The sequence below is a fragment of the Escherichia sp. MOD1-EC5990 genome (assembly GCF_002965285.1).
Lineage (GTDB): Bacteria > Pseudomonadota > Gammaproteobacteria > Enterobacterales > Enterobacteriaceae > Escherichia > Escherichia coli_F.
The window spans coordinates 1-99,328 of the sequence record NZ_PTRV01000016.1 but is presented as its reverse complement, the minus strand read 5'-3'; the positions used below and the strand labels follow the sequence as shown (position 1 = coordinate 99,328).

Annotated in this window: 94 protein-coding genes and 6 tRNA genes; 65 read left to right on the top strand and 35 right to left on the bottom strand. The window is 51.7% G+C overall.

The window, feature by feature from the left end; genetic code table 11:
• The first annotated feature begins 119 nt into the window (after positions 1-119).
• Together BEB42_RS18065 and BEB42_RS18060 are read left to right on the top strand one after the other, a co-directional pair.
• Positions 120-196: transfer RNA gene (locus BEB42_RS18065), tRNA-Asp, on the top strand.
• A gap of 8 nt (positions 197-204) precedes the next feature.
• Positions 205-280 (top strand) — tRNA-Trp (locus BEB42_RS18060).
• Between the two features lie 95 nt (positions 281-375).
• Here BEB42_RS18060 and hdfR read toward each other — a convergent pair.
• The gene (hdfR, locus tag BEB42_RS18055; protein WP_000379254.1) at positions 376-1,215 is read right to left on the bottom strand and encodes an HTH-type transcriptional regulator HdfR; all 840 of its coding nucleotides are present in this window, start codon (positions 1,213-1,215) and stop codon (positions 376-378) included.
• Between the two features lie 118 nt (positions 1,216-1,333).
• Between hdfR and maoP the strand changes: the two genes are divergently transcribed.
• Positions 1,334-1,672 (top strand): macrodomain Ori organization protein MaoP, encoded by a 339-nt coding sequence (gene maoP, locus BEB42_RS18050; RefSeq protein WP_000841001.1) that lies wholly within the window; start codon positions 1,334-1,336, stop codon positions 1,670-1,672.
• A gap of 24 nt (positions 1,673-1,696) precedes the next feature.
• On the opposite strand, the gene BEB42_RS18045 is transcribed toward maoP, so the two are convergent.
• Positions 1,697-3,217: a YifB family Mg chelatase-like AAA ATPase gene (locus BEB42_RS18045; protein WP_074500961.1), complete on the bottom strand. Its 1,521-nt coding sequence runs from the start codon at positions 3,215-3,217 to the stop codon at positions 1,697-1,699.
• 352 nt (positions 3,218-3,569) lie between these two features.
• On the opposite strand from BEB42_RS18045, the gene ilvL reads away from it, so the two are divergent.
• The 8 genes from ilvL to BEB42_RS18000 all read left to right on the top strand — a co-directional run bounded on the left by ilvL (position 3,570) and on the right by BEB42_RS18000 (position 10,670).
• A complete protein-coding gene (gene ilvL, locus BEB42_RS18035) occupies positions 3,570-3,668 on the top strand; it encodes an ilv operon leader peptide (RefSeq protein ID WP_001311244.1) in 99 nt (32 codons plus the stop codon).
• An 86-nt stretch (positions 3,669-3,754) separates the two neighbouring features.
• The gene (gene ilvX, locus BEB42_RS18030; RefSeq protein WP_001387183.1) at positions 3,755-3,805 is read left to right on the top strand and encodes a peptide IlvX; all 51 of its coding nucleotides are present in this window, start codon (positions 3,755-3,757) and stop codon (positions 3,803-3,805) included.
• A 2-nt stretch (positions 3,806-3,807) separates the two neighbouring features.
• Positions 3,808-5,454 carry an acetolactate synthase 2 catalytic subunit gene (ilvG, locus tag BEB42_RS18025; RefSeq protein WP_001012587.1) on the top strand — a complete coding sequence of 549 codons (1,647 nt, stop codon included), beginning with the start codon at positions 3,808-3,810 and terminating at the stop codon, positions 5,452-5,454.
• Positions 5,451-5,714 (top strand): acetolactate synthase 2 small subunit, encoded by a 264-nt coding sequence (ilvM, locus tag BEB42_RS18020; RefSeq protein ID WP_000983255.1) that lies wholly within the window; start codon positions 5,451-5,453, stop codon positions 5,712-5,714. Before ilvG ends, ilvM begins: the two co-directional genes overlap by 4 nt.
• A 19-nt stretch (positions 5,715-5,733) precedes the next feature.
• A complete protein-coding gene (gene ilvE, locus BEB42_RS18015) occupies positions 5,734-6,663 on the top strand; it encodes a branched-chain-amino-acid transaminase (protein ID WP_000208520.1) in 930 nt (309 codons plus the stop codon).
• A 64-nt stretch (positions 6,664-6,727) separates the two neighbouring features.
• On the top strand, positions 6,728-8,578 hold the full coding sequence (ilvD, locus tag BEB42_RS18010) for a dihydroxy-acid dehydratase (protein WP_001127378.1): 1,851 nt from the start codon (positions 6,728-6,730) through the stop codon (positions 8,576-8,578).
• Between the two features lie 2 nt (positions 8,579-8,580).
• Positions 8,581-10,125, top strand: coding sequence for a threonine ammonia-lyase, biosynthetic (ilvA, locus tag BEB42_RS18005; RefSeq protein ID WP_024218700.1), 1,545 nt, complete (start codon positions 8,581-8,583; stop codon positions 10,123-10,125).
• Positions 10,126-10,196: 71 nt separating this feature from the next.
• The gene (locus BEB42_RS18000) at positions 10,197-10,670 is read left to right on the top strand and encodes a hypothetical protein (protein ID WP_000476904.1); all 474 of its coding nucleotides are present in this window, start codon (positions 10,197-10,199) and stop codon (positions 10,668-10,670) included.
• A 6-nt stretch (positions 10,671-10,676) separates the two neighbouring features.
• Here BEB42_RS18000 and BEB42_RS17995 read toward each other — a convergent pair whose 3' ends face one another.
• The 3 genes from BEB42_RS17995 to ilvY are packed head-to-tail and all read right to left on the bottom strand — an operon-like array spanning position 10,677 to position 12,576.
• Entirely contained in the window at positions 10,677-11,267 is a 591-nt protein-coding gene (locus BEB42_RS17995; protein WP_001107527.1) for a hypothetical protein, read from the bottom strand.
• Between the two features lie 18 nt (positions 11,268-11,285).
• On the bottom strand, positions 11,286-11,675 hold the full coding sequence (locus BEB42_RS17990) for a hypothetical protein (protein WP_000213253.1): 390 nt from the start codon (positions 11,673-11,675) through the stop codon (positions 11,286-11,288).
• Positions 11,676-11,685: 10 nt separating this feature from the next.
• Positions 11,686-12,576: an HTH-type transcriptional activator IlvY gene (ilvY, locus tag BEB42_RS17985; protein ID WP_000365800.1), complete on the bottom strand. Its 891-nt coding sequence runs from the start codon at positions 12,574-12,576 to the stop codon at positions 11,686-11,688.
• 149 nt (positions 12,577-12,725) lie between these two features.
• Between ilvY and ilvC the strand changes: the two genes are divergently transcribed.
• On the top strand, positions 12,726-14,201 hold the full coding sequence (gene ilvC, locus BEB42_RS17980; RefSeq protein ID WP_000024950.1) for a ketol-acid reductoisomerase: 1,476 nt from the start codon (positions 12,726-12,728) through the stop codon (positions 14,199-14,201).
• 45 nt (positions 14,202-14,246) lie between these two features.
• Here the strand turns inward: ilvC and ppiC are convergent, their stop codons facing one another.
• Positions 14,247-14,528 (bottom strand): peptidylprolyl isomerase PpiC, encoded by a 282-nt coding sequence (gene ppiC / locus BEB42_RS17975; protein ID WP_001140251.1) that lies wholly within the window; start codon positions 14,526-14,528, stop codon positions 14,247-14,249.
• A 151-nt stretch (positions 14,529-14,679) separates the two neighbouring features.
• The gene (locus BEB42_RS17970; RefSeq protein WP_000996697.1) at positions 14,680-15,129 is read right to left on the bottom strand and encodes a type II toxin-antitoxin system PemK/MazF family toxin; all 450 of its coding nucleotides are present in this window, start codon (positions 15,127-15,129) and stop codon (positions 14,680-14,682) included.
• A 216-nt stretch (positions 15,130-15,345) separates the two neighbouring features.
• Here BEB42_RS17970 and rep point away from each other — a divergent pair, with 216 nt between their 5' ends.
• Positions 15,346-17,367, top strand: coding sequence for a DNA helicase Rep (gene rep, locus BEB42_RS17965; protein ID WP_001238880.1), 2,022 nt, complete (start codon positions 15,346-15,348; stop codon positions 17,365-17,367).
• 47 nt (positions 17,368-17,414) lie between these two features.
• Here rep and gppA read toward each other — a convergent pair whose 3' ends face one another.
• Both gppA and rhlB read right to left on the bottom strand, forming a co-directional pair.
• On the bottom strand, positions 17,415-18,899 hold the full coding sequence (gppA, locus tag BEB42_RS17960; RefSeq protein ID WP_001353695.1) for a guanosine-5'-triphosphate,3'-diphosphate diphosphatase: 1,485 nt from the start codon (positions 18,897-18,899) through the stop codon (positions 17,415-17,417).
• Between the two features lie 135 nt (positions 18,900-19,034).
• Positions 19,035-20,300: an ATP-dependent RNA helicase RhlB gene (rhlB, locus tag BEB42_RS17950; protein WP_000047508.1), complete on the bottom strand. Its 1,266-nt coding sequence runs from the start codon at positions 20,298-20,300 to the stop codon at positions 19,035-19,037.
• A gap of 130 nt (positions 20,301-20,430) precedes the next feature.
• Between rhlB and trxA the strand changes: the two genes are divergently transcribed.
• From trxA to BEB42_RS17845, 21 genes are all read left to right on the top strand, one after another.
• A complete protein-coding gene (gene trxA, locus BEB42_RS17945; RefSeq protein WP_001280776.1) occupies positions 20,431-20,760 on the top strand; it encodes a thioredoxin TrxA in 330 nt (109 codons plus the stop codon).
• Positions 20,761-20,900: 140 nt separating this feature from the next.
• Positions 20,901-21,002, top strand: a complete 102-nt coding sequence (gene rhoL / locus BEB42_RS17940) for a rho operon leader peptide RhoL (protein ID WP_001295255.1) — start codon at positions 20,901-20,903, stop codon at positions 21,000-21,002.
• 84 nt (positions 21,003-21,086) lie between these two features.
• Positions 21,087-22,346 (top strand): transcription termination factor Rho, encoded by a 1,260-nt coding sequence (gene rho / locus BEB42_RS17935; protein ID WP_001054527.1) that lies wholly within the window; start codon positions 21,087-21,089, stop codon positions 22,344-22,346.
• A gap of 239 nt (positions 22,347-22,585) precedes the next feature.
• Positions 22,586-23,689 (top strand): UDP-N-acetylglucosamine--undecaprenyl-phosphate N-acetylglucosaminephosphotransferase, encoded by a 1,104-nt coding sequence (gene wecA / locus BEB42_RS17930; protein WP_001050974.1) that lies wholly within the window; start codon positions 22,586-22,588, stop codon positions 23,687-23,689.
• Between the two features lie 11 nt (positions 23,690-23,700).
• The gene (wzzE, locus tag BEB42_RS17925) at positions 23,701-24,747 is read left to right on the top strand and encodes an ECA polysaccharide chain length modulation protein (protein WP_001353696.1); all 1,047 of its coding nucleotides are present in this window, start codon (positions 23,701-23,703) and stop codon (positions 24,745-24,747) included.
• A gap of 55 nt (positions 24,748-24,802) precedes the next feature.
• Complete coding sequence (gene wecB / locus BEB42_RS17920; RefSeq protein WP_000866672.1) at positions 24,803-25,933, top strand: non-hydrolyzing UDP-N-acetylglucosamine 2-epimerase; 1,131 nt, start codon at positions 24,803-24,805, stop codon at positions 25,931-25,933.
• Positions 25,930-27,192, top strand: a complete 1,263-nt coding sequence (gene wecC / locus BEB42_RS17915) for a UDP-N-acetyl-D-mannosamine dehydrogenase (RefSeq protein WP_000006603.1) — start codon at positions 25,930-25,932, stop codon at positions 27,190-27,192. Before wecB ends, wecC begins: the two co-directional genes overlap by 4 nt.
• The gene (gene rffG, locus BEB42_RS17910; RefSeq protein WP_001226575.1) at positions 27,192-28,259 is read left to right on the top strand and encodes a dTDP-glucose 4,6-dehydratase; all 1,068 of its coding nucleotides are present in this window, start codon (positions 27,192-27,194) and stop codon (positions 28,257-28,259) included. The genes wecC and rffG overlap by 1 nt, the downstream gene beginning before the upstream one ends.
• An 18-nt stretch (positions 28,260-28,277) precedes the next feature.
• A complete protein-coding gene (gene rfbA, locus BEB42_RS17905; protein ID WP_000676063.1) occupies positions 28,278-29,159 on the top strand; it encodes a glucose-1-phosphate thymidylyltransferase RfbA in 882 nt (293 codons plus the stop codon).
• Positions 29,137-29,811 (top strand): dTDP-4-amino-4,6-dideoxy-D-galactose acyltransferase, encoded by a 675-nt coding sequence (gene rffC, locus BEB42_RS17900; RefSeq protein ID WP_001145140.1) that lies wholly within the window; start codon positions 29,137-29,139, stop codon positions 29,809-29,811. Before rfbA ends, rffC begins: the two co-directional genes overlap by 23 nt.
• A gap of 4 nt (positions 29,812-29,815) precedes the next feature.
• A complete protein-coding gene (rffA, locus tag BEB42_RS17895; RefSeq protein ID WP_000612045.1) occupies positions 29,816-30,946 on the top strand; it encodes a dTDP-4-amino-4,6-dideoxygalactose transaminase in 1,131 nt (376 codons plus the stop codon).
• A gap of 1 nt (position 30,947) precedes the next feature.
• Entirely contained in the window at positions 30,948-32,198 is a 1,251-nt protein-coding gene (gene wzxE, locus BEB42_RS17890; protein WP_000050270.1) for a lipid III flippase WzxE, read from the top strand.
• Positions 32,195-33,274: a TDP-N-acetylfucosamine:lipid II N-acetylfucosaminyltransferase gene (gene rffT / locus BEB42_RS17885; protein WP_000217210.1), complete on the top strand. Its 1,080-nt coding sequence runs from the start codon at positions 32,195-32,197 to the stop codon at positions 33,272-33,274. Before wzxE ends, rffT begins: the two co-directional genes overlap by 4 nt.
• Positions 33,271-34,623 carry an ECA oligosaccharide polymerase gene (gene wzyE / locus BEB42_RS17880; protein ID WP_000055118.1) on the top strand — a complete coding sequence of 451 codons (1,353 nt, stop codon included), beginning with the start codon at positions 33,271-33,273 and terminating at the stop codon, positions 34,621-34,623. Before rffT ends, wzyE begins: the two co-directional genes overlap by 4 nt.
• Before the next feature lie 2 nt (positions 34,624-34,625).
• Positions 34,626-35,366 (top strand): lipopolysaccharide N-acetylmannosaminouronosyltransferase, encoded by a 741-nt coding sequence (wecG, locus tag BEB42_RS17875; RefSeq protein WP_001064049.1) that lies wholly within the window; start codon positions 34,626-34,628, stop codon positions 35,364-35,366.
• 190 nt (positions 35,367-35,556) lie between these two features.
• Entirely contained in the window at positions 35,557-36,942 is a 1,386-nt protein-coding gene (gene thrP, locus BEB42_RS17870) for a bifunctional threonine/serine APC transporter ThrP (protein WP_000774737.1), read from the top strand.
• A gap of 102 nt (positions 36,943-37,044) precedes the next feature.
• Positions 37,045-37,121, top strand: a tRNA-Arg gene (locus tag BEB42_RS17865).
• A gap of 58 nt (positions 37,122-37,179) precedes the next feature.
• Positions 37,180-37,255, top strand: a tRNA-His gene (locus BEB42_RS17860).
• A 20-nt stretch (positions 37,256-37,275) separates the two neighbouring features.
• A tRNA-Leu gene (locus BEB42_RS17855) sits at positions 37,276-37,362 on the top strand.
• Positions 37,363-37,404: 42 nt separating this feature from the next.
• A tRNA-Pro gene (locus tag BEB42_RS17850) sits at positions 37,405-37,481 on the top strand.
• Positions 37,482-37,627: 146 nt separating this feature from the next.
• Entirely contained in the window at positions 37,628-38,863 is a 1,236-nt protein-coding gene (locus tag BEB42_RS17845; RefSeq protein ID WP_000941505.1) for an anaerobic sulfatase maturase, read from the top strand.
• Positions 38,864-39,037: 174 nt separating this feature from the next.
• Here the strand turns inward: BEB42_RS17845 and aslA are convergent, their stop codons facing one another.
• The 5 genes from aslA to hemC form a co-directional block, all read right to left on the bottom strand.
• Positions 39,038-40,693 carry an arylsulfatase AslA gene (gene aslA / locus BEB42_RS17840; protein WP_000395858.1) on the bottom strand — a complete coding sequence of 552 codons (1,656 nt, stop codon included), beginning with the start codon at positions 40,691-40,693 and terminating at the stop codon, positions 39,038-39,040.
• 678 nt (positions 40,694-41,371) lie between these two features.
• Positions 41,372-42,568, bottom strand: coding sequence for a protoheme IX biogenesis protein HemY (gene hemY, locus BEB42_RS17835; protein WP_000921814.1), 1,197 nt, complete (start codon positions 42,566-42,568; stop codon positions 41,372-41,374).
• A 2-nt stretch (positions 42,569-42,570) separates the two neighbouring features.
• Positions 42,571-43,794, bottom strand: a complete 1,224-nt coding sequence (gene hemX, locus BEB42_RS17830; protein ID WP_105267486.1) for a uroporphyrinogen-III C-methyltransferase — start codon at positions 43,792-43,794, stop codon at positions 42,571-42,573.
• Between the two features lie 21 nt (positions 43,795-43,815).
• Positions 43,816-44,556, bottom strand: a complete 741-nt coding sequence (gene hemD / locus BEB42_RS17825; RefSeq protein ID WP_000026079.1) for a uroporphyrinogen-III synthase — start codon at positions 44,554-44,556, stop codon at positions 43,816-43,818.
• The gene (gene hemC, locus BEB42_RS17820) at positions 44,553-45,494 is read right to left on the bottom strand and encodes a hydroxymethylbilane synthase (RefSeq protein WP_001303155.1); all 942 of its coding nucleotides are present in this window, start codon (positions 45,492-45,494) and stop codon (positions 44,553-44,555) included. The genes hemD and hemC overlap by 4 nt, the downstream gene beginning before the upstream one ends.
• 386 nt (positions 45,495-45,880) lie before the next feature.
• Between hemC and cyaA the strand changes: the two genes are divergently transcribed.
• Positions 45,881-48,427: a class I adenylate cyclase gene (cyaA, locus tag BEB42_RS17810; protein ID WP_105267485.1), complete on the top strand. Its 2,547-nt coding sequence runs from the start codon at positions 45,881-45,883 to the stop codon at positions 48,425-48,427.
• 39 nt (positions 48,428-48,466) lie between these two features.
• On the opposite strand, the gene cyaY is transcribed toward cyaA, so the two are convergent.
• Both cyaY and BEB42_RS17800 read right to left on the bottom strand, forming a co-directional pair.
• Positions 48,467-48,787: an iron donor protein CyaY gene (gene cyaY, locus BEB42_RS17805; RefSeq protein ID WP_000999947.1), complete on the bottom strand. Its 321-nt coding sequence runs from the start codon at positions 48,785-48,787 to the stop codon at positions 48,467-48,469.
• 47 nt (positions 48,788-48,834) lie between these two features.
• Positions 48,835-50,862 (bottom strand): hypothetical protein, encoded by a 2,028-nt coding sequence (locus BEB42_RS17800; RefSeq protein ID WP_157942750.1) that lies wholly within the window; start codon positions 50,860-50,862, stop codon positions 48,835-48,837.
• A 188-nt stretch (positions 50,863-51,050) separates the two neighbouring features.
• Here BEB42_RS17800 and lptM point away from each other — a divergent pair, with 188 nt between their 5' ends.
• The 6 genes from lptM to uvrD all read left to right on the top strand — a co-directional run bounded on the left by lptM (position 51,051) and on the right by uvrD (position 56,674).
• Entirely contained in the window at positions 51,051-51,254 is a 204-nt protein-coding gene (gene lptM / locus BEB42_RS17790; protein ID WP_000799889.1) for an LPS translocon maturation chaperone LptM, read from the top strand.
• Positions 51,255-51,290: 36 nt separating this feature from the next.
• Positions 51,291-52,115 carry a diaminopimelate epimerase gene (gene dapF / locus BEB42_RS17785; protein WP_001160648.1) on the top strand — a complete coding sequence of 275 codons (825 nt, stop codon included), beginning with the start codon at positions 51,291-51,293 and terminating at the stop codon, positions 52,113-52,115.
• Positions 52,112-52,819: a DUF484 domain-containing protein gene (locus BEB42_RS17780; RefSeq protein WP_000812785.1), complete on the top strand. Its 708-nt coding sequence runs from the start codon at positions 52,112-52,114 to the stop codon at positions 52,817-52,819. Before dapF ends, BEB42_RS17780 begins: the two co-directional genes overlap by 4 nt.
• Positions 52,816-53,712: a tyrosine recombinase XerC gene (gene xerC / locus BEB42_RS17775; RefSeq protein ID WP_000130685.1), complete on the top strand. Its 897-nt coding sequence runs from the start codon at positions 52,816-52,818 to the stop codon at positions 53,710-53,712. The genes BEB42_RS17780 and xerC overlap by 4 nt, the downstream gene beginning before the upstream one ends.
• Complete coding sequence (yigB, locus tag BEB42_RS17770) at positions 53,712-54,428, top strand: 5-amino-6-(5-phospho-D-ribitylamino)uracil phosphatase YigB (RefSeq protein WP_001213567.1); 717 nt, start codon at positions 53,712-53,714, stop codon at positions 54,426-54,428. The genes xerC and yigB overlap by 1 nt, the downstream gene beginning before the upstream one ends.
• An 83-nt stretch (positions 54,429-54,511) precedes the next feature.
• Entirely contained in the window at positions 54,512-56,674 is a 2,163-nt protein-coding gene (gene uvrD, locus BEB42_RS17765) for a DNA helicase II (protein WP_105267483.1), read from the top strand.
• Between the two features lie 142 nt (positions 56,675-56,816).
• Here the strand turns inward: uvrD and BEB42_RS17760 are convergent, their stop codons facing one another.
• Positions 56,817-57,581 (bottom strand): phosphodiester glycosidase family protein, encoded by a 765-nt coding sequence (locus BEB42_RS17760; RefSeq protein WP_000951160.1) that lies wholly within the window; start codon positions 57,579-57,581, stop codon positions 56,817-56,819.
• Positions 57,582-57,742: 161 nt separating this feature from the next.
• Between BEB42_RS17760 and ysgD the strand changes: the two genes are divergently transcribed.
• Entirely contained in the window at positions 57,743-57,799 is a 57-nt protein-coding gene (ysgD, locus tag BEB42_RS26770; RefSeq protein WP_212591408.1) for a YsgD/CorL family protein, read from the top strand.
• Between the two features lie 151 nt (positions 57,800-57,950).
• Complete coding sequence (gene corA, locus BEB42_RS17755; RefSeq protein ID WP_000947159.1) at positions 57,951-58,901, top strand: magnesium/cobalt transporter CorA; 951 nt, start codon at positions 57,951-57,953, stop codon at positions 58,899-58,901.
• A 42-nt stretch (positions 58,902-58,943) separates the two neighbouring features.
• Here the strand turns inward: corA and BEB42_RS17750 are convergent, their stop codons facing one another.
• From BEB42_RS17750 to yigI, 4 genes are all read right to left on the bottom strand, one after another.
• Positions 58,944-59,324, bottom strand: a complete 381-nt coding sequence (locus tag BEB42_RS17750) for a DUF2628 domain-containing protein (protein ID WP_000032590.1) — start codon at positions 59,322-59,324, stop codon at positions 58,944-58,946.
• A gap of 13 nt (positions 59,325-59,337) precedes the next feature.
• Positions 59,338-59,718, bottom strand: a complete 381-nt coding sequence (gene yigG / locus BEB42_RS17745; protein ID WP_010362324.1) for a protein YigG — start codon at positions 59,716-59,718, stop codon at positions 59,338-59,340.
• Positions 59,719-59,812: 94 nt separating this feature from the next.
• Positions 59,813-60,703, bottom strand: a complete 891-nt coding sequence (rarD, locus tag BEB42_RS17740; protein ID WP_000351954.1) for an EamA family transporter RarD — start codon at positions 60,701-60,703, stop codon at positions 59,813-59,815.
• A 51-nt stretch (positions 60,704-60,754) separates the two neighbouring features.
• Complete coding sequence (gene yigI, locus BEB42_RS17735; protein WP_001353700.1) at positions 60,755-61,222, bottom strand: acyl-CoA thioesterase YigI; 468 nt, start codon at positions 61,220-61,222, stop codon at positions 60,755-60,757.
• Positions 61,223-61,386: 164 nt separating this feature from the next.
• Here yigI and pldA point away from each other — a divergent pair, with 164 nt between their 5' ends.
• The 3 genes from pldA (at position 61,387) to rhtC (ending at position 64,901) form a co-directional block, all read left to right on the top strand.
• Entirely contained in the window at positions 61,387-62,256 is an 870-nt protein-coding gene (gene pldA, locus BEB42_RS17730; RefSeq protein ID WP_001259701.1) for a phospholipase A, read from the top strand.
• Between the two features lie 131 nt (positions 62,257-62,387).
• Positions 62,388-64,217, top strand: coding sequence for an ATP-dependent DNA helicase RecQ (recQ, locus tag BEB42_RS17725; protein ID WP_105267482.1), 1,830 nt, complete (start codon positions 62,388-62,390; stop codon positions 64,215-64,217).
• A gap of 63 nt (positions 64,218-64,280) precedes the next feature.
• Positions 64,281-64,901: a threonine export protein RhtC gene (rhtC, locus tag BEB42_RS17720; protein ID WP_000928831.1), complete on the top strand. Its 621-nt coding sequence runs from the start codon at positions 64,281-64,283 to the stop codon at positions 64,899-64,901.
• A 61-nt stretch (positions 64,902-64,962) separates the two neighbouring features.
• Here rhtC and rhtB read toward each other — a convergent pair whose 3' ends face one another.
• Positions 64,963-65,583 (bottom strand): homoserine/homoserine lactone efflux protein, encoded by a 621-nt coding sequence (gene rhtB, locus BEB42_RS17715; protein ID WP_000171695.1) that lies wholly within the window; start codon positions 65,581-65,583, stop codon positions 64,963-64,965.
• A gap of 110 nt (positions 65,584-65,693) precedes the next feature.
• On the opposite strand from rhtB, the gene pldB reads away from it, so the two are divergent.
• The 3 genes from pldB (at position 65,694) to bioP (ending at position 68,499) form a co-directional block, all read left to right on the top strand.
• Positions 65,694-66,716, top strand: coding sequence for a lysophospholipase L2 (pldB, locus tag BEB42_RS17710; protein ID WP_000487646.1), 1,023 nt, complete (start codon positions 65,694-65,696; stop codon positions 66,714-66,716).
• A 7-nt stretch (positions 66,717-66,723) separates the two neighbouring features.
• Complete coding sequence (gene yigL, locus BEB42_RS17705) at positions 66,724-67,524, top strand: sugar/pyridoxal phosphate phosphatase YigL (protein ID WP_000285347.1); 801 nt, start codon at positions 66,724-66,726, stop codon at positions 67,522-67,524.
• Positions 67,525-67,599: 75 nt separating this feature from the next.
• Positions 67,600-68,499: a biotin transporter gene (gene bioP, locus BEB42_RS17700; protein ID WP_001196238.1), complete on the top strand. Its 900-nt coding sequence runs from the start codon at positions 67,600-67,602 to the stop codon at positions 68,497-68,499.
• Here bioP and metR read toward each other — a convergent pair.
• Complete coding sequence (gene metR / locus BEB42_RS17695) at positions 68,387-69,340, bottom strand: HTH-type transcriptional regulator MetR (protein WP_000573627.1); 954 nt, start codon at positions 69,338-69,340, stop codon at positions 68,387-68,389. The genes bioP and metR overlap by 113 nt on opposite strands.
• 235 nt (positions 69,341-69,575) lie before the next feature.
• Here metR and metE point away from each other — a divergent pair, with 235 nt between their 5' ends.
• Entirely contained in the window at positions 69,576-71,837 is a 2,262-nt protein-coding gene (gene metE, locus BEB42_RS17690) for a 5-methyltetrahydropteroyltriglutamate--homocysteine S-methyltransferase (protein WP_000153991.1), read from the top strand.
• Positions 71,838-72,123: 286 nt separating this feature from the next.
• Here the strand turns inward: metE and BEB42_RS17685 are convergent, their stop codons facing one another.
• From BEB42_RS17685 to BEB42_RS17675, 3 genes are all read right to left on the bottom strand, one after another.
• Positions 72,124-72,369 (bottom strand): MarR family transcriptional regulator, encoded by a 246-nt coding sequence (locus BEB42_RS17685; protein WP_105267481.1) that lies wholly within the window; start codon positions 72,367-72,369, stop codon positions 72,124-72,126.
• On the bottom strand, positions 72,359-73,507 hold the full coding sequence (gene tssD / locus BEB42_RS17680; protein WP_001280048.1) for a type VI secretion system tube protein TssD: 1,149 nt from the start codon (positions 73,505-73,507) through the stop codon (positions 72,359-72,361). Before tssD ends, BEB42_RS17685 begins: the two co-directional genes overlap by 11 nt.
• A gap of 391 nt (positions 73,508-73,898) precedes the next feature.
• Positions 73,899-74,711 carry a dienelactone hydrolase family protein gene (locus BEB42_RS17675; protein WP_001353701.1) on the bottom strand — a complete coding sequence of 271 codons (813 nt, stop codon included), beginning with the start codon at positions 74,709-74,711 and terminating at the stop codon, positions 73,899-73,901.
• Between the two features lie 261 nt (positions 74,712-74,972).
• On the opposite strand from BEB42_RS17675, the gene udp reads away from it, so the two are divergent.
• Positions 74,973-75,737: a uridine phosphorylase gene (gene udp, locus BEB42_RS17670; RefSeq protein WP_000045181.1), complete on the top strand. Its 765-nt coding sequence runs from the start codon at positions 74,973-74,975 to the stop codon at positions 75,735-75,737.
• Positions 75,738-75,947: 210 nt separating this feature from the next.
• On the opposite strand, the gene BEB42_RS17665 is transcribed toward udp, so the two are convergent.
• From BEB42_RS17665 to BEB42_RS17640, 6 genes are read right to left on the bottom strand one after another with little or no spacing between them, the layout of a single operon-like run.
• On the bottom strand, positions 75,948-77,438 hold the full coding sequence (locus BEB42_RS17665) for a tripartite tricarboxylate transporter permease (RefSeq protein WP_000463032.1): 1,491 nt from the start codon (positions 77,436-77,438) through the stop codon (positions 75,948-75,950).
• A 12-nt stretch (positions 77,439-77,450) separates the two neighbouring features.
• Entirely contained in the window at positions 77,451-77,957 is a 507-nt protein-coding gene (locus BEB42_RS17660; protein ID WP_001093392.1) for a tripartite tricarboxylate transporter TctB family protein, read from the bottom strand.
• A 16-nt stretch (positions 77,958-77,973) separates the two neighbouring features.
• Complete coding sequence (locus BEB42_RS17655; RefSeq protein WP_000589812.1) at positions 77,974-78,948, bottom strand: Bug family tripartite tricarboxylate transporter substrate binding protein; 975 nt, start codon at positions 78,946-78,948, stop codon at positions 77,974-77,976.
• Between the two features lie 24 nt (positions 78,949-78,972).
• Complete coding sequence (locus BEB42_RS17650; protein ID WP_001116474.1) at positions 78,973-79,602, bottom strand: 2-dehydro-3-deoxy-6-phosphogalactonate aldolase; 630 nt, start codon at positions 79,600-79,602, stop codon at positions 78,973-78,975.
• On the bottom strand, positions 79,592-80,596 hold the full coding sequence (locus tag BEB42_RS17645; protein WP_000016457.1) for a 2-dehydro-3-deoxygalactonokinase: 1,005 nt from the start codon (positions 80,594-80,596) through the stop codon (positions 79,592-79,594). Before BEB42_RS17645 ends, BEB42_RS17650 begins: the two co-directional genes overlap by 11 nt.
• 23 nt (positions 80,597-80,619) lie before the next feature.
• Positions 80,620-81,387: an IclR family transcriptional regulator gene (locus tag BEB42_RS17640; RefSeq protein WP_010362343.1), complete on the bottom strand. Its 768-nt coding sequence runs from the start codon at positions 81,385-81,387 to the stop codon at positions 80,620-80,622.
• A 215-nt stretch (positions 81,388-81,602) separates the two neighbouring features.
• On the opposite strand from BEB42_RS17640, the gene rmuC reads away from it, so the two are divergent.
• The 8 genes from rmuC to tatD all read left to right on the top strand — a co-directional run bounded on the left by rmuC (position 81,603) and on the right by tatD (position 88,606).
• Positions 81,603-83,030: a DNA recombination protein RmuC gene (gene rmuC / locus BEB42_RS17635; RefSeq protein ID WP_000355274.1), complete on the top strand. Its 1,428-nt coding sequence runs from the start codon at positions 81,603-81,605 to the stop codon at positions 83,028-83,030.
• 94 nt (positions 83,031-83,124) lie between these two features.
• Complete coding sequence (ubiE, locus tag BEB42_RS17630) at positions 83,125-83,880, top strand: bifunctional demethylmenaquinone methyltransferase/2-methoxy-6-polyprenyl-1,4-benzoquinol methylase UbiE (RefSeq protein WP_000227958.1); 756 nt, start codon at positions 83,125-83,127, stop codon at positions 83,878-83,880.
• A 13-nt stretch (positions 83,881-83,893) separates the two neighbouring features.
• Positions 83,894-84,499, top strand: coding sequence for a ubiquinone biosynthesis protein UbiJ (gene ubiJ / locus BEB42_RS17625; protein ID WP_001353703.1), 606 nt, complete (start codon positions 83,894-83,896; stop codon positions 84,497-84,499).
• Positions 84,496-86,136, top strand: a complete 1,641-nt coding sequence (gene ubiB / locus BEB42_RS17620; RefSeq protein ID WP_000187541.1) for a ubiquinone biosynthesis regulatory protein kinase UbiB — start codon at positions 84,496-84,498, stop codon at positions 86,134-86,136. The genes ubiJ and ubiB overlap by 4 nt, the downstream gene beginning before the upstream one ends.
• Before the next feature lie 78 nt (positions 86,137-86,214).
• Positions 86,215-86,484: a Sec-independent protein translocase subunit TatA gene (gene tatA / locus BEB42_RS17615; protein WP_001295260.1), complete on the top strand. Its 270-nt coding sequence runs from the start codon at positions 86,215-86,217 to the stop codon at positions 86,482-86,484.
• Between the two features lie 3 nt (positions 86,485-86,487).
• Positions 86,488-87,003, top strand: a complete 516-nt coding sequence (gene tatB, locus BEB42_RS17610) for a Sec-independent protein translocase protein TatB (RefSeq protein ID WP_000459597.1) — start codon at positions 86,488-86,490, stop codon at positions 87,001-87,003.
• A 2-nt stretch (positions 87,004-87,005) separates the two neighbouring features.
• The gene (gene tatC, locus BEB42_RS17605) at positions 87,006-87,782 is read left to right on the top strand and encodes a Sec-independent protein translocase subunit TatC (protein WP_000109943.1); all 777 of its coding nucleotides are present in this window, start codon (positions 87,006-87,008) and stop codon (positions 87,780-87,782) included.
• Between the two features lie 41 nt (positions 87,783-87,823).
• The gene (gene tatD / locus BEB42_RS17600) at positions 87,824-88,606 is read left to right on the top strand and encodes a 3'-5' ssDNA/RNA exonuclease TatD (RefSeq protein ID WP_010362352.1); all 783 of its coding nucleotides are present in this window, start codon (positions 87,824-87,826) and stop codon (positions 88,604-88,606) included.
• Here the strand turns inward: tatD and rfaH are convergent.
• Positions 88,603-89,091: a transcription/translation regulatory transformer protein RfaH gene (gene rfaH, locus BEB42_RS17595; RefSeq protein ID WP_001192405.1), complete on the bottom strand. Its 489-nt coding sequence runs from the start codon at positions 89,089-89,091 to the stop codon at positions 88,603-88,605. The genes tatD and rfaH overlap by 4 nt on opposite strands.
• Positions 89,092-89,257: 166 nt before the next feature.
• On the opposite strand from rfaH, the gene ubiD reads away from it, so the two are divergent.
• Positions 89,258-90,751, top strand: a complete 1,494-nt coding sequence (gene ubiD, locus BEB42_RS17590; RefSeq protein WP_000339813.1) for a 4-hydroxy-3-polyprenylbenzoate decarboxylase — start codon at positions 89,258-89,260, stop codon at positions 90,749-90,751.
• A gap of 45 nt (positions 90,752-90,796) precedes the next feature.
• On the top strand, positions 90,797-91,498 hold the full coding sequence (fre, locus tag BEB42_RS17585) for an NAD(P)H-flavin reductase (protein ID WP_001353704.1): 702 nt from the start codon (positions 90,797-90,799) through the stop codon (positions 91,496-91,498).
• 198 nt (positions 91,499-91,696) lie between these two features.
• On the opposite strand, the gene fadA is transcribed toward fre, so the two are convergent.
• On the bottom strand, positions 91,697-92,860 hold the full coding sequence (fadA, locus tag BEB42_RS17580; RefSeq protein ID WP_000438757.1) for an acetyl-CoA C-acyltransferase FadA: 1,164 nt from the start codon (positions 92,858-92,860) through the stop codon (positions 91,697-91,699).
• Between the two features lie 9 nt (positions 92,861-92,869).
• On the bottom strand, positions 92,870-95,059 hold the full coding sequence (fadB, locus tag BEB42_RS17575) for a fatty acid oxidation complex subunit alpha FadB (protein ID WP_024218701.1): 2,190 nt from the start codon (positions 95,057-95,059) through the stop codon (positions 92,870-92,872).
• 188 nt (positions 95,060-95,247) lie between these two features.
• Between fadB and pepQ the strand changes: the two genes are divergently transcribed.
• The 4 genes from pepQ to hemG are packed head-to-tail and all read left to right on the top strand — an operon-like array spanning position 95,248 to position 99,240.
• On the top strand, positions 95,248-96,579 hold the full coding sequence (gene pepQ, locus BEB42_RS17570) for a Xaa-Pro dipeptidase (protein WP_000444543.1): 1,332 nt from the start codon (positions 95,248-95,250) through the stop codon (positions 96,577-96,579).
• Entirely contained in the window at positions 96,579-97,193 is a 615-nt protein-coding gene (locus BEB42_RS17565) for an IMPACT family protein (protein WP_001353706.1), read from the top strand. Before pepQ ends, BEB42_RS17565 begins: the two co-directional genes overlap by 1 nt.
• 38 nt (positions 97,194-97,231) lie before the next feature.
• Entirely contained in the window at positions 97,232-98,683 is a 1,452-nt protein-coding gene (gene trkH, locus BEB42_RS17560) for a Trk system potassium transporter TrkH (RefSeq protein WP_000545683.1), read from the top strand.
• Between the two features lie 11 nt (positions 98,684-98,694).
• Entirely contained in the window at positions 98,695-99,240 is a 546-nt protein-coding gene (hemG, locus tag BEB42_RS17555) for a menaquinone-dependent protoporphyrinogen IX dehydrogenase (RefSeq protein ID WP_000853949.1), read from the top strand.
• Positions 99,241-99,328: the final 88 nt, after the last annotated feature.

Below are 99,328 nucleotides of genomic sequence, written 5' to 3'. Positions count from 1 at the left end.
GTGAAACGCCGTAGCGCCGATGGTAGTGTGGGGTCTCCCCATGCGAGAGTAGGGAACTGCCAGGCATCAAATTAAGCAGTAAGCCGGTCATAAAACCGGTGGTTGTAAAAGAATTCGGTGGAGCGGTAGTTCAGTCGGTTAGAATACCTGCCTGTCACGCAGGGGGTCGCGGGTTCGAGTCCCGTCCGTTCCGCCACCCTAATTAGGGGCGTAGTTCAATTGGTAGAGCACCGGTCTCCAAAACCGGGTGTTGGGAGTTCGAGTCTCTCCGCCCCTGCCAGAAATCATCCTTAGCGAAAGCTAAGGATTTTTTTTGTCTGTAATAACCCTCTCCGAAGTAAATCTTTCCACCGGCATCCTTGCCAGTCATTCTGATTAATACACTTCATCCAGCACGTTAATTTTCAATAGATCACGAATCAACGCATTTTTATCGCTATTTTGCAGCCATATAGCATAAAGCGGCCGTGAAAGTGTTGTGCTATCGACAACGGTATGCAGACCGCCTTTTTTACGCGCCCAACTGACGGGTAGCCAGGTGCAACCATTAAGCATCGCAATCTGTTGCTGTGCCAGTTCAGCTGAACTCGTTGTCAGAATGGGAACTTCGTCAGCACCGATCAAACCTGCCTCATGCTGTTGAAAATCTGGCCCCCACTCTAATCGCAGATAGTTTAGATCTCCCTTTAGTTTAGAAGGGGCACTGGTATAAAGTGCTAAAGTGAAATACCCCAACAACTGACTGCTAAATTCGTCCATTTTGGGTGCTTCAGTAGTAATAAGAAGATCAAGCTGGCGTTCATGCAGCTGTTTTACCAGAGACTGCCGTTGGGCAATTCGCGCTTCGAACTGTAAACCTGTATGGGTATCCTGGTTTTGATACAAGCGTCCCAACCACTGATTAAGCATACATTCCCACAACGAGGCGCTGGCACCGATAGAAAACTCATTATGTCGTGAGGTATGCGCCACCTCCTTACGGGCGGCCTGCCAGGTACTCATGAGCGTTTCTGCATAGGGCAGTAGCTTTTCACCGGCAGCGGTTAAACGGATATTGTTTCTGTGGCGGGTGAAAAGGTTCACACCCAGTTGATTTTCCAGTTGTCTGATTCGAAAGCTCACTGCTGACTGGGTCAGATAGAGCGATTCAGCCGCTCGACCAAAGTGACGCGTTCGGCTAACTTCCAGGAAAGTTTTTAACAATTCCGTATCCACAGTGCTCTCCGCAAAATTATTTGTCGTTATGATTTAAATGTTTTGTTTTACACTCTGTCAAGCGTAACTAATACTCCGCGCCATAACTAGCTCGGTCAAAGAATTAGGAGCGTGCAGGATGGCGGAAAGCTTTACGACGACTAATCGATATTTCGACAATAAACATTATCCACGTGGATTCTCTCGTCATGGTGATTTCACCATCAAAGAGGCACAACTGCTTGAACGTCATGGTTATGCCTTCAATGAGCTGGATCTCGGCAAACGCGAGCCGGTTACCGAGGAAGAGAAACTCTTCGTAGCAGTATGCCGTGGCGAACGTGAGCCAGTGACAGAAGCAGAACGCGTGTGGTCCAAGTATATGACGCGTATCAAGCGTCCAAAACGTTTTCACACCCTTTCCGGCGGTAAACCGCAGGTTGAAGGTGCTGAAGACTACACCGATTCTGACGATTAATAAAAAGGGCGAAATGCCCTTTTTTTATGTCAGCAGTTTTTGCAGATGGATGAGCAAACGGTCAATGGCACGATAGCTAACTGCCTCCTGCAAATGCTGACGTGTGATAATGTCGGACTGATCAATATCAGCAATGGTTCGTGCAACTTTCAGTAACCGCTGCCAGGCACGAATCGATAACCCCAGATGGATCAGCGTTTCTTCCAGCCACTGCGCATCTTCGCTCTCAAGCTTGCAGAATTGGCGTATTTCCGGACTATCCAGCCAGGCATTCAGTTTATTCTGCCGCTTAAATTGGCGCTCTCTGGCGGCCATTACGCGTTGTTTAACGGTGGCGCTGCTTTCTCCCGGCACTACCGTTTTACTCAAAATGCCGGGTGGCGGTAATGGGATCTCCAGTGAGAGATCGAAGCGGTCGAGAAAGGGACCAGAGAGTCGGTTGAGATAACGCAGCGTTTGCTCTGGTGTGCAGCGGTTATGGTTTCCCTGATAATGTCCGGTAGGGCTGGGATTCATCGCCGCGACAAGCTGGAAACGGGCTGGATAGGTTATTTTTGCTCGCGTGCGTGAAAGATGGATCTGCCCGGATTCAATCGGCTCTCGCAAGGCATCCAGTGTACGCCGTTCAAATTCAGGTAGCTCATCAAGAAAAAGCACGCCGTTATGCGCCAGCGAAATTTCACCAGGCCCTGGAATTGCACCACCGCCCACCATCGCAGTTAACGACGCACTGTGATGCGGTGAGCGGAACGGGCGCTGCCGCCATTGTTTTTGTACTGATTCAGCATTTACCAGACTTAATATCGCAGCGCTCTCCAGTGCCTCTTCATTGCTTAAATCTGGCAACAGGCCATTAATACGGCTGGCGAGCATTGTTTTACCTGTTCCCGGCGGTCCAATCAGTAAAAGGTTGTGCCCGCCAGCGGCGGTAATTTCCAGTCCTCGCTTTCCTTGCTCCTGACCGACAACATCACTGAGATCATGTTGTAGCGCCCGGGATACTGCATTAGTTGGTTTCGGACGTTCGAGAGCGTGCTTACCTTCCAGAAACGCGCAGACAGCCTGCAGATGATCGGCTATCAGGCATCCTTCACCGTTAATTAGCCCCACTTCATCTTCGTTATCTTTCGCGACGATAATTTTTCTGCCCGACTTAATAGCTTCAGTTGCACTGGAGATTGCGCCGGGAACGCCACGCAGAGCGCCTGTAAGCGCCAGTTCTCCGACTAATTCATATTCATCTAACTTATTGGCTGTAAGCTGTTCTGAGGCCGTCAGTAACGCAATAGCGATAGGCAAATCATATCGTCCCCCTTCTTTTGGCAGATCGGCTGGAGCAAGGTTGATGGTGATTTTTTTCGCCGGATATTCATATCCGCTATTGATAATGGCGCTGCGCACGCGATCGCGAGCTTCTTTTACCGTTGTTTCTGGTAAGCCCACCATCGTTAAGCCTGGTAGACCTTTACTGATATGTACCTCAACAGTGATTGGGGGCGCATTTACTCCCAGGGCTGCGCGGGTATGAACAATTGACAGTGACATAAGCCCTCCTTGAGTCGCCATTATGTGCATAAGATATCGCTGCTGTAGCCCGCTAATTCGTGAATTTTAGTGGCTGATTCCTGTTTATTTGTGCAAGTGAAGTTGAGTTGTTCTGGCGGTGGAACGATGCTCGCAAAAATGCAGTGGACAAAGGATTAACTACGAGGAAGGGAACAACATTCATACTGAAATTGAATTTTTTTCACTCACTGTTTTCTTTTTAAAAAACAACAATTTCTATTGAAATTATTAAAGGCATCATAAAAATCGGCCAAAAAATATCTTGTGCTATTCGCAAAATCTATGGTAACTCTTTAGGCATTCCTTCGAACAAGATGCAAGAAAAGACAAAATGACAGCCCTTCTACGAGTGATTAGCCTGGTCGTGATTAGCGTGGTGGTGATTATTATCCCACCGTGCGGGGCTGCACTTGGACGAGGAAAGGCTTAGAGATCAAGCCTTAACGAACTAAGACCCCCGCACCGAAAGGTCCGGGGGTTTTTTTTGACCTTAAAAACATAACCGAGGAGCAGACAATGAATAACAGCACAAAATTCTGTTTCTCAAGATTCAGGACGGGGAACTAACTATGAATGGCGCACAGTGGGTGGTACATGCGTTGCGGGCACAAGGTGTGAATACCGTTTTCGGTTATCCGGGTGGCGCAATTATGCCGGTTTACGATGCATTGTATGACGGTGGCGTGGAACACTTGCTGTGCCGACACGAGCAAGGTGCAGCAATGGCGGCTATCGGTTATGCCCGTGCTACCGGCAAAACTGGCGTTTGCATCGCCACGTCTGGTCCTGGTGCAACCAACCTGATAACCGGGCTTGCGGACGCGCTGTTAGATTCCATCCCCGTTGTTGCTATCACCGGTCAGGTATCCGCACCGTTTATCGGCACTGACGCATTTCAGGAGGTGGATATTCTGGGGTTGTCGTTAGCCTGCACCAAGCACAGTTTCCTGGTGCAATCACTGGAAGAGTTACCGCGTATCATGGCCGAAGCGTTTGATGTCGCCAGCTCTGGTCGTCCTGGTCCGGTTTTGGTCGATATTCCAAAAGATATCCAGTTAGCCAGCGGCGATCTGGAACCGTGGTTCACCACTGTTGAAAACGAAGTGACTTTCCCACATGCCGAAGTCGAGCAAGCGCGTCAGATGCTGGCAAAAGCGCAAAAACCGATGCTGTACGTTGGCGGTGGCGTGGGCATGGCGCAGGCAGTTTCGGCTTTGCGTGAATTTCTCGCTGCCACAAAAATGCCTGCCACCTGCACGCTGAAAGGACTTGGCGCAGTTGATGCGGATTATCCGTACTATCTGGGCATGCTGGGGATGCACGGCACCAAAGCGGCGAACTTTGCGGTGCAGGAATGTGACTTGTTGATCGCCGTGGGTGCACGTTTTGATGACCGGGTAACTGGCAAACTGAACACCTTCGCACCACACGCCAGTGTTATCCATATGGATATCGACCCGGCAGAAATGAACAAGCTGCGTCAGGCGCATGTGGCATTGCAGGGTGATTTAAATGCTCTGTTACCGGCATTACGACAGCCGTTGAATATCAATGACTGGCAGCAACACTGCGCGCAGCTGCGTGATGAACATGCATGGCGTTACAACCATCCCGGTGATGCTATCTACGCGCCGTTGTTGTTAAAACAACTGTCGGATCGTAAACCTGAAGATTGTGTAGTAACCACAGATGTAGGGCAGCACCAGATGTGGGCCGCGCAGCACATCGTCCACACTCGCCCGGAAAATTTCATCACTTCAAGCGGATTAGGCACCATGGGGTTTGGTTTACCGGCAGCGGTTGGTGCGCAAGTTGCGCGACCGAACGATACCGTCGTCTGTATCTCCGGTGACGGCTCTTTCATGATGAATGTGCAAGAGCTGGGCACCGTAAAACGCAAGCAGTTACCGTTGAAAATCGTCTTACTCGATAACCAACGGTTAGGGATGGTTCGACAATGGCAGCAACTGTTTTTCCAGGAACGATATAGCGAAACCACCCTTACCGATAATCCCGATTTCCTCATGTTAGCCAGCGCCTTCGGCATCCCTGGCCAACACATCACCCGTAAAGACCAGGTTGAAGCGGCACTCGACACCATGCTGAACAGTGATGGGCCATACCTGCTTCATGTCTCAATCGACGAACTTGAGAACGTCTGGCCGCTGGTGCCGCCTGGCGCCAGTAATTCAGAAATGTTGGAGAAATTATCATGATGCAACATCAGGTCAATGTATCGGCTCGCTTCAATCCGGAAACCTTAGAACGTGTTTTACGCGTGGTGCGTCATCGTGGTTTCCACGTCTGCTCAATGAATATGGCCGCCGCCAGCGATGCACAAAATATAAATATCGAATTGACCGTTGCCAGCCCACGGTCGGTCGACTTACTGTTTAGTCAGTTAAATAAACTGGTGGACGTCGCACACGTTGCCATCTGCCAGAGCACAACCACATCACAACAAATCCGCGCCTGAGCGCAAAAGGAATATAAAAATGACCACGAAGAAAGCTGATTACATTTGGTTCAATGGGGAAATGGTTCGCTGGGAAGACGCGAAGGTGCATGTGATGTCGCACGCGCTGCACTATGGCACCTCGGTTTTTGAAGGCATCCGTTGCTACGACTCACACAAAGGACCGGTTGTATTCCGCCATCGTGAGCATATGCAGCGTCTGCATGACTCCGCCAAAATCTATCGCTTCCCGGTTTCGCAGAGCATTGATGAGCTGATGGAAGCTTGTCGTGACGTGATCCGCAAAAACAATCTCACCAGCGCCTATATCCGTCCGCTGATCTTCGTCGGTGATGTTGGCATGGGCGTAAACCCGCCAGCGGGATACTCAACCGACGTGATTATCGCCGCTTTCCCGTGGGGAGCGTATCTGGGTGCAGAAGCGCTGGAGCAGGGGATCGATGCAATGGTTTCCTCCTGGAACCGCGCAGCGCCAAACACCATCCCAACCGCGGCAAAAGCCGGTGGTAACTACCTCTCTTCTCTGCTGGTGGGTAGCGAAGCGCGCCGCCACGGTTATCAGGAAGGTATCGCGCTGGACGTGAATGGTTATATCTCTGAAGGTGCGGGCGAAAACCTGTTTGAAGTGAAAGACGGTGTGCTGTTTACCCCACCGTTCACCTCATCCGCGCTGCCGGGGATTACCCGTGACGCCATCATCAAACTGGCGAAAGAACTGGGAATTGAAGTGCGTGAGCAGGTGCTGTCGCGCGAATCACTGTACCTGGCGGATGAAGTGTTTATGTCTGGTACTGCGGCTGAAATCACGCCAGTGCGCAGTGTAGATGGTATCCAGGTAGGCGAAGGCCGTTGTGGCCCGGTTACCAAACGCATCCAGCAAGCCTTCTTCGGCCTCTTCACTGGTGAAACCGAAGATAAATGGGGCTGGTTAGATCAAGTTAATCAATAAATACAAAAAATGGGACGGCACGCACCGTCCCATTTACGAGACAGACACTGGGAGTAAATAAAGTATGCCTAAGTACCGTTCCGCCACCACCACTCATGGTCGTAATATGGCGGGTGCTCGTGCGCTGTGGCGCGCCACCGGAATGACCGACGCCGATTTCGGTAAGCCGATTATCGCGGTTGTGAACTCGTTCACCCAATTTGTACCGGGTCACGTTCATCTGCGCGATCTCGGTAAACTGGTCGCCGAACAAATTGAAGCGGCTGGCGGCGTTGCCAAAGAGTTCAATACCATTGCGGTGGATGATGGGATCGCTATGGGCCACGGGGGGATGCTTTATTCACTGCCATCTCGCGAACTGATCGCTGATTCCGTTGAGTATATGGTCAATGCCCACTGCGCCGACGCCATGGTCTGCATCTCTAACTGCGACAAAATCACCCCGGGGATGCTGATGGCTTCCCTGCGCCTGAATATTCCGGTGATCTTTGTTTCCGGCGGCCCGATGGAGGCCGGGAAAACCAAACTGTCCGATCAGATCATCAAGCTCGATCTGGTTGATGCGATGATCCAGGGCGCAGACCCGAAAGTCTCTGACTCCCAGAGCGATCAGGTTGAACGTTCCGCCTGTCCAACCTGCGGATCGTGTTCCGGGATGTTCACCGCTAACTCGATGAACTGCCTGACCGAAGCTCTGGGCCTGTCGCAGCCGGGCAACGGCTCGCTGCTGGCAACCCACGCTGACCGTAAGCAGTTGTTCCTCAATGCCGGTAAACGCATTGTTGAATTGACCAAACGTTACTACGAACAGGATGATGAAAGCGCACTGCCGCGTAACATCGCCAGTAAGGCGGCGTTTGAAAACGCCATGACGCTGGATATCGCGATGGGCGGATCGACTAACACCGTACTTCACCTGCTGGCGGCGGCACAGGAAGCGGAAATCGACTTCACCATGAGTGATATCGATAAGCTCTCCCGCAAAGTACCGCAGCTGTGTAAAGTCGCGCCGAGCACCCAGAAATACCATATGGAAGATGTTCACCGTGCTGGTGGTGTTATCGGTATTCTCGGCGAACTGGATCGCGCGGGGTTACTGAACCGTGATGTGAAAAACGTACTTGGCCTGACGTTGCCGCAAACACTGGAACAATACGACATCGTCGTGACCCAGGATGATGCGGTAAAAAATATGTTCCGCGCTGGCCCTGCGGGCATTCGTACTACACAGGCATTCTCGCAGAATTGCCGCTGGGATACGCTGGACGACGATCGCTCCAATGGCTGTATCCGCTCGCTGGAACACGCCTACAGCAAAGACGGCGGTCTGGCGGTGCTCTACGGTAATTTCGCAGAAAACGGCTGCATTGTGAAAACCGCGGGCGTCGATGACAGCATCCTCAAATTCACCGGCCCGGCGAAAGTGTACGAAAGCCAGGACGACGCGGTAGAAGCGATCCTCGGTGGCAAAGTTGTCGCGGGCGATGTGGTGGTGATCCGCTATGAAGGCCCGAAAGGCGGCCCTGGCATGCAGGAAATGCTCTACCCAACCAGCTTCCTGAAATCAATGGGGCTCGGCAAAGCCTGTGCGCTGATCACCGATGGACGCTTCTCCGGCGGCACCTCTGGTCTTTCCATCGGCCACGTCTCGCCGGAAGCGGCAAGCGGCGGCAGCATTGGCCTGATTGAAGACGGCGACCTGATCGCCATCGACATACCGAACCGTGGCATTCAGTTACAGGTAAGCGATGCCGAACTGGCGGCCCGTCGTGAAGCGCAGGAAGCCCGTGGCGACAAAGCCTGGACGCCGAAAAACCGTGAACGTCAGGTTTCCTTTGCCCTGCGCGCCTACGCCAGCCTGGCAACCAGCGCCGACAAAGGCGCGGTGCGCGATAAATCGAAACTGGGGGGTTAATGATGGCAGACTCACAACCCCTGTCTGGTGCTCCGGAAGGCGCCGAATATTTAAGAGCGGTGCTACGTGCACCGGTTTACGAGGCGGCGCAGGTCACGCCGCTACAAAAAATGGAAAAGCTCTCGTCGCGTCTTGATAACGTGATTCTGGTGAAGCGCGAAGATCGCCAGCCGGTACACAGCTTTAAGCTGCGCGGTGCATACGCCATGATGGCGGGCCTGACGGAAGAACAAAAAGCGCATGGCGTGATCACTGCCTCGGCGGGTAATCACGCGCAGGGCGTCGCGTTTTCCTCCGCGCGGTTAGGCGTGAAGGCGCTGATCGTCATGCCAACCGCCACCGCCGATATCAAAGTTGATGCGGTACGCGGCTTTGGCGGCGAAGTGTTGCTTCATGGCGCGAACTTTGACGAAGCAAAAGCGAAAGCGATCGAACTGTCACAGCAGCAGGGCTTCACCTGGGTGCCGCCGTTCGACCACCCGATGGTGATCGCCGGGCAAGGCACGCTGGCGCTGGAACTGCTCCAGCAGGATGCCCATCTTGACCGCGTGTTTGTGCCGGTCGGCGGCGGCGGTCTGGCGGCGGGTGTGGCGGTGCTGATCAAACAACTGATGCCGCAAATCAAAGTGATTGCCGTTGAAGCGGAAGACTCCGCCTGCCTGAAAGCGGCGCTGGATGCGGGTCATCCGGTTGATCTGCCGCGCGTGGGGCTATTTGCTGAAGGCGTAGCGGTAAAACGCATTGGCGACGAAACATTCCGTTTATGCCAGGAGTATCTCGACGACATCATCACCGTCGATAGTGATGCGATCTGTGCGGCGATGAAGGATTTATTCGAAGATGTGCGCGCGGTGGCGGAACCTTCCGGCGCGCTGGCGCTGGCGGGAATGAAAAAATACATCGCCCAGAACAATATTCGCGGCGAACGACTGGCGCATGTGCTTTCGGGGGCGAATGTCAATTTCCACGGCCTGCGCTACGTCTCGGAACGCTGCGAACTGGGTGAACAGCGTGAAGCGTTGCTGGCGGTGACTATCCCGGAAGAGAAGGGCAGCTTCCTGAAGTTCTGCCAACTGCTTGGCGGGCGCTCGGTCACCGAGTTCAACTACCGCTTTGCCGATGCCAAAAACGCCTGCATTTTTGTCGGCGTGCGCTTAAGTCGAGGGCTCGAAGAGCGTAAAGAAATTTTGCAGATGCTCAACGATGGCGGCTACAGCGTGGTTGATCTCTCCGACGACGAAATGGCGAAGCTACACGTGCGCTATATGGTTGGTGGGCGTCCATCGCATCCGTTGCAGGAACGCCTCTACAGCTTCGAGTTCCCGGAATCGCCGGGCGCGCTGCTGCGCTTCCTCAACACGCTAGGTACCCACTGGAACATTTCGCTTTTCCATTATCGCAGCCACGGTACCGACTACGGGCGCGTACTGGCGGCGTTCGAGCTTGGCGACCACGAACCGGATTTCGAAACCCGGCTAAATGAGCTGGGCTACGATTGCCACGACGAAACCCATAACCCGGCGTTCAGGTTCTTTTTGGCGGGTTAAACACATGGCTCCCTAATGAACGTCTTCATTAGGGAGTTATACTACGTGATGAAATAAAAGGATTTATTGTCATGTTTAAACGCTGGGAAGAGAAAAAAGAGTTACCTGGAATCGATAGCCTGACCTTTGCGAATGGGACTGTCACCCTTTTAAACTGGCGGGAGTCTTTCGATAATTACACGAAAGAGAAGAAAGCCTGGTGTACTCCTTTGTGTGATACATCCTTCTCCAGTATTGAAAAATACGATTCTGATTGCTGGGTTCCCGTCGACTACTGGACATTTACTGAGTATAAAGGCGGGAAAATCTACGGCGGTGATGGAACGATGGGAAACGAGGGATCGTTGGTATATATAGATGCTGATAATAATTTTGTCTGGGGATTCTTTTTTACCCAGACTAACCCAATAAGCTTTATTTCTGTTAGCAATGATATTTTGATGGCAATTAACGAACATTCAGAGTTAAAACTGATAATCAATTTAAGTAATTTAACAGAAATTGAAGTGGAGGTTGTTATGTTTCCAAATCGTGTTTCGGTTTAAGTTTTTTTAATCCCTATACCATTGAACTTCTATAAAATTCATATTCTCATCGAACATAACAGAAAAATTTCTGCACCTTTTAGCGTTCATCCAGTCACCATTTTCGATAGCGTATGGACTAAAATTGATCTCGTATGAGGCTTCGCCATGTCCGTAACTGGTCCTAAAATCGATATGGATGTCACGTAGGCTCACCAGAGCAGGCATAGTCTGTGATAGTCGCTGGCGACGCACTCTTTTGCTCATTAGTATATCTTCCGTGTATAAAGCAGGTTGTTTTTTAGCTTCCTGACAAGCAGTCATTAACATTTTTGTAAAACAATGTGGGATGAAAACAATATTTTCTTCATTATCAATAATTCGGTGTTCTGCTAACACGGCTTGCTCATCTTCGTAAATATCAATAAAGAACAATTCATCGTCACTTATACATTGAAGTGTATAAACTGAGGGCGATGTGTTTTTGAATAGTGTCATTTGTACATCTGCCAGTCTGGCACCAAACTTTACAAAGGCAATGTCAAATATGTGGGTGTATTTCTTATGGATAGAGAAATTATCGATATTCGATGGTAAGTGATTATTATTTTTTGCCATGTATTTATTTCTCACGATTTACTTCATAATCTTATTACGAATGTAATTATCAAGCTTTTCCGACTCATAAAAGCTCATACACCGCTCCATTATGTTATTCGCATCCTTTGCGCTATCGGGATGTAGCGCAAGGGTGAGGGTGCCAAATCCCTTCGTCTCTTTGGCGACAAATTTCTGAAAAGCATTCCACTTTCCAGCATTATCTAAAGCATACCTTTCAAGCAGAAATGAAACGTCATGAGCAGGAGCCGAAAAGGCATCAGCGGGCGTACGCTCACGATAATGGGACGTTAAACACTCTTTCAACGCCAGATGCTTCACATCCTGAACGGTGATACCTTTCGGTTTGGCTTGCGCAATGCAACTTACCGCTAAAACCAATAATAATATCCACTTTCTTGTTGTCATGAAATTGTCCTTAGTAATTCGGTAAAATCTTCCAGAAAGCCTCAATCAGCGGCTCATGCAGCCGCTTTTTTTGTGCACAAACGCCCAGCTCAAACGGCGTTTTCTCATCGCTACGCTCCAGAATCATCACGCGGTTACGCACCGGTTCCGGGCTGTTTTCCAGCACCACTTCCGGCAACAATGCCACGCCGCAGCCGAGCGCCACCATCGAAACCATCGCTTCATGTCCGCCAACCGTGGCGTAAATCATCGGGTTACTGATTTTATTGCGTCGGAACCACAGCTCAATGCGGCGGCGCACCGGCCCCTGATCTGCCATGATAAACGGCACTGTAGACCAGTCCGGCTTCTCTACCGAAACCTGATTACGCACCGGGCACGGTAGGGCAGGCGCGATCAGCACCACTGCCAGATTCTCCAGCATCGAAAACGCCACTGCACCGGGCAGCGTCTCCGGCTTCCCGGCAATCGCCAGATCCGCTTCCCCCGTCACCACTTTTTCCATCGCATCCGCCGCATCACCGGTAGTGAGTTTGATCTCCACTGACGGGTGTTCCGCGCGGAATCTGTCAAGAATCGGCGGCAGATGGCTGTAGGCAGCGGTCACCGAGCAGAAGATATGTAATTCGCCAGAGAGCGACGGTCCTTGCTGGTCGATGGTGTGGCGCAATTGCTGATACTGCAACAGTGTTTGCTGGGCGAAAACGCGCAGTTCTTCGCCCGCTTCGGTCAGCGTCACCGTACGGTTATCGCGCACAAACAGCTGCTGACCGAGATCTTCTTCCAGGCGCTGAATCTGTCGGGAAAGCGTGGATGGACTAACGTGCATCGCCCGCGCGCTGCGGCCAAAATGGCGGCTTTCCGCCAGATGCAGGAAGGTTTTCAGATCGCGTAAATCCAATGGCGCAGCCCTCAATGTTGACGTTGCAAAAATTGCAATGTGACGTTGTGAATATATCAATTTCCGCAATAAATTTCCTGTCATATAGTGAATTCAATCTCGCAAACGCGAACCGAACAATAAGAAGCACAACATCACGAGGAATCACCATGGCTAACTACTTCAATACACTGAACCTGCGCCAGCAGCTGGCACAGCTGGGCAAATGTCGCTTTATGGGCCGCGACGAATTCGCCGATGGCGCGAGCTACCTTCAGGGTAAAAAAGTGGTCATCGTCGGTTGTGGTGCGCAGGGTCTGAACCAGGGCCTGAACATGCGTGATTCTGGTCTGGATATCTCTTATGCCCTGCGTAAAGAAGCGATCGCTGAGAAGCGCGCATCCTGGCGTAAAGCGACCGAAAACGGTTTTAAAGTGGGTACTTACGAAGAGCTGATCCCGCAGGCAGATCTGGTGGTTAACCTGACGCCAGACAAACAGCACTCCGACGTGGTGCGCACCGTACAGCCACTGATGAAAGACGGCGCGGCGCTGGGTTACTCACATGGTTTCAACATCGTCGAAGTGGGCGAGCAGATCCGTAAAGACATCACCGTAGTAATGGTTGCGCCGAAATGCCCTGGCACTGAAGTGCGTGAAGAGTACAAACGTGGGTTTGGCGTACCGACGCTGATTGCCGTTCACCCGGAAAACGATCCGAAAGGCGAAGGCATGGCGATCGCTAAAGCATGGGCGGCAGCAACTGGTGGTCACCGTGCTGGCGTGCTGGAATCGTCCTTTGTTGCGGAAGTGAAATCTGACCTGATGGGCGAGCAAACCATTCTGTGCGGTATGTTGCAGGCTGGCTCTCTGCTGTGCTTCGACAAGCTGGTGGAAGAAGGCACCGACCCGGCATATGCAGAAAAACTGATTCAGTTCGGTTGGGAAACCATCACCGAAGCCCTGAAGCAGGGCGGCATCACCCTGATGATGGACCGTCTCTCTAACCCGGCGAAACTGCGTGCTTACGCGCTCTCTGAACAACTGAAAGAGATCATGGCACCGCTGTTCCAGAAACATATGGACGATATCATCTCTGGCGAATTCTCTTCCGGCATGATGGCGGACTGGGCTAACGACGATAAGAAACTGCTGACCTGGCGTGAAGAAACCGGCAAAACCGCGTTCGAAACTGCGCCGCAGTTTGAAGGCAAAATCGGCGAGCAAGAGTACTTCGATAAAGGCGTACTGATGATCGCGATGGTGAAAGCGGGCGTTGAGCTGGCATTCGAAACCATGGTTGATTCCGGCATCATCGAAGAGTCTGCTTACTATGAATCACTGCACGAACTGCCGCTGATTGCCAATACCATCGCCCGTAAGCGTCTGTACGAAATGAACGTGGTTATCTCTGATACCGCCGAGTACGGTAACTATCTGTTCTCTTACGCTTGTGTGCCGTTGCTGAAACCGTTTATGGCAGAGCTGCAACCGGGCGACCTGGGTAAAGCTATTCCGGAAGGTGCGGTAGATAACGCGCAGTTGCGTGATGTGAACGAAGCGATTCGCAGCCATGCGATTGAGCAGGTAGGTAAGAAACTGCGCGGCTATATGACGGATATGAAACGTATTGCAGTTGCGGGTTAAGTGCGATTCAGAGTTCAAGGCCTTCTCCCGGAGAAGGCCTTGCTGTTAGTTACGGTAAAGCACCTTAATGATGTGATACCCGAACTGGGTATGCAGCGGACCGGTTGGCTCCAGTACCGGACAAGAGAAAACCACTTTATCGAACGCCGGAACCATCTGGCCCTGGCGGAATTCACCTAAATCACCGCCGCGTTTGCCTGACGGGCAAATAGAGTGTTTCTTCGCCAGCTTGCCGAAATCGGCACCATTCTTAATCTGCTCGAGAAGATCCAGAGCCAGTTTCTCTTCTTTTACAAGGATATGCAGTGCTGCTGCTGTTTTTGCCATGATCGTGCCTTGAATTAAAAATTGTCAGTCAGGGAGGGGGGACATATATGGCAAAAGCCCGGAAAATCCGGGCTTCGCAGGTCCCTCAAGGGGAGAAAACTTAGGGCCTCTATGGGCTACAGAGTCATTATCGGGGATGGTGATTTTATTGTCAATTTATGAGCGATATGGCATTGATTGACTTGATGACTGCCCTCTGTATGTCTGCAACCAACTCATGTGGCAAACATTGATTAAGATACCCCCGATAAGTCCTTGCTCTGTTTAATCGGTTTCGACTGACTTGTTGTACCAGGTCGGCTTTAGCCCAACGTATCTGCGGATCAAAGAATTGCAGGTCATTGATAACATTACTGGCTATTTCAACATGCATTCCACGATTTAACTTGTCATGGTCGCGAGTGGTTGATAATGGAACGACGATACATGCGTTGCCATTAATTTTTCCGTTGAGCACGACAACCAACCTATTTTTTATCATCTCAGGTGGAATGCGGCCATCGTAATACGTCGTGCTGAACTGTCCATTCTGGCTAACGGGATAGTTACCAAAGTTGCATTCCAGTATTTCACCAACCTTGGGGCTGAAATTAATCGCCACGAGTAAACCTCTCCTTAGTAAACTCTGAAAAAGTAATAACACAACGTTACGACCCGATATTTTCTAAGTCTAATGGATTCATGATGAACTCCGGTTTCGGCCTTCCCTCTCTGATTTAAACATCCGCAGCCATCCGGTTAGCGGTTTTCACTCGGTCACATTCAAATGCGATTCTGCTACAATCCTCCCCCCGTTCGAAGATTGAGCAATACACCTATGCGTCTAAACCCCGGCCAACAACAAGCTGTCGAATTCGTTACCGGCCCCTGCCTGGTGCTGGCGGGCGCGGGTTCCGGTAAAACTCGTGTTATCACCAATAAAATCGCCCATCTGATCCGCGGTTGCGGTTATCAGGCACGGCATATCGCGGCGGTGACCTTTACCAATAAGGCGGCGCGCGAGATGAAAGAGCGTGTCGGGCAGACGCTGGGGCGTAAAGAGGCGCGCGGGCTGATGATCTCCACCTTCCATACATTAGGGCTGGATATCATCAAACGGGAGTATGCGGCGCTTGGGATGAAAGCGAACTTTTCACTGTTTGACGATACCGATCAACTGGCGTTACTCAAAGAACTGACCGAGGGGCTGATTGAAGATGACAAAGTTCTTCTGCAACAGCTGATTTCGACCATCTCTAACTGGAAGAACGATCTCAAAACACCGGCGCAGGCGGCGGCAGAAGCAAAGGGCGAGCGGGACCGTATTTTTGCCCATTGTTATGGGCTGTATGATTCACACCTGAAAGCGTGCAACGTTCTCGACTTCGACGATCTGATTTTATTACCGACGTTGCTGCTGCAACGCAATGAAGAAGTCCGCGAGCGCTGGCAGAACAAAATTCGCTATCTGCTGGTGGATGAATATCAGGACACCAACACCAGTCAGTATGAGCTGGTGAAACTGCTGGTGGGCAGCCGCGCACGTTTTACCGTGGTAGGCGATGATGACCAGTCGATCTACTCCTGGCGCGGTGCCCGTCCGCAAAACCTGGTGCTGTTGAGCCAGGATTTCCCTGCGTTGAAGGTGATTAAACTCGAACAGAACTATCGCTCTTCCGGGCGTATTCTGAAAGCGGCGAACATCCTTATCGCCAATAACCCGCACGTCTTTGAAAAGCGTCTTTTTTCTGAACTGGGTTACGGCACAGAGCTAAAAGTTTTAAGCGCGAATAACGAGGAACATGAGGCCGAGCGCGTCACCGGTGAATTGATCGCCCATCACTTCGTCAATAAAACGCAGTACAAAGATTATGCCATTCTTTATCGTGGTAACCATCAGTCGCGGGTGTTTGAAAAATTCCTGATGCAAAACCGCATCCCGTACAAAATATCTGGCGGTACTTCATTCTTCTCTCGCCCGGAAATCAAGGATTTGCTGGCTTATCTGCGTGTGCTGACTAACCCGGACGATGATAGTGCGTTCCTGCGTATCGTTAACACGCCGAAGAGAGAGATTGGTCCGGCGACGCTGAAAAAGCTGGGCGAGTGGGCGATGACGCGCAATAAAAGTATGTTTACCGCCAGTTTTGATATGGGCCTGAGCCAGACGCTTAGCGGACGTGGTTATGAAGCATTGACCCGCTTCACTCACTGGCTGGCGGAAATCCAGCGCCTGGCGGAACGGGAACCGATTGCCGCAGTACGCGATCTGATCCACGGCATGGATTATGAATCCTGGCTGTACGAAACATCGCCCAGCCCGAAAGCTGCCGAAATGCGCATGAAGAACGTCAACCAACTGTTTAGCTGGATGACGGAGATGCTGGAAGGCAGTGAACTGGATGAGCCGATGACGCTCACTCAGGTGGTGACGCGCTTTACTCTGCGAGACATGATGGAGCGCGGCGAGAGCGAGGAAGAGCTGGATCAGGTACAACTGATGACTCTGCACGCGTCAAAAGGGCTGGAGTTTCCTTATGTCTACATGGTCGGTATGGAAGAAGGATTTTTGCCTCACCAGAGCAGCATCGATGAAGACAATATTGATGAGGAGCGGCGGCTGGCCTATGTTGGCATCACCCGCGCCCAGAAGGAATTGACCTTTACGCTGTGTAAAGAACGCCGTCAGTACGGCGAACTTGTGCGCCCGGAGCCGAGTCGCTTCCTGCTGGAGCTGCCGCAGGATGATTTGGTATGGGAACAGGAGCGCAAAGTTGTCAGCGCCGAAGAACGAATGCAGAAAGGCCAAAACCATCTGGCAAATCTGAAGGCGATGATGGCAGCAAAACGAGGGAAATAATCAAGGCCGGGTAAAATGCGCGAGCATCGCATCCGGCATATTACTCTTTAATGTAGTTCCAACGGCCAGTGAACATAGCTTTGCCACTGGCTTTCCTGATCAATAATCTCTTTACCCAGCGGATGTTGGGTTAGCCAACCTTGCGGAAGCGTCAAGGTCAACAGTTCATGGTTGGCCTTTAATGTCATCTCTGGCACGAGATCGTCACGGCGACGGCTGGCAAAAATGATGGCCAGGCGTAGTAAACGGCAGAGTTGTTCTGCGACGCGTGGCGGTACGGCATTTTGTTGATGCAACGAGGAGAGATCTATTGGGTTCGTCTGGTTGAGTAGTAGCGTCGCCAGTAATTTTTTCTGTGCAGGCGTAAAACCGGGAAGATCCAGATTACGCACCAGATAAGCAGCATGTTGCGGCGCTTGTTTGAAATCAACGCTCAGACCGATTTCATGAAGCTGACAGGCGCTGATGAGCAAATCACGGCTAATCGCTTCAAGATGCCATTCGTTTTCCACCTGATCGAAGAAATTAGCCGCAACTTTGGCTACTCGCTGAGCCTGATCAATATCGATCATAAAGCGGCGTTGAATATTACGCAGCGTACGGCTGCGAATATCCTGCTCGACGGCCAGATGCAACATGCCGTAGACCAGACCTTCACGCAGTGCACCACCAGCCAGGGTCATACACTGAATATTCAGTTCGGTAAAAATGGCTATCAGGATCGCCAGACCACTCGGGAACACTAACGCACGTTCCAGCGTCAGTCCGTCGATCTCCAGTTCCTCCAGTCGACCACAATGAATGGCGCGTTGTTTCAGTTGCTGCAACTTTTCCAGGGTAATCCGTTCATCCATCCCCTGTGCCATCATGATTTCTTGTAAGGCCTGCACGGTGCCGGAAGCACCAACGCACACTTTCCAGCCGTGATACCGCAATTCATCGGCAACCGGACGTAACACTTCGCGTGCCGCTTTTTCTGCGGCATCAAAATTTTCCTGCCCCAGATTACGATCGGCAAAATAGCGTTCCAGCCAGGTGACGCAGCCCATCGACAGGCTGAACAACGAGGTGGTTTGTGCGCCCGTGCCGGTTACCAGTTCAGTACTGGCGCCGCCGATATCCACCACCAGGCGCTGATCGGCACCGCCAGTGGTGTGAGCAACACCCTGATAAATCAGGCGAGCTTCTTCTTCACCGCTGATCACTTGTACCGGACAACCGAGGATTTCCTGCGCTTTGGCAATAAAATCACCGGCATTGACGGCAAGGCGTAATGTCGCCGTGGCGACAACGCGAATTTGCGAGGAAGGGATATCTTGCAGACGTTCAGCAAACAGGCGCAAACATTGCCAACCGCGCTCCATTGCTTCATTAGACAGGGCATTTTCGCTGTTCAGGCCAGCAGCCAGACGCACTTTGCGTTTAATTCGCGTCAGCGTCTGGATGCTTCCAGCCACCTCGCGCACAACCAGCATATGAAAACTATTCGAACCGAGATCAATGGCTGCATATAATGACGAGGTGGAACCCATACTCTTCATCCTTCAATCTGTCTCTGCGTTGGCTGCGTTCTTTCACCCGAATCACTTACTACAGTAAGCTCATTGGGATTAATTCTCTTGCCATCTTGATACAGTTTGAATGATTTTGAGTATGACATTTTTTATTTAACCTGAACGACGACGATTACGCGGAGCACCAGTACGACGCGGACCATTACCTGTACGCGGGCGTGTGAGGCGCAGCGGTTTTGGCAGATCGGTCATCAATGCGTCCGGATTGTATTTGCTTACCGGAATTGAGTGACCAATATAGGTCTCAATAGCAGGCAAATTCAATGCATACTCTTCACAGGCCAGGCTGATAGAATGACCGCTTGCGCCTGCGCGACCTGTACGACCAATACGGTGAACGTAATCTTCACAGTCATCGGGTAAATCGTAGTTAAAGACGTGCGTCACCGCAGGGATGTGCAAACCACGCGCAGCAACGTCGGTGGCAACCAGAATATCCAGATCGCCACGGGTAAATTCATCAAGGATACGCAGACGTTTTTTCTGCGCGACATCGCCTGTCAACAAACCGACACGATGACCATCTGCCGCCAGGTGGCCCCAGATCTCTTCACAACGATGTTTGGTGTTGGCGAAAATAATCGCTCGGTCTGGCCATTCTTCTTCAATCAGCGTTTGCAGCAAACGCATTTTTTCTTCGTTAGAAGGGTAGAAAAGCTCTTCTTTTATACGGTGGCCCGTTTTCTGTTCCGGTTCCACTTCAATATATTCGGCATTGTTCATCTGCTCGAATGCCAGTTCGCGTACCCGGTACGAAAGCGTGGCGGAGAACAGCATGTTGAGGCGCTGGTTTGCAGGCGGCATACGGCGGAACAGCCAGCGTATATCTTTAATAAAGCCCAGATCGTACATGCGATCGGCTTCGTCCAGTACCACCACCTGAATGGCACCGAGGTTAATGTGGTTCTGCTTGGCGTAGTCAATTAAACGACCCGTGGTGCCAATCAGTATGTCAACGCCGCTTTCCAGCACTTTCAGCTGTTTGTCGTAGCCATCACCACCGTAAGCCAGACCCAGCTTCAGGCCGGTAGCTTGCGCCAGTGGCTCCGCATCGGCGTGGATCTGCACGGCAAGTTCACGCGTCGGTGCCATAATTAAGGCACGCGGCTGATTCACCTTGCGATCGGCAATCGCGGGATGAGAGAGAAGATAATGAAACGTTGACGTAAGAAACGCCATCGTTTTCCCGGTACCGGTTTGCGCCTGCCCGGCTACGTCACGACCCGCCAGCGTCAGCGGAAGGGCCAGTGCCTGAATGGGCGTACAGTTATGAAACCCTTTTTTTTCAAGGGCTTCTACAACCTTCGGATGCAGGGCGAAGTCGGAAAACTTCTGTTCTGTTAAATGTGTTTTGCTCATAGTGTGGTAGAATATCAGCTTACTATTGCTTTACGAAAGCGTATCCGGTGAAATAAAGTCAACCTTTAGTTGGTTAATGTTACACCAACAACGAAACCAACACGCCAGGCTTATTCCTGTGGAGTTATATATGAGCGATAAAATTATTCACCTGACTGACGACAGTTTTGACACGGATGTACTCAAAGCGGACGGGGCGATCCTCGTTGATTTCTGGGCAGAGTGGTGCGGTCCGTGCAAAATGATCGCCCCGATTCTGGATGAAATCGCTGACGAATATCAGGGCAAACTGACCGTTGCAAAACTGAACATCGATCAAAACCCTGGCACTGCGCCGAAATATGGCATCCGTGGTATCCCGACTCTGCTGCTGTTCAAAAACGGTGAAGTGGCGGCAACCAAAGTGGGCGCACTGTCTAAAGGTCAGTTGAAAGAGTTCCTCGACGCTAACCTGGCGTAAGGGAATTTCATGTTCGGGTGCCCTGTCGCTAAAAACTGGACGCCCGGCGTGAGTCATGCTAACTTAGTGTTGACTTCGTATTAAACATACCTTATTAAGTTTGAATCTTGTAATTTCCAACGCTTCCCGTTTTATCTTAAATGCGAAGTGAACAGATTTCTGGCTCGTCACTCAATCCGTCTTGTCGTTTCAGTTCTGCGTACTCTCCTGTGACCAGGCAGCGAAAAGACATGAGTCGATGACCGTAAACAGGCATGGATGATCCTGCCATACCATTCACAACATTAAGTTCGAGATTTACCCCAAGTTTAAGAACTCACACCACTATGAATCTTACCGAATTAAAGAATACGCCGGTTTCTGAGCTGATCACTCTCGGCGAAAATATGGGGCTGGAAAACCTGGCTCGTATGCGTAAGCAGGACATTATTTTTGCCATCCTGAAGCAGCACGCAAAGAGTGGCGAAGATATCTTTGGTGATGGCGTACTGGAGATATTGCAGGATGGATTTGGTTTCCTCCGTTCCGCAGACAGCTCCTACCTCGCCGGTCCTGATGACATCTACGTTTCTCCTAGCCAAATCCGCCGTTTCAACCTCCGCACTGGTGATACCATCTCTGGTAAGATTCGCCCGCCGAAAGAAGGTGAACGCTATTTTGCGCTGCTGAAAGTTAACGAAGTTAACTTCGACAAACCTGAAAACGCCCGCAACAAAATCCTCTTTGAGAACTTAACCCCGCTGCACGCAAACTCTCGTCTGCGCATGGAACGTGGTAACGGTTCTACTGAAGATTTAACCGCTCGCGTACTGGATCTGGCATCACCTATCGGTCGTGGTCAGCGTGGTCTGATTGTGGCACCGCCGAAAGCCGGTAAAACCATGCTGCTGCAGAACATTGCTCAGAGCATTGCTTACAACCACCCGGATTGTGTGCTGATGGTTCTGCTGATTGACGAACGTCCGGAAGAAGTCACCGAGATGCAGCGTCTGGTAAAAGGTGAAGTTGTTGCTTCCACCTTTGACGAACCCGCATCTCGCCACGTTCAGGTTGCGGAAATGGTGATCGAGAAGGCGAAACGCCTGGTTGAGCACAAGAAAGACGTTATCATTCTGCTCGACTCCATCACTCGTTTGGCGCGTGCTTACAACACCGTTGTTCCGGCGTCAGGTAAAGTGCTGACCGGTGGTGTGGATGCCAACGCCCTGCATCGCCCGAAACGCTTCTTCGGTGCGGCGCGTAATGTGGAAGAGGGCGGCAGCCTGACCATCATCGCTACCGCGCTTATCGATACCGGTTCCAAGATGGACGAAGTTATCTACGAAGAGTTTAAAGGTACAGGCAACATGGAACTGCACCTCTCTCGTAAGATCGCTGAAAAACGCGTCTTCCCGGCAATCGACTACAACCGTTCCGGTACCCGTAAAGAAGAGCTGCTCACTACTCAGGAAGAGCTGCAGAAAATGTGGATCCTGCGCAAAATCATTCACCCGATGGGCGAAATCGATGCCATGGAGTTCCTCATTAATAAACTGGCGATGACCAAGACCAATGACGATTTCTTCGAAATGATGAAGCGCTCATAAATTTGTCTTATGCCAAAAACGCCACGTGTTTACGTGGCGTTTTGCTTTTATATCTGTAATCTTATTGCCGCACTGGCAATGTTAGGAAAATTCCTGGGTTTTGCTCGTGTGTTATGCAATTTGCATATCGAATGATTAATTTTTGCACAGGACTGGTGGGTTCGGAACAGACTTTCCCTTCTGAATAAAGGTCTTCGTGGTTATACTTCTGCTAATAATTTTCTCTGAGAGCATGCATTGTGAACTTACTGACAGTGAGTACTGATCTCATCAGTATTTTTTTATTCACGACACTGTTTCTGTTTTTTGCCCGAAAGGTAGCAAAAAAAGTCGGTTTAGTGGATAAACCTAACTTCCGCAAACGTCACCAGGGATTGATACCTCTCGTTGGGGGTATTTCGGTTTACGCAGGGATTTGCTTCACGTTCGGAATTGTCGATTATTATATTCCGCATGCATCTCTCTATCTCGCTTGTGCCGGTGTGCTTGTGTTCATCGGTGCGCTGGATGACCGTTTTGATATCAGCGTAAAAATCCGTGCCACCATACAGGCCGCTGTTGGCATTGTTATGATGGTGTTCGGCAACCTTTATCTCAGTAGCCTGGGTTATATCTTTGGCTCCTGGGAGATGGTGCTCGGACCGTTTGGTTACTTCCTGACGCTATTTGCCGTCTGGGCGGCCATTAATGCGTTCAACATGGTTGATGGCATTGATGGCTTGCTGGGCGGGTTGTCCTGCGTCTCGTTCGGTGCAATCGGTATGATTTTGTGGTTCGACGGGCAAACCAGCCTCGCTATCTGGTGCTTTGCGATGATCGCCGCCATCCTGCCCTATATCATGCTCAACCTTGGTATCCTGGGTCGCCGCTACAAAGTCTTTATGGGTGATGCGGGCAGTACGCTGATTGGTTTTACCGTTATCTGGATCCTGCTCGAAACGACTCAGGGAAAAACGCACCCAATAAGCCCGGTTACTGCATTATGGATTATCGCCATTCCGCTAATGGATATGGTGGCAATTATGTACCGTCGCCTGCGTAAAGGCATGAGCCCATTCTCTCCTGACCGTCAGCATATTCACCATTTGATCATGCGTGCCGGGTTTACTTCCCGCCAGGCGTTTGTGCTGATTACCCTTGCCGCAGCACTGCTCGCCTCAATTGGCGTGCTGGCAGAATACTCTCATTTTGTCCCGGAATGGGTCATGCTGGTGCTCTTTTTGCTAGCATTCTTCCTCTATGGATATTGCATTAAGCGTGCCTGGAAAGTTGCTCGCTTTATTAAGCGCGTAAAACGCAGACTGCGTAGAAATCGTGGTGGCAGCCCCAATTTAACCAAATAAATGAGGATGTGATGACACAACCAATGCCTGGGAAACCGGCCGAAGCCGCTGAAAATGAACTGGATATTCGTGGGTTGTTTCGTACCTTGTGGGCTGGGAAGCTGTGGATTATTGGCATGGGGCTGGCGTTTGCGTTAATCGCGCTGGCGTATACTTTTTTTGCTCGTCAGGAGTGGAGCTCGACGGCGATTACCGATCGTCCAACAGTGAATATGCTGGGAGGATACTACTCGCAGCAGCAATTTTTGCGTAACCTGGACGTCCGTTCGAACATGGCTTCTGCCGACCAACCATCGGTCATGGATGAAGCCTATAAAGAGTTTGTTATGCAACTGGCCTCGTGGGATACCCGCCGCGATTTCTGGTTGCAGACAGACTATTACAAACAGCGGATGGTCGGGAACAGCAAAGCCGATGCGGCGTTGCTGGATGAAATGATTAACAACATCGTGTTTATTCCCGGTGACTTCACGCGTGCGGTCAATGATAGCGTTAAGCTGATTGCCGAAACCGCGCCTGACGCTAATAACCTGTTACGTCAGTATGTTGCGTTTGCCAGCCAACGAGCAGCCAGCCATCTGAATGATGAGCTGAAAGGCGCATGGGCGGCGCGTACCATCCAGATGAAAGCTCAGGTGAAGCGTCAGGAAGAAGTGGCGAAAGCCATCTACGACCGCCGGATGAACAGCATTGAACAGGCGCTGAAAATTGCTGAGCAGCATAATATTTCGCGCAGTGCGACAGATGTACCTGCCGAGGAACTACCTGATTCAGAAATGTTCCTGCTTGGGCGTCCAATGCTCCAGGCGCGACTGGAAAATTTACAGGCCGTCGGTCCGGCCTTTGATCTCGACTATGATCAGAATCGGGCCATGTTAAACACCCTGAATGTTGGTCCAACCCTGGATCCGCGTTTTCAGACCTATCGCTATTTGCGTACGCCGGAAGAACCGGTAAAACGCGATAGCCCACGTCGTGCCTTCCTGATGATTATGTGGGGCATTGTCGGGGGGCTGATCGGGGCTGGTGTCGCATTAACCCGCCGTTGCTCGAAATAGCAACACTGCTGCGGTGAGCGCAAAGGCGCTCGCCGCTTATTCGAAGAGAATCGATGTGAAAGTACTGACTGTATTTGGTACGCGCCCGGAAGCCATCAAGATGGCGCCGTTGGTGCATGCGTTGGCAAAAGATCCTTTTTTTGAGGCTAAAGTTTGCGTCACTGCGCAGCATCGGGAGATGCTCGATCAGGTGCTGAAACTCTTTTCCATTGTACCTGACTACGATCTCAACATAATGCAGCCAGGACAGGGTCTGACAGAGATAACCTGTCGGATTCTGGAAGGGCTAAAACCAATTCTTGCCGAATTCAAACCAGACGTCGTGCTGGTTCACGGTGATACGACGACGACGCTGGCAACCAGCCTGGCAGCGTTTTATCAGCGTATTCCTGTTGGTCACGTTGAGGCTGGTCTGCGCACGGGCGATCTCTATTCGCCGTGGCCGGAAGAGGCAAATCGTACATTGACCGGGCATCTGGCGATGTATCACTTCTCTCCAACCGAAACGTCCCGGCAAAACTTGCTGCGTGAAAACGTTGCTGACAGCCGAATCTTCATTACCGGTAATACAGTCATTGATGCACTGTTATGGGTGCGTGACCAGGTGATGAGCAGCGACACGCTGCGTTCAGAGCTGGCGGCAAATTACCCGTTTATCGACCCCGATAAAAAGATGATTCTGGTGACCGGTCACAGACGTGAGAGTTTTGGTCGTGGCTTTGAAGAAATCTGCCATGCACTGGCAGACATCGCCACCACGCACCAGGACATCCAGATTGTCTATCCGGTGCATCTCAACCCGAACGTCAGAGAGCCGGTCAATCGCATTCTGGGGCACGTGAAAAATGTCATTCTGATCGATCCTCAGGAGTATTTACCGTTTGTCTGGCTGATGAACCACGCCTGGCTGATTTTGACTGACTCAGGCGGCATTCAGGAGGAAGCGCCTTCGCTGGGGAAACCGGTGCTGGTGATGCGCGATACCACCGAGCGTCCGGAAGCGGTGACGGCAGGTACGGTGCGTCTGGTCGGCACGGATAAGCAGCGAATCGTCGAGGAAGTGACGCGTCTTTTAAAAGACGAAAACGAATATCAAACCATGAGCCGCGCCCATAACCCGTATGGTGATGGTCAGGCATGCTCTCGCATTCTGGAAGCGTTAAAAAATAATCGGATATCACTATGAGTTTTGCGACCATTTCTGTCATTGGACTGGGTTACATTGGACTGCCAACGGCGGCAGCGTTTGCCTCCCGGCAAAAACAGGTGATTGGTGTTGATATCAACCAACACGCGGTTGATACCATCAATCGAGGCGAAATCCATATCGTCGAGCCTGATTTGGCGAGCGTAGTAAAAACTGCCGTAGAAGGCGGTTTTTTACGAGCGAGCACGACGCCGGTTGAAGCGGATGCCTGGCTGATTGCTGTACCCACGCCGTTTAAAGGCGATCATGAGCCTGATATGGCTTACGTTGAATCGGCTGCTCGCTCCATTGCGCCAGTGCTGAAAAAAGGCGCGCTGGTGATCCTTGAGTCCACCTCGCCGGTGGGTTCAACCGAGAAGATGGCAGAATGGTTAGCAGAGATGCGTCCGGACCTGACTTTCCCACAGCAGGTGGGCGAGCAGGCGGACGTCAACATTGCTTACTGCCCGGAACGCGTGTTACCGGGCCAGGTTATGGTCGAGCTGATTAAAAACGATCGCGTGATTGGTGGTATGACGCCGGTTTGTTCGGCCCGTGCCAGCGAACTGTACAAAATTTTCCTCGAAGGTGAGTGTGTCGTCACTAACTCACGGACGGCGGAAATGTGTAAACTCACCGAGAACAGCTTCCGCGATGTGAATATCGCTTTTGCTAACGAACTGTCGCTGATTTGCGCCGATCAGGGGATTAACGTCTGGGAACTGATTCGCCTGGCGAATCGTCACCCTCGCGTCAATATTCTTCAACCTGGCCCTGGCGTGGGTGGTCACTGCATCGCTGTTGATCCGTGGTTTATCGTGGCACAGAATCCGCAGCAGGCGCGGCTTATCCGTACCGCGCGTGAAGTAAACGATCACAAACCGTTCTGGGTGATTGATCAGGTCAAAGCGGCGGTTGCCGACTGCCTGGCCGCTACCGATAAACGCGCCAGTGAGCTGAAAATTGCCTGTTTTGGTCTGGCGTTTAAACCGAATATTGATGACCTGCGCGAAAGTCCGGCGATGGAAATCGCTGAATTGATCGCTCAGTGGCACAGCGGCGAAACGCTGGTTGTTGAGCCTAACATTCACCAGTTGCCGAACAAACTGAATGGGCTTTGTACTCTGGCGCAGCTTGACGAGGCGCTGGCAACGGCAGATGTGCTGGTGATGTTGGTCGATCATAGTCAGTTCAAAGTTATCAATGGCGACAACGTCCATCAGCAGTATGTCGTCGATGCCAAAGGAGTCTGGCGCTAATGAGAAAGATTCTGATAACAGGCGGTGCCGGGTTTATTGGCTCGGCGCTGGTGCGTTATATCATCAACGAGACGAACGATGCGGTGGTGGTGGTCGATAAGCTGACCTACGCCGGAAACCTGATGTCGTTGGCACCAGTCGCGCAAAGCGATCGCTTTGCCTTTGAGAAAGTTGATATCTGCGATCGGGCAGAGTTGGCGCGCATTTTCACAGAACATCAGCCAGACTGCGTCATGCATCTGGCAGCTGAAAGCCATGTTGACCGTTCTATTGACGGCCCAGCAGCGTTTATCGAAACCAACATTGTCGGGACTTATACACTGCTTGAAGCGGCGCGGGCTTACTGGAATGCGCTGGCAGAAGACAAAAAATCGGCGTTCCGTTTTCATCATATCTCCACCGACGAAGTATACGGTGACCTGCATTCCACAGATGATTTCTTCACCGAAACCACGCCGTATTCGCCGAGCAGCCCTTATTCTGCTTCAAAAGCAAGCAGCGACCATCTGGTGCGCGCCTGGCTGCGGACCTACGGCCTGCCGACGTTAATCACCAACTGCTCTAATAACTACGGTCCTTACCACTTTCCGGAAAAACTGATCCCGCTGATGATTCTCAACGCGCTGGCGGGTAAACCGCTGCCGGTATATGGCAACGGGCAGCAAATCCGTGACTGGTTATATGTTGAAGATCATGCCCGTGCGCTGTATTGCGTGGTAACCACCGGGAAAGTCGGTGAAACCTATAATATTGGTGGTCACAACGAGCGTAAGAATCTCGAGGTTGTGGAAACCATCTGCGAGCTGCTGGAAGAACTGGCCCCGAATAAACCGCACGGTGTGGCGCACTATCGCGATCTGATTACCTTTGTCGCTGACCGTCCAGGGCATGACCTACGCTATGCCATTGATGCTTCGAAAATTGCCCGTGAACTTGGCTGGCTGCCGCAGGAAACCTTTGAAAGTGGAATGCGTAAAACAGTGCAGTGGTATCTGGCTAATGAAAGCTGGTGGAAGCAGGTGCAGGACGGCAGCTATCAGGGTGAGCGTTTAGGTCTGAACGGCTAATTCTCAGCGGAGGCAAACATGAAAGGTATTATCCTGGCGGGCGGTTCCGGCACCCGATTGCATCCGATTACGCGCGGCGTATCGAAGCAACTATTGCCGATTTACGATAAGCCAATGATTTACTATCCGCTGTCGGTGCTGATGCTGGCCGGTATCCGCGAAATTCTCATCATCACCACGCCGGAAGATAAAGGTTATTTCCAGCGCCTGCTGGGTGATGGTAGTGAGTTCGGTATCCAGCTGGAATATGCCGAACAGCCCAGCCCGGACGGTCTTGCGCAGGCATTTATCATCGGTGAAACCTTCCTTAATGGTGAGCCATCTTGTCTGGTGCTGGGCGATAACATCTTCTTCGGTCAGGGCTTCAGTCCGAAGCTGCGTCATGTTGCGGCGCGCACGCAAGGGGCGACGGTATTTGGCTATCAGGTAATGGATCCAGAACGCTTTGGCGTCGTGGAGTTTGACGACAATTTCCGCGCTATCTCTCTGGAAGAAAAGCCAAAACAGCCAAAATCAAACTGGGCGGTGACCGGGCTTTATTTCTACGACAGTAAAGTTGTGGAGTACGCAAAGCAGGTGAAGCCGTCGGAGCGTGGTGAACTGGAGATTACCTCCATCAACCAGATGTACCTTGAGGCAGGCAACCTGACCGTTGAACTGCTCGGGCGCGGATTTGCCTGGCTGGACACCGGCACACACGACAGCCTGATTGAAGCCAGTACCTTTGTACAGACGGTGGAAAAACGCCAGGGCTTTAAGATTGCCTGCCTGGAAGAGATTGCCTGGCGTAACGGCTGGCTCGATGACGAAGGTGTGAAGCGTGCTGCCAGTTCATTAGCGAAAACTGGCTACGGCCAATATCTGCTGGAGTTACTCCGTGCCCGTCCGCGCCAGTATTGAACCACTAGCCTGGGAAAATGCCTTCTTTGGCGTTAACAGCGCTATCGTGCATCTCACTCCTGATGCGCCACTCCTGACGCCAGACGCTTTAGCGCCGTGGTCACGAGTACAGGCCAAAATTACTGCATCAAATACTGTTGAGCTGGATGCCTTGCAACAGCTGGGATTCTGCCTGGTTGAAGGTGAAGTTGATTTGGCGCTACCCGTGAACAATGTCAGTGATAGCGGCGCTGAAGTGGCACAAGAGACAGATATTCCCGCATTACGTCAGTTAGCCAGCGCCGCATTTGCGCAAAGCCGTTTTCGTGCGCCATGGTATGCGCCTGACGCCAGCGGTCGCTTTTATGCGCAGTGGATTGAAAATGCCGTGCGCGGCACCTTTGATCATCAATGTCTGATTTTACGTGCGGCGTCCGGCGATATTCGCGGCTATGTCTCTTTACGGGAACTCAATGCGACAGATACACGAATTGGCCTGCTGGCTGGACGCGGTGCAGGTGCTGAGCTGATGCAAACGGCGCTAAACTGGGCGTATGCTCGCGGTAAAACAACTTTGCGGGTGGCGACCCAGATGGGCAACACCGCCGCGCTTAAACGATACATACAAAGTGGTGCGAATGTAGAAAGCACCGCGTACTGGTTATACAGGTGATCACATGATTCCATTTAACGCACCGCCGGTGGTGGGAACCGAACTCGACTATATGCAGTCGGCAATGGGTAGCGGCAAACTGTGTGGCGATGGCGGTTTTACCCGTCGCTGCCAGCAGTGGCTGGAGCAACGTTTTGGCAGCGCCAAAGTGTTACTGACGCCGTCCTGCACCGCTTCTCTGGAGATGGCGGCGCTGCTGCTCGATATCCAGCCTGGCGATGAAGTGATCATGCCGAGCTACACCTTTGTCTCCACCGCCAATGCCTTTGTGCTGCGTGGCGCGAAAATCGTCTTTGTGGATGTTCGCCCGGACACCATGAACATCGACGAAACGCTGATTGAAGCGGCGATCACTGACAAAACGCGCGTTATCGTGCCGGTGCATTACGCAGGCGTGGCCTGTGAAATGGACACCATTATGGCGTTGGCGAAAAAGCATAATCTGTTTGTGGTGGAAGATGCCGCTCAGGGCGTGATGTCCACTTATAAAGGGCGTGCGCTGGGAACCATTGGTCATATTGGCTGCTTTAGCTTCCATGAAACCAAAAACTACACGGCGGGCGGTGAAGGCGGCGCGACGCTGATTAACGATAAAGCGTTAATCGAACGAGCCGAGATCATCCGTGAAAAAGGCACAAACCGCAGCCAGTTCTTCCGTGGTCAGGTCGATAAATATACCTGGCGCGATATTGGCTCCAGCTATTTGATGTCCGATCTGCAAGCTGCGTACCTGTGGGCGCAACTGGAAGCTGCGGATCGTATCAACCAGCAACGTCTGGCGCTGTGGCAAAACTACTACGATGCGTTAGCGCCTCTGGCGAAAGCCGGGCGTATCGAGCTACCATCGATTCCGGATGGCTGCGTGCAGAACGCGCATATGTTCTACATTAAACTGCGGGATATTGATGACCGGAGCGCGTTGATTAACTTTCTGAAAGAAGCGGAAATCATGGCGGTGTTCCATTACATTCCGCTGCACGGTTGCCCTGCGGGGGAACGCTTTGGTGAGTTCCACGGTGAAGAACGCTACACCACCAAAGAGAGCGAGCGCCTGCTGCGCCTGCCGTTGTTCTACAACCTGTCGCCCGTCAATCAGCGCACGGTAATTGCGACCTTGTTGAACTACTTCTCCTGATATGTCGTTGGCAAAAGCGTCCTTGTGGACGGCGGCCAGTACACTGGTCAAGATTGGTGCCGGGTTACTGGTCGGTAAGTTGCTGGCGGTGTCATTTGGTCCGGCGGGGCTTGGGCTGGCGGCAAATTTCCGCCAGTTAATTACCGTGCTCGGCGTGCTTGCTGGGGCAGGCATCTTTAACGGCGTAACCAAATACGTTGCCCAGTACCATGATAATCCGCAGCAGCTGCGCCGCGTGGTCGGTACTTCATCAGCGATGGTGCTTGGCTTCTCTACGCTGATGGCGCTGGTTTTTGTGCTGGCGGCAGCGCCAATTAGCCAGGGATTGTTTGGTAATACCGACTATCAGGGGCTGGTGCGTTTAGTGGCGTTGGTGCAAATGGGGATCGCCTGGGGCAACCTGTTACTGGCGTTGATGAAAGGCTTTCGCGATGCCGCTGGTAATGCGTTATCGCTGATTGTCGGTAGCTTGATTGGCGTTCTCGCGTACTACGTCAGTTACCGTTTGGGTGGTTATGAAGGGGCGTTGCTGGGGCTGGCGTTGATTCCCGCGTTGGTGGTGATTCCTGCCGTCATCATGTTGATCAAACGTGGTGCCATCCCGTTAAGCTATCTGAAACCCTGCTGGGATAACGGCCTGGCAGGGCAGTTGAGCAAATTTACGCTCATGGCGTTGATTACGTCGGTGACCTTGCCCGTTGCGTACATCATGATGCGTAAACTGTTGGCGGCGCAGTATAGCTGGGATGAAGTGGGGATCTGGCAAGGGGTGAGCAGTATTTCCGATGCCTACCTGCAATTTATTACGGCATCGTTCAGCGTATATTTGCTGCCCACGTTGTCGCGGCTAACGGAAAAGCGCGATATCACCCGGGAAGTGGTTAAATCGCTGAAATTCGTCTTACCGGCAGTGGCGGCGGCGAGTTTTACCGTCTGGTTGCTGCGTGATTTTGCTATCTGGCTGCTGTTGTCGAATAAATTTACCGCTATGCGCGATCTCTTTGCCTGGCAGTTAGTGGGTGATGTGTTAAAAGTGGGCGCTTATGTCTTTGGTTATCTGGTGATCGCCAAAGCGTCACTGCGGTTTTATATTCTGGCGGAAGTCAGCCAGTTCACTTTATTGATGGTATTTGCCCACTGGCTAATCCCTGCGCATGGTGCACTGGGCGCGGCGCAGGCCTATATGGCAACCTATATCGTCTATTTTTCTCTTTGTTGTGGCGTGTTTTTACTCTGGCGTAGGCGGGCATGACTGTACTGATTCACGTACTGGGATCGGATATCCCTCACCATAACCAAACCGTTTTGCGGTTTTTCAACGACGTGCTGGCCGCGACGAGCGAGCATGCGCGCGAGTTTATGGTTGTTGGCAAGGACGATGGCTTAAGTGATAGCTGTCCGGCGCTTTCTGTGCAATTTTTCCCTGGGAAAAAATCGCTGGCGGAAGCGGTCATCGCGAAAGCAAAAGCTAACCGTCAGCAGCGATTTTTTTTCCACGGTCAGTTCAATCCCAAACTGTGGCTGGCTCTGCTGAGTGGTGGCATTAAGCCCAGCCAGTTTTTCTGGCATATCTGGGGGGCAGACCTGTATGAGCTTTCCAGTGGCTTGAGATATAAGCTTTTTTACCCGTTGCGTCGCCTGGCGCAAAAGCGAGTCGGCTGTGTATTTGCCACCCGCGGTGATTTGAGTTTTTTTGCCAAAACGCATCCAAAGGTGCGGGGCGAACTGCTGTACTTCCCGACGCGGATGGACCCTTCTCTCAATACGATGGCGAACGATCGCCAACGTGAAGGGAAAATGACCATTCTGGTGGGGAACTCCGGTGACCGCAGCAATGAGCATGTCGCCGCCTTACGCGCCGTTCATCAGCAATTTGGCGATACGGTAAAAGTCGTGGTGCCGATGGGATATCCACCCAATAACGATGCATATATCAATGAAGTTCGCCTGGCGGGGCTGGCGTTATTCAGCGAAGAAAATCTGCAAGTTCTGAGCGAAAAACTGGAATTTGATGCCTATCTGGCGCTACTTCGTCAGTGCGATCTCGGTTACTTTATTTTTGCCCGCCAGCAGGGCATTGGTACGCTGTGCTTACTGATTCAGGCGGGTATTCCTTGTGTGCTTAACCGGGAAAATCCGTTCTGGCAGGATATGACGGAACAGCATTTGCCGGTGCTGTTTACTACCGACGATCTCAACGAGGATATTGTGCGTGAAGCGCAGCGCCAGCTGGCGTCGGTGGATAAAAACACCATTGCCTTCTTTAGCCCGAACTATCTGCAAGGCTGGCAGCGGGCGTTGGCGATTGCCGCCGGGGAGGTCGCATGAGTCTGCTGCAATTCAGTGGCTTGTTTGTTGTCTGGCTGCTCTGCACGCTGTTTATCGCCACGCTGACCTGGTTTGAGTTTCGCCGTGTGCGCTTTAACTTCAATGTCTTCTTTTCATTGCTGTTTTTGCTCACCTTTTTCTTCGGCTTTCCGCTGACCAGCGTGCTGGTATTTCGCTTTGATGTTGGTGTCGCGCCGCCAGAAATCTTGTTACAGGCGTTGCTTTCTGCGGGCTGCTTCTATGCGGTTTACTACGTCACTTACAAAACCCGCCTACGCAAACGCACTACCGATGTACCGCGCCGCCCATTGTTTACCATGAACCGCGTGGAGACCAATCTCACATGGGTGATTCTGATGGGCATTGCACTGGTGAGCGTCGGCATCTTCTTCATGCACAACGGATTTTTGCTGTTCCGGCTTAACTCCTACAGTCAGATCTTCTCCAGTGAAGTCTCCGGCGTGGCGTTAAAGCGCTTCTTTTACTTTTTCATCCCAGCAATGCTGGTGGTCTACTTTCTGCGCCAGGACAGCAAAGCGTGGCTGTTTTTCCTCGTCAGCACGGTCGCCTTTGGCTTGCTGACTTATATGATTGTCGGCGGCACTCGCGCCAATATCATCATCGCATTCGCTATCTTCCTGTTTATTGGCATTATTCGCGGCTGGATTTCGTTGTGGATGCTGGCGGCGGCGGGCGTGCTGGGGATTGTGGGCATGTTCTGGCTGGCGCTAAAACGCTATGGAATGAATGTGAGCGGCGATGAAGCGTTCTATACGTTTCTCTATCTCACCCGCGATACCTTTTCACCGTGGGAGAATCTGGCATTGCTGTTGCAGAACTACGACAACATCGACTTCCAGGGCCTGGCTCCCATTGTCCGCGATTTCTATGTCTTTATCCCTTCCTGGCTGTGGCCGGGTCGCCCGAGTATGGTACTGAACTCCGCCAACTACTTTACCTGGGAAGTGCTGAATAACCACTCCGGGCTGGCGATCTCGCCTACGCTTATAGGCTCACTGGTTGTTATGGGCGGCGCGTTGTTCATCCCGCTCGGGGCGATTGTGGTTGGACTGATCATCAAATGGTTCGACTGGCTGTATGAACTGGGCAATCGCGAAACTAATCGCTATAAGGCTGCGATATTGCACAGTTTCTGCTTCGGGGCGATCTTCAATATGATCGTGCTGGCGCGTGAAGGGCTGGATTCGTTTGTCTCACGCGTTGTCTTTTTTATCGTGGTCTTCGGCGCATGTCTGATGATCGCAAAACTGTTGTACTGGCTTTTTGAAAGCGCCGGACTCATTCATAAACGTACAAAATCATCGCTCCGGACGCAGGTTGAAGGATAACAATGAATAACAACACCACAGCACCGACCTATACGCTGCGTGGCTTACAGTTGATTGGTTGGCGTGATATGCAGCACGCCCTCGATTATCTGTTTGCTGACGGGCAGCTTAAGCAGGGAACGCTGGTTGCCATTAATGCCGAAAAAATGCTGACCATTGAAGATAACGCCGAGGTCAGGGAGTTAATTAACGCTGCCGAATTTAAATATGCTGATGGCATCAGCGTTGTACGTTCAGTACGTAAAAAGTACCCGCAGGCGCAGGTTTCCCGCGTTGCCGGGGCCGATCTCTGGGAAGAGCTGATGGCGCGTTCAGGTAAAGAAGGGACGCCGGTATTTCTTGTGGGCGGTAAACCTGAAGTGCTGGCACAGACGGAAGCTAAACTGCGCAACCAGTGGAATGTGAATATCGTTGGCAGTCAGGATGGTTATTTTAAACCCGAGCAGCGTCAGGCGCTGTTTGAACGCATTCATGCCAGCGGAGCGCAAATCGTCACCGTTGCGATGGGATCGCCAAAGCAGGAGATCTTCATGCGCGACTGCCGTCTGGTGCATCCGGATGCGCTGTATATGGGCGTTGGCGGGACTTACGATGTTTTCACCGGTCACGTGAAACGCGCACCGAAAATCTGGCAAACGCTGGGGCTGGAGTGGCTCTACCGCCTGCTTTCGCAGCCGAGCCGCATTAAGCGTCAGCTTCGTTTGCTGCGTTATTTACGCTGGCATTACACCGGCAACCTCTGATTTTCCTCTCTCTGTAAAGCGACGGAGTGGTCACTTCGTCGCCTGCCTGTCTTTTTATTACACAAAGCATTCAAATTTTTAATGCTTTATTTGCCATTTCTCCTGAATTACGAAAACATTCGCAACACTCGATGTACCCATAACGATAACCGGTAACACCGGAAAGCATGCAAACACAACACGAGGATTTATGGCAGATAACAAACCAGAGCTACAGCGTGGGCTGGAAGCTCGACATATCGAACTCATCGCCCTGGGGGGCACCATTGGCGTCGGCCTGTTTATGGGGGCCGCCAGTACCCTGAAATGGGCCGGGCCATCCGTATTGTTGGCCTATATCATCGCCGGGCTGTTCGTCTTTTTCATCATGCGTTCAATGGGCGAAATGTTGTTCCTCGAACCGGTTACCGGTTCGTTCGCCGTTTATGCGCATCGTTATATGAGCCCGTTCTTTGGCTATCTCACCGCCTGGTCTTATTGGTTTATGTGGATGGCGGTGGGGATCTCAGAAATCACCGCCATTGGCGTTTATGTCCAGTTCTGGTTCCCGGAGATGGCGCAATGGATACCGGCATTGATCGCGGTGGCGCTGGTGGCACTGGCGAATCTGGCGGCGGTGCGGTTGTACGGTGAAATCGAATTCTGGTTCGCGATGATCAAAGTCACCACGATTATCGTGATGATTGTCATTGGCCTGGGCGTGATTTTCTTTGGCTTTGGCAATGGCGGGCAGTCGATTGGTTTTAGCAATCTCACAGAGCATGGCGGTTTCTTTGCGGGTGGCTGGAAAGGGTTCCTGACCGCATTGTGTATCGTGGTGGCGTCTTACCAGGGCGTGGAGCTGATTGGCATTACGGCCGGTGAAGCGAAGAATCCGCAGGTGACACTGCGCAGTGCCGTTGGCAAAGTGCTGTGGCGAATCCTGATTTTCTACGTAGGTGCGATTTTCGTTATTGTCACCATCTTCCCGTGGAATGAAATTGGCAGCAACGGCAGCCCGTTCGTACTGACTTTCGCCAAAATCGGCATTACCGCAGCGGCGGGTATTATCAACTTTGTGGTGCTGACGGCTGCGCTCTCTGGCTGTAACAGCGGCATGTACAGTTGCGGACGTATGCTCTATGCGCTGGCGAAAAACCGTCAGTTACCGGCGGCGATGGCGAAAGTTTCCCGTCAAGGTGTTCCGGTTGCAGGCGTGGCGGTATCAATTGCTATTCTGTTAATTGGCTCATGCCTGAACTACATCATTCCCAATCCACAGCGTGTGTTTGTCTATGTCTACAGTGCCAGCGTGCTTCCGGGGATGGTGCCATGGTTTGTGATTTTGATTAGCCAGTTGCGTTTTCGTCGAGCGCACAAAGCGGCGATTGCCAGCCATCCGTTCCGCTCAATCCTGTTCCCGTGGGCCAACTACGTAACAATGGCATTCCTGATTTGCGTTTTGATCGGCATGTACTTTAATGAAGATACGCGTATGTCGCTGTTTGTCGGCATCATCTTTATGCTGGCGGTGACGGCAATTTATAAAGTTTTTGGGCTTAATCGCCACGGTAAAGCGCATAAACTGGAGGAATAAGCAGCAAAACGCACAAACCGTAACCAAACGCGCAATTTATTTAAAAAGGGACTAGACAGAGGGGTGGGAAGTCCGTATTATCCACCCCCGCAACGGCGCTAAGCGCCCGTAGCTCAGCTGGATAGAGCGCTGCCCTCCGGAGGCAGAGGTCTCAGGTTCGAATCCTGTCGGGCGCGCCATTTAGTCCCGGCGCTTGAGCTGCGGTGGTAGTAATACCGCGTAACAAGATTTGTAGTGGTGGCTATAGCTCAGTTGGTAGAGCCCTGGATTGTGATTCCAGTTGTCGTGGGTTCGAATCCCATTAGCCACCCCATTATTAGAAGTTGTGACAATGCGAAGGTGGCGGAATTGGTAGACGCGCTAGCTTCAGGTGTTAGTGTCCTTACGGACGTGGGGGTTCAAGTCCCCCCCCTCGCACCACGACTTTAAAGAATTGAACTAAAAATTCAAAAAGCAGTATTTCGGCGAGTAGCGCAGCTTGGTAGCGCAACTGGTTTGGGACCAGTGGGTCGGAGGTTCGAATCCTCTCTCGCCGACCAATTTTGAACCCCGCTTCGGCGGGGTTTTTTGTTTTCTGTGCATTTCATCACTCTCCCTTCGCAATAAACGCCCGTAATCACTCATTGCTACACGGTATGATTTCGCCCTTAACGTATTGAAGGATGACTTCAGGCAAGGAGCGACCATGCTGCAACAGGTTCCAACGCGTGCTTTTCATGTGATGGCGAAACCAAGCGGTTCCGATTGTAATCTGAACTGTGACTACTGTTTTTATCTCGAAAAACAATCCCTTTACCGCGAAAAGCCAGTTGCGCATATGGACGATGACACGCTGGAAGCGTATGTCCGTCACTATATCGCTGCCAGCGAACCCCAAAACGAAGTGGCTTTTACCTGGCAGGGCGGCGAACCAACGTTACTCGGGCTGGATTTTTACCGCCGTGCCGTGGCGCTACAGGCGAAATATGGTGCTGGTAGGAAGGTAAGTAACAGCTTTCAGACTAACGGTGTGCTGCTCGATGATGAATGGTGTTCATTTCTGGCAGAAAATCATTTTCTGGTTGGGTTATCGCTGGACGGTCCGGCTGAGATCCACAATCAATATCGCGTGACCAAAGGTGGCAGACCCACGCATAAGCTGGTGATGCGTGCCCTGACGCTCCTGCAAAAACATCATGTCGACTATAACGTGCTGGTCTGTGTCAACCGCACCAGCGCGCAGCAACCGTTACAGGTTTATGATTTTTTGTGCAATGCAGGCGTGGAGTTCATCCAGTTTATTCCGGTGGTGGAGCGCCTGGCTGATGAAACAGCTGCCCGCAATGGACTGAAATTACATGCGCCTGGTGATATTCAGGGGGAACTGACAGAATGGTCGGTGCGCCCCGATGAGTTCGGTGAGTTTCTGGTGGCAATTTTTGACCACTGGATCAAACGTGACGTCGGCAAGATTTTCGTGATGAATACCGAATGGGCGTTTGCCAATTTTGTCGGTGCGCCGGGTGCGGTTTGCCATCATCAGCCGACCTGTGGACGCTCGGTGATTGTCGAACACAACGGCGACGTTTACGCCTGCGATCACTATGTTTATCCGCAATATCGACTGGGGAATATGCTTCAGCAAACAATTGCAGAAATGGTAGATTCCCCGCAGCAGCAGGTGTTTGGAGAAAATAAATTTAAGCAGTTACCGGCGCAGTGTCGCAGTTGTAACGTGTTAAAAGCATGTTGGGGAGGCTGCCCGAAACACCGCTTTATGCTCGATGCCAGCGGTAAGCCGGGGCTAAATTACTTGTGTGCCGGGTATCAGCGTTATTTCCGCTATCTACCGCCATATCTTAAAGCAATGGCTGATTTGCTGGCGCACGGTCGTCCGGCCAGCGACATTATGCAGGCGCATTTGATGGTGGTGAATAAGTAAAAAAGCAGCCATTTTGTGACCGCCTGCGGTTGATTGCCGGATGTGATGCTGACGCATCTTATCCGGCCTACAGGACGCTGCAATTTATTGAATTTGCAAGGCTTGTAGGCCGGATAAGGCGTTCACGCCGCATCCGGCAAGGTCAGTGTGGCCCGATGTAGCGATAGCGCCGGCTTAATCAGATTTAATCTGCGCGCGCGGCGGATATTTTTTCAGGATCTCCATATACGCGTGCATTTCGGTCTGTAGCGGTACACCCATTGGGATATGGCGCACGCCGATAGAGTCGCTTTCCTGCGGATCGGTGTACAGGTTAAACACCGACGATCCCGCCGTTTGCATTACAGTGCCGGTGAATCCACCCTGATACCCGCTCTGGGTATACGCGTACGGTTGCTGGATCAGGACGTGATACTTGAACTCATCCATACGCACAGCAGAAAGTTTGCCATTGAGGAAGTAGTGCTCGGCCTTACGGTTAGACTGACCATTTGTTCCCAGGAAGAAAGATGTCTGGTCCACACCATCAATAAAGGTGGTTTTCGGCACTAAATTCGCCACTTTCGCTCCAGGATGTCCTGCCAGATCCAGCGCCGTAGGGAAGAGATCCGCCAGATCGACAATACCGTCAGATTTACGCGGTTGGATCATCCCTTTCCAGTAAACGAAGGTTGGCACACGAACGCCGCCTTCCCATGTAGAACCTTTCGCACCGCGGAACGGCGTGCGACCGTGCGGCGGAACTTCAGCTTCCGGACCGTTATCAGAGGTGAACACAATCAGCGTGTTATCAAGCTGACCGTTTTTCTCCAGTGCTTTATACAGATTGGCGAAGATATCGTTCATCTCCACCATGCAGTCGCCGTAAGAGGTGCGCGCCGGAGAGCTACCCGCATATTTCGCATTTGGGTAGTTATCGAAGTGACAGCCGCGAGTGCCGTAGTAGAGGAAGAAAGGCTTATCGCTCTTCGCCATCTTGTCGAGGAACTTAACGCCATATTCCATCCAGCGTTGATCCAGATCTTCCATATATTTCGGCGTAATGTCGGCAATGGCTTCCTGTTCACCGCCGCGCACGGCATGAACGTCATCTTTGCTGAACGGCAGTTTTTGGATGTATTCAGAACGATCCGGGCTCAGGGCGACTTCCGGGTTGACATGAACATCACGCCATTCGGTATACATATCAGATACCGAGTTAAAGCCGCGGAAATCATCAAAGCCAACGTTCTGCGGCTGCGACTCTTTGTTTTCCCCCATATGCCATTTCCCGATAGCCTGGGTGACGTAGCCCTGATCGTGCAGCAACTGTGGCAGCGTGGTTAACCCTTGCAGACCGCCCGGTTGCCCGTACATTGGCGGCATCAGAATGCCGTGGTGGATGGAGTATTGTCCGGTGAGAATCGTGGCGCGGGTTGGGGAAGAACTCGGTTGAGAATACGCCGAAGTTAAAATCAGCCCCTGGCTGGCAACGGCGTCGATATCTGGTGTAGGGTTACCCACCGCCACGCCGCCGCCGTTAAAGCCAACGTCCATCCAGCCCACATCATCCAGCAAGAAAACAACCACGTTCGGTTTCTTACCGGTTTTTTTCTCAAGTTCCGCCAGTTTCTGCTGGGTTTCTTTGTCTTGTGCAGGATGCTGCATCACCGGCATCATGTTGTCGGCAATAGTGGTCGCCGGTTTAACCAGATACTGGTTTGGGTGATCGTATCCGGCAAAGCCTTTGCGTGCGGTGGCGGTTGACGGGGTATCTGCTGCGCTGGCCATGAGTGGAAGAGCGGCGGCGACAGCCACAACAAGAAGTTTGGGTGAAAACGAAAATTCCATGCAAAATGCTCCGGTTTCATGTCGTCAAAATGTTGACGTAATTAAGCATTGATAATTGAGATCCCTCTCCCTGACAGGATGATTGCATAAATAATAGTGATAAAAATAAATTATTTATTTATCCAGATAATGAATTGGAAAATCAGGAGAGCGTTTTCAATCCTACCTCTGGCGCAGGTGATATGTAAGGCGGTGATGTTATATCGCGTTGATTATTGATGCTGTTTTTAGTTTTAACGGCAATTAATATATATGTTATTAATTGAATGACTTTTATTATTCATTATATATATGTGTAGAATCGTGCGCAGGAGAAATATTCACTCAGGAAGTTATTACTCAGGAAGCAAAGAGGATTACAGAATTATCTCATAACAAGTGTTAAGGGATGTTATTTCCCGGTTCTCTGTGGCATAATAAACGAGTAGATGCTCATTCCATCTCTTATGTTCGCCTTAGTGCCTCATAAACTCCGGAATGACGCAGAGCCGTTTACGGTGCTTATCGTCCACTGACAGATGTCGCTTATGCCTCATCAGACACCATGGACACAACGTTGAGTGAAGCACCCACTTGTTGTCATACAGACCTGTTTTAACGCCTGCTCCGTAATAAGAGCAGGCGTTTTTTTATATATCAGAAAGGCCCCGGAGGTGCTTGCCTCCGGGTGAGAAAGAGCTACTGTGGCGGGTTGTTCTGCAACGTTAACATCAAGCCATCGCGACGCATCGCTGCGGCTTCTTCCGGCTTGTGCAGTCTGTCCAGCGCGTCGGCAAGCCATGCGTAATCGTAGGCGTCCGGACGTTGTTTCAGCGCCGCGCGGAAGGCGAGCGATGCTTCCTGCCATTCGCCGTGCTTCATCAGCGACTGACCCAGTGTGCTCCACAACAACGGGCGATCGCCCACGTTTTTGATCTGTTGGCGCAGCACTTTTTCCAGCTGTTCCGGGTTATTGGTTTTCAGACGCGGGATCGGCAGCAGCAGGCGATCGTCATACTGGCGTTTCAGGCCGTCGATGATAATTTGCTGGGCAGTATCATGATCGTCACATTCAATAAGATGTTCCGCCATTGCCACCTGTAACGCCACCTGATGACGCGTTTTCCGGCTTTGGTTTTTCCACCAGTTACGCAAACCTTCGCTACCGTTATCGGCACGCGCCTGATCCATCAGGCCAATCCATGCCTGTTGTTCCAGCATTGCACGATGCTCTTCATCGCCAACGTGGGCTTTTGCCATTGATGGGATGATATCCAGCAGCGAACTCCATGCACCAGTGCGGATATACGCCTGTTCCGCCAGACGTAATACTTCCGGATGGCGTGGCGTAACTTCCAGCAGCTTATCAACGCCGTGACGTGCTGCATGGTTTTCATTACGGGCCAGTTGCAGACGTACACGGGTGATTTCTACCGGAATTGTGTCGTTGCCGGCCAGCTCCGCTGCGCGTTCCAGATGTTGGTTGGCGCGTGCTTCATCACCGCGTTGTTGCGCGGCTTCGGCAGCCAGCAGATAGTTCACCACCGGTTGTTCAGCGTGATCGGCATTTTTCGCCATCAGCTTTTCAACTTGCTGATAATCGCCTTCCGCTAGTTTCAGCAGCGCCTGTTCGGTCTGCTTACGGGCACGGCGACGCTTACGTCCGACAAACCACCCACGGGTGTGTGCGCCTGTGCGGAAGATCCGCCGCAGTAGCCACTCAATGGCAAACAGCACTACCATCGCCAGAATCAAAATGATCGCCAGGCCCGTGACGCTGGTTTCGATATTGTAGGTATCGGTCTGGATCAGCACGTAACCCTGATGACCGGCAATCATCGGGCCGACCACGATCCCCGCAATCAGCAACACAAAGAGCAATAACACTTTTAGCATGGTTATTCTCCTTGCGGCGCGGCTGCCGGAGTATCAGCTTGCGGTGCAGGTGCAGGTGCAGGTGCAGGTGCAGGTGCAGGTGCAGGTGCAGGTGCAGGTTTAGCTTCCGTTGTCCCTGCTGCCGGTTGTGCCAGCAGGTTACGCACGCGGGTCTGCATCAGTTTTTCCAGCATCGCCTGGCTTTGCAGGGTTTCCGGGAGATCCATCGAGATATTTTGCTGGCTTAACTGGTCCACCTCGTCGAGGAACGCTTTGGTGGTGGCATCATCAGTATCGTAGTAAGCACGTACCCAGGTGGAGACATTCTCCAGCGCCTGGCGGTAAGTCTCTTCCTGATGACGCGGTACGGCTTGTGCCGCGACCAGCAGGCGGGAGCGAATATTTTCGCGCAGATAGATATCCTGATTCGGTGCTAACAGTGGTACGGCGGTGTCATCACGACGGCGAATCGTAATGAAGTTGTCCATAAAGTTCTGCCAGCTTTTTTGTAGATTGATACGCCATTCGCTGAGGGAACTGGAAAGCTCTTCACCGTCGGAATCCATTGGTGAACCATCGCTGTCATTATCGGCCAGACGCAGGTTATCTACCTGATTAGAAAGCTGATTCAGCTTAAGGATGATGCCGTCATAATCCACCTGCGATACCGCAGAAAGGCTGGCGATATCATCGGTAATTGCCCGACGAACGGTAATCAGACTCGGGTCATTCATATCCGCCAGGCTGGCATCTGCACTTTTCAGCAACGCTGCAGCGGTCGTGACGTCCTGATCGCTCCACAGCTTCCTTCCGGCGAGTTTCACCAGGAAATCAGCCTGGGCCAGCAGCCAGGTTTTAGCATCGCTGCCGGAAATAGTCGCGACCTTTTGTTGGACTTCATCCAGCTGTTTTGCCAGCGTTTCTTGCTGACGATTCGCTTGCTCAAGCTGTACAGCTTGTTGCTTGATAATGCCTTCCAGCTCGGCTTTTTGGCTCTCCTGGGCTTTTTGCAGTGCCGTAAGTTGGTTAGCCAGGGCATCGCTGGTGGCAGTCTGATTGACGGCCTGTTGTTTACCCCAGCCATACAAACCGACGCCCGCCGCCAGAGCAATAGCGATAGCCACCGCGCTGAGAATCAATGCGGTGTTGTTCTTGCTCTTTTTTTCTGTTGCGACAGGTTGTGACGTGGTGTCCACGGCCTCCCTGGTCTCTTCAACCACGGCGGAGGTTTTTTCTTGTTCCGTCATTATGGCTTCCTGTTATGAGAGTTATTGTAATGCCCGTAAAAGCGCATCGTTGTCAGCGTTATCGGCGACCTTAATGTCTTGCCAGCCCAGTTCCCGGGCGAGTTTCGCCAAACGCTCACTGACGACCAATAGTCGGCAGCGTAGTAACCAGTGCTCACGATACCATTGTGGGATCAGCGACCAGAGTTGCTGCAACATTTCACCGCTGGTAACAACGACCGTCGTCACCTCGCGGGATTGCCAGCGCATCGCTTCTTCTGCACCATCGTAATGGATTGCGCATCGTTGATAACATTCACAAAAAGTGACCTCAGCACCGCGCGCCGTCAGGGTATCCCCAATTAGCTCACGACCGCCATTGCCACGTAATATCAGCGCACGTTTGCCCGCAATATTTTGTAATTCAGGTAATTGTAGCAAGACTTCGCTGATTTCCCGATCCTGCGGGTAGAGAATCTTCTGTCCGCTTACGGTATGTAGCGCCAGTGCGGTGGTCCGTCCAATGGCAAAATAAGTGGGTAGGTGGGGCCATTTACGCTCTTGCTGATGCAGCTGTGATTGGGCAAAAGCAACCGCGTGTTGCGAGAGGGCAAACAACAGATCGCTCTCTCCCAGCGCTGCCAGTTGATCAGCAAGTTGCGGTAATTGTCGACCCGGAGAAAACTCAATCAGCGGAAAATGCCAGGCCACCTGCCCCAGTGTGCGCAGACGGCTCACTAACTCTTCTCCTGCGGGAGACGGGCGGGTGACCAGGATACTCATGCCGGGGCGTCTCCGTTATAGACTTCAGCAAGGATCTCGCGCGCGCCGTTATTCAGTAGCTCTTCTGCCAGCGAAATCCCCATTTGTTCGGCATCTTGCGGCGCACCGCGGCGTTCACCGCGAATAATCTGCGAACCGTCCGGCGCGCCGACCAACGCACGCAGCCAGATTTCGCCATCAATAAGCTCGGCGTAGCTACCAATTGGCACCTGACATCCGCCTTCGAGACGGGTATTCATGGCGCGTTCTGCGGTAACACGCAGTGCAGTTTCGTGGTGATTCAGCGCGGCAAGCAGCTCGCGAGTGCGAGTATCATCAAGGCGGCATTCAATACCTACCGCACCTTGCCCTACTGCCGGAAGAGAAATCTCGGGTGGCAGTGCGGCGCGAATGCGTGACTCCAGACCTAAACGTTTTAGTCCGGCTACGGCAAGAATGATGGCATCGTATTCGCCGTTATCCAGTTTGCTCAGGCGAGTGCCGACGTTGCCGCGCAGGGAGCGGATAATCAGGTCCGGGCGGCGTTCAGCCAGTTGGCACTGGCGACGTAAACTGGACGTCCCGACGATACTGCCTGCCGGTAACGCATCCAGACTGTCATAGTTATTGGACACAAATGCATCGCGAGGATCTTCACGCTCGCAAATAGTGACCAGCCCCAGACCTTGCGGGAATTCAACCGGCACATCTTTCATTGAATGTACGGCGATATCGGCGCGATTTTCGAGGAGCGCGACTTCCAGCTCTTTAACAAATAAGCCTTTTCCGCCTACTTTCGCCAGCGGCGTATCAAGAATCACATCGCCGCGCGTCACCATCGGTACCAGTTCAACGACCAGGCCCGGATGGCTCGCCATCAACTTGTCTTTGACATAGTGTGCCTGCCAGAGTGCAAGTGGGCTTTGGCGTGTGGCAATTCTTAAAACATTGTCTAACATGCTTGTTACCGTCATTATCATCCGTGGTCCATCCTAACATCCTTGCCAGAGCGATGTCAGTGTTGTGGTGAAACGTAGACGCCTGCGCAAACCGTAAAATGAGGTCTGGCAGTGGATCCTGACAGGCGTTTCACGCCGTCGTAATAAGGAATTTACAGAGAATAAACGGTGCTACACTTGTATGTAGCGCATCTTTCTTTACGGTCAATCAGCAAGGTGTTAAATTGATCACGTTTTAGACCATTTTTTCGTCGTGAAACTAAAAAAACCAGGCGCGAAAAGTGGTAACGGTTACCTTTGACATACGAAATATCCCGAATGCCGCGTGTTACCGTTGATGTTGGCGGAATCACAGTCATGACGGGTAGCAAATCAGGCGATACGTCTTGTACCTCTATATTGAGACTCTGAAACAGAGACTGGATGCCATAAATCAATTGCGTGTGGATCGCGCGCTTGCTGCTATGGGGCCTGCATTCCAACAGGTCTACAGTCTACTGCCGACATTGTTGCACTATCACCATCCGCTAATGCCGGGTTACCTTGATGGTAACGTTCCCAAAGGCATTTGCCTTTACACGCCTGATGAAACTCAACGCCACTACCTGAACGAGCTTGAACTGTATCGTGGAATGTCAGTACAGGATCCGCCGAAAGGTGAGCTTCCAATTACTGGTGTATACACCATGGGCAGCACCTCGTCCGTAGGGCAAAGTTGTTCCTCTGACCTGGATATCTGGGTCTGCCATCAATCCTGGCTCGATAGCGAAGAGCGCCAGTTACTGCAACGTAAATGCAGCCTGCTGGAAAGCTGGGCCGCCTCGCTGGGCGTAGAAGTCAGTTTTTTCCTGATTGATGAAAACCGTTTCCGACATAATGAAAGCGGCAGTCTGGGGGGCGAAGATTGTGGCTCCACCCAGCATATACTGCTGCTTGACGAATTTTATCGTACCGCCGTGCGTCTCGCCGGTAAGCGTATTCTGTGGAATATGGTGCCGTGCGACGAAGAAGAGCATTACGACGACTATGTGATGACGCTTTACGCGCAGGGCGTGCTCACGCCTAATGAATGGCTGGATCTCGGTGGCTTAAGTTCGCTTTCTGCTGAAGAGTACTTTGGTGCCAGCCTTTGGCAGCTCTATAAGAGTATCGATTCTCCCTACAAAGCGGTGCTGAAAACACTGCTGCTGGAAGCCTATTCCTGGGAATACCCAAACCCACGTCTGCTGGCGAAAGATATCAAACAGCGTTTGCACGACGGCGAGATTGTATCGTTTGGTCTCGATCCGTACTGCATGATGCTGGAGCGTGTTACTGAATACCTGACGGCGATTGAAGATTTCACCCGTCTGGATTTAGTGCGTCGCTGCTTCTATTTAAAAGTGTGCGAAAAACTCAGCCGTGAACGCGCCTGTGTAGGCTGGCGTCGTGAAGTGCTAACCCAGTTAGTGAAAGAGTGGGAATGGGACGATGGTCGTCTTGCAATGCTCGATAACCGCGCTAACTGGAAGATTGATCAGGTGCGTGAGGCGCACAACGAGCTGCTCGATGCAATGATGCAGAGCTACCGTAATCTGATCCGCTTTGCGCGTCGCAATAACCTTAGCGTCTCCGCCAGCCCACAGGATATCGGTGTTCTGACGCGTAAACTGTACGCCGCGTTTGAAGCATTGCCAGGTAAAGTGACGCTGGTAAACCCGCAGATTTCGCCCGATCTCTCGGAACCGAATCTGACCTTTATTTATGTGCCGCCGGGCCGGGCTAACCGTTCAGGTTGGTATCTGTATAACCGCGCGCCAAATATTGAGTCGATCATCAGCCATCAGCCGCTGGAATATAACCGTTACCTGAATAAACTGGTGGCGTGGGCATGGTTTAACGGCCTGCTGACCTCGCGCACCCGCTTGTATATTAAAGGCAACGGCATTGTCGATTTGCCTAAGTTGCAGGAGATGGTCGCCGATGTGTCGCACCATTTCCCGCTGCGCCTGCCTGCACCGACGCCAAAAGCGCTCTACAGCCCGTGTGAAATTCGCCATCTGGCGATTATCGTTAACCTGGAATATGACCCGACAGCTGCGTTCCGCAATCAGGTGGTGCATTTTGATTTCCGTAAGTTGGACGTCTTCAGCTTTGGCGAAAACCAAAATTGCCTGGTAGGTAGCGTTGACCTGCTGTACCGCAACTCGTGGAACGAAGTGCGTACGCTGCACTTCAACGGCGAGCAGTCGATGATCGAAGCCCTGAAAACTATTCTCGGCAAAATGCATCAGGACGCCGCACCGCCAGATAGCGTGGAAGTCTTCTGCTACAGCCAGCATCTGCGCGGCTTAATCCGTACTCGCGTGCAGCAACTGGTTTCTGAGTGCATTGAACTGCGTCTGTCCAGCACCCGCCAGGAAACCGGGCGCTTCAAGGCGCTGCGCGTTTCTGGTCAAACCTGGGGGTTGTTCTTCGAACGGCTGAATGTATCGGTACAGAAACTGGAAAATGCCATCGAGTTTTATGGCGCTATTTCGCATAACAAACTGCACGGCCTGTCAGTGCAGGTTGAAACCAATCACGTCAAATTACCGGCGGTGGTGGACGGCTTTGCCAGCGAAGGGATCATCCAGTTCTTCTTCGAAGAAACGCAAGACGAGAATGGCTTTAATATCTACATTCTCGACGAAAGCAACCGGGTTGAGGTGTATCACCACTGCGAAGGCAGCAAAGAGGAGCTGGTGCGTGACGTCAGTCGCTTCTACTCGTCATCGCACGACCGTTTTACCTACGGCTCAAGCTTCATCAACTTCAACCTGCCGCAGTTCTATCAGATTGTGAAGGTTGATGGTCGTGAACAGGTGATTCCGTTCCGCACCAAATCTATCGGCAACATGCCGCCTGCCAATCAGGACAACGATACGCCGCTATTACAGCAGTATTTTTCGTGATGAGTGTGCCGGAAAGCGAGGCTTATCCGGCATGCAATCTTAGCGGAAACTGACTGTTTCACCCGCTTGCTGCGTTGCCGCCTGTTCCAGCAAATCCCAGAAGGTTTCGCCGCTACGGTCGCAAATCCATTCATCGCCTTTCAGATCAAAATGGTAGCCGCCCTGTTTGGTTGCCAGCCACACCTGGTGCAGCGGTTCCTGACGGTTGATAATGATTTTGCTGCCATTTTCAAAGGTAATGGTCAGCACACCGCCGTTGATTTCGCAGTCGATATCGCTGTCGCCATCCCAGTCATCCAGACGCTCTTCAATGGTCAGCCAGAGTTGATCAGCCAGGCGATGAAATTCACTGTCGTTCATTGTTGTTTCCTGTTTTAAGGTGATGGCGGCAGTATAGCGGCATGGTGTCAGGGCTTCAAAGTTTGCCCGTCTGCTGCTGCGTTCCGGCACGATTCCTCCGTCACCGGAATAATAATGTCGCTGTTATGAATTTCACGGACATTCTTTTCTCTGACGTATGTTTTCGCTGGGCAGGGGGAGGGTGTGCGATAAAGCTGATCGTCAATCCAGGTGTAGACATAGCTATCGTCATAAGCAAAGCGCTCCGTTGCTATCAACGCACCGCTGCTGGTGAATACCTGCACATCCTGTTTTTGTCGGGTACTTTGCAGAAAGTAATGACGCTCCTTGCCCGTATTTATCGGTTTATTTTTGATGGGCAAAGATGACTCCAACTCTATGATTTCGAGCCGATCTTCTCCAAAATGCGAGCGCCTGACGACGTAGAGTTGGTTTTTGTACTGTGCAATACGTTCGGTAATCAGATGAAACTTTTTTGGATCAATGCCTTCCAGGTAATGCCACTCACTCCATTGCAGGTCGGGTGAAAGCGCTTTTCGCCAGCCTACTCCCGATTTATTTACGATAAATGAAGATTCATTGTCCCCATCTTCGTATGCCTTGGCGGGTTTTAAAGAGGATGTGTGCTTGATGCCAGTGGGAGTAAATGAGCCATCTTTCATTATCTCACCATCCAACTGGCTAAGGCTGACGTTCAGCCAGTCGTCTTTAGCGGCTTTGATACGTGCCGCTTTGGGATATTGCGTAGGGTAACGCCAAAGCTGCGCACCATCGAATGCATAAACGTAACGATCGTCGCGAGCAAACCATTTTTTGTAATGCGGGTTATTGCCACGGTGTGCATCTGCTTCATTCGGCACACGGTAGTCCAGCAGTATCAGTGGGCCAACGGATTCAAACACCTGTAAACCGTCTTTCTCATGTCCGTCCCAATTTGTTGATCGGGTGAGTAAATAGCCATGATGCCTTCCGGCATTAAAACGTTTATTGATGATCAGATTCGGGTTATCCAGGGTGATGATCTCCAACTGATTTTCACCGAAGGGGGTCTTACTGATTGCATACAACTTGTCCTGATACTGCGCCACGATGTCACTGATCGGGTGAAACTGCTCCGGGTCGAGACTGGGTAATTCTTCTTGCTCACAATCTGGCCCCTTGCGCCAGAACACCTTTTTTTCTAACAGCGTAAAGTTGTCACATTGCCGGGATATATCTTCATTCCTTGCCAAACGAACCTGATCAATGACTTTACGATGCTCGCCGTGTTTATCACGCCAGCTAAACAGGGTGCCGGGCATCCAGCGAACGACAGAAAAATTGTCCGGATCGGCATCCAGTTGCTCTCCATTGATCAGCAACTTTGTTCGTGTGCGGGTAAGCATATCCCACGGGCCAAAGGGGTAGGCAATGCAGGGAAAAAACGTTGAAGCGAATTTCCCTTGTTGACCCCAGGATTTTTGCGCGATCACGGAAAAACTCTCTGGGTTATCAAAACGGTGCCCATCGATATAAAGAAAATGCGCGTCACGTAGCACCAATCCCAGCCGATCAGGCATCCAACGGCTACCTAATTCTACTTTGCGCAGCGTTTTTTCATCGACGCGTTGCTTGCCGCCATTTTCATCTGTCCGTTGGCCTTTGTAATAAATGCTGTTTTTATCGACGGCAAAATCGCCCCATGAATGGAACGAGGCTACATCGACCGGTGGATAACCAGATGGATTTTGTACAATCTTGCCCGCATAAATGACAAAACGGCCATCGCTAAAGTAAGCATAATTTGGATACCAGGCCCATGCGCCCTGATCAATATAATCGGTGGTAAGGTCGTTTAACGGCGGTTCTTTTTCCCCATCGTCCTGGGTGTCAGGAGCAATGAATAAATCAGGTAAACGACGCAGTCGCTGGTAATTTACTTCCGGTAACGAAAGATTTGTCTCTTCATTAGGGCGCAGGTATACCACGCCTTTTCCCTGTTTCTGGTAAATATTATGATCAGGTTCACCGAGCGAGCATCCCCACGCTGACGGAACTAAAAAAGACAACAAATAAACCACATTGCGATAGTGCATAAAGCCATCCTGGCGCGAGGTGCCGATCACGAAACTATCAGCAAAACATAAATCCCCACGTGTAAGCGTTATACTCGCAGCAATTCCTCATTTTTCAGACTTCATAAAGAGTCGCTAAACGCTTGCTTTTACGTCTTCTCCTGCGATGATAGAAAGCAGAAAGCGATGAACTTTACAGGCAATCCATAATGAAAAACGTGTTTAAGGCACTCACTGTATTACTTACTCTCTTCAGCCTGACGGGCTGCGGTCTGAAAGGTCCGCTCTATTTCCCGCCTGCAGATAAAAACGCACCGCCACCGACCAAACCGGTAGAGACGCAAACGCAATCCACGGTGCCGGATAAAAACGATCGCGCCACTGGCGATGGTCCATCCCAGGTGAATTACTAAAAGTCAGTTTCTGTACCCGCGTGATTGGAGTAAATGATGCAGTTCTCGAAAATGCATGGCCTTGGCAACGATTTTATGGTCGTCGACGCGGTAACGCAGAATGTCTTTTTTTCACCAGAACTGATTCGTCGCCTGGCGGATCGGCACCTGGGGATAGGGTTTGACCAACTGCTGGTGGTTGAGCCACCGTATGATCCGGAACTGGATTTTCACTATCGCATTTTCAATGCTGATGGCAGTGAAGTGGCGCAGTGCGGCAACGGCGCACGCTGCTTTGCCCGTTTTGTGCGTCTGAAAGGGCTGACCAATAAGCGCGATATCCGCGTCAGTACTGCCAACGGGCGGATGGTTCTGACCGTCACCGATGACGATCTGGTGCGCGTCAATATGGGCGAACCCAACTTCGAACCTTCTGCCGTGCCATTTCGCGCTAACAAAGCGGAAAAGACCTATATTATGCGCGCCGCCGAGCAGACAATCTTATGCGGCGTGGTGTCGATGGGAAATCCGCACTGCGTGATTCAGGTTGATGATGTCGATACTGCGGCGGTAGAAACGCTTGGTCCTGTTCTGGAAAGCCATGAACGTTTTCCGGAGCGCGCTAATATCGGTTTTATGCAAGTGGTTAAGCGCGAGCATATTCGTTTACGCGTTTATGAGCGTGGGGCAGGAGAAACCCAGGCCTGCGGCAGCGGCGCGTGTGCGGCGGTGGCGGTAGGGATTCAGCAAGGTTTGCTGGCCGAAGAAGTACGCGTGGAACTCCCCGGCGGTCGTCTTGATATCGCCTGGAAAGGTCCGGGTCACCCGTTATATATGACTGGCCCGGCGGTACATGTCTACGACGGATTTATTCATCTATGAAGCAACCAGGGGAAGAACTGCAGGAAACACTCACGGAGCTAGATGACCGGGCGGTTGTCGATTATCTGATTAAAAATCCTGAGTTTTTTATCCGCAATGCGCGCGCAGTAGAAGCGATACGTGTGCCGCATCCGGTACGCGGCACCGTTTCATTGGTCGAGTGGCACATGGCCCGCGCACGTCATCATATTCATGTTCTGGAAGAGAACATGGCGCTGTTGATGGAACAGGCTATCGCCAACGAAGGCTTGTTCTATCGCTTACTTTACCTGCAGCGTAGTCTCACCGCCGCCAGCAGTCTCGACGATATGCTGATGCGTTTTCACCGCTGGGCGCGCGATCTCGGCCTGGCAGGTGCGAGTCTGCGCCTGTTTCCGGATCGCTGGCGCTTAGGTGCGCCGTCGAACCACACTCATCTCGCATTAAGCCGTCAGTCTTTCGAACCGCTGCGTATTCAGCGTCTGGGGCAGGAACAGCACTATCTTGGGCCGCTTAACGGACCGGAGCTGCTGGTGGTGCTACCGGAAGCGAAAGCGGTGGGATCGGTGGCGATGTCGATGCTGGGAAGCGATGCTGATTTGGGTGTCGTGCTGTTCACCAGCCGCGATGCCAGTCACTATCAACAAGGGCAGGGAACGCAGTTACTTCATGAAATTGCGCTGATGTTGCCGGAGCTTCTGGAGCGTTGGATTGAACGCGTATGACCGATTTACACACCGATGTAGAACGCTACCTACGTTATCTGAGCGTGGAGCGCCAGCTTAGCCCGATAACCCTGCTTAACTACCAGCGCCAACTTGAGGCGATCATCAATTTTGCCAGCGAAAACGGCCTGCAAAGCTGGCAGCAATGTGATGCGGCGATGGTGCGCAATTTCGCTGTACGCAGTCGCCGTAAAGGGCTGGGCGCGGCAAGCCTCGCATTACGCCTCTCTGCGCTACGTAGCTTTTTTGACTGGTTGGTCAGCCAGAACGAACTTAAAGCCAACCCGGCGAAAGGTGTTTCGGCACCGAAAGCGCCGCGTCATCTGCCGAAAAATATCGACGTCGATGATATAAATCGGCTGCTGGATATTGATATCAACGATCCCCTCGCCGTGCGCGATCGGGCAATGCTGGAAGTGATGTACGGCGCGGGTCTGCGTCTTTCCGAACTGGTGGGGCTCGATATCAAACACCTCGACCTGGAGTCCGGTGAAGTGTGGGTGATGGGGAAAGGCAGCAAAGAGCGCCGCCTGCCGATTGGTCGCAACGCTGTGGCGTGGATTGAGCACTGGCTTGATTTGCGCGACCTGTTTGGTAGCGAAGACGACGCGCTTTTTCTGTCGAAACTGGGCAAGCGTATCTCTGCGCGTAATGTGCAGAAACGCTTTGCCGAATGGGGCATAAAACAAGGGCTGAATAATCACGTTCACCCGCATAAATTACGTCACTCGTTCGCTACGCATATGCTGGAGTCGAGCGGTGATCTTCGTGGTGTGCAGGAGCTGCTGGGTCATGCCAATCTCTCTACCACGCAAATCTATACTCATCTTGATTTTCAACACCTTGCCTCGGTGTACGATGCGGCGCATCCACGCGCCAAACGGGGGAAATAATGCGTTTTTACCGGCCTTTGGGGCGCATCTCGGCGCTCACCTTTGACCTGGATGATACCCTTTACGATAACCGTCCGGTGATTTTGCGCACTGAGCAGGAGGCGCTTACCTTTGTGCAAAATTACCATCCGGCGCTGCGCAGCTTCCAGAATGAAGATCTGCAACGTCTGCGTCAGGCGGTACGGGAAGCGGAACCCGAGATTTATCATGATGTGACGCGCTGGCGTTTTCGCTCAATAGAACAAGCGATGCTCGACGCCGGGCTGAGCGCAGAAGAAGCCAGTGCAGGCGCACACGCGGCAATGATCAACTTTGCCAAATGGCGTAGCCGGATCGACGTTCCGCAGCAAACGCACGACACCTTAAAACAGCTGGCGAAGAAATGGCCGCTGGTGGCGATCACCAACGGTAACGCCCAGCCGGAGCTGTTTGGTTTGGGGGATTATTTTGAGTTTGTGCTGCGCGCTGGTCCGCACGGGCGCTCGAAACCGTTCAGCGATATGTACTTCCTGGCGGCGGAAAAACTCAACGTGCCGATCGGTGAGATCTTACATGTCGGGGACGATCTCACCACTGACGTGGGTGGGGCAATTCGCAGCGGAATGCAGGCCTGTTGGATCAGACCGGAAAATGGCGATCTGATGCAAACCTGGGACAGCCGTTTACTCCCGCATCTGGAAATTTCCCGGTTGGCATCTCTGACCTCGCTGATATAATCAGCAAATCTGTATATATACCCAGCTTTTTGGCGGAGGGCGTTGCGCTTCTCCGCCCAACCTATTTTTACGCGGCGGTGCCAATGGACGTTTCTTACCTGCTCGACAGCCTTAATGACAAACAGCGCGAAGCGGTGGCCGCGCCACGCAGCAACCTTCTGGTGCTGGCGGGCGCGGGCAGTGGTAAGACGCGCGTACTGGTGCATCGTATCGCCTGGCTGATGAGTGTGGAAAACTGCTCGCCGTACTCGATTATGGCAGTGACATTTACCAACAAAGCGGCGGCGGAGATGCGTCATCGTATCGGGCAACTGATGGGCACTAGCCAGGGCGGCATGTGGGTCGGCACCTTTCACGGCCTGGCGCACCGCCTGCTGCGTGCGCACCATATGGACGCCAACCTGCCGCAGGATTTCCAGATCCTCGACAGCGAAGACCAGCTACGCCTGCTTAAGCGTTTGATCAAGGCGATGAACCTCGACGAGAAGCAGTGGCCGCCGCGCCAGGCAATGTGGTACATCAACAGCCAGAAAGATGAAGGGCTGCGTCCGCATCATATTCAAAGCTACGGTAATCCGGTGGAGCAGACCTGGCAGAAGGTGTACCAGGCGTATCAGGAAGCGTGCGACCGCGCGGGCCTGGTAGACTTCGCTGAACTCCTGCTACGCGCCCACGAACTGTGGCTTAACAAGCCGCATATCCTGCAACACTACCGCGAACGTTTTACCAATATCCTGGTGGACGAATTCCAGGATACCAACAACATTCAGTACGCGTGGATCCGCCTGCTGGCGGGTGACACCGGCAAAGTGATGATAGTCGGTGATGACGACCAGTCAATCTACGGCTGGCGCGGGGCGCAGGTCGAGAATATTCAGCGTTTCCTCAATGATTTCCCCGGTGCTGAAACTATCCGTCTGGAGCAGAACTACCGCTCTACCAGCAATATTCTGAGCGCCGCTAACGCCCTGATTGAAAACAATAACGGGCGTCTGGGTAAAAAACTGTGGACCGATGGCGCGGACGGTGAGCCTATTTCCCTCTATTGCGCTTTTAACGAACTCGACGAAGCGCGTTTTGTCGTTAACCGCATCAAAACCTGGCAGGACAACGGCGGGGCGCTTGCCGAGTGCGCCATTCTCTACCGCAGCAACGCCCAGTCGCGTGTGCTGGAAGAGGCGTTATTGCAGGCGAGTATGCCGTACCGTATTTACGGCGGGATGCGCTTCTTCGAACGCCAGGAAATCAAAGATGCGCTCTCGTATCTGCGCCTGATTGCCAACCGCAACGACGACGCGGCCTTTGAGCGTGTGGTCAATACGCCAACGAGGGGTATTGGTGACCGGACGCTGGACGTGGTACGTCAGACATCGCGCGATCGCCAGTTAACACTCTGGCAGGCATGTCGTGAACTGTTGCAGGAAAAAGCCATCGCCGGACGTGCTGCCAGCGCTTTGCAACGGTTTATGGAACTGATCGACGCCTTAGCGCAAGAAACTGCCGATATGCCGCTGCATGTACAGACTGATCGGGTAATTAAAGACTCCGGCCTGCGCACCATGTACGAGCAGGAGAAGGGCGAAAAAGGCCAGACGCGTATCGAAAACTTAGAGGAACTGGTGACGGCAACGCGCCAGTTCAGCTACAACGAAGAAGACGAAGATTTAATGCCGCTGCAGGCGTTCCTCTCCCATGCGGCACTGGAAGCAGGTGAAGGGCAGGCGGATACCTGGCAGGATGCGGTACAGCTGATGACGCTACACTCGGCGAAAGGTCTGGAATTCCCGCAGGTGTTTATTGTCGGTATGGAAGAGGGCATGTTCCCAAGCCAGATGTCGCTGGATGAAGGCGGGCGTCTGGAAGAAGAACGCCGTCTGGCCTACGTTGGCGTAACCCGCGCGATGCAGAAACTGACGCTGACCTACGCGGAAACCCGGCGTCTGTATGGCAAAGAGGTTTACCATCGCCCGTCGCGTTTTATTGGCGAGTTGCCGGAAGAGTGTGTGGAAGAGGTGCGTTTACGCGCTACGGTAAGCCGCCCGGTCAGCCATCAGCGTATGGGTACGCCGATGGTTGAGAACGACAGCGGTTACAAACTCGGCCAGCGCGTACGACACGCCAAGTTTGGTGAAGGGACTATCGTCAATATGGAAGGCAGCGGCGAACATAGTCGTTTGCAGGTGGCATTTCAGGGCCAGGGTATTAAATGGCTGGTGGCGGCTTACGCCCGGCTGGAGACGGTATAACGTTGCCGGATGCGGTGCTGCGCACCTTATCCGGCCTACAAAATCATGTAGATTCAATAAATTGCAATGTCATGTAGGCCGGGTAAGGCGTTTACGCCGCATCCGGCATTTGCACCATATTCAGTGACACAAAACGGTTGTTTTAACTTTTCTGCTCGACGGAAATCATGGTAACAAAAGGATAGCGTTGCCACGGGATTGCCCCGCCTTTCACATACATATGTGAAATCGTGCCATCAAGATAAAGCAGTTGCTCAACGTTCAGTTTCGCTTTGGCATAACAGGCAAAATCATAAAAATTTGTCACCTGCTGGCTCAACAAAAACACGGCGTTCCCTTGTTTATTAATCCCAACACCGTTACGAATTTTGCGTGAGGCGACGTTGGGATGAATACGCGGATTAATTACGCCGTTTTCCATCAACATTGGCCCTGACTGCACCGCGAACTGAATCTCTTTACTGGTTTTAAAGGCATCCAGACGAACGATTCCGACTTTATCTCCCGCGACATAAAACACACCGCCAGGACGGATAAAGAAATTCCCTTCACCTGAAGCGAGATTTAACGCCACCTTCTGCTGACCGTTTTCGATGTACAAACCGAGCGGCGCATAGCTTTCATCATAGATGCTGCCGTTCATCGCCATTTGCACCTGACCCTGACTATTAATATCCGTCAGCAGCGCATGTAACGTTTCCCACGCTTCGCCATTGGCTTTTTGCCAGTACATTTTCACCCGCTCTGTTTGAGGATTAACGGTATACGCCTGTACGGTCAGTGTCGGATCTGATAATGCGCAATCATCAGCGGCAACAGCAAACAAGGGAAGTAAGGTGAGGGCGAGAAAAATCCGTTTGAGATTCAAGGTGATCATTCCTTTACCAATGAGTAGCCGATGCGCCATTATAGGTCCTGGATGTGGGATTTTTTTATCCTGTTAGCGACCTTGACGAGTACCAAAAAGCGCGAAGTTCAACTATTGTTCTGTGGTGTTCTGTTGCGTGTTGACGGCAAAATTTTGCTGGCGTAACATGCGCGCACGATCACTCTAAGAGGACATTCGCCTTGGACACACCCAGTAGATACTGGCTCACTATCCTGTCATTCAGGATCAACTCCTAAGGCTATCCCTTTTTGCTGATAGCCTTAGCGGTTGTCAGCGACCTCAATTTTTCCCGTCGCGCTGAGTCAGGCTGTTTAATGGTCTGAAACCCAATTTGTTTCTGTGTGCCCACCGAACTGTCCGATATTTTAAGCATTGGGAGTCCCGGTCATGCTGAGCGCATTTCAACTGGAAAATAACCGACTGACCCGGCTGGAAGTCGAAGAGTCACAACCCCTTGTAAATGCAGTATGGATTGATCTTGTCGAACCGGATGACGACGAGCGACTGCGCGTACAATCTGAACTTGGCCAGAGCCTGGCAACCCGCCCGGAACTGGAAGACATCGAAGCATCTGCACGTTTCTTTGAAGACGATGACGGCCTGCATATTCACTCCTTCTTCTTCTTTGAAGATGCGGAAGATCACGCCGGTAACTCCACTGTGGCATTTACCATCCGTGATGGTCGTCTGTTTACTCTGCGTGAGCGTGAACTGCCCGCTTTTCGTCTGTATCGTATGCGCGCCCGTAGCCAGTCAATGGTGGACGGTAACGCCTACGAGCTGCTGCTGGATCTGTTCGAAACCAAAATCGAACAGTTGGCAGATGAAATTGAAAATATCTACAGCGACCTGGAGCAGTTGAGCCGGGTAATTATGGAAGGGCATCAGGGCGATGAGTACGACGAAGCACTCTCCACACTGGCGGAGCTGGAAGATATCGGCTGGAAAGTTCGCCTGTGTCTGATGGATACCCAGCGCGCGCTCAACTTCCTGGTACGTAAAGCACGCTTACCGGGTGGGCAACTGGAGCAGGCGCGTGAAATCCTGCGAGATATCGAATCCCTGCTGCCGCATAACGAATCCCTGTTCCAGAAGGTGAACTTCCTGATGCAGGCGGCGATGGGCTTTATCAATATCGAGCAGAACCGCATCATCAAAATCTTCTCGGTGGTATCCGTGGTGTTCCTGCCACCGACGCTGGTCGCTTCCAGCTACGGGATGAACTTTGAGTTTATGCCGGAACTGAAGTGGAGCTTCGGCTACCCAGGCGCGATTATCTTTATGATCCTCGCGGGCCTGGCACCGTATCTGTACTTTAAACGGAAGAACTGGTTGTAAAAAACGAGAGTGGTGGTTTAGCCCGGCTAAGCCACCAGTTATTCAAAGGCTCCAGGTATTTAACCCTTTTACCTCTTTCTCATAAAACCATTTGTTCGTGTTAACAGCAACATAGGCTGCTACGGCAATTCCCAAAATGTTAACGCCAATTAGTGCACCAACAAATAGAGATAGAATGCAAAGTAATAGAACTATAATTGCTTTTTTCCATAAACCCAGAACAAATAGATAGATCCAGGAACAGAAGAAAGCAATGAAATTAATTTGAATAGTTAATCGTTGTCTTACTTTTAATGCTTTAAATGCTGCTTTATATTCTGGTGTTGCCCCCCAGAATCCAGGAAAGCCATGTTGATCATAAAAACTAAAGCGATATTTCCATTTTTCACTTAATGAACCATCGTTCATATATTCCTTACTCATAAATACTCCATAACTATTGTTTTGATGAATCAGTAGGTGCAAGCATTAGCATACTGAAAGTGGAAAAATAACAAATCAAAAAAATCATCGAACCATTGCCTGAACAATCAAAATGTTCGGCTATCATTGTGATGATAGAGATGATATATACTGCTAATGTACCAAAAATATAAGTTTTTATATATATGAAACCACTATCACGGAGTCGTTGGCAATTCATGTTGATGACGAGATAATGGAGTGCGATGGTAGAGACAATAACAAGAAAACCTGCGTCCCCATCGTTAAAAAAGATAATAAGAAAGGCAAAAATGAAATTTATTAAAATAAATGAAAATATATAACGACGTCTGGAAATCTTACCGTTAGATGTTGGGATAAATATACGCAACATAAATTTTACATCCTTGTGTGAGTCTCCTGTCAGCATGGCAATATGCCCACTCTCATGCAAGAGTCGGCATATTTTTTCAGAATATATTTATTTTTTATTTGGACGTTCTACGCTGCGTATAAATCGCATCCATCACAAAAATTGCCAGCGCTACCCAAATAAAGGCGAAAGTCACCATCTTATCGGCTCCCGGTTTTTCACCATAAAACGTCACTGCCAACAGGAACATTAGCGTCGGCCCAATGTACTGGAAAAAGCCTAATGTTGAGAGTCGTAAGCGTGTAGCTGCTGCGGTAAAACATAACAGTGGCACGGTGGTGACAATACCGGCGGCGATCAGCAGTAAATTCAGCGACATCGGGTTTTGCCCCATATGGCTGGTTGAGCTGTCGGCAATAGCAAACAGGTAAATCGCCGCCACGGGCAGCAGCCACATGGTTTCGATTAACATGCCGGTTTGCGCTTCAACGGCAATTTTCTTGCGTACCAGGCCGTAGAAGGCAAAACTAAACGCCAGCCCCAGCGCGATGATTGGCAGCGAACCAAAAGTCCAGAGCTGGACCAATACACCACATATCGCCAGAATCACCGCCAGCCATTGCATCCGGCGGAATCGCTCGCCGAGGAAAATCATCCCCAGCACAATGTTCACCAGCGGGTTAATAAAGTAACCAAGGCTCGCTTCCAGCATATGGTGATTGTTCACCGCCCAGATAAACAGTAGCCAGTTGCCACCAATCAGCACGGCAGAGACTGCCAGCATAAAAATTTTCTGTGGTGTCTGAATCAGCGTTTTTAAATAGGACCACTGGCGGCAAATGCTCATCAGCACCACCATAAAGAAAAACGACCAGATCACGCGATGCGTCAGGATCTCATCGGCGGGCACGTAGTAAATCAGCTTGAAGTACGCTGGCGCAATACCCCAAATAAAATAAGCGGCAAGAGCGAGTAATACGCCCTGCCGCGTTTGTTTGATATCCATTGGAAAAACTCATTTTTTATGGGTAAAAGCAGTTTACCTGCTTTTACGTTATCAACCTACCATATAGGTGGCGGTGGCACTGGCAATATAAAGCTGATCTTCATTGTGTAATTCAACGCGGGCAACGGCGACTTTATTGCCTGCACGCAACAGACTACTGGTAGCAGTAAAACGCTCGCCCCTGCCTGGGCGCAGATAATCGACGCGAAGATCAATGGTCCCCATCCGCGATAGCCGCTGGCGTAGTTCATCTTCACTGATGGTTTCGTGGCGGGTTAAGGTACTTCCCACGCACACCAGACCTGCGGCGACATCCAGCGCCGACGCAATGACCCCGCCGTGCAAAATGCTTTGCGCCCAGTTACCCACCATCATTGGCTGATTTTTAAAGGCCAGCTGTGCGAACTCTTTTTCGTAACGCTCCAGTTCCATCCCTAACGCACGGTTAAATGGCATGTGATAAACAAACATCTCACCCACTAATTTCAGGGCTTGTTCAGCGGTCAGTACGGCAGACATATCATCCTTACACTTCATTGGTTAATGAAATGTTGATTTTATGCTTCTTTTTTGTTGGTTTCTACTTTAGGAAGGGATAACTAACGGCAAAGGAGTTAAGTATGTAAAATAGCCCGCAGAAAAATATTCATCTAATCAATAATTCGTTACGGAGAACACGACCGATGCGGACTCTGCAGGGCTGGTTGTTGCCGGTGTTTATGTTGCCAATGGCAGTGTATGCGCAAGAGGCAACGGTAAAAGAGGTGCATGACGCGCCTGCGGTGCGTGGCAGTATTATTGCGAATATGCTGCAGGAGCATGACAATCCTTTCACGCTCTATCCTTATGACACCAACTACCTCATCTACACCCAAACCAGCGATCTGAACAAAGAAGCGATCGCCAGTTATGACTGGGCGGAAAACGCGCGTAAGGATGAAGTGAAATTCCAGTTGAGCCTGGCATTTCCGCTGTGGCGCGGAATATTGGGGCCAAATTCGGTGTTGGGAGCTTCTTACACGCAAAAATCCTGGTGGCAACTGTCCAATAGCGAAGAGTCTTCACCGTTTCGTGAAACCAACTACGAACCGCAATTGTTCCTTGGTTTTGCCACAGATTACCGCTTTGCTGGCTGGACGCTGCGCGATGTGGAGATGGGTTATAACCACGACTCTAACGGGCGTTCAGACCCGACTTCCCGCAGCTGGAACCGCCTTTATACCCGTCTGATGGCAGAAAACGGTAACTGGCTGGTAGAGGTGAAGCCGTGGTATGTGGTGGGGAATACTGACGATAACCCAGATATCACCAAATATATGGGTTACTACCAGCTTAAAATCGGCTATCACCTGGGTGATGCGGTGCTGAGTGCGAAAGGACAGTACAACTGGAACACCGGTTACGGTGGTGCGGAGTTAGGCTTAAGTTACCCGATCACCAGGCATGTGCGCCTTTATACCCAGGTTTACAGCGGTTATGGCGAATCGCTCATCGACTATAACTTTAACCAGACCCGTGTGGGTGTGGGGGTTATGCTGAACGACTTGTTCTAATGTGAGTTGATTGAAAGGCAAAACTGGAATCCAGCATCCAGGATTACCCTCTCAGAGACTAAAAGCATTGCAGTTTCTCGCGCAGGCGCTGAAAATAGCGCCTGTTTTTATTTCAGGCAATCGGGGTTAATGTGGCGCAGGCGGAAGTGTTGAATCTGGAGTCCGGGGCTAAACAGGTTTTACAAGAAACCTTTGGCTACCAACAGTTTCGCCCCGGCCAGGAAGAGATTATCGACACCGTACTTTCCGGTAGCGATTGCCTGGTCGTCATGCCCACTGGTGGCGGAAAATCCCTTTGCTATCAAATTCCTGCCTTACTGCTAAACGGTCTTACCGTGGTTGTTTCACCACTGATTTCGTTGATGAAAGATCAGGTGGATCAGCTACAGGCCAACGGCGTGGCGGCGGCGTGCCTTAACTCGACGCAAACCCGCGAGCAGCAGCTTGAAGTAATGACAGGCTGCCGCACCGGGCAAATCCGCCTGCTGTATATCGCGCCGGAACGCCTGATGCTGGATAACTTCCTTGAGCATCTGGCGCACTGGAATCCAGTGTTATTAGCCGTTGATGAAGCGCACTGTATCTCCCAATGGGGGCACGATTTCCGCCCGGAATACGCCGCGCTCGGTCAGCTGCGTCAGCGTTTTCCTACTCTGCCGTTTATGGCGCTAACCGCCACCGCCGACGACACCACGCGGCAGGATATCGTGCGCCTGCTGGGGCTGAACGATCCGCTGATTCAAATCAGCAGTTTTGATCGCCCGAACATTCGCTACATGCTGATGGAGAAATTCAAACCGCTCGATCAGTTGATGCGCTACGTGCAGGAACAACGCGGTAAGTCGGGGATTATTTACTGTAATAGTCGTGCGAAAGTAGAAGACACCGCCGCACGTCTGCAAAGCAAGGGTATCAGCGCAGCGGCTTATCACGCCGGGCTTGAAAACGATGTCCGTGCGGACGTGCAGGAAAAATTCCAGCGTGATGACCTGCAAATTGTGGTGGCGACGGTAGCGTTCGGCATGGGCATCAACAAGCCTAACGTCTGCTTCGTGGTTCACTTTGATATTCCACGCAATATCGAATCCTATTATCAGGAAACCGGTCGCGCCGGGCGTGATGGCCTGCCCGCGGAAGCGATGCTGTTTTACGATCCGGCTGATATGGCGTGGCTGCGCCGTTGTCTGGAAGAGAAGCCGCAGGGGCAGTTGCAGGATATCGAGCGCCATAAACTCAATGCGATGGGCGCGTTTGCCGAAGCGCAAACTTGCCGTCGTCTGGTGCTGCTGAACTACTTTGGCGAAGGGCGGCAGGAGCCGTGCGGGAACTGCGATATCTGCCTCGATCCGCCGAAACAATACGATGGTTCAACCGATGCGCAGATTGCGCTTTCCACCATTGGTCGTGTGAATCAGCGTTTTGGTATGGGCTATGTAGTGGAAGTGATTCGCGGCGCCAATAACCAGCGAATCCGCGACTATGGTCATGACAAACTGAAAGTCTACGGCATGGGTCGCGATAAAAGTCATGAGCACTGGGTGAGCGTAATCCGCCAGTTGATCCACCTCGGTCTGGTGACGCAAAACATCGCCCAGCATTCGGCATTACAACTGACAGAAGCCGCACGGCCTGTGTTGCGCGGCGAATCCTCTTTACAACTTGCCGTGCCGCGTATTGTGGCGCTTAAACCGAAGGCGATGCAGAAATCGTTCGGCGGCAATTACGATCGTAAACTGTTCGCTAAATTACGCAAACTGCGTAAATCGATTGCCGATGAAAGTAATGTCCCGCCGTATGTGGTGTTTAACGATGCGACCTTGATTGAGATGGCGGAACAGATGCCGATCTCCGCCAGCGAAATGCTCAGCGTTAACGGCGTTGGGATGCGCAAGCTGGAACGCTTTGGCAAACCGTTTATGGCACTTATCCGTGCGCATGTCGATGGCGATGACGAAGAGTAGTCAGCAGCATAAAAAAGTGCCAGGATGAAGACTCCGTAAACGATTTCTCCGCGAGTCAATTGTATGTTGATGTTATTCCTCACCGTTGCCATGGTTCATATTGTGGCGCTTATGAGCCCCGGTCCCGATTTCTTCTTTGTTTCTCAGACCGCTGTCAGTCGTTCCCGTAAAGAGGCGATGATGGGCGTGCTGGGCATTACCTGCGGCGTAATGGTTTGGGCAGGGATCGCGTTGCTTGGCCTGCATTTGATTATCGAAAAAATGGCCTGGCTGCATACGCTGATTATGGTGGGCGGTGGCCTGTATCTTTGCTGGATGGGTTACCAGATGCTGCGTGGCGCGCTGAAAAAAGAGGCTGTTTCTGCGCCTGCGCCACAGGTCGAGCTGGCGAAAAGCGGGCGTAGTTTCCTCAAAGGATTACTGACTAATCTCGCCAATCCGAAAGCGATTATCTACTTTGGTTCGGTATTCTCATTGTTTGTTGGTGAGAACGTCGGCACCACTGAGCGCTGGGGCATTTTCGCGTTGATTATTGTCGAAACGCTGGCGTGGTTTACGGTGGTTGCCAGCCTGTTTGCTCTACCGCAAATGCGCCGTGGTTATCAACGTCTGGCGAAGTGGATTGATGGTTTTGCCGGGGCGTTATTTGCCGGATTTGGCATTCATTTGATTATTTCGCGTTGATGCCAGACGCGTCATCAGAGTAAGTCGGATAAGGCGTTTACGCCGCATCCGACATTATTTTTCACGCATGTCTCGCCGATGCTAACAGCGCTCCCACCAGCATAAACAACGAGCCGAAAATCTTATTCAGCGCCTTCATCTGCTTTGGTCCTTTAATCCATAGAGCAATCCGTTGAGCAAGGGTGGCGTAACCGATCATCACAATAATATCGACCACAATAGTGGTGACGCCGAGCACGATATACTGCATCAGTTGTGGCTGCTGCGGCATGATGAATTGCGGAAAGAGCGCCGCCAGAAACACAATACTTTTGGGATTGGTGAGATTCACAAAAACTGCGCGCTGGAACAAATGTCGGCGCGATTGAGGAGAGGCCAGCGATTTAAGATCAATTGCACCAGCGGCGCGCCACTGCTGGATACCCAGCCAAATCAAATAAGCTGCGCCTGCCCACTTCAACACTTCAAACGCAATCACTGAGCGGGAAAATAGCGTTCCTAAACCCACGCCAACCAGCACAATATGTATTGCCAGCCCCGTCTGCAAACCGGCAATAGACGCCATCGCACCACGATAACCGTGATTGAGCGAGGTGGTCATGGTGTTGATTGCACCAGAGCCTGGCGACAGGCTTAAAATGATTGATGTTAGCAGGTAGGCAAACCACCATTCTAAGGTCATGATGAACTCCCGGTGTGTCTATTTTTGTGCCACAATACGCTACTGTCGCAGCGTTGTGTCAGACACGCTTAAAAAAACGATTTTACGTGGTTTAAGAGGCAGATTACCCGATGTTTCAGCAGCAAAAAGACTGGGAAACAAGAGAAAACGCGTTTGCTGCTTTTACCATGGGACCGCTGACTGATTTCTGGCGTCAGCGTGATGAAGCAGAGTTTACTGGTGTAGATGACATTCCGGTGCGCTTTGTCCGTTTTCGCGCACAGCACCATGACCGGGTGATAGTCATCTGCCCGGGGCGTATTGAGAGCTACGTAAAATATGCGGAACTGGCCTACGACCTGTTCCATTTGGGGTTTGATGTCTTAATCATCGACCATCGAGGACAAGGGCGTTCCGGTCGCCTGTTAGCCGATCCGCATCTCGGGCATGTTAATCGCTTTAATGATTATGTTGATGATCTGGCGGCATTCTGGCAACAGGAGGTTCAGCCCGGTTCGTGGCGTAAACGCTATATACTGGCACATTCGATGGGCGGTGCGATCTCCACGTTATTTCTGCAACGCCATCCAGGTGTATGTGACGCCATTGCGCTAACTGCGCCAATGTTTGGGATCGTGATTCGTATGCCGTCATTTATGGCGCGGCAGATCCTTAACTGGGCCGAAGCGCATCCACGTTTTCGTGATGGCTATGCAATAGGCACCGGGCGCTGGCGCGCGTTGCCGTTTGCTATCAACGTACTGACCCACAGCAGACAGCGATATCGACGTAACTTACGCTTCTATGCTGATGACCCAACGATTCGCGTCGGTGGGCCGACCTACCATTGGGTACGCGAAAGTATTCTGGCTGGCGAACAGGTGTTAGCCGGAGCGGGTGATGACGCTACGCCAACGCTTCTCTTGCAGGCTGAAGAGGAACGCGTGGTGGATAACCGCATGCACGACCGTTTTTGTGAACTCCGCACCGCTGCGGGCCATCCTGTCGAAGGAGGACGACCGCTGGTAATTAAAGGTGCGTACCATGAGATCCTTTTTGAAAAGGACGCAATGCGCTCAGTCGCGCTCCACGCCATTGTTGATTTTTTCAACAGGCATAACTCACCCAGCGGAAACCGCTCTACAGAGGTTTAAATTTCTTATGTACCAGGTTGTTGCGTCTGATTTAGATGGCACGTTACTTTCTCCCGACCATACGTTATCCCCTTACGCCAAAGAAACTCTGAAGCTGCTCACCGCGCGCGGCATCAACTTTGTGTTTGCGACCGGTCGTCACCACGTTGATGTGGGGCAAATTCGCGATAATCTGGAGATTAAGTCTTACATGATTACCTCCAATGGCGCGCGCGTTCATGATCTGGATGGCAATCTGATTTTTGCTCATAACCTGGATCGCGACATTGCCAGCGATCTGTTTGGCGTGGTCAACGACAACCCGGACATCATTACTAACGTTTATCGCGACGACGAATGGTTTATGAATCGCCACCGCCCGGAAGAGATGCGCTTTTTTAAAGAAGCGGTGTTCAAATATGCGCTGTATGAGCCAGGATTACTGGATCCGGAAGGCGTCAGCAAAGTGTTCTTCACCTGTGATTCTCATGAACAACTGCTGCCGCTGGAACAGGCAATCAACGCTCGTTGGGGCGATCGCGTCAATGTCAGTTTCTCTACCCTAACTTGTCTGGAAGTGATGGCGGGCGGCGTTTCAAAAGGCCATGCCCTGGAAGCGGTGGCGAAGAAACTGGGCTACAGTCTGAAAGATTGTATTGCCTTTGGTGACGGGATGAACGACGCCGAAATGCTGTCGATGGCAGGTAAAGGCTGCATTATGGGCAGTGCGCACCAGCGTCTGAAAGATCTGCATCCGGAGCTGGAAGTGATTGGTACTAATGCCGAAGACGCGGTGCCGCATTATCTGCGTAAACTCTATTTATCGTAATCGTTCTTTATTTAGTCAGTTGTCAACCTGATACTTCGCTACAATGGATACTCGTTAATCAAAGAGTTTTCCATTGTGGCGCTACTTATCATCACCACGATTCTGTGGGCCTTCTCCTTTAGCTTTTATGGCGAGTACCTTGCGGGGCACGTCGATAGCTATTTTGCAGTGCTGGTGCGCGTTGGCCTGGCGGCACTCGTGTTTCTGCCGTTTCTGCGTACCCGTGGCAATAGCCTGAAAACGGTCGGTCTGTATATGCTGGTGGGCGCGATGCAGCTTGGCGTGATGTATATGCTGAGTTTTCGCGCCTATCTCTACCTGACGGTCTCCGAACTGTTGCTGTTCACCGTACTGACGCCGCTCTACATCACGCTGATTTATGACATCATGAGTAAGCGCCGTCTGCGCTGGGGTTATGCTTTTAGCGCCTTGTTGGCGGTGATTGGTGCCGGGATTATTCGCTATGATCAGGTCACCGACCACTTCTGGACTGGCCTGCTGCTGGTGCAACTCTCCAATATCACTTTTGCCATCGGCATGGTGGGTTACAAACGCCTGATGGAAACTCGTCCGATGCCACAGCATAACGCCTTTGCGTGGTTCTATCTTGGCGCGTTTCTGGTGGCAGTGATTGCATGGTTTTTGCTGGGAAATGCGCAGAAAATGCCGCAAACCACGCTGCAATGGGGCATTCTGGTGTTTCTTGGCGTGGTGGCCTCCGGAATTGGCTACTTTATGTGGAACTACGGCGCGACGCAGGTGGACGCCGGAACGCTGGGCATTATGAATAATATGCACGTTCCGGCAGGGCTGTTGGTTAACCTGGCTATCTGGCACCAACAGCCGCACTGGCCAACGTTTATTACAGGCGCGCTGGTGATCCTGGCCTCACTGTGGGTGCATCGTAAGTGGGTCGCTCCGCGCTCTTCACAAACGGCAGATGATCGCAGGCGTGATTGCGCGCTGAGCGAATAAACGCTTCTGTAATCGGCTGACGCTGCTCGCCATCGCGCACGGCGGCGTACAGTCGGCTCCACAATCCTTCGCCCAGGGTTTTGGTGACCACCAGACCCTGGCGTTCAAAACTCTCCACCACCCAGTGCGGTAGCGCAGCGATGCCCATCCGTGCGGCAACCATCTGAATCAACAACAAGGTGTTATCGACGCTTTTCAGTGACGGGCTAACGCCTGCGGGCTGAAGAAAATGCCGCCAGACATCCAGTCGGCTACGCTGCACCGGATAAATTAACAGCGTCTCGCTGGCGAGATCTTCCGGCGTGATTCGCGTTTTTGTCGCCAGTGGATGGTCAGGTGCCAACACCAGACGCACTTCATAATCGAACATCGGCGAATAATGCAGGCCACTGCGCGGCAGAATATCGGAGGTCATCACCAGATCCAGCTCACCCTGCTGCAACGCGGGCTGCGGGTCAAACGTCACGCCCGATTTAAAATCCATCTCCACCTGCGGCCAGTTCTTATGGAAATTTTCTAACGCGGGCGTCAGCCACTGAATACAGCTATGGCACTCAATGGCAATGCGCAGGCGCGTCTGCTGCGGTTCATTGCAGGCTTGCAGTGCCTGGCTGATTTGCGGCAGCACCTGATTCGCCAGTTGCAACAGGATTTCTCCCTGCGGTGTAAACCGAAGCGGCTGGCTTTTACGCACAAATAGCCGGAAGCCAAGGCGTTGTTCCAGATCGCTAAACTGGTGAGACAGGGCGGATTGCGTTTGATGCAACGTCGCCGCAGCGGCTGCGAGTGAGCCGCAGTTCCGCAACGCTTGTAGCGTTTTCAGGTGTTTTACTTCGATCATGAAAGTCCTTCACTTCGGCATGAATAATTTGCGCTTGAGGAATATACAGTAACCGCCAATTATGGATGTGTAAACATCTGGACGGCTAAAATCCTTCGTCTTTTAAATTTATGGTGCGTTGGCTGCGTTTCTTCACCCCGGTCACTTACTTCAGTAAGCTCCCGGGGATGAATAAACTTACCGCCTTCCCTAAATTCAAAATCCATAGGATTTACATATAATTAGAGGAAGAAAAATGACAATATTGAATCACACCCTCGGTTTCCCTCGCGTTGGCCTGCGTCGCGAGCTGAAAAAAGCGCAAGAGAGTTATTGGGCCGGGAACACCACGCGTGAAGAACTGCTGGCGGTAGGGCGTGAACTGCGTGCTCGTCACTGGGATCAACAAAAGCAAGCGGGTATCGACCTGCTGCCGGTGGGCGATTTTGCCTGGTACGATCATGTACTGACCACCAGTCTGCTGCTGGGTAACGTTCCGCCACGTCATCAGAACAAAGATGGTTCGGTAGATATCGACACCCTGTTCCGTATTGGTCGTGGACGTGCGCCGACTGGCGAACCTGCGGCGGCAGCGGAAATGACCAAATGGTTTAACACCAACTATCACTACATGGTGCCGGAGTTCGTTAAAGGCCAACAGTTCAAACTGACCTGGACGCAGCTGCTGGAGGAAGTGGACGAGGCGCTGGCGCTGGGCCACAAGGTCAAGCCCGTGCTGCTGGGACCGGTTACCTACCTGTGGCTGGGTAAAGTGAAAGGTGAACAGTTTGATCGCCTGAGCCTGCTAAACGACATTCTGCCGGTTTATCAGCAAGTGTTGGCAGAACTGGCAAAACGTGGCATTGAGTGGGTACAGATCGACGAACCCGCACTGGTGCTGGAACTGCCGCAGGCGTGGCTGGACGCCTATAAACCCGCTTACGACGCGCTCCAGGGCCAGGTGAAACTGCTGCTGACCACCTATTTTGAAGGCGTAACGCCAAACCTCGACACCATTACTGCGCTGCCTGTTCAGGGGCTGCATGTCGATCTCGTACATGGTAAAGATGACGTTGCTGAACTGCACAAGCGTCTGCCTTCTGACTGGCTGCTGTCTGCGGGTCTTATCAATGGTCGTAACGTCTGGCGCGCCGATCTTACCGAGAAATATGCGCAAATTAAGGACATTGTCGGCAAACGTGATTTGTGGGTGGCATCTTCCTGCTCATTGCTGCACAGCCCTATCGACCTGAGCGTGGAAACGCGTCTTGATGCAGAAGTGAAAAGCTGGTTTGCCTTCGCCCTGCAAAAATGCCATGAACTGGCATTGCTGCGCGATGCGCTGAACAGTGGTGACACGGCAGCTCTGGCAGAGTGGAGTGCACCGATTCAGGCGCGTCGTCACTCTACTCGTGTACATAATCCGGCAGTAGAAAAGCGTCTGGCGGCGATCACCGCCCAGGACAGTCAGCGTGCGAATGTCTATGAAGTGCGTGCTGAAGCCCAGCGTGCGCGTTTTAAACTGCCCGCGTGGCCGACCACCACGATTGGCTCTTTCCCGCAAACCACAGAAATCCGTACCCTGCGTCTGGATTTCAAAAAGGGTAATCTCGACGCCAACAACTATCGTACGGGCATTGCAGAACATATCAAGCAGGCCATTGTTGAGCAGGAACGTCTGGGTCTGGATGTGCTGGTGCATGGTGAGGCCGAGCGTAATGACATGGTGGAATACTTTGGTGAGCACCTCGACGGTTTTGTCTTTACACAAAACGGTTGGGTACAGAGCTACGGTTCCCGCTGCGTGAAACCGCCGATTGTCATTGGTGACGTTAGCCGCCCGGCACCGATTACCGTGGAGTGGGCAAAGTATGCGCAATCGCTGACCGACAAACCGGTGAAAGGGATGCTGACTGGCCCGGTGACCATTCTCTGCTGGTCGTTCCCGCGTGAAGATGTCAGCCGTGAAACCATCGCCAAACAAATTGCGCTGGCGCTTCGTGATGAAGTGGCCGATCTGGAAGCCGCTGGAATTGGCATCATCCAGATTGATGAACCGGCGCTACGCGAAGGTTTACCGCTGCGTCGCAGCGACTGGGATGCCTATCTCCAGTGGGGCGTGGAGGCTTTCCGTATCAACGCTGCCGTAGCGAAAGATGACACGCAAATCCACACTCACATGTGTTACTGCGAGTTCAACGACATCATGGATTCGATTGCGGCGCTGGACGCAGACGTCATCACAATCGAAACCTCGCGTTCCGACATGGAGTTGCTGGAGTCGTTTGAAGAGTTTGATTATCCAAATGAAATCGGTCCTGGCGTCTATGACATTCACTCGCCAAACGTACCGAGCGTGGAATGGATTGAAGCCCTGCTGAAGAAAGCGGCAAAACGCATTCCGGCAGAGCGTCTGTGGGTCAACCCGGACTGTGGTCTGAAAACGCGCGGCTGGCCAGAAACCCGCGCGGCACTGGCGAACATGGTGCAGGCGGCGCAGAATTTGCGTCGGGGGTGATGAGTATTAACGAGTCACTGTAAATTGCAGTACGATGAAAGAGGCAAAACTGCCTGATACCAAGTCTACATAATTTATTCAATTTATTGAATTTTCAAGATTTAGTTGGCCAGATAAGGCGTTCACGCCGCATCCGGCATGAACAACACGCACTTTGCCAATAATCTGATGGCTTCCATCACCGGAAGCCATTTTGCTATCTGCGGCCGTTCAGACACAGAAATAACCGAATCATTTTTTTCGCAAAATATAATCCTGAGCGATTTGTTCAGTAATCAACGCTACGTTATTTATTCTCACTTTTCACGAGATTGTATCCCTTATCAGTAACGTGGTAGTGAGGCATAGACTTATGTCCGCTATCCTCAATAATAACCAAACCCTCGTTAGCTAATTTGTTAACAATGTTAACAACATTACCGAATCCTGGAGTTTGCCTTATAGATAGTGTGCGATCGAGATTCATCCAGTTCCAGTTTATATCTTTCTCAGCCATAACTTTCAGTATGTTAATTTCAGTTTCAGTTATCATAGTCAAGTGCGTCCTGGTGGTATAAGTCATTAAGTTCTCCCTTAAGTTTATAATCTTCTAGAGTAGCAGTATGCGTATGATTCCAGAGTGCATAGCCTGCGTCACCATCAGGTTGTCCTGTTTCCCAACCAAGATTACAGTAACGCTGATATTCCCGACATTCATGAGTATAGAAGTTAAGATCTACTTGTTCTGGGGGGATTTTTCCTTTCTCAATGTCTTTCAGTCTATTGATCATCACTTCATTTACAGGGTCATGACCAAATCTGGCTATGTGTTTTTCAACAATAGCGATACCTTCCCTGTTGATTGTTACGCCATCTGTCGTCAGATTTTCTATTGGACCACCGGCAAGGTCGGGATTAAATGGTCTTCCTGATACTGCTCCTCTGGCTCCGAAATGCTCAAGTGATTCCAAATCAGGGAGTCTCATTCTCCCCAGAACTGCTCCAGCAACTATTGAAGCACCAGCGATGAGTAACCCTTTGTTATCCATAACTTGATCGTAACCAGCAGGTGCATCTCCCCCCAACTTGTTTGCTGTTTCCCTGAATCCTTCGATATTCCCATTGTATATGCCGCCAGCAGCAAGCAGTCTGCCAACAGCTTTACTATTGAGTGTTTTGAGGCCATTATCATCTTTAGTTTTTGGCCGTGGTATAAACAGACGATTGTAGTTATCGGGAAATGCCAAATAACTAAATTCAGTATTAGCAATCAGATGCCTGGAGAGTATATATTCATAACTGACAGTGATGGTTTCTGTATCCAGATTGTTCTCCGTAAACAGGTGATTGATTGCTGATAAGAGCGCGCCGCGGAGTTGAATGTTGTAATATTTCTCCCATCGACCAAATCTATTGATCCGATAGAAGTCAAACTCCATGAACAACTGCTCGTTATTGTTAATAGCGTTAATAAGTAACGGGGAGCTTTTGTCAATCAACTTACAGAAACTAAGGCCATGCAAATGTGACCCTTTTCCTGTATTCGTAATACTATTAGAGAGCGAGAATGCGAAGATTTCATCTTCATGACCAATCTGCCAGCGATTACCTATTGATGTGCTCGTTCCACAACGAGAGGAAATACATCCGTGTTGTTCTCCGGTTATGGTCAGGTAGATAATATCACTCATCCTTGAAAAACCTTTTGTTAATTTTTTTGTGAAAGAAAAATAGTATTGTTATTTTTTACCTTTATTTACGCCTAAAAGGGATGAACTAAAATGTGAAAAACAAAATGTTTCACTTTAATATCTTTTTATCAGGAAGGTCTGAGGTAATTTATAATTAATGTGAATGTGTTGATAATAATTAATGTTTGTTTGAGAATGGGAGTTGATGGTAAATCTTTAAGGTGTCTGCCAGTGAAGAGACTCATTTATGACTATGACTTGCCGACTTTCTTAAGGTCAAATAGCGGAGTCGTGCTCTCCAATCAATTCATACTGATTATTTTTTGGGGGACAGAGATGGCAGCAAAACGCATTCGTTCACTCACCATCTCAAATATAGAATAAGAGGAAACTAATTCCGTTTCCCACCATACCGCTTAAACCACTCCAGCATACGCTGCCAGCCATCTTTCGCCGACTCAGCATGATAGCTCGGGCGATAATCGGCGTTGAATGCATGCCCGGCATCCGGGTAGACGATAATCTCTGCTTTCGCATTAGCAGCCCGCAGCGCCTGGCGCATGGTTTCAACGCTCTCCTGCGGAATGCTGTTATCCTGACCACCATATAAGCCGAGAACCGGCGCGTTAAGATCGGTTGCGATATCAACAGGTTGTTTCGGTGAATTCAGCGACTTATCGCCTGTCAGTTTGCCGTACCATGCCACCGCCGCTTTCAGTTGCGGGTTATGCGCAGCATATAGCCAGGTGATACGTCCACCCCAGCAAAATCCGGTGATCATTAAGCGATGAACATCGCCGCCGTTGCGTGACGCCCAACTGGCGACATGATCGAGATCGGCCAGCACCTGCGAGTCAGGCACTTTTGCTACCAGACCGCTAAGCAGCGTAGGGATATCGGCAAAATCATTCGGATCGCCTTCGCGGAAGTAAAGTTCAGGTGCGATAGCCAGATACCCCTCCAGCGCCAGACGGCGACAAATATCGCGGATATGTTCATGCACGCCAAAAATTTCCTGCACTACAATGACCACTGGTAGTAGGCCATCGCTCTGCTTTGGTCTGGCATGGTAAGCAGGCATGTTATCCCCTTGTGAAGGGATAGAGGTGATGCCTGCTACAATCGCGTCATCCGGGGTCTGAACGATGGTCGAAGCGAGAGGTGATGCAGCAGGTGCAAATCCAGATTGTTGTGTTGTTGCCATGGTATTCTCCGTACCCTTATAAAAATGTTGCGCAATGTTAACTATAGTCAGCATGCAACAAATCACATTGCCTGAATCGGCTCATCTTTTATGCAGTCATGCAGAATGAAGAGTGATTTATGTGATTCGCATCACTTTTGCTGGGTAAATTTATGCAACGCATTTGCATCAAGGTGATGAGTGTCACGAAAAAATGTTAAACCCTTCGGTAAAGTGTCTTTTTGCTTCTTCTGACTAAACCGATTCACAGAGGAGTTGTATATGTCCAAGTCTGATGTTTTTCATCTCGGCCTCACTAAAAACGATTTACAAGGGGCTACGCTTGCCATCGTCCCTGGCGACCCGGATCGTGTGGAAAAGATCGCCGCGCTGATGGATAAGCCGGTTAAGCTGGCATCTCACCGCGAATTCACCACCTGGCGTGCAGAGCTGGATGGTAAACCTGTTATCGTCTGCTCTACCGGTATCGGCGGCCCGTCTACCTCTATTGCGGTTGAAGAGCTGGCACAGCTGGGCATTCGCACCTTCCTGCGTATCGGTACAACGGGCGCTATCCAGCCGCATATCAATGTCGGCGATGTGCTGGTGACCACGGCGTCTGTTCGTCTGGATGGCGCGAGCCTGCACTTCGCTCCGCTGGAGTTCCCGGCTGTCGCAGATTTCGAATGTACGACCGCGCTGGTTGAAGCGGCGAAGTCAATTGGTGCCACCACTCACGTTGGTGTGACGGCTTCTTCTGATACCTTCTACCCGGGTCAGGAACGTTACGATACTTACTCTGGTCGCGTAGTCCGTCACTTTAAAGGTTCTATGGAAGAGTGGCAGGCGATGGGCGTAATGAACTATGAAATGGAATCTGCAACCCTGCTGACCATGTGTGCAAGCCAGGGCCTTCGTGCCGGTATGGTGGCGGGCGTTATCGTCAATCGTACCCAACAAGAGATCCCGAATGCTGAGACGATGAAACAAACCGAAAGCCAGGCGGTGAAAATCGTGGTGGAAGCGGCGCGTCGTCTGCTGAAATAAAAAAAGCTCCCTGGCTTAGGGGAGCATTCCGATTGTTGTTAACGTGTGCTTTGTTCATGCCGGATGCGGCGTGATCGCCTTACCCGGCCTACAAAAGCATGCAAATTCAATATATTGCATTTCTGTGGTAGGCCTGATAAGCGCAGCGCATCAGGCAATTTAGCGTTTGTCATCAGTCTCATACTCCCCAACGTCGGGGAGCGATATCAATTACTGACGCCGTAAGCGCATAATTTTGCGTATTATTGGCGTCAGTAGCGTAAAGGCTGCCAGTGTCAGCAATGCCAGGGTTATCGGTCGGGTATACAGAAAGTCGAGTGACCCACCAGAAAGCGACAGCGCACGGCGAAAATTACTTTCCGCCATTGGCCCCATAATCAATGCCAGCACTACGGGTGATGCCGGATACCCCCCTTTTTGCATGAAATAGCCCACCACGCCTGCAATCAGCATAATGCCAACATCAAACAGGCTATTGTTCAACGCATAAGTCCCGACCACACAAAGTGCGAGGATCATCGGCGTGAGAATATTGCCGGGGATCTTCACCACGTTACCGATGACTTTCAAAGAGAGCAGTCCAAGAACTAGCAGCATGAAGTAACAAAAGATCATGCCGACAAACAGCGTATAAACCATATCGCCGTGGTCGGTAAACATCAGTGGGCCTGGCTGCATCCCTTGTAACGTTAACGCGCCCAGCATGATGGCAGTTACCGCATCGCCTGGGATCCCCAACGTCAGCATAGGTAACAATGCGCCACCGGTGCAGCCATTCGCGCCTGCCTCACAGGAGGCCACCGCCTTAATCTCACCCTTACCAAAGTTTTCAGGCGTCTTACTGAAACGACGAGTTTCGTTATAGGCAACAAAAGCTGCAATATCTGCCCCCGCACCGGGGATCATGCCGATAAAAACCCCTAATCCTGATGAGCGCAAAATGGTTAATGCGATGCGGCGTAGCGTTTGCCAGGGCAGTAACAGACTGCCGATAGCCACGTTCGCGCTCTGACGAATATGCTGATTTTGTTCCATAGAACGGAACGCTTCTGAAGCAGCAAACAGACCAATCATCACCGGGATAAATGGCACATTCATCAGTTCCACAAACCCGCCCGTAAAGCGTGGAAAACCGCCCATCGGATCGAGGCCTATCGTTGCGATCAGTAATCCGCCAACCCCGGCAATCAGCCCTTTAATCAGTGACTCACCGGAAATACTGGCAATAATACTTAGTCCGAAGGTTGCCAGGGCGAAGGACTCCGAGGCACTAAATTTCAACGCCCAACTGGCAAGTACCGGAGAGAGAAACATCAATACGATAATGCTGAGCGTTCCACCGCTAAAAGAAGAGAACGTGGCGGCACTTAATGCCAGCCCGGCTTTTCCCTGCTTCGTTAACTCATAACCGTCAATGGCGGTGGCAGCGGCGGCAGGCGTACCGGGAATTTTGAGCAAAATTGCGGTGATAGAACCACCATACACACCACCAAAAAAGACACCGCAAATCATCAACAAGCCAGAAACAGGCTCCATGCCGTAGGTGAAAGGCAGCAAAATCGCCACACCCATGGTCGCTGTCAGGCCAGGCAGAGCGCCAATCATAATACCCAGTATCACTCCAAACGTGGCAAACAGCAGCGCCTGAGGATTACTGAGTAATGTCGAAAACCCCTGAGTTAAAAGTTCACTTTCAAACATTGCAGGCCCCTGTTATTCGAAAAATGTGCCGACAGGCAATGGCACCTGTAACGCTTCGACAAACAGCAACCAGAGGATTGCCGTTAACAGCAGCGCAATACCCGGTGTGAGTACCCATCGCCTGTAGCCCATCAACGTCATAATGACGATGAGGAAAACAGGAGTAGTAATGAGATAACCGCAGTAGCTCATCGCCACAATATAAAACGCGGTTGCCGCAATTCCCGTTGCCGTTTTCCTGAATGCCGGTTTTTCCTGTGCGTTGGCGCAAGGGACTGGTTTTGCCAGCAAAAGATCGCGTATCACCAGTAAGACAGCGAGCACAATCAGAGCGCAGGCATAGAAAGTAGGGAAGGCACTTGCACCGGGATCCGTTTCAATGGCAGTTGCTGGAAAATCAGCGGCATTAATTATCACCGCGCCAGCAACCACACAAAGTAACAGCGCCACCACCACAGTGGATGAAAAGCGCTTGCGGTGCGGTACGGCGAGTTGAGCAACAGACTGTTTTGTGTTCATCGACCGTACCTCGGGATTATTTTTTCAAGCCCAGCCGAGTTAGTAACTCGTCAAAGTACTTTTCCTGTTCGTTGATTTGGGTCTGGAAGCTGGCACCATCAAGCCATGCATAGTTGAGATTCAACTTTTGCAGAGCATCCTGGAATGCAGGCTCTTCAGCCGTCTCTTTTGCGGCCTTAGCCAGAACATCAACCACATCCTGCGGCGTTTTTTGCGACACAATCAGGCCGCGCCAGGTGCCGATGGAGAGATCAACGCCTTTCTCTTTTAACGTCGGGACGTCAGGCATGGTTTTCATACGTTCATCCGCCATCACTACCAGTGTCTTCAGCTTGCCGCCTTTCACATGATTGATAACTTCACCTGGGCTTACGGAAACCGCTTCAATATGCCCGCCTAACAGGCCTGTAATGGCAGGGGCTGCGCCGTCATATGGGACATGAGAAAACTTCACGCCCGTTTTGTCTTCCAGTGCAGCTGCCGCCAGATGCCAGATTGCTCCGGTGCCTGAGTTACCAATGCGTACTTTTCCGGGATTCGCTTTGGCGTAAGTCATAAATTCTTCATAGCTATTCCACGGTGCATCGGCACGGACGGTGATAGCCGCAGGATCCGCATTCAGACGGGCAATGGGTTTAAAGTCGCTGGTTTTAAAACGCACCATTCCGAGACTGGGAAGGGTGGTCAGTTCAACCGTGCCTAAACCCATTTTGTAACCGTTAGGGCGGGCAGCGGCGATTTCACTCAGGCCGATAGCGCCGCCACCGCCAGGTTTATTGATAACCCCGATGCTGACGGGCAAATGGTTTTTGGCGGCATCAGCAAAGGCACGGGCAACCAGATCCGTACCGCCTCCGGCCGCGTAGGGTACGACTAACTCGATCTGTTTGGTTGGCCAGGAGGCCGCCTGCACAGGCGCAGTGCTGAGGGCAGCGCCGGCAAGAAGTACCATTGCAGCCATTTTTTTCGGTAAGGTAAGATGTTTTATCATTGCTTTTATATCCTTATTTATCAGTTATTTGCTATTTAAATTGTTCCATGCGTTCATAAACAGTACTGCATTTTCATAGACTTGCTCTGGCGTCATGCCGGGGCGATATAGCGCAGAACCGAGGCCAAAGCCGTTTGCGCCGTGGCTCAGATAACGCGCCATTGTGTCTGGAGTGATACCGCCAACCGGTAACATCGGAACGGATTGTGGAATAACCGCACGCCAGGCTTTGGTGACTTCAGGCGTAATTTGTTCAGCCGGGAACAGCTTGATGGCATTGGCGCCATGTTCAATGGCAGCAAAAGCTTCGGTGGGCGTAGCGACGCCAGGCGCACAATACATACCCAGCGCACGGGCACGACGGATCACCGCAGTATCGCAATGCGGCATTACGATAATCTGGCCTCCAGCCTCTTTAACCGCGACGACTTGCTCCACCGAAAGCACCGTTCCGGCTCCGACCAGGCAGTCCTTAGGCAGGGCGTCGCGCAGTAAACTGATACTTTGCAACGGCTCCGGCGAGTTCATGGGAATCTCAATCAGGCGAAATCCAGCGGCATACAGCTTTTCACCGATGGCGACAATCTCATCCGGTTTCACGCCGCGTAAAATGGCGACTAACCCGGTTTTTTGCAAAAGCGTATTAAATGGCATGAGTACATTCCCTGGCGTTGGTGGAGAGTAGCCCGGCAGCGTGGGCGATTCGCCATAACCCCTGTTCAGTGGCATTAGGAATGGCGTGTAGCTGTCTGTCGGGAAAAACGTGGCTGAATGCTTGTGAATAGCGGCTGTTCAGAGTGGCGCTACCGATTAAGGCGATCGGTGTTGTGGCGGGTAAATCACGTAGCAAACTGGATGCCAGACCGCATAATTCATGGCCTATCAGTAATCCTGAAAGGTAATCCCCCTGTGAGGACGGCGTAAGATTACTGGTCAGCAGGCGCGAACGGGTCGAAAACAGCGTCGATAATAATCCGGTCTGATGATGCTCTTGTGCCGCTGTCAGCCCGTGGGCGAAGGCATCCCAGTGCGGTTCATCTCCCGAACGCATGGTGGCACCGAGAATCGAATGGCGGGATAAAACATCAAATAACTCGCCTGTCATAAAGGTTCGAAAATCGGTAATGGTGTTGTTTTCAACTACCGCCCATTTCGCATGTGTGCCAGGTAAGCCAATCAGCACAGGCATACCCTGGCGGAGCGCGTTTTGCAGGGCCGGTTCCATCGAGATAGCACCGAAGATTTGTGTCTCTTCGCCACGCATCACTTCGGGCATTTCACCTTCTTTAATCACGCCGGGAATGATGTGCAGCATTGTCTGCTGCTGGTAGATAACAGGCGTCAACTGCTTTGCCAGACCCTCGAGAGTGACCGGGCAAGGTAAATAAGCTGCGGGTTGCCACCCTTGCGCACTGCCGATCATGCCGCAAGCCAGAATCGGGCATGGGGATTGTGCCAGCCAGTCGCCGCAGACACGTAAAAACGTATCGTGGAAAGCGTCCTCACGTGTTGCTGCCTGGGAGGGTAATTTCATGATCCCCCACGGGAATTCACGTTTTTCTTGTGGATTTGGTGAGTCGCCAAAACGCCATGCCCGAAGCGATGACGTTCCCCAGTCCAGGGCAATAAATGAGGTGTTTCCCGACATTAGCCGTTTCCTTTAGTCATGGTTTATTTATTTTTGCGGACGTGCTTACCCCAGCCCAGTTCAGCGGATATCTCTTCTGCACAGGATTTGACGTAAGGTGCCAGTTCTTCCAGACGCGCCAGTGACATATACGTAGTGGTACTGGCGACAGAAATAGCCGCCACAATTTCATCCCGGGCGTTGTAAACCGGCGCTGCAACGCAACGGATAGTCGGCTCGTTCTCTTCCAGATCAAAAGCAAAACCACTGGCGGCATAACGACGCATGTTCTGAATAAATGTGCCCAGTTTTGTTTCATCACCACAGGTCTTAAACAGCGTGCGCCACTCTTCTTCTGTTCGGTTGAGGATCAATGCCTTGCCGATGCCGGTGATTGCCAGTGGCATGCGATGGCCTGGGCGTGAGCGCATTTCCAGCCCACGCTGACTGTTGATCTTCTCCAGATACAGCACTTCGTCGCCTTCAACGATCCCCAGATGCACGGTGTCCAGGGTGTAACGGGCCAGACGCTGCAAAACGGGCAGCGCAATTTCGTACAGCGAGGTGCTTTCCAGCGCTCTGGCACCGAATTCGATCAGTTTGGCGCCCAGTTGGTAGCCCTGCGTTGGGACGTGGCGCAGGTAGCGTTGTTCCACCAGAACGGTGACTAAACGATGGGTTGTGCTCCGGGTCGTGCCGGTGAACTCGCCGATACTTTTCAGGTCATGGCAGCCGTTATAAACAGCATTAAGAACCGCCAGCCCGCGTAATAACGTTTGTGCGCCAGCGGTGGTTGAAGAGGTATCTGCCATACGTTTCTCCTGATGATATTGCTGAAGTGTTCCACATAATGACGTGGGGAAAAGGTGATATATCCCACAATATAAACTACGTCTCATATTGTGGGATAAAATAATAAAAATTAAGGATCGTTTTGCGTAGCGCCTCGCAGGAAACTTCTTTCAAACTGGACGTTTGTACAGCACAATTCTATTTTGTGCGGGTAAGTAATGAGGCTGGAGGCGTTGTGGATATCTCAATCATGGTTTACGCAGTTATTGCGTTGGTGAGCGTGGCGATTGGCTGGCTGATTGCCAGTTATCAGCATGCGCAGCAAAAAGCCGAGCAATTCGCTGAACGTGAAGAGATGATCGCGGAGTTAAGTGCGGCAAAACAACAAATTACCCAAAGCGAACATTGGCGTGCTGAGTGCGAGTTACTCAATAATGAAGTGCGCAGTCTGCAAAGCATTAACACCTCGCTGGAGGCGGATCTGCGTGAAGTCACCACGCGAATGGAGGCCGTACAGCAACATGCTGACGATAAAATTCGCCAAATGATCAACAGCGAACAGCGCCTCAGTGAGCAGTTTGAAAACCTCGCCAACCGTATTTTCGAGCACAGCAATCGCCGGGTTGATGAGCAAAACCGTCAGAGTCTGAACAGCCTGTTGTCGCCACTACGTGAACAACTGGACGGTTTTCGTCGTCAGGTTCAGGACAGTTTCGGTAAAGAAGCACAAGAACGCCATACCCTGACTCACGAAATACGCAATCTCCAGCAGCTCAACGCGCAAATGGCCCAGGAAGCGATCAACCTGACGCGTGCGCTGAAAGGCGACAATAAAACCCAGGGCAACTGGGGCGAGGTAGTATTGACGCGTGTGCTGGAGGCTTCCGGTCTGCGTGAAGGGTATGAATATGAAACCCAGGTCAGCATCGAAAATGACGCCCGCTCGCGGATGCAGCCGGATGTCATCGTGCGGTTGCCGCAGGGCAAAGATGTGGTGATCGACGCAAAAATGACACTGGTCGCCTATGAACGCTATTTCAACGCAGAAGACGACTACACCCGCGAAAGCGCGCTACAGGAACATATCGCGTCGGTGCGTAACCATATCCGTTTGCTGGGACGCAAAGATTATCAACAGCTGCCGGGGCTGCGAACCCTGGATTACGTGCTGATGTTTATTCCCGTTGAACCCGCTTTTTTACTGGCGCTTGACCGCCAGCCGGAGCTGATCACCGAAGCGTTGAAAAACAATATCATGCTGGTTAGCCCGACCACGCTGCTGGTGGCGCTGCGCACTATCGCCAACCTCTGGCGCTATGAGCATCAAAGTCGTAACGCCCAGAAAATAGCCGATCGCGCCAGCAAGTTGTACGACAAAATGCGCTTGTTTGTCGATGATATGTCCGCGATTGGTCAAAGTCTGGACAAAGCACAGGACAACTATCGCCAGGCAATGAAAAAACTCTCTTCAGGTCGCGGAAATGTGCTGGCGCAGGCAGAAGCGTTTCGCGGTTTAGGAGTAGAAATTAAACGCGAGATTAATCCGGATTTGGCTGAACAAGCGGTGAGCCAGGATGAAGAGTATCGACTGCGGTCGGTACCGGAGCAGCCGAATGATGAAGCTTATCAACGCGATGATGAATATAATCAGCAGTCGCGCTAGCCCATTGGGGGTAGTTAAGCCGGGTAGAAATCTAGGGCATCGACGCCCAATCTGTTACACTTCTGGAACAATTTTTTGATGAGCAGGCATTGAGATGGTGGATAAGTCACAAGAAACGACGCACTTTGGTTTTCAGACCGTCGCGAAGGAACAAAAAGCGGATATGGTCGCCCACGTTTTCCATTCCGTGGCATCGAAATACGATGTCATGAATGATTTGATGTCTTTTGGCATACATCGTTTGTGGAAACGCTTCACGATTGATTGCAGTGGCGTACGCCGCGGGCAGACCGTGCTGGATCTGGCAGGCGGTACTGGCGACCTGACAGCGAAATTCTCCCGCCTGGTGGGTGAAACTGGCAAAGTGGTCCTTGCTGATATCAATGAATCCATGCTCAAAATGGGCCGCGAGAAGCTGCGTAATATTGGTGTGATTGGCAACGTTGAGTATGTTCAGGCGAACGCTGAGGCGCTGCCGTTCCCGGATAACACCTTTGATTGCATCACCATTTCGTTTGGTCTGCGTAACGTCACTGACAAAGATAAAGCTCTGCGTTCAATGTATCGCGTTCTGAAACCTGGCGGCCGACTGCTGGTGCTTGAGTTCTCGAAGCCGATTATCGAGCCGTTAAGTAAGGCCTATGACGCTTACTCCTTCCATGTGCTGCCGCGTATTGGCTCACTGGTCGCGAACGACGCTGACAGCTACCGTTATCTTGCTGAATCTATCCGCATGCATCCCGATCAGGACACCCTGAAAGCTATGATGCAGGATGCTGGATTCGAAAGTGTCGACTATTACAACCTGACGGCAGGGGTTGTGGCGCTGCATCGTGGTTATAAGTTCTGACAGGAGACCGGAAATGCCTTTTAAACCTTTAGTGACGGCAGGAATTGAAAGTCTGCTCAACACCTTCCTGTATCGTTCACCCGCGCTGAAAACGGCCCGCTCGCGTCTGCTGGGTAAAGTTTTGCGCGTGGAGGTAAAAGGCTTTTCGACGTCATTGATTCTGGTGTTCAGCGAACGCCAGGTCGATGTGCTGGGCGAATGGGCAGGAGATGCTGACTGCACCGTTATCGCCTACGCCAGCGTGTTGCCGAAACTTCGCGATCGCCAGCAGCTTGCTGCGTTAATTCGCAGCGGTGAGCTGGAAGTACAGGGCGATATTCAGGTGGTGCAAAACTTCGTTGCGCTGGCAGATCTGGCAGAGTTCGACCCTGCGGAACTGCTGGCCCCTTATACCGGTGATATCGCCGCTGAAGGTATCAGCAAAGCCATGCGCGGAGGCGCAAAGTTCCTGCATCACAGCATTAAGCGCCAGCAACGTTATGTGGCAGAAGCCATTACTGAAGAGTGGCGTATGGCACCTGGTCCGCTTGAAGTGGCCTGGTTTGCGGAAGAGACGGCTGCCGTCGAGCGTGCTGTTGATGCCCTGACCAAACGGCTGGAAAAACTGGAGGCTAAATGACGCCAGGTGAAGTACGGCGCCTATATTTCATCATTCGCACTTTTTTAAGCTACGGACTTGATGAACTGATCCCCAAAATGCGTATCACCCTGCCGCTACGGCTATGGCGATACTCATTATTCTGGATGCCAAATCGGCATAAAGACAAACCTTTAGGTGAACGGCTACGACTGGCCCTGCAAGAACTGGGGCCGGTATGGATCAAGTTCGGGCAAATGTTATCAACCCGCCGCGATCTTTTTCCGCCACATATTGCCGATCAGCTGGCGTTATTGCAGGACAAAGTCGCTCCGTTTGATGGCAAGCTGGCAAAGCAGCAGATTGAAGCTGCAATGGGCGGCTTGCCGGTAGACGCGTGGTTTGACGATTTTGAAATCAAGCCGCTGGCGTCGGCTTCTATTGCTCAGGTTCATACCGCGCGATTGAAATCGAATGGTAAAGAGGTGGTGATTAAAGTCATCCGCCCGGATATTTTGCCGGTCATTAAAGCGGATCTGAAACTTATCTACCGTCTGGCTCGCTGGGTGCCGCGTTTGCTGCCGGATGGTCGCCGTCTGCGCCCAACCGAAGTGGTGCGCGAGTACGAAAAGACATTGATTGATGAACTGAATTTGCTGCGGGAATCTGCCAACGCCATTCAGCTTCGGCGCAATTTTGAAGACAGCCCGATGCTCTACATCCCGGAAGTTTACCCTGACTATTGCAGTGAAGGGATGATGGTGATGGAGCGCATTTACGGCATTCCGGTTTCAGATGTCGCGGCGCTGGAGAAAAACGGCACCAACATGAAGTTGCTGGCAGAACGCGGCGTGCAGGTGTTCTTCACTCAGGTCTTTCGCGACAGCTTTTTCCATGCCGATATGCATCCTGGCAACATCTTTGTAAGCTATGAACACCCAGAAAACCCGAAATATATCGGCATTGATTGCGGGATTGTTGGCTCGCTAAACAAAGAAGATAAACGCTATCTGGCGGAAAACTTTATCGCCTTCTTTAATCGCGATTATCGCAAAGTGGCAGAGCTACACGTCGATTCAGGCTGGGTGCCGCCAGATACCAACGTTGAAGAGTTCGAATTTGCCATTCGTACGGTCTGTGAACCTATCTTTGAGAAACCGCTGGCCGAAATTTCGTTTGGACATGTACTGTTAAATCTGTTTAATACGGCGCGTCGCTTCAATATGGAAGTGCAGCCGCAACTGGTGTTACTCCAGAAAACCCTGCTCTACGTCGAAGGGGTAGGTCGCCAGCTTTATCCGCAGCTCGATTTATGGAAAACGGCGAAGCCTTTCCTGGAGTCGTGGATTAAAGATCAGGTCGGTATTCCTGCGCTGGTGAGAGCATTTAAAGAAAAAGCGCCGTTCTGGGTCGAAAAAATGCCAGAACTGCCTGAACTGGTTTACGACAGTTTGCGCCAGGGCAAGTATTTACAGCACAGTGTTGATAAGATTGCCCGCGAGCTTCAGTCAAATCATGTACGTCAGGGACAATCGCGTTATTTTCTCGGAATTGGCGCTACGTTAGTATTAAGTGGCACATTCTTGTTGGTCAGCCGTCCTGAATGGGGGTTGATGCCCGGCTGGTTAATGGCAGGTGGTCTGATCGCCTGGTTTGTCGGTTGGCGCAAAACACGCTGATTTTTTCATCGCTCAAGGCGGGCCGTGTAACGTATAATGCGGCCTTGTTTAATCATCATCTACCACAGAGGAACATGTATGGGTGGTATCAGTATTTGGCAGTTATTGATTATTGCCGTCATCGTTGTACTGCTTTTTGGCACCAAAAAGCTCGGCTCCATCGGTTCCGATCTTGGTGCGTCGATCAAAGGCTTTAAAAAAGCAATGAGCGATGATGAACCAAAGCAGGATAAAACCAGTCAGGATGCTGATTTTACTGCGAAAACTATCGCCGATAAGCAGGCGGATACGAATCAGGAACAGGCTAAAACAGAAGACGCGAAGCGCCACGATAAAGAGCAGGTGTAATCCGTGTTTGATATCGGTTTTAGCGAACTGCTATTGGTGTTCATCATCGGCCTCGTCGTTCTGGGGCCGCAACGACTGCCTGTGGCGGTAAAAACGGTAGCTGGCTGGATTCGCGCGTTGCGTTCACTGGCGACAACGGTGCAGAACGAACTGACCCAGGAGTTAAAACTCCAGGAGTTTCAGGACAGCCTGAAAAAGGTTGAAAAGGCGAGCCTCACTAACCTGACGCCCGAACTGAAAGCGTCGATGGATGAACTACGCCAGGCCGCGGAGTCGATGAAGCGTTCCTACGTTGCAAACGATCCTGAAAAGGCGAGCGATGAAGCGCACACCATCCATAACCCGGTGGTGAAAGATAATGAAGCTGCGCATGAAGGCGTAACGCCTGCCGCTGCACAAACGCAGGCCAGTTCGCCGCAACAGAAGCCAGAAACCACGCCAGAGCCGGCGGTAAAACCAGCTGCGGACGCTGAACCGAAAACCGCTGCACCTTCCCCTTCGTCGAGTGATAAACCGTAAACATGTCTGTAGAAGATACTCAACCGCTTATCACGCACCTGATTGAGCTGCGTAAGCGTCTGCTGAACTGCATTATCGCGGTGATCGTGATATTCCTGTGTCTGGTCTATTTCGCCAATGACATCTATCACCTGGTATCCGCGCCATTGATCAAGCAGTTGCCGCAAGGTTCAACGATGATCGCCACCGACGTGGCCTCACCGTTCTTTACGCCGATCAAGCTGACCTTTATGGTGTCGCTGATTCTGTCAGCGCCGGTGATTCTCTATCAGGTGTGGGCGTTTATCGCCCCAGCGCTGTATAAGCATGAACGTCGCCTGGTGGTGCCGCTGCTGGTTTCCAGCTCTCTGTTGTTTTATATCGGCATGGCGTTCGCCTACTTTGTGGTCTTTCCTCTGGCATTTGGCTTCCTTGCCAATACCGCGCCGGAAGGGGTACAGGTATCCACCGACATCGCCAGCTATTTAAGCTTCGTTATGGCGTTGTTTATGGCGTTTGGTGTCTCCTTTGAAGTGCCGGTGGCAATTGTGTTGCTGTGCTGGATGGGGATTACCTCGCCAGAAGACTTACGCAAAAAACGTCCGTATGTGCTGGTTGGCGCATTCGTCGTCGGGATGTTGCTGACGCCGCCGGATGTCTTCTCGCAAACGCTGCTGGCGATCCCGATGTACTGCTTGTTTGAAATTGGTGTCTTCTTCTCACGCTTTTACGTTGGTAAGGGTCGAAACCGGGAAGAGGAAAACGACGCTGAAGCAGAAAGCGAAAAAACTGAAGAATAAATTCAACCGCCCGTCAGGGCGGTTGTCATATGGAGTACAGGATGTTTGATATCGGCGTTAATTTGACCAGTTCGCAATTTGCGAAAGACCGTGATGATGTTGTAGCACGCGCTTTTGACGCAGGAGTTGATGGGCTGCTCATCACTGGCACTAACCTGCACGAAAGCCAGCAGGCACAAAAACTGGCGCGTCAGTATTCATCCTGTTGGTCAACGGCGGGCGTGCATCCTCATGACAGCAGCCAGTGGCAAGCAGCGACCGAAGAAGCGATCATTGAACTGGCCTCGCAGCCAGAAGTGGTGGCGATTGGTGAGTGTGGCCTCGACTTTAACCGCAACTTTTCTACACCAGAAGAGCAGGAACGTGCTTTTGTTGCTCAGCTACGCATTGCTGCAGAATTAAACATGCCAGTATTTATGCACTGTCGCGATGCCCACGATCGGTTTATAACCTTGCTGGAGCCGTGGCTGGATAAACTGCCTGGTGCAGTTCTTCATTGCTTTACCGGCACACGCGAAGAGATGCAGGCGTGCGCGGCGCGTGGAATTTATATCGGCATTACCGGTTGGGTTTGCGATGAACGACGCGGGCTGGAGCTGCGGGAATTGTTGCCGTTGATTCCGGCGGAGAAATTGCTGATCGAAACTGATGCGCCGTATTTGCTCCCGCGCGATCTCACGCCGAAGCCATCATCCCGGCGCAACGAGCCAGCCCATCTGCCCCATATTTTGCAACGTATTGCGCACTGGCGTGGAGAAGATGCCGCATGGCTGGCTGCCACCACGGATGCCAATGTTAAAACACTGTTTGGGATTGCGTTTTAGAGTTTGCGGAACTCGGTGTTCTTCACACTGTGCTTAATCTCTTTATTAATAAGATTAAGCAATAGCATGGAGCGAGCCTCACCGTCGGGTTCGGTGAAAATGGCCTGGAAACCTTCGAACGCGCCTTCGGTAATAATCACCTTATCACCCGGATAAGGGGTTGCCGGATCGACAATGTTTTTCGGTTTATATACCGACAGTTGATGGATTACCGCTGATGGGACTATCGCCGGCGATGCGCCAAAGCGCACAAAGTGGCTGACGCCGCGGGTCGCACTGATGGTTGTGGTATGAATCACTTCCGGATCAAATTCCACAAACAGGTAATTGGGGAACAGTGGTTCACTGACTGCGGTTCGTTTGCCTCGCACGATTTTTTCCAGGGTGATCATCGGCGCCAGGCAATTCACCGCCTGTCTTTCGAGGTGTTCCTGGGCACGTTGAAGTTGCCCGCGCTTGCAGTACAGTAAATACCAGGATTGCATAATGACTCTTATCCGTTTAATCGGGGCGCAAGGATAGCAAAAGCTTTACGCTAAGTTAATTATATTCCCCGGTTTGCGTTATACCGTCAGAGTTCACGCTAATTTAACAAATTTACAGCATCGCAAAGATGAACGCCGTATAATGGGCGCAGATTAAGAGGCTACAATGGATGCCATGAAATATAACGATTTACGCGACTTCCTGACGCTGCTTGAACAGCAGGGTGAGCTAAAACGTATCACTCTCCCGGTGGATCCGCATCTGGAAATCACTGAAATTGCTGACCGCACTTTGCGTGCAGGTGGGCCTGCGCTGTTATTCGAAAACCCTAAAGGGTACTCAATGCCGGTGCTTTGCAACCTGTTCGGTACGCCGAAGCGCGTGGCGATGGGCATGGGGCAGGAAGATGTTTCGGCGCTGCGTGAAGTGGGTAAATTATTGGCTTTTCTGAAAGAGCCGGAGCCGCCAAAAGGTTTCCGCGACCTGTTTGATAAACTGCCGCAGTTTAAACAAGTATTGAACATGCCGACAAAGCGACTGCGTGGTGCGCCCTGCCAACAAAAAATCGTCTCTGGCGATGACGTCGATCTCAATCGCATTCCCATTATGACCTGCTGGCCGGAAGATGCCGCGCCGCTGATTACCTGGGGGCTGACAGTGACGCGCGGCCCGAATAAAGAACGGCAGAATCTGGGTATTTATCGCCAGCAGCTGATTGGTAAAAACAAACTGATTATGCGTTGGCTGTCGCATCGCGGCGGCGCGCTAGATTATCAGGAGTGGTGCGCGGCACATCCGGGCGAACGTTTCCCGGTTTCTGTGGCGCTGGGTGCTGATCCCGCAACGATTCTCGGTGCGGTAACGCCCGTTCCGGATACACTTTCAGAATATGCGTTTGCCGGATTGCTGCGCGGCACCAAGACCGAAGTGGTGAAGTGTATCTCCAATGACCTTGAAGTGCCCGCCAGTGCGGAGATTGTGCTGGAAGGGTATATCGAACAAGGTGAAACGGCGCCGGAAGGGCCGTATGGCGACCACACCGGTTACTATAACGAAGTCGATAGTTTCCCGGTATTCACCGTGACGCATATTACCCAGCGTGAAGATGCGATTTACCATTCCACCTATACCGGGCGTCCGCCAGATGAACCCGCGGTACTGGGCGTAGCGTTGAACGAAGTGTTCGTGCCGATTCTGCAAAAACAGTTCCCGGAAATTGTCGATTTTTACCTGCCGCCGGAAGGCTGTTCATATCGTCTGGCGGTAGTGACAATCAAAAAACAGTACGCCGGACACGCGAAGCGCGTCATGATGGGCGTCTGGTCGTTCTTACGCCAGTTTATGTACACTAAATTTGTGATCGTTTGCGATGATGACGTCAACGCACGCGACTGGAACGATGTGATTTGGGCGATTACCACCCGTATGGACCCGGCGCGGGACACGGTGTTGGTCGAAAATACGCCTATTGATTATCTGGATTTTGCCTCGCCTGTCTCCGGGCTGGGTTCAAAAATGGGGCTGGATGCCACGAATAAATGGCCAGGGGAAACCCAGCGTGAATGGGGACGTCCCATCAAAAAAGATCCGGATGTTGTCGCGCATATTGACGCCATCTGGGATGAACTGGCTATTTTTAACAACGGTAAAAGCGCCTGATGCGCGTTTGTTTTGCCCTATTTATCGATCCGACAGAGAAAGCGCATGACAACCTTAAGCTGTAAAGTGACCTCGGTAGAAGCTATCACCGATACCGTATATCGTGTCCGCATCGTGCCAGACGCGGCCTTTTCTTTTCGTGCTGGTCAGTATTTGATGGTGGTGATGGATGAGCGCGATAAACGTCCATTCTCAATGGCTTCGACGCCGGATGAAAAAGAGTTTATCGAGCTGCATATTGGCGCTTCTGAAATCAACCTTTACGCGAAAGCAGTCATGGACCGCATCCTCAAAGATCATCAAATCGTGGTCGATATTCCCCACGGAGAAGCGTGGCTGCGCGATGATGAAGAGCGTCCGATGATTTTGATTGCGGGCGGTACAGGCTTCTCTTATGCGCGCTCGATTTTGCTGACGGCGCTGGCGCGTAACCCAAACCGTGATATCACCATTTACTGGGGCGGGCGTGAAGAGCAGCATCTTTATGATCTCTCCGAGCTTGAGGCGCTTTCGCTTAAGCATCCAGGTTTGCAAGTGGTGCCGGTGGTTGAACAACCGGAAGCGGGCTGGCGTGGGCGTACTGGCACTGTGTTAACGGCGGTATTGCAGGATCACGGTACGCTGGCAGAGCATGATATCTATATTGCCGGACGTTTTGAGATGGCGAAAATTGCCCGTGACCTGTTTTGCAGTGAGCGTAATGCGCGGGAAGATCGCCTGTTTGGCGATGCGTTTGCATTTATCTGAGATATAAAAAACCCGCCCCTGACAGGCGGGAAGAACGGCAACTAAAACTTTATACAGTGATACAGTGGCATTTAGATCTATGTCGCATCCGGCAATCGATGCACGATGCCTGATGCGACGCTGGTGCGTCTTATCAGGCCTACATTAGTGCCGGGTCGGTAGACCGGATAAGGCATTCACGCCGCATCCGGCAAGTGGTTAAACCCGCTCAAACACCGTTGCAATACCCTGACCCAGACCAATGCACATCGTCGCCAGACCAAACTGGGCATCTTTGCGCTCCATTAGATTCAGCAGCGTGGTGCTGATACGCGCACCGGAACAACCCAGAGGATGGCCCAGCGCGATCGCGCCACCGTTGAGATTGATCTTCTCGTCAATCTGCTCCATCAGTCCCAGATCTTTAATGCACGGCAGGATCTGCGCGGCGAAGGCTTCATTCATTTCAAACACGCCGATATCGCTGGCAGAAAGCCCCGCTTTTTTCAGCGCCAGCTTCGAGGCTGGAACCGGGCCGTAACCCATAATCGACGGGTCACAACCAACGACCGCCATCGAACGTACGCGGGCGCGTGGCTTAAGACCTAATTCACGGGCGCGGCTTTCACTCATCACCAGCATGGCTGCAGCGCCATCGGAGAGAGCGGAAGACGTACCCGCCGTTACCGTGCCGCTGACTGGATCGAACGCCGGACGCAGCGTGGCGAGGGCTTCCACGGTGGTTTCCGGCCGAATCACTTCGTCGTAATTAAACTGCTTCAGGACGCCGTCGGCATCGTGACCACCAGTCGGGATAATTTCATTTTTAAATGCACCCGACTGCGTGGCGGCCCAGGCGCGGGCGTGTGACCGTGCGGCAAAGGCATCCTGCATTTCACGGCTGATACTGTGCATACGCGCCAGCATTTCTGCCGTTAAGCCCATCATGCCCGCCGCTTTGGCGACATTGCGGCTCAGGCCGGGGTGAAAATCGACGCCGTGACTCATCGGCACATGGCCCATATGCTCCACGCCGCCAACCAGACATGCCTGCGCATCGCCGGTCATGATCATTCGTGCTGCGTCATGCAATGCCTGCATGGATGATCCGCACAAGCGATTGACGGTAACCGCCGGGACAGAATGCGGCACTTCTGCCAACAGCGCCGCGTTACGGGCGATGTTAAAACCTTGCTCCAGCGTCTGCTGCACACAGCCCCAGTAAATATCGTCGAGGGCAGCCGCTTCCAGCGCCGGGTTACGCGCCAGCAGGCTACGCATTAAATGAGCGGAGAGATCTTCCGCACGCACGTTACGAAAAGCACCGCCCTTCGAACGGCCCATCGGGGTACGAATTGCATCGACAATGACAACCTGTTCCATTGTGACTCCTTAAGCCGTTTTCAGGTCGCCAACCGGACGGGCTGGCTCAACCGGGGGATAGTACGGTTCGTTATGACGCGCTTTATTACGCAGACCTTCCGGCACTTCATACAGCGGGCCGAGGTGCTGATATTGCTGTGCCATATCGAGATATTTTGCGCTACCGAGGGTGTCCAGCCAGCGGAACGCGCCGCCGTGGAACGGAGGGAAGCCCAGGCCGTAGACCAGTGCCATATCGGCTTCTGCCGGAGTGGCGATAATGCCTTCCTCCAGACAACGCACCACTTCGTTGACCATCGGGATCATCATGCGGGCGATAATCTCTTCTTCGCTGAAATCGCGCTTCGGCTGGCTGACTTCTGCCAGCAGGTCGTCAACGGCGGCATCTTCTTCTTTCTTCGGCTTACCTTTGCAGTCTTCTTTATAACGCCAGAAACCGAGGCCGTTTTTCTGACCAAAACGGTTGGCATCAAACAGTGCGTCGATGGCATCGCGATAATCTTTCTGCATCCGCTGCGGGAAACCTGCTGCCATCACTGCCTGGGCGTGATGCGCGGTATCAATGCCCACGACATCCAGCAGGTATGCCGGACCCATCGGCCAGCCGAACTGTTTTTCCATCACTTTGTCGATCTTGCGAAAATCCGCGCCGTCGCGCAGCAGCTGGCTGAATCCGGCGAAGTAGGGGAACAGCACGCGGTTAACAAAGAAGCCGGGGCAGTCATTAACCACAATTGGCGTTTTACCCATCTTGCTCGCCCATGCGACAACTTTCGCGATGGTTTCGTCGGAGCTTTTCTCACCGCGAATAATTTCCACCAACGGCATTCGGTGGACCGGGTTAAAGAAGTGCATCCCGCAGAAGTTTTCCGGACGTTCCAGCGCGTTGGCCAGTTCGCTGATAGGAATGGTTGAAGTGTTAGACGCCAGCACGGTATCCGGGCGTACTTTCTGCTCGGTTTCTGCCAGCACGGCTTTTTTCACTTTCGGGTTTTCAACAACCGCTTCTACCACAATATCCACGCGATCAAACCCGGCGTAGTCGAGCGTTGGATGAATCGTGGAGATCACGCCAGCCAGTTTCAGACCATCGATCTTGCCGCGCTCAAGCTGCTTGTTCAGCAGTTTTGCGGCTTCAGTCATACCGAGGGTTAACGACTTGTCATTGATATCTTTCATGACAACCGGCACGCCTTTCCACGCAGACTGGTAAGCAATGCCGCCGCCCATAATGCCTGCGCCCAGCACAGCGGCCTGTTTTGGGGTTTCAACGTCTTTGGTGAGTTTCTTCGCTTTGCCTTTTACATATTGATCGTTAAGGAAAATGCCGACCAGTGCGCGAGCTTCGTTGGTATGCGCCAGCGGGACAAAACTTTTGTTTTCCAGATTTAATGCTTCTTTACGACCAAAACGGGCAGCCGCTTCAATGGTTTTTACTGCGGTGATGGGCGCGGGGTAATGTTTCCCTGCCGTTTGTGCGACCATTCCTTTAGCGATGGTGAAGCTCATGGTGGCTTCAATCTTGCTCAGTTTTAGCGGTTCCAGCTTCGGCTGACGTTTCGCTTTCCAGTCGAGGTCGCCGTTAATAGCCTGACGTAAAATCGCCTTCGCGCCTTCAACCAGTTTTTCTGCTTTGACTACGCCATCCACCAGACCGATTTTCAGCGCCTGATCCGCGCCGACATCTTTACCGGCGGCAATGATTTCCAGCGCACTATCAGCACCGAGCATACGTGGCATACGTACAGAACCGCCAAAGCCCGGCATAATGCCCAGTTTGGTTTCCGGCAGACCGATGCGCAGATCTGGCGTCGCCAGACGATAATCGGTCGCCAGCACACATTCGCAGCCACCGCCCAGCGCATAGCCGTTGACGGCAGCAATGGTCGGCACCGGCAGATCTTCCAGGCGATTAAACACGCTATTGGCAAAATGCAGCCACTGGCTTAACTGTTCTTCAGGAACGAGGAACAGGGACAAGAATTCGGTGATATCAGCACCGACGATAAAGGCTGCTTTATTCGAACGCAGCAGCAGCCCTTTTAAATCTGATTGCTGTTCCAGCACGCCGATGGCCTCGCCGAGGCTGGCGACGGTCGCAGTGTCGAGTTTATTAACTGAACCTGGGGCATCAAATACCAGTTCGGCAATGCCATCTTCCAGCCAGTCAAGGTACAGGGTGTCGCCTTTGTAAAGCATGTCAGTCTCCTGAATCCGCAAGGTGATCTGGTCGTACCAGATGGGACGAAGTGTGTATTTTGTGTTAAAAATATGCAAATAAAAGATTAAAGAAATGCCAATCTGATCACGCTCGGCAGAAATCACGCTCTGTATTAACGTTGTGCTAAGATGCGGAGACTTAAGGTCAAAAAACAGAAGGGTAAAAAATGGAATCACTGGCCTCGCTCTATAAAAATCATATAGCTACCTTACAGGAACGGACTCGCGATGCGCTGGCGCGCTTCAAACTGGATGCGTTACTTATTCACTCCGGCGAACTGTTCAACGTTTTTCTCGACGATCATCCCTATCCGTTTAAAGTGAACCCGCAATTCAAAGCGTGGGTGCCGGTAACTCAGGTGCCAAACTGCTGGCTGCTGGTAGATGGCGTGAATAAGCCGAAACTGTGGTTCTATCTGCCGGTTGATTACTGGCACAACGTTGAACCGCTGCCGAACTCCTTCTGGACTGAAGATATAGAAGTGATCGCGCTGCCGAAAGCCGATGGCATTGGTAGCCTGTTGCCAGCTGCGCGCGGCAATATCGGTTATATCGGTCCGGTGCCGGAACGTGCGCTGCAACTGGGTATTGAGGCCAGCAATATCAACCCGAAAGGGGTGATCGACTACCTGCATTACTACCGCTCCTTCAAAACCGAGTACGAACTGGCCTGTATGCGTGAAGCGCAGAAAATGGCGGTCAACGGCCATCGCGCGGCAGAAGAAGCGTTCCGTTCTGGCATGAGCGAGTTCGATATCAACATTGCCTATCTGACCGCGACCGGTCATCGTGATACCGACGTGCCTTACAGCAACATTGTGGCGCTCAACGAACATGCTGCGGTACTGCATTACACCAAACTGGACCATCAGGCACCGGAAGAGATGCGCAGCTTCCTGCTGGATGCCGGGGCCGAATATAACGGCTATGCGGCTGACCTGACTCGTACCTGGTCGGCAAAAAGCGACAACGACTATGCACAGTTGGTGAAAGACGTAAATGATGAACAACTGGCGCTGATCGCTACCATGAAAGCAGGCGTCAGCTATGTGGATTACCACATCCAGTTCCATCAGCGTATCGCCAAACTGCTGCGTAAACATCAAATCATCACCGATATGAGTGAAGAGGCGATGGTCGAAAATGATCTTACCGGACCGTTTATGCCGCATGGTATCGGCCATCCGCTGGGCCTGCAGGTGCATGACGTCGCTGGTTTTATGCAGGATGATAGCGGTACGCACCTCGCGGCACCGGCAAAATATCCGTACCTGCGCTGCACTCGTATTCTCCAGCCGGGCATGGTGTTAACCATCGAACCGGGTATCTACTTCATCGAATCGCTGCTGGCGCCGTGGCGTGAAGGGCAGTTCAGCAAACACTTCAACTGGCAGAAAATTGAAGCACTGAAACCGTTTGGTGGCATTCGTATCGAAGACAACGTGGTGATCCACGAAAACAACGTGGAAAACATGACCCGGGATCTGAAACTGGCGTGATGGAAAGCTGGTTAATCCCTGCGGCACCGGTCACGGTCGTTGAAGAGATCAAAAAGAGCCGCTTCATTACGCTGTTGGCGCATACCGATGGCGTTGAGGCGGCGAAAGCGTTTGTTGAATCGGTGCGGGCAGAGCATCCCGATGCTCGCCACCATTGTGTGGCGTGGGTAGCTGGCGCACCGGATGATTCTCAACAACTGGGTTTCTCTGATGACGGGGAACCGGCGGGAACGGCAGGTAAACCGATGCTCGCCCAACTTATGGGCAGCGGCGTCGGGGAAATTACCGCCGTGGTGGTGCGCTACTACGGCGGCATATTGCTGGGCACCGGTGGGTTAGTGAAAGCGTATGGCGGCGGCGTGAATCAGGCACTGCGCCAGCTAACGACCCAACGCAAGACGCCATTAACCGAATATACTTTGCAATGTGAATATAGTCAGTTAACCGGCATTGAAGCGTTGCTGGGGCAGTGTGGCGGCAAAATTATCAACAGTGATTATCAGGCATTCGTTCTGCTGCGGGTGGCGCTTCCGGCGGCGAAAGTGGCTGAATTTTCCGCAAAACTGGCGGATTTTAGCCGTGGTTCATTGCAATTGTTAGCGATTGAAGAATAATCCCCACTTCATTTTGCAGAACTAAGGAAGCGGCAGAGATGCATTTTCGCGCCATTACCCGAATTGTTGGACTACTGGTCATCTTATTTTCAGGGACCATGATTATCCCTGGGCTGGTAGCACTCATCTACCGGGATGGTGCGGGCCGCGCCTTTACCCAGACCTTTTTTGTCGCCCTTGCCATTGGTTCTATGCTGTGGTGGCCGAACCGTAAAGAAAAGGGCGAACTGAAATCCCGTGAAGGGTTTCTGATAGTGGTGCTGTTCTGGACCGTGTTGGGTAGCGTCGGTGCGCTCCCTTTTATCTTTTCGGAAAGCCCAAACCTCACGATTACCGATGCGTTTTTTGAATCTTTCTCCGGTCTGACTACCACGGGGGCCACTACGCTGGTGGGACTGGATACACTTCCTCACGCAATCCTCTTTTATCGCCAGATGCTGCAATGGTTTGGCGGGATGGGGATCATCGTTTTGGCGGTTGCGATACTGCCTATCCTCGGCGTGGGTGGGATGCAGCTCTATCGCGCAGAAATGCCCGGCCCGCTGAAAGATAACAAAATGCGCCCGCGAATTGCGGAAACGGCGAAAACCCTGTGGTTGATTTATGTCTTGCTGACCGTCGCCTGTGCGCTGGCGTTGTGGTTTGCCGGAATGGATGCCTTTGATGCCATCGGCCATAGCTTTGCGACTATCGCTATTGGCGGCTTCTCGACACATGATGCCAGTATCGGTTATTTCGACAGCCCGACTATTAACACCATCATTGCTATCTTCCTGCTGATCTCCGGCTGTAACTACGGTCTGCACTTTTCGCTGTTAAGTGGGCGTAGTCTGAAGGTTTATTGGCGCGATCCGGAATTTCGCATGTTTATCGGCGTACAGTTTACGCTGGTGGTTATTTGTACCCTCGTGCTGTGGTTTCATAATGTCTATAGTTCGGCGCTGATGACAATTAACCAGGCGTTTTTTCAGGTGGTGTCGATGGCGACAACCGCCGGGTTTACGACAGATAGCATTGCCCGCTGGCCGCTCTTTTTGCCGGTACTGCTGTTATGTTCAGCATTTATTGGCGGTTGCGCCGGGTCTACGGGCGGTGGCCTGAAAGTGATCCGCATTCTGCTGCTGTTTAAGCAGGGGAACCGTGAGCTGAAACGACTGGTGCATCCGAACGCCGTCTATAGCATTAAGCTAGGGAATCGCGCACTGCCGGAACGTATCCTCGAAGCTGTTTGGGGATTTTTCTCTGCCTATGCATTGGTGTTTATTGTCAGTATGCTGGCGATTATCGCCACGGGGGTGGATGACTTTTCTGCCTTTGCCTCGGTTGTTGCGACATTGAATAACCTGGGGCCAGGGCTTGGCGTGGTTGCTGATAACTTTACCAGTATGAACCCGGTGGCTAAATGGATCCTGATTGCCAATATGCTGTTTGGTCGTCTCGAGGTCTTTACATTACTGGTGCTCTTTACCCCGACTTTCTGGCGTGAATGATGGAGTAATACGTGAAAACATTAATTCTTTTCTCAACAAGGGACGGACAAACGCGCGAGATTGCCGCCTACCTGGCTTCGGAACTGAAAGAATTGGGGATCCAGGCGGATGTCGCCAATGTGCACCGCATTGAAGAACCACAGTGGGAAAACTACGACCGTGTGGTCATTGGTGCTTCTATTCGCTATGGTCACTACCACTCTGCGTTCCAGGAATTTGTCAAAAAGCATGCGACGCGGCTGAATTCGATGCCGAGCGCCTTTTACTCCGTAAACCTGGTGGCGCGTAAACCGGAGAAGCGTACTCCACAGACCAACAGCTACGCGCGCAAGTTTCTGATGAGTTCACAATGGCGTCCCGATCGCTGTGCCGTCATTGCCGGGGCGCTACGTTATCCACGTTACCGCTGGTACGACCGCTTTATGATCAAGCTGATTATGAAGATGTCAGGCGGTGAAACGGATACGCGCAAAGAAGTTGTCTATACCGATTGGCAGCAGGTGGCGAATTTCGCCCGAGAAATCGCCCATTTAACCGACAAACCGACGCTGAAATAAGCATAAAGAGTAAAAAATGCGCGGTCGGAAAATTATTTTAAATTTCCTCTTGTCAGGCCGGAATAACTCCCTATAATGCGCCACCACT

Bases quoted from the DNA above. Each gene is read 5' to 3' on its own strand.
- maoP (WP_000841001.1), top strand. From the start codon at position 1,334: ATGGCGGAAAGCTTTACGACGACTAATCGATATTTCGACAATAAACAT.
- BEB42_RS18045 (WP_074500961.1), bottom strand. From the start codon at position 3,217: ATGTCACTGTCAATTGTTCATACCCGCGCAGCCCTGGGAGTAAATGCG.
- ilvL (WP_001311244.1), top strand. From the start codon at position 3,570: ATGACAGCCCTTCTACGAGTGATTAGCCTGGTCGTGATTAGCGTGGTG.
- ilvG (WP_001012587.1), top strand. From the start codon at position 3,808: ATGAATGGCGCACAGTGGGTGGTACATGCGTTGCGGGCACAAGGTGTG.
- ilvM (WP_000983255.1), top strand. From the start codon at position 5,451: ATGATGCAACATCAGGTCAATGTATCGGCTCGCTTCAATCCGGAAACC.
- ilvE (WP_000208520.1), top strand. From the start codon at position 5,734: ATGACCACGAAGAAAGCTGATTACATTTGGTTCAATGGGGAAATGGTT.
- ilvD (WP_001127378.1), top strand. From the start codon at position 6,728: ATGCCTAAGTACCGTTCCGCCACCACCACTCATGGTCGTAATATGGCG.
- ilvA (WP_024218700.1), top strand. From the start codon at position 8,581: ATGGCAGACTCACAACCCCTGTCTGGTGCTCCGGAAGGCGCCGAATAT.
- BEB42_RS18000 (WP_000476904.1), top strand. From the start codon at position 10,197: ATGTTTAAACGCTGGGAAGAGAAAAAAGAGTTACCTGGAATCGATAGC.
- BEB42_RS17995 (WP_001107527.1), bottom strand. From the start codon at position 11,267: ATGGCAAAAAATAATAATCACTTACCATCGAATATCGATAATTTCTCT.
- BEB42_RS17990 (WP_000213253.1), bottom strand. From the start codon at position 11,675: ATGACAACAAGAAAGTGGATATTATTATTGGTTTTAGCGGTAAGTTGC.
- ilvC (WP_000024950.1), top strand. From the start codon at position 12,726: ATGGCTAACTACTTCAATACACTGAACCTGCGCCAGCAGCTGGCACAG.
- ppiC (WP_001140251.1), bottom strand. From the start codon at position 14,528: ATGGCAAAAACAGCAGCAGCACTGCATATCCTTGTAAAAGAAGAGAAA.
- rep (WP_001238880.1), top strand. From the start codon at position 15,346: ATGCGTCTAAACCCCGGCCAACAACAAGCTGTCGAATTCGTTACCGGC.
- gppA (WP_001353695.1), bottom strand. From the start codon at position 18,899: ATGGGTTCCACCTCGTCATTATATGCAGCCATTGATCTCGGTTCGAAT.
- rhlB (WP_000047508.1), bottom strand. From the start codon at position 20,300: ATGAGCAAAACACATTTAACAGAACAGAAGTTTTCCGACTTCGCCCTG.
- trxA (WP_001280776.1), top strand. From the start codon at position 20,431: ATGAGCGATAAAATTATTCACCTGACTGACGACAGTTTTGACACGGAT.
- rhoL (WP_001295255.1), top strand. From the start codon at position 20,901: ATGCGAAGTGAACAGATTTCTGGCTCGTCACTCAATCCGTCTTGTCGT.
- rho (WP_001054527.1), top strand. From the start codon at position 21,087: ATGAATCTTACCGAATTAAAGAATACGCCGGTTTCTGAGCTGATCACT.
- wzzE (WP_001353696.1), top strand. From the start codon at position 23,701: ATGACACAACCAATGCCTGGGAAACCGGCCGAAGCCGCTGAAAATGAA.
- wecC (WP_000006603.1), top strand. From the start codon at position 25,930: ATGAGTTTTGCGACCATTTCTGTCATTGGACTGGGTTACATTGGACTG.
- rffG (WP_001226575.1), top strand. From the start codon at position 27,192: ATGAGAAAGATTCTGATAACAGGCGGTGCCGGGTTTATTGGCTCGGCG.
- rfbA (WP_000676063.1), top strand. From the start codon at position 28,278: ATGAAAGGTATTATCCTGGCGGGCGGTTCCGGCACCCGATTGCATCCG.
- rffA (WP_000612045.1), top strand. From the start codon at position 29,816: ATGATTCCATTTAACGCACCGCCGGTGGTGGGAACCGAACTCGACTAT.
- wzxE (WP_000050270.1), top strand. From the start codon at position 30,948: ATGTCGTTGGCAAAAGCGTCCTTGTGGACGGCGGCCAGTACACTGGTC.
- rffT (WP_000217210.1), top strand. From the start codon at position 32,195: ATGACTGTACTGATTCACGTACTGGGATCGGATATCCCTCACCATAAC.
- wzyE (WP_000055118.1), top strand. From the start codon at position 33,271: ATGAGTCTGCTGCAATTCAGTGGCTTGTTTGTTGTCTGGCTGCTCTGC.
- wecG (WP_001064049.1), top strand. From the start codon at position 34,626: ATGAATAACAACACCACAGCACCGACCTATACGCTGCGTGGCTTACAG.
- thrP (WP_000774737.1), top strand. From the start codon at position 35,557: ATGGCAGATAACAAACCAGAGCTACAGCGTGGGCTGGAAGCTCGACAT.
- BEB42_RS17845 (WP_000941505.1), top strand. From the start codon at position 37,628: ATGCTGCAACAGGTTCCAACGCGTGCTTTTCATGTGATGGCGAAACCA.
- aslA (WP_000395858.1), bottom strand. From the start codon at position 40,693: ATGGAATTTTCGTTTTCACCCAAACTTCTTGTTGTGGCTGTCGCCGCC.
- hemY (WP_000921814.1), bottom strand. From the start codon at position 42,568: ATGCTAAAAGTGTTATTGCTCTTTGTGTTGCTGATTGCGGGGATCGTG.
- hemX (WP_105267486.1), bottom strand. From the start codon at position 43,794: ATGACGGAACAAGAAAAAACCTCCGCCGTGGTTGAAGAGACCAGGGAG.
- hemD (WP_000026079.1), bottom strand. From the start codon at position 44,556: ATGAGTATCCTGGTCACCCGCCCGTCTCCCGCAGGAGAAGAGTTAGTG.
- hemC (WP_001303155.1), bottom strand. From the start codon at position 45,494: ATGTTAGACAATGTTTTAAGAATTGCCACACGCCAAAGCCCACTTGCA.
- cyaY (WP_000999947.1), bottom strand. From the start codon at position 48,787: ATGAACGACAGTGAATTTCATCGCCTGGCTGATCAACTCTGGCTGACC.
- BEB42_RS17800 (WP_157942750.1), bottom strand. From the start codon at position 50,862: ATGCACTATCGCAATGTGGTTTATTTGTTGTCTTTTTTAGTTCCGTCA.
- lptM (WP_000799889.1), top strand. From the start codon at position 51,051: ATGAAAAACGTGTTTAAGGCACTCACTGTATTACTTACTCTCTTCAGC.
- dapF (WP_001160648.1), top strand. From the start codon at position 51,291: ATGCAGTTCTCGAAAATGCATGGCCTTGGCAACGATTTTATGGTCGTC.
- BEB42_RS17780 (WP_000812785.1), top strand. From the start codon at position 52,112: ATGAAGCAACCAGGGGAAGAACTGCAGGAAACACTCACGGAGCTAGAT.
- xerC (WP_000130685.1), top strand. From the start codon at position 52,816: ATGACCGATTTACACACCGATGTAGAACGCTACCTACGTTATCTGAGC.
- yigB (WP_001213567.1), top strand. From the start codon at position 53,712: ATGCGTTTTTACCGGCCTTTGGGGCGCATCTCGGCGCTCACCTTTGAC.
- uvrD (WP_105267483.1), top strand. From the start codon at position 54,512: ATGGACGTTTCTTACCTGCTCGACAGCCTTAATGACAAACAGCGCGAA.
- BEB42_RS17760 (WP_000951160.1), bottom strand. From the start codon at position 57,581: ATGGCGCATCGGCTACTCATTGGTAAAGGAATGATCACCTTGAATCTC.
- corA (WP_000947159.1), top strand. From the start codon at position 57,951: ATGCTGAGCGCATTTCAACTGGAAAATAACCGACTGACCCGGCTGGAA.
- BEB42_RS17750 (WP_000032590.1), bottom strand. From the start codon at position 59,324: ATGAGTAAGGAATATATGAACGATGGTTCATTAAGTGAAAAATGGAAA.
- yigG (WP_010362324.1), bottom strand. From the start codon at position 59,718: ATGTTGCGTATATTTATCCCAACATCTAACGGTAAGATTTCCAGACGT.
- rarD (WP_000351954.1), bottom strand. From the start codon at position 60,703: ATGGATATCAAACAAACGCGGCAGGGCGTATTACTCGCTCTTGCCGCT.
- yigI (WP_001353700.1), bottom strand. From the start codon at position 61,222: ATGTCTGCCGTACTGACCGCTGAACAAGCCCTGAAATTAGTGGGTGAG.
- pldA (WP_001259701.1), top strand. From the start codon at position 61,387: ATGCGGACTCTGCAGGGCTGGTTGTTGCCGGTGTTTATGTTGCCAATG.
- rhtC (WP_000928831.1), top strand. From the start codon at position 64,281: ATGTTGATGTTATTCCTCACCGTTGCCATGGTTCATATTGTGGCGCTT.
- rhtB (WP_000171695.1), bottom strand. From the start codon at position 65,583: ATGACCTTAGAATGGTGGTTTGCCTACCTGCTAACATCAATCATTTTA.
- pldB (WP_000487646.1), top strand. From the start codon at position 65,694: ATGTTTCAGCAGCAAAAAGACTGGGAAACAAGAGAAAACGCGTTTGCT.
- yigL (WP_000285347.1), top strand. From the start codon at position 66,724: ATGTACCAGGTTGTTGCGTCTGATTTAGATGGCACGTTACTTTCTCCC.
- metR (WP_000573627.1), bottom strand. From the start codon at position 69,340: ATGATCGAAGTAAAACACCTGAAAACGCTACAAGCGTTGCGGAACTGC.
- metE (WP_000153991.1), top strand. From the start codon at position 69,576: ATGACAATATTGAATCACACCCTCGGTTTCCCTCGCGTTGGCCTGCGT.
- BEB42_RS17685 (WP_105267481.1), bottom strand. From the start codon at position 72,369: ATGATAACTGAAACTGAAATTAACATACTGAAAGTTATGGCTGAGAAA.
- tssD (WP_001280048.1), bottom strand. From the start codon at position 73,507: ATGAGTGATATTATCTACCTGACCATAACCGGAGAACAACACGGATGT.
- BEB42_RS17675 (WP_001353701.1), bottom strand. From the start codon at position 74,711: ATGGCAACAACACAACAATCTGGATTTGCACCTGCTGCATCACCTCTC.
- udp (WP_000045181.1), top strand. From the start codon at position 74,973: ATGTCCAAGTCTGATGTTTTTCATCTCGGCCTCACTAAAAACGATTTA.
- BEB42_RS17665 (WP_000463032.1), bottom strand. From the start codon at position 77,438: ATGTTTGAAAGTGAACTTTTAACTCAGGGGTTTTCGACATTACTCAGT.
- BEB42_RS17660 (WP_001093392.1), bottom strand. From the start codon at position 77,957: ATGAACACAAAACAGTCTGTTGCTCAACTCGCCGTACCGCACCGCAAG.
- BEB42_RS17655 (WP_000589812.1), bottom strand. From the start codon at position 78,948: ATGATAAAACATCTTACCTTACCGAAAAAAATGGCTGCAATGGTACTT.
- BEB42_RS17650 (WP_001116474.1), bottom strand. From the start codon at position 79,602: ATGCCATTTAATACGCTTTTGCAAAAAACCGGGTTAGTCGCCATTTTA.
- BEB42_RS17645 (WP_000016457.1), bottom strand. From the start codon at position 80,596: ATGTCGGGAAACACCTCATTTATTGCCCTGGACTGGGGAACGTCATCG.
- BEB42_RS17640 (WP_010362343.1), bottom strand. From the start codon at position 81,387: ATGGCAGATACCTCTTCAACCACCGCTGGCGCACAAACGTTATTACGC.
- ubiE (WP_000227958.1), top strand. From the start codon at position 83,125: ATGGTGGATAAGTCACAAGAAACGACGCACTTTGGTTTTCAGACCGTC.
- ubiJ (WP_001353703.1), top strand. From the start codon at position 83,894: ATGCCTTTTAAACCTTTAGTGACGGCAGGAATTGAAAGTCTGCTCAAC.
- ubiB (WP_000187541.1), top strand. From the start codon at position 84,496: ATGACGCCAGGTGAAGTACGGCGCCTATATTTCATCATTCGCACTTTT.
- tatA (WP_001295260.1), top strand. From the start codon at position 86,215: ATGGGTGGTATCAGTATTTGGCAGTTATTGATTATTGCCGTCATCGTT.
- tatC (WP_000109943.1), top strand. From the start codon at position 87,006: ATGTCTGTAGAAGATACTCAACCGCTTATCACGCACCTGATTGAGCTG.
- tatD (WP_010362352.1), top strand. From the start codon at position 87,824: ATGTTTGATATCGGCGTTAATTTGACCAGTTCGCAATTTGCGAAAGAC.
- rfaH (WP_001192405.1), bottom strand. From the start codon at position 89,091: ATGCAATCCTGGTATTTACTGTACTGCAAGCGCGGGCAACTTCAACGT.
- ubiD (WP_000339813.1), top strand. From the start codon at position 89,258: ATGGATGCCATGAAATATAACGATTTACGCGACTTCCTGACGCTGCTT.
- fre (WP_001353704.1), top strand. From the start codon at position 90,797: ATGACAACCTTAAGCTGTAAAGTGACCTCGGTAGAAGCTATCACCGAT.
- fadA (WP_000438757.1), bottom strand. From the start codon at position 92,860: ATGGAACAGGTTGTCATTGTCGATGCAATTCGTACCCCGATGGGCCGT.
- fadB (WP_024218701.1), bottom strand. From the start codon at position 95,059: ATGCTTTACAAAGGCGACACCCTGTACCTTGACTGGCTGGAAGATGGC.
- pepQ (WP_000444543.1), top strand. From the start codon at position 95,248: ATGGAATCACTGGCCTCGCTCTATAAAAATCATATAGCTACCTTACAG.
- BEB42_RS17565 (WP_001353706.1), top strand. From the start codon at position 96,579: ATGGAAAGCTGGTTAATCCCTGCGGCACCGGTCACGGTCGTTGAAGAG.
- trkH (WP_000545683.1), top strand. From the start codon at position 97,232: ATGCATTTTCGCGCCATTACCCGAATTGTTGGACTACTGGTCATCTTA.